Annotated in this window: 89 protein-coding genes (2 of these 89 cut by a window edge); 57 read left to right on the top strand and 32 right to left on the bottom strand. The window is 53.3% G+C overall.

Features of this window, described 5'->3' with window-relative positions:
- The 3 genes in view from DCC81_RS00975 to DCC81_RS00970 are tightly spaced (at most 15 nt apart) and all read right to left on the bottom strand, a layout consistent with a single transcriptional unit that may run on beyond the window.
- Window positions 1-638 carry the 5' portion of a tetratricopeptide repeat protein gene (locus DCC81_RS00975; protein ID WP_165806387.1) on the bottom strand. 436 nt of this gene lie to the left of the window's left edge, so 638 of the gene's 1,074 nt are visible here — the first part of the coding sequence; the start codon lies at window positions 636-638; its stop codon lies beyond the left edge, outside the window.
- Window positions 639-640: 2 nt separating this feature from the next.
- On the bottom strand, window positions 641-799 hold the full coding sequence (locus DCC81_RS25460; RefSeq protein WP_165806386.1) for a hypothetical protein: 159 nt from the start codon (window positions 797-799) through the stop codon (window positions 641-643).
- Window positions 800-814: 15 nt separating this feature from the next.
- A complete protein-coding gene (locus tag DCC81_RS00970; protein WP_108684727.1) occupies window positions 815-2,059 on the bottom strand; it encodes a DUF1015 domain-containing protein in 1,245 nt (414 codons plus the stop codon).
- Between the two features lie 248 nt (window positions 2,060-2,307).
- On the opposite strand from DCC81_RS00970, the gene DCC81_RS00965 reads away from it, so the two are divergent.
- The gene (locus tag DCC81_RS00965; protein WP_108684726.1) at window positions 2,308-4,698 is read left to right on the top strand and encodes an ABC transporter permease; all 2,391 of its coding nucleotides are present in this window, start codon (window positions 2,308-2,310) and stop codon (window positions 4,696-4,698) included.
- 123 nt (window positions 4,699-4,821) lie between these two features.
- Here the strand turns inward: DCC81_RS00965 and serC are convergent, their stop codons facing one another.
- Together serC and DCC81_RS00955 are read right to left on the bottom strand one after the other, a co-directional pair.
- Window positions 4,822-5,931 (bottom strand): 3-phosphoserine/phosphohydroxythreonine transaminase, encoded by a 1,110-nt coding sequence (gene serC, locus DCC81_RS00960; RefSeq protein ID WP_240612862.1) that lies wholly within the window; start codon window positions 5,929-5,931, stop codon window positions 4,822-4,824.
- 420 nt (window positions 5,932-6,351) lie between these two features.
- Window positions 6,352-7,233, bottom strand: a complete 882-nt coding sequence (locus DCC81_RS00955) for a zinc dependent phospholipase C family protein (RefSeq protein ID WP_133177492.1) — start codon at window positions 7,231-7,233, stop codon at window positions 6,352-6,354.
- Window positions 7,234-7,397: 164 nt separating this feature from the next.
- On the opposite strand from DCC81_RS00955, the gene gap reads away from it, so the two are divergent.
- Window positions 7,398-8,372: a type I glyceraldehyde-3-phosphate dehydrogenase gene (gap, locus tag DCC81_RS00950; RefSeq protein WP_108684724.1), complete on the top strand. Its 975-nt coding sequence runs from the start codon at window positions 7,398-7,400 to the stop codon at window positions 8,370-8,372.
- Window positions 8,373-8,381: 9 nt separating this feature from the next.
- Complete coding sequence (locus DCC81_RS00945) at window positions 8,382-9,383, top strand: GlxA family transcriptional regulator (protein ID WP_108684723.1); 1,002 nt, start codon at window positions 8,382-8,384, stop codon at window positions 9,381-9,383.
- 51 nt (window positions 9,384-9,434) lie between these two features.
- Here DCC81_RS00945 and DCC81_RS00940 read toward each other — a convergent pair whose 3' ends face one another.
- Window positions 9,435-10,100, bottom strand: coding sequence for a DUF502 domain-containing protein (locus DCC81_RS00940; RefSeq protein WP_108684722.1), 666 nt, complete (start codon window positions 10,098-10,100; stop codon window positions 9,435-9,437).
- A 144-nt stretch (window positions 10,101-10,244) separates the two neighbouring features.
- Between DCC81_RS00940 and DCC81_RS00935 the strand changes: the two genes are divergently transcribed.
- The 6 genes from DCC81_RS00935 (at window position 10,245) to DCC81_RS25775 (ending at window position 20,291) form a co-directional block, all read left to right on the top strand.
- Complete coding sequence (locus DCC81_RS00935; protein ID WP_165806385.1) at window positions 10,245-10,862, top strand: TetR/AcrR family transcriptional regulator; 618 nt, start codon at window positions 10,245-10,247, stop codon at window positions 10,860-10,862.
- Between the two features lie 12 nt (window positions 10,863-10,874).
- Window positions 10,875-12,236, top strand: a complete 1,362-nt coding sequence (locus DCC81_RS00930) for a TolC family protein (RefSeq protein ID WP_108684720.1) — start codon at window positions 10,875-10,877, stop codon at window positions 12,234-12,236.
- Window positions 12,237-12,264: 28 nt separating this feature from the next.
- The gene (locus DCC81_RS00925) at window positions 12,265-13,374 is read left to right on the top strand and encodes an efflux RND transporter periplasmic adaptor subunit (RefSeq protein ID WP_108686426.1); all 1,110 of its coding nucleotides are present in this window, start codon (window positions 12,265-12,267) and stop codon (window positions 13,372-13,374) included.
- A gap of 20 nt (window positions 13,375-13,394) precedes the next feature.
- On the top strand, window positions 13,395-16,961 hold the full coding sequence (locus DCC81_RS00920; RefSeq protein WP_108684719.1) for an efflux RND transporter permease subunit: 3,567 nt from the start codon (window positions 13,395-13,397) through the stop codon (window positions 16,959-16,961).
- Between the two features lie 666 nt (window positions 16,962-17,627).
- The gene (gene kynU / locus DCC81_RS00915; protein ID WP_108684718.1) at window positions 17,628-18,893 is read left to right on the top strand and encodes a kynureninase; all 1,266 of its coding nucleotides are present in this window, start codon (window positions 17,628-17,630) and stop codon (window positions 18,891-18,893) included.
- A gap of 9 nt (window positions 18,894-18,902) precedes the next feature.
- Window positions 18,903-20,291, top strand: a complete 1,389-nt coding sequence (locus DCC81_RS25775; protein ID WP_240612861.1) for a 2'-5' RNA ligase family protein — start codon at window positions 18,903-18,905, stop codon at window positions 20,289-20,291.
- Window positions 20,292-20,517: 226 nt separating this feature from the next.
- Here the strand turns inward: DCC81_RS25775 and DCC81_RS00905 are convergent, their stop codons facing one another.
- Window positions 20,518-20,826, bottom strand: coding sequence for a carboxypeptidase-like regulatory domain-containing protein (locus DCC81_RS00905; RefSeq protein ID WP_108684717.1), 309 nt, complete (start codon window positions 20,824-20,826; stop codon window positions 20,518-20,520).
- A 451-nt stretch (window positions 20,827-21,277) separates the two neighbouring features.
- Here DCC81_RS00905 and DCC81_RS00900 point away from each other — a divergent pair, with 451 nt between their 5' ends.
- Together DCC81_RS00900 and DCC81_RS00895 are read left to right on the top strand one after the other, a co-directional pair.
- Window positions 21,278-23,134: a 2-oxoacid:acceptor oxidoreductase subunit alpha gene (locus DCC81_RS00900; protein WP_108684716.1), complete on the top strand. Its 1,857-nt coding sequence runs from the start codon at window positions 21,278-21,280 to the stop codon at window positions 23,132-23,134.
- A gap of 167 nt (window positions 23,135-23,301) precedes the next feature.
- Window positions 23,302-23,871: a DUF6134 family protein gene (locus DCC81_RS00895; protein ID WP_133177491.1), complete on the top strand. Its 570-nt coding sequence runs from the start codon at window positions 23,302-23,304 to the stop codon at window positions 23,869-23,871.
- 227 nt (window positions 23,872-24,098) lie between these two features.
- On the opposite strand, the gene DCC81_RS00890 is transcribed toward DCC81_RS00895, so the two are convergent.
- The 7 genes from DCC81_RS00890 to gldA all read right to left on the bottom strand — a co-directional run bounded on the left by DCC81_RS00890 (window position 24,099) and on the right by gldA (window position 30,864).
- Window positions 24,099-25,286, bottom strand: a complete 1,188-nt coding sequence (locus tag DCC81_RS00890; protein ID WP_108684714.1) for a Gfo/Idh/MocA family protein — start codon at window positions 25,284-25,286, stop codon at window positions 24,099-24,101.
- Window positions 25,287-25,438: 152 nt separating this feature from the next.
- Window positions 25,439-26,677 (bottom strand): nucleoside permease, encoded by a 1,239-nt coding sequence (locus DCC81_RS00885; RefSeq protein WP_108684713.1) that lies wholly within the window; start codon window positions 26,675-26,677, stop codon window positions 25,439-25,441.
- A 129-nt stretch (window positions 26,678-26,806) separates the two neighbouring features.
- Entirely contained in the window at window positions 26,807-27,601 is a 795-nt protein-coding gene (nth, locus tag DCC81_RS00880; protein ID WP_108684712.1) for an endonuclease III, read from the bottom strand.
- A 151-nt stretch (window positions 27,602-27,752) separates the two neighbouring features.
- A complete protein-coding gene (locus DCC81_RS00875) occupies window positions 27,753-27,977 on the bottom strand; it encodes a hypothetical protein (protein ID WP_108684711.1) in 225 nt (74 codons plus the stop codon).
- 119 nt (window positions 27,978-28,096) lie between these two features.
- Window positions 28,097-28,456 carry an FtsB family cell division protein gene (locus DCC81_RS00870; protein WP_108684710.1) on the bottom strand — a complete coding sequence of 120 codons (360 nt, stop codon included), beginning with the start codon at window positions 28,454-28,456 and terminating at the stop codon, window positions 28,097-28,099.
- A 99-nt stretch (window positions 28,457-28,555) separates the two neighbouring features.
- Window positions 28,556-29,848, bottom strand: a complete 1,293-nt coding sequence (gene eno, locus DCC81_RS00865; RefSeq protein WP_108684709.1) for a phosphopyruvate hydratase — start codon at window positions 29,846-29,848, stop codon at window positions 28,556-28,558.
- Between the two features lie 107 nt (window positions 29,849-29,955).
- Window positions 29,956-30,864, bottom strand: coding sequence for a gliding motility-associated ABC transporter ATP-binding subunit GldA (gene gldA / locus DCC81_RS00860; RefSeq protein WP_108684708.1), 909 nt, complete (start codon window positions 30,862-30,864; stop codon window positions 29,956-29,958).
- Between the two features lie 130 nt (window positions 30,865-30,994).
- On the opposite strand from gldA, the gene DCC81_RS00855 reads away from it, so the two are divergent.
- Complete coding sequence (locus tag DCC81_RS00855) at window positions 30,995-32,695, top strand: M23 family metallopeptidase (RefSeq protein ID WP_108684707.1); 1,701 nt, start codon at window positions 30,995-30,997, stop codon at window positions 32,693-32,695.
- Window positions 32,696-32,724: 29 nt separating this feature from the next.
- A complete protein-coding gene (gene bcp / locus DCC81_RS00850; protein WP_108684706.1) occupies window positions 32,725-33,180 on the top strand; it encodes a thioredoxin-dependent thiol peroxidase in 456 nt (151 codons plus the stop codon).
- A 181-nt stretch (window positions 33,181-33,361) separates the two neighbouring features.
- Here bcp and DCC81_RS00845 read toward each other — a convergent pair whose 3' ends face one another.
- Window positions 33,362-34,906 (bottom strand): SUMF1/EgtB/PvdO family nonheme iron enzyme, encoded by a 1,545-nt coding sequence (locus DCC81_RS00845; protein ID WP_108684705.1) that lies wholly within the window; start codon window positions 34,904-34,906, stop codon window positions 33,362-33,364.
- 226 nt (window positions 34,907-35,132) lie between these two features.
- Here DCC81_RS00845 and porU point away from each other — a divergent pair, with 226 nt between their 5' ends.
- The 7 genes from porU (at window position 35,133) to DCC81_RS00810 (ending at window position 45,242) form a co-directional block, all read left to right on the top strand.
- On the top strand, window positions 35,133-38,558 hold the full coding sequence (porU, locus tag DCC81_RS00840) for a type IX secretion system sortase PorU (RefSeq protein WP_165806384.1): 3,426 nt from the start codon (window positions 35,133-35,135) through the stop codon (window positions 38,556-38,558).
- Between the two features lie 119 nt (window positions 38,559-38,677).
- Window positions 38,678-39,853 (top strand): type IX secretion system outer membrane channel protein PorV, encoded by a 1,176-nt coding sequence (porV, locus tag DCC81_RS00835; RefSeq protein WP_108684703.1) that lies wholly within the window; start codon window positions 38,678-38,680, stop codon window positions 39,851-39,853.
- Window positions 39,854-40,054: 201 nt separating this feature from the next.
- A complete protein-coding gene (ispF, locus tag DCC81_RS00830; protein ID WP_108686424.1) occupies window positions 40,055-40,546 on the top strand; it encodes a 2-C-methyl-D-erythritol 2,4-cyclodiphosphate synthase in 492 nt (163 codons plus the stop codon).
- A gap of 123 nt (window positions 40,547-40,669) precedes the next feature.
- Window positions 40,670-41,110: a dUTP diphosphatase gene (gene dut, locus DCC81_RS00825; protein ID WP_108684702.1), complete on the top strand. Its 441-nt coding sequence runs from the start codon at window positions 40,670-40,672 to the stop codon at window positions 41,108-41,110.
- Between the two features lie 6 nt (window positions 41,111-41,116).
- Window positions 41,117-42,862, top strand: a complete 1,746-nt coding sequence (locus DCC81_RS00820) for a tetratricopeptide repeat protein (protein ID WP_108684701.1) — start codon at window positions 41,117-41,119, stop codon at window positions 42,860-42,862.
- Window positions 42,863-42,907: 45 nt separating this feature from the next.
- A complete protein-coding gene (locus DCC81_RS00815) occupies window positions 42,908-43,753 on the top strand; it encodes a DUF4292 domain-containing protein (protein WP_108684700.1) in 846 nt (281 codons plus the stop codon).
- A gap of 19 nt (window positions 43,754-43,772) precedes the next feature.
- Window positions 43,773-45,242, top strand: a complete 1,470-nt coding sequence (locus tag DCC81_RS00810; protein ID WP_108684699.1) for a murein hydrolase activator EnvC family protein — start codon at window positions 43,773-43,775, stop codon at window positions 45,240-45,242.
- A gap of 107 nt (window positions 45,243-45,349) precedes the next feature.
- On the opposite strand, the gene DCC81_RS00805 is transcribed toward DCC81_RS00810, so the two are convergent.
- The gene (locus DCC81_RS00805) at window positions 45,350-46,549 is read right to left on the bottom strand and encodes a thiolase family protein (RefSeq protein ID WP_108684698.1); all 1,200 of its coding nucleotides are present in this window, start codon (window positions 46,547-46,549) and stop codon (window positions 45,350-45,352) included.
- 604 nt (window positions 46,550-47,153) lie between these two features.
- Here DCC81_RS00805 and rlmN point away from each other — a divergent pair.
- The 3 genes from rlmN to DCC81_RS00785 all read left to right on the top strand — a co-directional run bounded on the left by rlmN (window position 47,154) and on the right by DCC81_RS00785 (window position 50,538).
- On the top strand, window positions 47,154-48,203 hold the full coding sequence (rlmN, locus tag DCC81_RS00795; protein WP_108684696.1) for a 23S rRNA (adenine(2503)-C(2))-methyltransferase RlmN: 1,050 nt from the start codon (window positions 47,154-47,156) through the stop codon (window positions 48,201-48,203).
- A gap of 82 nt (window positions 48,204-48,285) precedes the next feature.
- The gene (locus tag DCC81_RS25770; RefSeq protein WP_108684695.1) at window positions 48,286-49,812 is read left to right on the top strand and encodes a pseudouridine synthase; all 1,527 of its coding nucleotides are present in this window, start codon (window positions 48,286-48,288) and stop codon (window positions 49,810-49,812) included.
- A gap of 3 nt (window positions 49,813-49,815) precedes the next feature.
- Window positions 49,816-50,538 (top strand): RluA family pseudouridine synthase, encoded by a 723-nt coding sequence (locus DCC81_RS00785; RefSeq protein WP_108684694.1) that lies wholly within the window; start codon window positions 49,816-49,818, stop codon window positions 50,536-50,538.
- 311 nt (window positions 50,539-50,849) lie between these two features.
- Here the strand turns inward: DCC81_RS00785 and DCC81_RS00780 are convergent, their stop codons facing one another.
- Both DCC81_RS00780 and DCC81_RS00775 read right to left on the bottom strand, forming a co-directional pair.
- Window positions 50,850-51,485 (bottom strand): peroxiredoxin, encoded by a 636-nt coding sequence (locus DCC81_RS00780; RefSeq protein WP_108684693.1) that lies wholly within the window; start codon window positions 51,483-51,485, stop codon window positions 50,850-50,852.
- 400 nt (window positions 51,486-51,885) lie between these two features.
- A complete protein-coding gene (locus DCC81_RS00775) occupies window positions 51,886-52,488 on the bottom strand; it encodes a hypothetical protein (RefSeq protein WP_133177490.1) in 603 nt (200 codons plus the stop codon).
- A 162-nt stretch (window positions 52,489-52,650) separates the two neighbouring features.
- On the opposite strand from DCC81_RS00775, the gene DCC81_RS00770 reads away from it, so the two are divergent.
- Window positions 52,651-53,652, top strand: a complete 1,002-nt coding sequence (locus DCC81_RS00770; RefSeq protein ID WP_108684691.1) for a helix-turn-helix transcriptional regulator — start codon at window positions 52,651-52,653, stop codon at window positions 53,650-53,652.
- Window positions 53,653-53,836: 184 nt separating this feature from the next.
- On the opposite strand, the gene DCC81_RS00765 is transcribed toward DCC81_RS00770, so the two are convergent.
- On the bottom strand, window positions 53,837-54,550 hold the full coding sequence (locus DCC81_RS00765; protein ID WP_108684690.1) for a LolA-like protein: 714 nt from the start codon (window positions 54,548-54,550) through the stop codon (window positions 53,837-53,839).
- 152 nt (window positions 54,551-54,702) lie between these two features.
- On the opposite strand from DCC81_RS00765, the gene ade reads away from it, so the two are divergent.
- On the top strand, window positions 54,703-56,331 hold the full coding sequence (ade, locus tag DCC81_RS00760; RefSeq protein ID WP_108684689.1) for an adenine deaminase: 1,629 nt from the start codon (window positions 54,703-54,705) through the stop codon (window positions 56,329-56,331).
- 10 nt (window positions 56,332-56,341) lie between these two features.
- On the opposite strand, the gene DCC81_RS00755 is transcribed toward ade, so the two are convergent.
- Window positions 56,342-57,463, bottom strand: a complete 1,122-nt coding sequence (locus DCC81_RS00755) for an anhydro-N-acetylmuramic acid kinase (RefSeq protein WP_240612860.1) — start codon at window positions 57,461-57,463, stop codon at window positions 56,342-56,344.
- A 117-nt stretch (window positions 57,464-57,580) separates the two neighbouring features.
- On the opposite strand from DCC81_RS00755, the gene upp reads away from it, so the two are divergent.
- The gene (upp, locus tag DCC81_RS00750; RefSeq protein WP_108684687.1) at window positions 57,581-58,234 is read left to right on the top strand and encodes a uracil phosphoribosyltransferase; all 654 of its coding nucleotides are present in this window, start codon (window positions 57,581-57,583) and stop codon (window positions 58,232-58,234) included.
- Between the two features lie 336 nt (window positions 58,235-58,570).
- Entirely contained in the window at window positions 58,571-59,590 is a 1,020-nt protein-coding gene (locus DCC81_RS00745) for a PorP/SprF family type IX secretion system membrane protein (RefSeq protein ID WP_108684686.1), read from the top strand.
- 65 nt (window positions 59,591-59,655) lie between these two features.
- Here DCC81_RS00745 and DCC81_RS00740 read toward each other — a convergent pair whose 3' ends face one another.
- Window positions 59,656-60,261 carry a DNA-3-methyladenine glycosylase gene (locus DCC81_RS00740; protein ID WP_108684685.1) on the bottom strand — a complete coding sequence of 202 codons (606 nt, stop codon included), beginning with the start codon at window positions 60,259-60,261 and terminating at the stop codon, window positions 59,656-59,658.
- 66 nt (window positions 60,262-60,327) lie between these two features.
- Here DCC81_RS00740 and DCC81_RS00735 point away from each other — a divergent pair, with 66 nt between their 5' ends.
- Together DCC81_RS00735 and DCC81_RS00730 are read left to right on the top strand one after the other, a co-directional pair.
- The gene (locus DCC81_RS00735) at window positions 60,328-61,092 is read left to right on the top strand and encodes an EI24 domain-containing protein (protein ID WP_108684684.1); all 765 of its coding nucleotides are present in this window, start codon (window positions 60,328-60,330) and stop codon (window positions 61,090-61,092) included.
- Entirely contained in the window at window positions 61,092-61,805 is a 714-nt protein-coding gene (locus tag DCC81_RS00730) for an SAM-dependent methyltransferase (protein ID WP_108684683.1), read from the top strand. Before DCC81_RS00735 ends, DCC81_RS00730 begins: the two co-directional genes overlap by 1 nt.
- Before the next feature lie 136 nt (window positions 61,806-61,941).
- Here DCC81_RS00730 and DCC81_RS00725 read toward each other — a convergent pair whose 3' ends face one another.
- Both DCC81_RS00725 and DCC81_RS00720 read right to left on the bottom strand, forming a co-directional pair.
- A complete protein-coding gene (locus tag DCC81_RS00725) occupies window positions 61,942-62,343 on the bottom strand; it encodes a hypothetical protein (RefSeq protein WP_108684682.1) in 402 nt (133 codons plus the stop codon).
- Window positions 62,344-62,385: 42 nt separating this feature from the next.
- A complete protein-coding gene (locus DCC81_RS00720) occupies window positions 62,386-63,768 on the bottom strand; it encodes a M20/M25/M40 family metallo-hydrolase (protein WP_108684681.1) in 1,383 nt (460 codons plus the stop codon).
- Window positions 63,769-64,002: 234 nt separating this feature from the next.
- Between DCC81_RS00720 and bshA the strand changes: the two genes are divergently transcribed.
- The gene (gene bshA, locus DCC81_RS00715; protein ID WP_108684680.1) at window positions 64,003-65,145 is read left to right on the top strand and encodes an N-acetyl-alpha-D-glucosaminyl L-malate synthase BshA; all 1,143 of its coding nucleotides are present in this window, start codon (window positions 64,003-64,005) and stop codon (window positions 65,143-65,145) included.
- A gap of 27 nt (window positions 65,146-65,172) precedes the next feature.
- Complete coding sequence (locus DCC81_RS00710) at window positions 65,173-65,766, top strand: hypothetical protein (RefSeq protein ID WP_133177489.1); 594 nt, start codon at window positions 65,173-65,175, stop codon at window positions 65,764-65,766.
- A 39-nt stretch (window positions 65,767-65,805) separates the two neighbouring features.
- Here DCC81_RS00710 and DCC81_RS00705 read toward each other — a convergent pair whose 3' ends face one another.
- The 3 genes from DCC81_RS00705 to DCC81_RS00695 form a co-directional block, all read right to left on the bottom strand.
- Window positions 65,806-67,155 carry a M16 family metallopeptidase gene (locus tag DCC81_RS00705; protein ID WP_108684678.1) on the bottom strand — a complete coding sequence of 450 codons (1,350 nt, stop codon included), beginning with the start codon at window positions 67,153-67,155 and terminating at the stop codon, window positions 65,806-65,808.
- A gap of 23 nt (window positions 67,156-67,178) precedes the next feature.
- Window positions 67,179-68,543, bottom strand: a complete 1,365-nt coding sequence (locus DCC81_RS00700) for a M16 family metallopeptidase (protein ID WP_108684677.1) — start codon at window positions 68,541-68,543, stop codon at window positions 67,179-67,181.
- 285 nt (window positions 68,544-68,828) lie between these two features.
- Window positions 68,829-69,410 (bottom strand): sigma-70 family RNA polymerase sigma factor, encoded by a 582-nt coding sequence (locus DCC81_RS00695; protein ID WP_108684676.1) that lies wholly within the window; start codon window positions 69,408-69,410, stop codon window positions 68,829-68,831.
- 437 nt (window positions 69,411-69,847) lie between these two features.
- On the opposite strand from DCC81_RS00695, the gene uvrA reads away from it, so the two are divergent.
- Window positions 69,848-72,667, top strand: a complete 2,820-nt coding sequence (gene uvrA, locus DCC81_RS00690; RefSeq protein WP_108684675.1) for an excinuclease ABC subunit UvrA — start codon at window positions 69,848-69,850, stop codon at window positions 72,665-72,667.
- Between the two features lie 112 nt (window positions 72,668-72,779).
- Here uvrA and DCC81_RS00685 read toward each other — a convergent pair whose 3' ends face one another.
- Window positions 72,780-73,154, bottom strand: coding sequence for a hypothetical protein (locus DCC81_RS00685; RefSeq protein ID WP_108684674.1), 375 nt, complete (start codon window positions 73,152-73,154; stop codon window positions 72,780-72,782).
- A gap of 211 nt (window positions 73,155-73,365) precedes the next feature.
- On the opposite strand from DCC81_RS00685, the gene DCC81_RS00680 reads away from it, so the two are divergent.
- A complete protein-coding gene (locus DCC81_RS00680) occupies window positions 73,366-73,629 on the top strand; it encodes a hypothetical protein (protein WP_108684673.1) in 264 nt (87 codons plus the stop codon).
- A 139-nt stretch (window positions 73,630-73,768) separates the two neighbouring features.
- On the opposite strand, the gene DCC81_RS00675 is transcribed toward DCC81_RS00680, so the two are convergent.
- Entirely contained in the window at window positions 73,769-74,209 is a 441-nt protein-coding gene (locus DCC81_RS00675) for a DUF4293 domain-containing protein (RefSeq protein WP_108684672.1), read from the bottom strand.
- Between the two features lie 183 nt (window positions 74,210-74,392).
- Here DCC81_RS00675 and DCC81_RS00670 point away from each other — a divergent pair, with 183 nt between their 5' ends.
- The 13 genes from DCC81_RS00670 (at window position 74,393) to DCC81_RS00610 (ending at window position 94,967) form a co-directional block, all read left to right on the top strand.
- Entirely contained in the window at window positions 74,393-76,705 is a 2,313-nt protein-coding gene (locus DCC81_RS00670; RefSeq protein ID WP_108684671.1) for an NADP-dependent malic enzyme, read from the top strand.
- A gap of 67 nt (window positions 76,706-76,772) precedes the next feature.
- On the top strand, window positions 76,773-77,804 hold the full coding sequence (locus DCC81_RS00665; RefSeq protein WP_108684670.1) for a hypothetical protein: 1,032 nt from the start codon (window positions 76,773-76,775) through the stop codon (window positions 77,802-77,804).
- 73 nt (window positions 77,805-77,877) lie between these two features.
- Window positions 77,878-78,630 carry an MlaE family ABC transporter permease gene (locus DCC81_RS00660; RefSeq protein WP_108684669.1) on the top strand — a complete coding sequence of 251 codons (753 nt, stop codon included), beginning with the start codon at window positions 77,878-77,880 and terminating at the stop codon, window positions 78,628-78,630.
- A gap of 23 nt (window positions 78,631-78,653) precedes the next feature.
- A complete protein-coding gene (locus DCC81_RS00655; protein WP_108686423.1) occupies window positions 78,654-79,454 on the top strand; it encodes an ABC transporter ATP-binding protein in 801 nt (266 codons plus the stop codon).
- A gap of 114 nt (window positions 79,455-79,568) precedes the next feature.
- The gene (gene sucD / locus DCC81_RS00650) at window positions 79,569-80,444 is read left to right on the top strand and encodes a succinate--CoA ligase subunit alpha (RefSeq protein ID WP_108684668.1); all 876 of its coding nucleotides are present in this window, start codon (window positions 79,569-79,571) and stop codon (window positions 80,442-80,444) included.
- A gap of 180 nt (window positions 80,445-80,624) precedes the next feature.
- Window positions 80,625-86,453 (top strand): alpha-2-macroglobulin family protein, encoded by a 5,829-nt coding sequence (locus DCC81_RS00645; RefSeq protein WP_108684667.1) that lies wholly within the window; start codon window positions 80,625-80,627, stop codon window positions 86,451-86,453.
- A 22-nt stretch (window positions 86,454-86,475) separates the two neighbouring features.
- Window positions 86,476-87,519 (top strand): NAD(P)/FAD-dependent oxidoreductase, encoded by a 1,044-nt coding sequence (locus DCC81_RS00640; RefSeq protein WP_108684666.1) that lies wholly within the window; start codon window positions 86,476-86,478, stop codon window positions 87,517-87,519.
- Window positions 87,520-87,612: 93 nt separating this feature from the next.
- Entirely contained in the window at window positions 87,613-89,373 is a 1,761-nt protein-coding gene (gene aspS, locus DCC81_RS00635) for an aspartate--tRNA ligase (RefSeq protein ID WP_108686422.1), read from the top strand.
- 188 nt (window positions 89,374-89,561) lie between these two features.
- Window positions 89,562-90,080: a glucosaminidase domain-containing protein gene (locus DCC81_RS00630; protein ID WP_108684665.1), complete on the top strand. Its 519-nt coding sequence runs from the start codon at window positions 89,562-89,564 to the stop codon at window positions 90,078-90,080.
- A gap of 44 nt (window positions 90,081-90,124) precedes the next feature.
- Window positions 90,125-91,567: an SGNH/GDSL hydrolase family protein gene (locus tag DCC81_RS00625; RefSeq protein WP_108684664.1), complete on the top strand. Its 1,443-nt coding sequence runs from the start codon at window positions 90,125-90,127 to the stop codon at window positions 91,565-91,567.
- Window positions 91,554-92,936, top strand: a complete 1,383-nt coding sequence (locus DCC81_RS00620) for a GDSL-type esterase/lipase family protein (protein ID WP_165806383.1) — start codon at window positions 91,554-91,556, stop codon at window positions 92,934-92,936. The genes DCC81_RS00625 and DCC81_RS00620 overlap by 14 nt, the downstream gene beginning before the upstream one ends.
- Window positions 92,936-94,423 (top strand): MBOAT family O-acyltransferase, encoded by a 1,488-nt coding sequence (locus tag DCC81_RS00615; protein ID WP_108684662.1) that lies wholly within the window; start codon window positions 92,936-92,938, stop codon window positions 94,421-94,423. The genes DCC81_RS00620 and DCC81_RS00615 overlap by 1 nt, the downstream gene beginning before the upstream one ends.
- Before the next feature lie 217 nt (window positions 94,424-94,640).
- Window positions 94,641-94,967 (top strand): hypothetical protein, encoded by a 327-nt coding sequence (locus tag DCC81_RS00610; protein ID WP_108684661.1) that lies wholly within the window; start codon window positions 94,641-94,643, stop codon window positions 94,965-94,967.
- Between the two features lie 188 nt (window positions 94,968-95,155).
- Here the strand turns inward: DCC81_RS00610 and DCC81_RS00605 are convergent, their stop codons facing one another.
- From DCC81_RS00605 to DCC81_RS00595, 3 genes are all read right to left on the bottom strand, one after another.
- Entirely contained in the window at window positions 95,156-96,208 is a 1,053-nt protein-coding gene (locus tag DCC81_RS00605; RefSeq protein WP_165806382.1) for a sensor histidine kinase, read from the bottom strand.
- A 130-nt stretch (window positions 96,209-96,338) separates the two neighbouring features.
- Window positions 96,339-97,022: a response regulator transcription factor gene (locus DCC81_RS00600; protein ID WP_108684660.1), complete on the bottom strand. Its 684-nt coding sequence runs from the start codon at window positions 97,020-97,022 to the stop codon at window positions 96,339-96,341.
- Window positions 97,023-97,335: 313 nt separating this feature from the next.
- A complete protein-coding gene (locus DCC81_RS00595; protein ID WP_108684659.1) occupies window positions 97,336-98,028 on the bottom strand; it encodes a DUF1003 domain-containing protein in 693 nt (230 codons plus the stop codon).
- Window positions 98,029-98,242: 214 nt separating this feature from the next.
- On the opposite strand from DCC81_RS00595, the gene DCC81_RS00590 reads away from it, so the two are divergent.
- The 11 genes from DCC81_RS00590 to DCC81_RS00540 all read left to right on the top strand — a co-directional run bounded on the left by DCC81_RS00590 (window position 98,243) and on the right by DCC81_RS00540 (window position 114,556).
- A complete protein-coding gene (locus DCC81_RS00590) occupies window positions 98,243-100,423 on the top strand; it encodes a hypothetical protein (protein ID WP_165806381.1) in 2,181 nt (726 codons plus the stop codon).
- A 232-nt stretch (window positions 100,424-100,655) separates the two neighbouring features.
- Window positions 100,656-102,416 (top strand): ABC transporter ATP-binding protein, encoded by a 1,761-nt coding sequence (locus tag DCC81_RS00585; protein ID WP_108684657.1) that lies wholly within the window; start codon window positions 100,656-100,658, stop codon window positions 102,414-102,416.
- A 139-nt stretch (window positions 102,417-102,555) separates the two neighbouring features.
- Window positions 102,556-106,317 (top strand): DUF3857 domain-containing protein, encoded by a 3,762-nt coding sequence (locus DCC81_RS00580; RefSeq protein WP_165806380.1) that lies wholly within the window; start codon window positions 102,556-102,558, stop codon window positions 106,315-106,317.
- A gap of 126 nt (window positions 106,318-106,443) precedes the next feature.
- A complete protein-coding gene (locus DCC81_RS00575) occupies window positions 106,444-106,722 on the top strand; it encodes a hypothetical protein (RefSeq protein WP_133177488.1) in 279 nt (92 codons plus the stop codon).
- 295 nt (window positions 106,723-107,017) lie between these two features.
- The gene (atpB, locus tag DCC81_RS00570; protein ID WP_108684654.1) at window positions 107,018-108,205 is read left to right on the top strand and encodes a F0F1 ATP synthase subunit A; all 1,188 of its coding nucleotides are present in this window, start codon (window positions 107,018-107,020) and stop codon (window positions 108,203-108,205) included.
- 48 nt (window positions 108,206-108,253) lie between these two features.
- On the top strand, window positions 108,254-108,511 hold the full coding sequence (gene atpE, locus DCC81_RS00565) for an ATP synthase F0 subunit C (RefSeq protein ID WP_108684653.1): 258 nt from the start codon (window positions 108,254-108,256) through the stop codon (window positions 108,509-108,511).
- A gap of 118 nt (window positions 108,512-108,629) precedes the next feature.
- Window positions 108,630-109,124 (top strand): F0F1 ATP synthase subunit B, encoded by a 495-nt coding sequence (gene atpF, locus DCC81_RS00560; RefSeq protein WP_108684652.1) that lies wholly within the window; start codon window positions 108,630-108,632, stop codon window positions 109,122-109,124.
- A gap of 85 nt (window positions 109,125-109,209) precedes the next feature.
- Entirely contained in the window at window positions 109,210-109,773 is a 564-nt protein-coding gene (gene atpH / locus DCC81_RS00555) for an ATP synthase F1 subunit delta (RefSeq protein WP_108684651.1), read from the top strand.
- An 85-nt stretch (window positions 109,774-109,858) separates the two neighbouring features.
- Window positions 109,859-111,436: a F0F1 ATP synthase subunit alpha gene (gene atpA, locus DCC81_RS00550; protein WP_108684650.1), complete on the top strand. Its 1,578-nt coding sequence runs from the start codon at window positions 109,859-109,861 to the stop codon at window positions 111,434-111,436.
- Window positions 111,437-111,668: 232 nt separating this feature from the next.
- Entirely contained in the window at window positions 111,669-113,822 is a 2,154-nt protein-coding gene (locus tag DCC81_RS00545; protein WP_108686420.1) for a TonB-dependent receptor, read from the top strand.
- A 74-nt stretch (window positions 113,823-113,896) separates the two neighbouring features.
- A complete protein-coding gene (locus DCC81_RS00540) occupies window positions 113,897-114,556 on the top strand; it encodes a tetratricopeptide repeat protein (RefSeq protein WP_133177487.1) in 660 nt (219 codons plus the stop codon).
- A gap of 175 nt (window positions 114,557-114,731) precedes the next feature.
- On the opposite strand, the gene pdxA is transcribed toward DCC81_RS00540, so the two are convergent.
- Window positions 114,732-115,343, bottom strand: partial view of a 4-hydroxythreonine-4-phosphate dehydrogenase PdxA gene (gene pdxA / locus DCC81_RS00535; protein WP_108684648.1) — the 3' portion only. 453 nt of this gene lie beyond the right edge of the window; 612 of the gene's 1,065 nt are visible here — the last part of the coding sequence; its start codon lies beyond the right edge, outside the window; the stop codon is at window positions 114,732-114,734.

The raw sequence follows: 115,343 nt of genomic DNA, 5'->3' as shown, positions 1-115,343 counted from the left end.
TAAGCATCCAGTACCAGCTCCCGGATCTCCACGGTGCGGTCTGTGTAGCTTTCCAGGTTTAGGAAGATCTCACCGTATACGATGGCCCAGATGGGCTCTTTGCCAATGTAGTAATAGGCGCGGGCGGCGTTGTAGTAATTCCCGGGATAGTTGGGATCTACGCGGATGCCGGTGGTCCAGCTCTTGATGGCCGCATCGTTCATCATGAGCTTGAGCTGCAGCTGCCCGTTCTCATTATTCAGCTCCCCGCTGTTGGGAAAGCGGCGCAGGCCTTTGTCATAGATCTTCTGGGCGCTTTTTACATCGGCCCTGGCCTGGGCTATGTTGCCTGCTATCTGGAAGGTCTGTATGTCCGCATCTTTCTTGTCCATCAGGGGATCAATAATGCTGCGGGCCTTGTTCATATCGCCCTTCAGGTAATAAGCAAACCCCAGCTCCTTTTTGTACTGCGTATTGTCCGGCTCCTGCTGCAGGAGCTGGTTCAGCACCAGCACAGCGTTGTTATAATCACCGCTTACCAGGAAACTGTGTGCGGTGTTAAATAATTCTGCCGGGTCCTGGCTCTGGGCCATGGTGCCTTGCGCCAGCAGGAGGAGCAAGCCCCCGGCCATGAGTGTTTTCAATAAAGAAGACCGCATTATCATTCCTTTTCGCTGTCGTTTGCTGTCAAAAATAAGGTATTTCTGTTCCGCGCCCATTCACCAATAATAATACCAAATGGCCCGGAGGGTAAAACGGCGGCCCAAAGCTGGCCGCCGTTTATGAAAAAGAAAGTTGAATCTGCGTTGGAATGAGCCATGGTAGCGGTTTCCGCTTACCCGATCAAATGCGTGATAAGGCCATCCCGGAGTTTGGGCTCAAACCAGGTGCTCTTGGGAGGCATCACATTGCCGCTGTCTGCAATGTCAAACAGCTGCTGGATGGTCACCGGATACAGGGCAAAAGCTACCTGCATTTCCCCGCTGTCCACGCGTTTTACCAGCTCTCCCAGGCCGCGGATGCCGCCTACAAAGTCAATGCGCTTATCTGTGCGCTGGTCCTTGATGCCCAGCAGTTTGTCCAGCACATTGTTGGATAGGATGGTCACATCCAGTACGCCGATGGGATCTGTTGTATAGGTGCCTTCCCGGGCGATGAGGTGGTACCAGCGGCCACCCAGGTACATACCAAATTCGTGCAGGGCATTGGGCTTCTTGGGCGTATGGCCTACTTCAAATACATCAAAATCATACTGGAGGAGGGAAAGGAACCCGGCCGGCGTGTGGCCGTTCAGATCCTTCACCACGCGGTTGTAATCCATGATGGCCAGCTGGCTGGCGGGGAAAATGGTGGTCAGGAAATAATTCACCGGGGCGTCTGCAGCCAGGGAACCCTTGGCGGCATACTCCTTTTGTACCAGGCCGGCAGATGCGGCACGGTGGTGCCCGTCCGCAATGTACGTGCAGGGCACTTTTACCTGGAACAGGCGGGTGATCTCGTTTACCACGTTGGCATCGTCCACTACCCATACGGTATGCTGGATATTGTCTTCCGCGGTGAATTCATAGGCCGGTGTATGCTGCGCCGTCCAGCGGTCAATGAGGCTGTTCACTTCCGGTACGTCGTTATACGCCAGGAATACGTTGCCTGTCTGGGCCTGGGTGGCCTTGATATGATTGATGCGGTCCAGTTCCTTGTCCGGGCGCGTAAATTCATGTTTCTTGATAATGCCTGCGTTATAATCAGCCACGGAAGATGCGGCCACCAGGCCGGTCTGGGAGCGGCCATCCATCACCAGTTTATAAATATAGTAGCACGGTATGGCATCCTGCACCAGGGTGCCGGCAGCTATCATGGCGCGGAGGTTTTCCGCCGCCTTGTCGTATACCGCCTGGCTGTGGCTGTCAATGTTTTCCGGCAGATCGATCTCTGATTTTGAAACGTGGTAGTAAGAATAAGGGTTTCCGTGGGCGGCTTCCTTTGCCTCGGCGGCGCTCAGCACATCATACGGTTTGGCGGCTACCTGCGCAGCCAGATTTGGTAAAGGACGGAGCCCTTTGAACGGTTGAATAATCGCCATGATCGGTATGTAAAAGACTGGTGAGCCGTAAAAATAGCAAAAGCCCACAGCTTTTTTCCGCCTATTCTGTTCACAATCAGACAAATGCTGTACTGAAAGCGGACAAGGCAAGACGGCTAAAATGCGTAGAAGCTTGATTTTGATAGGGGTTCGGAATTGGTATATTTTTAATGGTTGCTCTGGCACCGTTATTTTTAAATTTTTGCAAAGCGGGCTTCGTATTGTTTTACACGCAAACTTTTTCAGACATGTGGCTGAATTATTTTAAAATAGGCTGGCGCAGTCTCTGGCACAACAAGGGTTACAGCGCTATCAACATCTTTGGCCTGGGACTGGGCATGGCCGTGGCCCTGCTCATCGGCCTGTGGATACGGTATGAATTGAGCTACGACCAGTTCTTTCCCGGGCACGCCCACGCCAGCGAAGTAATGGTGACCATGAGTGGCGGCGGCAACGTGCATACCCAGGCAGCCCTGTCCCTGGCCGTAAAAAACGAGCTGGAAAAAGTGACCGGTGTGGAACGCGTAGCGGAAAGCAACTGGCCGGAAGCCAGTAGCCTGATCGTGGGCGATAAGAAGATATCCCAGTTTGGAATGGGCGTAGGGGAGGATTTCCTCCGCATCCTGGATTACCCCATGATAGCGGGCTCCCGGGAGCTGGCCCTCAAAGATCCCAACAGCATTGTACTCACCGCCAGCAACGCCAAAAGCCTGTTTGGGGACGCAGATCCCATTGGCCGGATGGTGAAGGTGGATAACCAATATGATATGAAGGTTACGGGCGTATTGGCAGACATTCCTTCCAATGCCTCCGTGACGTTCAACTACCTGGTACCCTTCAGCTTCCTGGAGCGTACCCGCAGCTGGATGCAGGGAGCCCGTACCCAGTGGCCCAATAATTCCTTCCGCATGTGGGCCAGCGTGCGCCCGGGAGCCAGCCTGGAGGCAGTGAATGACCAGATAGCGCATGTGTACCGGCTTTCCGGCGATGTAAATATGAAGGACTTCATCACTTTCCTGCATCCCGCCAGCCGCTGGCACCTGTTTTCTGAATTTAAGAACGGCGTCAATACCGGTGGCTTCATCGATTATGTGCGCATGTTCTCCCTCATCGGGTTCCTGGTGCTGCTCATTGCCTGTATTAATTTCATGAACCTGGCTACGGCGCGGTCAGACAAACGTGCGCGCGAAGTGGGTGTACGCAAGGCTGTAGGCTCCGGCCGCCGGGAGATCATTTTCCAGTTCCTTATCGAATCTTTTTTGCTCACGGTGATCGCCTTCCTGTTTGGCCTGTTGCTGGTGCAGGTAGTGCTGCCCTGGTTCAATAAACTGGCGGAATGTGAGGTGGCCATACCCTTCGGCAGCGCCTGGTTCTGGGTGTGCATGGGACTTTACATGGCGATCACCGGCGTACTGGCCGGCAGCCGCCCCGCCTTTTACCTGTCTGCCTTCCGCCCGGTAAAGGTGCTGAAGGGAAGTTTCAAAACAGGGGAGGGCAGCACCGTGGGCCGCAAGGCTTTGGTGGTGTTACAGTTTGCCAGCTCCGTGGCATTGATCATTGCCTCCGTTATTATTTACCAGCAGATCCGCCACGCGCAGCGCCGCCCCAAAGGGTACGATCCCGTGCGCCTGGTCTCCACCGATAATACTGCCGACCTGAGTAAAAATTACAAAGCCCTCCGCGCAGACCTCCTGGCCAGCGGCGTGGTGGAAGATGTGGCCCTTGGCAGTGGCGCCACCTGGGTAGACAGCCATACCATGATAGGCAGCTGGCCAGGCAAGGTAACGGCCGACCTGTTGGGCACCGGTATCATTGGCGTGGATAATGATTACTTCAGCACCATGGGTATGTCCATGAAAGAAGGCCACAATTTCAATGGCCTCGATCCTGATGCAGACAGTGCTAAAATAATTGTGAATGAGGCGGCCCTGGGGGCCATGGGCCTGAAAGACCCGGTAGGAAAGCTGATCCGGTATTACGTAGGCAGTGATCACGGCCCGGTAATGAAGGAAGCGGCCATCATTGGCGTGGTGAAAAACGCCATCATGGAATCGCCCTATGCACCGGTGGCGCCGGCCCTGTTCCAGCACCAGTGGGGCGGGAGCTATGTGGTGTACCGCCTGTCTGACAAGGTATCGCCGGTGGAGGCCATCCGCCGCCTGACGCCCATTTTTGAAAAATATAACCCTGGTTTCCCTTACAGCTATCATTTTGTGGATGTGGACTATGCCAGCAAGTTCCAGCTGGAAAACCTGGTAGGCACACTGGCAGCGGTATTTGCCGGGCTCACCATCCTTATTTCCTGCCTGGGCCTCTTTGCCCTGGCCACTTACATGGCCACACAGCGCACGCGGGAAATTGGCATCCGCAAGGTGCTGGGGGCTACGGTATGGCAGTTGTGGATGCTGCTGAGCAAAGATTTTTTAGTCCTGGTGGGTGGCAGTTGCTTACTGGCTGTACCGGTGGCCTGGCTCCTGCTGCAGCACTGGCTGGAGCAATTTAATTACCGCATCCACCTGGGCGCCGGCGTGTTCCTGCTGGCATCAGGCGGGGCACTGGTCATTACCATCTGCACCATCAGTTACCAGGCCATCCGTGCCGCCACTACGGACCCGGTGAAGAGCTTGCGCACAGAATAAGTGTGCATGTACATAAACTGTATCAAAGCGAGGCCCCGGTTCTCCGGGGCCTTCTTGTTAGGGTACAAAAAAACGGCGCCCAGAAGGACGCCGTTAAAACATAGTGGTTAATCTGAAAAATCTTTACGCCTTTTTCATGCTGAAGTATTTCATGGCTTCCACCATTACTTCCACGCTTTCCAGCGGCAGGGCGTTGTAAATGGAGGCACGGAAGCCGCCTACGCTGCGGTGGCCTTTGATGCCTACTATATCTTCTTTCTTCGTGAATTTCAGGAATTCTTCTTCCAGTTCCGGTTTGTCCATCACAAAGCATACGTTCATTTTGGAGCGGTCCTCTTTGACCACGGTGCCGCGGAACAGCGGGTTCTCATCGATCTCTCCATAGAGTAGGGCCGCTTTCCGGTCATTGAGCTTTTCAATGGCAGCTACACCGCCCTGGCCCTTCAGCCAGCGCAGGGTAAGCATGGAGATATAGATGGGGAATACGGGCGGGGTGTTGAACATGGAACCATTCTCAATATGCACACGGTAATCCAACATGGATGGGATGTTGCGGCTCACCTTACCCAGGATGCTCTTGCGCACACATACCACGGTGGCACCGGCTGCGCCCATATTCTTCTGCACGCCGCCGTAAATGAGGGCAAACTTGTTGAAGTCCATGGTGCGGCTCAGGATGTCAGAGCTCATATCGGCTACCAGGGGCACATCGGTTTCTGGGATGTGATGCCACTGGGTACCGTAAATGGTATTGTTCGTGGTAATGTGCAGGTATTTTGCCTGTGCGGGCACGGTAAAGTCCTTGGGGATGTAGTTGTAATTACGCTCGCGGGAGCTGGACACCACGTCTACATAGCCAAACAATTTTGCTTCTTTGATCGCCTTGGAAGACCATACGCCGGTGTCGGTATAGGCGGCTGTTTCCCCGCTTTCCAGCAGGTTCATAGGCACGGTCAGGAACTGGGTGCTGGCGCCTCCATGCAGAAAAAGTACTTCAAAGTCGTCATCGAGTTGCATCAGTTCCTTCACCAGGCTGCGGGCTTCTTCAATCACGGCTACGAAGGGCGGGGTACGGTGACCTATCTCCAGGATAGACATGCCGGACCCTTCAAAGTCAATAAGCGCTTTGCTGGCCTTGTATAATACCTCATTCGGTAATACAGAAGGACCGGCGTTAAAGTTATGCACCTTCATTTTGCGGTCAAGGTTAAATGCTTCGTTATTTTGTTCCACGTTGTTTGGTTTTTCAGAGGAAATAGCAAAAATATTAGACCCGGGCTTGCGGTAACCGGGGCAATTGAGATGGTGTAAGGATTGGCTAAAGTGTGACAGTGAAACAAAGATAGAGTATTCTTTGAAAAAGCTATATGACACATTTATGATATTGATAATGTGTATATAAAATGAACGCGCCCCCACCCGTGAACGTAATAGTTGAAGGTTTATTTATAATTGTTACTGCCTGTGTGGTAGCCGCGATGGTAAATGAGCCCGTACACGTTATCCGGATAAACGTTTCAACTTATTTTTTGCGGGCATGTTCAAGCGAATGATGGTACAGGTAATTTTTACAGCAACAAGGAAGCGGATGAAGGCTGCAGGTAAATTTTCACAGCAGCAGCGCGACCAATGATGGCTGCCGGTAAACAACCGCTAAACCGCTAAACCCCTGAGATCCGGTTGTCCTGCATTCACCCACGCCGTATACCAAAGGCTGGCCACCGCCAGCATGGATGCCCGCATGCGCCGCATCACCATATCACCCAGTAACGCATTGTACATTTTCGTATAGTCGTAAGCGTAGTCCCTTGTTAATGTCCCTTTCCGGAACCCAATGGCATAACGTGCCGCCTCGGGGTATTGCCCGCGCAGCAACTGCTCGGCCTTAAGCACGGTATCTGCCGCCAGCCCGCTGCCCAGCACTGCAGCCCAGATGAAATCGCGGGGAGCCTCCAGGTATTGTGCCTGCCCTGCCCAGTAGCTGAACTGTGCATCGGCAAACAGTTCCGGGATGCGGGATTCCCACAAGGCATGAATGCCTTCCTGCCCACTCAGCTGGCCGTTATGATTACTGCTGGCGTGCAGCGGCACATGGGCATCGCCTGCGTAGTGGCCAATGTCTGCCGAGAGCTTTAAGATCCGCTTTCCGTCTTTTGCGATGAACGCGCTGGTAAGCTGCTGCAGCATGCGTTCCAGGTGCCAGGGCAGTATGCCATATTTGTTCAGGGTATCTGCACTATAACATTCCACCGCCGCTTTCCAGCTGTGGGGCAGGGCTGCATAAGGCGGTGGCCCGTAATGATCAATGTCGATAAAATGCCGGGGCGCCTCCCCCGCCACCACATAGCGGCGCTGGTCCGGGTCCGTGGCATGTTTGGTCAGGTAATCAATATGCGGCTTGTAAAACGCCAGCATGGCCGGCGGTAGGGAAAATACTGCCATCCGGTTAATGCGCTGGTGCGCAAAGAAACCCCAGCACAGGGCATTTGCGGGCAACAGGCAGCAGCACAGTACAAACAATGCACGGGATAACATAAGCAGGTGTGTTTAATTACTGCGAATAACGGCTATTGCATTGACCCGGATCTTAATAACTCGTTAATGGATTGAAAAATTACAGGTTGGCAGGATCTGTATATTTTCTGTCATTGCAGCCACGTGGCAGTTTTTGTAAATTTGGTGTATAAAACAGACAAATCATGAAAGTAGCTATCAATGGGTTCGGCAGGATTGGCCGCATGACCCTTCGTGCCCTCCAGGACAAAGATGTAGAAGTAGTAGCCGTGAATGACCTTACCGATACCGCCACCCTGGCCCACCTCCTCAAGTACGACAGCGCACATGGCCGTTTTCCCGGCACCATTGCAGCAGGCGAAAACAGCCTTACCGTGAATGGGAAGCCCATCCGTTTTCTCAGTGAAAAAGACCCCGAAAAGCTGCCCTGGAAAGCACTGGACATAGATGTAGTGATAGAGTCCACCGGCCGCTTTACAGAACGCAGCAAGGCAGAAGCCCACATCCGTGCCGGTGCTAAAAAAGTGCTGATCACCGCGCCCGCCAGCGGTGGTGTAAAGACCATTGTGCATGGGGTGAACAATGAGCTGATAGGTGGCGATAATATTTACAGCACTGCCTCCTGCACCACCGGCAGCATTGCGCCCGTGTTGCAGATCCTTGATAAAGAATATGGTATTGAAAGTGGCTTCATGAGCACCGTGCATGCCTTCACGGCAGACCAGCAACTGCAGGATGCGCCCCACCGCGACCTGCGCCGCGCCCGTGCCGCTACGCACTCCATCATTCCCACCAGCACCGGTGCAGCAAAAGCCATTGGCGAAGTGCTGCCCAACCTCAAAGGCAAGATGGATGGCTATTCTTACCGGGTACCGGTGATAGACGGTTCTATCGTAGACCTTACTGTGAACCTCACCCGCGCCGTAAGTGCAGCGGAGCTGAACGAAACCTTTAAAAAATACGCCAACGGCGCCCTCAAAGGCATCCTGGAATACACCGAAGAGCCCCTCGTTTCTTCAGACATCCTGGGCAACACCCATTCTTCCATTGTGGATGGTACGCTGACCCGCAGCATCCAGAAAACCGTGAAGGTGGTGGCCTGGTATGATAATGAAGTAGGGATCTCCAACCGGATCTCAGAGTTGGTAAGCCTGTTGTAAATTCGTGCCATGGCAACCCGTAAACCCTCCCGGAAAACAAAGACCATCGTGCTGGTGGCCGTACCCGATGCCAGACTGCTCAACGTGGCCGGCCCCAGCGATGTATTTACCATGGCGTCCAAGATAAAGGACCCTGCTGATCCACCCTACCGCGTGCTACTGGCGTCCGCCACGCGCAGCCGGCAGGTGGTTACGGCGTCAGGGGTTACGGTGCTGTGCGAGATGAGTGCAATGGAAATTGATTTTCCCATTGATACGTTGATCGTAGGCGGTACTTCGCCCAAGATACCCCCGGCGTTTTACGAATGGCTGCGCGCCCAGTATGGCGATGTGCAGCGCATGGGCTCCGTGTGCGCCGGCGCTTTTTCCCTGGCCCGTGCCGGCCTGCTGGATGGTCGCAATGCCACCACGCACTGGGAGGTGTGCGGTAAGCTGGCTGCTGAATTTCCTACAGTGCAGGTAGATAGCAGTCCTTTCTATGTAAAAGACGGGAAGATCTATACTTCCGGCGGTGTTACATCCGGGATAGACCTGGCACTGGGCATGGTGGAAGAAGACCTGGGGCACGAACTGGCCCTGCAGGTAGCGCGCCGCCTGGTGCTGCATTTGCGGCGGCCCGGCGGGCAGCTGCAGTATGGGCACCTGCTGCCAGGGTTTGAGCAGGAAAGCCCGCTGGCAGGCCGCGTCCACCAATGGTTGCGCAAGCACATTGCCGAAGAGGTGAAGGTGGAAATGATGGCCGCCAAGGTGAGTATGAGCCCGCGTAATTTTGCGCGCGTATTCCTCCGGGAAACAAAAATGACACCTGCCAAGTACCTGGAAAAATTAAGGGTGGACATGGCCCGCCAGTACCTGGAAGATTCTGACCTGAGCATGGAGCAGATAGCGGAAAAATGTGGCCTGGGAGGCCTGGTGTCCATGCGGCGCACTTTCATGCGCCACCTGAAAATATCGCCCAGCTATTACCGCAGTACCTTCCGCAAGTCGTTTGCAGCAGCGGAACAGTTGTAGCAGCGCATCCTGCAACAAAAAAGCGCCTGGCAGCAACCAGGCGCTTTTTTGTTATGACTTATCTTCCGTGACCTCCTGGCCCTCGGGATTCAGTACCGTTCCATGTACATGCCCGGTGGTGACCCCGCCGGATACCACGAATTTCATGGCCTCCGCGGCGGTAATGTTTTCCAGTAATCTCACTTTATGTTTTGGCACTAAATATACTTTGCCGGCAATGGCGTACGATTGCGGGCAGTACACGGCCATGTAGTCCGTGAGGCCAAATGCGCTCATATCCTGTTGGGTAATGAATCCCACCTCCCACACATCTTCCCCATAGATCTGCGCCAGCACCGGATGGTCGAACTTTTTCTTTTCCCCTACAAACGCATCAAATACATCCTTGATGGAAGAATAAATGTACTTCACGAAAGGTGTGCGTTCCAGCGCGTGGTCAAACAGATCGAACAGGCGGCCCAGGATGAAGGAGGAGCTGAGATAACCCACCAGCACAATGAGGAACAGCACCATCACAAACCCTACCCCTTTGTAGCGCAGGAAAAACAGCGGTGTGTGCTCTGGCACCAGGTTCAGTGGCAGCAGGTTATCAATAGTCTGGAATCCCCAGTAAATAGCAAAGGCAGTAATGCCTATGGGAGCAAGGATAAGCAGGCCCTGGAAGAAATAGCGGAGTAATCTTGTCGTGAGCGCGTTGAACGTAAATTTTGAAGCCATAGTAGCGTATTCACGGTAAAATTACGCCATTCACCTGCTGCAGCCCCTGGTTTTACCGAAAAAATGCCGGAAACTTTTGGTTTGATGAAAGTTTCCATTAGCTTTGTTCCGTACCTGAAGAGAGGTATATGCCAAACCTATCGCATGGAAGTACCCGAAAGAATCCTGGACACCGCTTTTGGTTTGTTCCGCCAGTATGGGACACGCTCCATTACCATGGATGACATAGCCATGAAACTGGGCATTTCAAAGAAAACACTGTACGCACACTTTACGGACAAGAACGACCTGGTGGTCCAGGCTATCGACCGTTTTTTAAACCACATCAGATCGGCATCCACGCATTTACCACAAAAAGCAGACAACGCAATAGAAGAATTATTCCTGGTAATGCTGCTGATGCATGAGCAGTACGGCGAGATCAATCCCGTGATCATGTCCGACCTGCAGAAGTTCCATCCATCCGCATTTGCATTGTTCCAGGATCATAAAGACGGTTATATGAACACCATGGTGCGGCAGAACCTGGAACGGGGCATCCGGGAAGGACTGTACCGCCCTGCGCTCAATCTGACAGTGCTGCCACATTTCAGGACCCTGGCCATGACGCTCTGCCTGGAGGTGGAACGTTTTAACCTGCAGCACATGGATATGTGGGAAATACAAAAGGTATTGGTGGAACATTTTTTATACGGCGTAGCATCCCCGAAAGGGTACCAATTGATCGAACATTACCGGCACACACTTACGAACAACAAATAATAAATCACAGGAATGATGTTAACACAAAGGACGCTCATGTGCTTTTTGTGCGCCATGATGCTTTGGACAACCGCTTCCGCGCAAAGCCAGGCACCGTCTGCCACAGACACGCTGGCCCTCTCGGCCCGCGCCGCGGTGGATTATGCCATAGCTAACCAGGCTGCGGTAAAAACGGCCCGGCTGGACCAGCTCATCCAGCTGGCCAAGAACAAAGAGGTAAGCGGCCTGGCGCTGCCTACCCTCACGGCAGATGGTAACTACCAGTACAGCCCCATCCTGCAGAAATCTGCGTTTGACCTGCACAACTTCTCCGACTCCATTCCCATGGGTACTTACCAGTACGTGGCCTTCCAGCTGAAGCACAACGTAACCGGTGAGTTCAAGCTTACCCAGGTGCTCTTTGACCCCAGCGTGCTGGTGGCCCTGCAGGCCCGTAAGTCGCTGGAGGAACTGGTGTCGCGCAACGTAACCCGTGCGGAAATAGATGTGAAGGTGAATGTGTACAAGGCTTATTATAACGTGCTCAATGCGCGTAAAGCCCTCAACATTCTCAACGAGAACATCACCATGTTCAGCAAGAACCTGCACGATGTGACCGTGACCTACCAGAACGGCCTGGCCGAAAAACTGGATGTGGACCGCCTTACCGTGCAGCTCACCAACCTGCAAACGGAAGCCATCAAGCTGCAAAACGTTACGGAAATAGGCCTGGCTGCCCTCAAATTCCAGATGGGCATGCCCCTGCAACAGCCCCTGTTGCTCACAGATACGCTCTCGGTAGAGAACGTGACGGCCGAGCTGGTGACCGATACCTTCAGCTACGCATCCCGCATTGAATACCAACTGGCCCAGACCCAGAAAGAGGTGAACGAGTATGACCTGAAGCGCTACAAACTGAAAGCCTTGCCCAGCCTGTCCCTCTTTGGTACCGGCGGTACCCTGCGCGGCAGTAATAAATTCGACTACTTCCAGAATAACATGTGGTATGGTTATGTGACCCTGGGTCTGAGCATGAATGTAACCCTGTTCTCCGGCCTGCAACGCAAGCGCCAGGTGGAACAGGCGGAACTGAATGTGCGCAAATCTGACGTGAGCCTGGAAAACACCAAACTGGCCATAGACCTGGAGCGCGAACAGTCTGCCACCAGCTTCCGCAACAATGTGCTGACCCTGCAGGCACAGGAAAAGAACATGCAGCTGGCCCAGAACGTTTATAATACTACCCAGGTTAAATACAGGGAGGGCGTAGGTTCCAGCCTGGAAGTAACCACCGCAGAAAATGACCTGCTCACCTCACAGAACAATTATTTCACCGCTTTATACAATGCCGTGGTGGCCAAGATTGATTACCTGAGAGCAAATGGTAAACTCTAACCGTCACCCCTCAAAACACACTGAACTTATGAAGACAAGTGCTTACATCATCCCCCTGGTAATCCTGCTCGCGGCCTGCGGTGGTGGCGATAAAACAAAAGATAATGCTGCCAGGCTGGAAAAACTGAAAAGCGAAAAAGCCAAGATCGATAAAGAGATCGCTGACCTGGAAAAACAGCTCAACGTAAAAGATAGTGTACAACGCAAGAACGTGGCCGTACTGACACTGGCCGATACCACCTTCACCCATTACATTGATGTGCAGGGCGCTGTAGATGCCCGTGAAAATGTGAACGTATCTGCCCGCACTCCCGGCACCATCACCAGCATTTTTGTGAAAGAAGGTACCCACGTAAGCCAGGGACAGACATTGGCCCAGGTAGACGACCAGGTACTGAAAGCCAACATGGCCGAGCTGAATACACAGCTGGACCTGGCCAATACGCTGTATGAAAAACAAAAGAACCTCTGGTCACAACAGATCGGGTCTGAAGTGCAATACCTGAACGCGAAATCACAGAAGGAAAGCCTGGAACGCCGCATGGGCACGCTGCAGGAACAGATGAACCAAACCCGCATTGTGGCGCCGATCAGCGGCACCGTGGATGCCGTAATTGCCAAAGTGGGCGACCTGGCCCAACCCGGCGCACCAGCCTTCCGCGTGGTGAACAGCAATAACCTGAAAATAGTGGCAAACATTGCCGAAGCCTACGCCGGCCACGTACACACCGGCGACCGTGTGAAGGTCACCTTCCCGGATATCAACAAAAGCATTGAAAACAAGATCACCTTTGCCGCGCAAACCATCGATCCCCTGAGCCGCACCATCCGCGTGGAAGTGGCCCTGGCACCGGATGCCGCGTTGAAAGCCAATATGGTGGCCCAGATCCAGATCGTGGATTACCAGGCCCCCGCGGCTATCATCGTGCCCGTAGGCGTGATCCAGTACTCCCTGGGCAAACCTTACGTACTGGTGGCCCAGCAGGAAGGTAAAGGCCTGGTGGCCAAGCGCCGCATGATAGAAATAGGCCGTACTTACAATGATAAGGCGGAAGTGAAAAGCGGGCTGCAAGCCGGCGAAAAGCTGGTCGTTACCGGATTCCAGGACCTGAACGACAATGACCCGGTTCAACTTTAGTACGCTTAAAACGCATTGCGATGAAAGATCTACAAAAAGAATTTAAGCCCACCAGTTGGGCCATTGATAACCGGGTGAGCATTTACGTGGCCACGGTGCTCATCGCACTGCTGGGCATTTCGTCCTACCTCTCGCTGCCCAAGGAGCAATTCCCGGAAGTGGTGTTCCCGCAGTTCTACATCAGCACCATCAACTTCGGTACATCACCGGAGGATATGGAAACGCTGGTGACCAAGCCCATTGAAAAGCAGCTGAACGGCATCTCCGGTGTGAAGAAGATCAAGAGCACTTCCCTCCAGGACTACTCCGCCATTTCTATAGAATTTAATGCGGAAGAGGATATTGAAGCGGCCCGCAATGAAGTGCGCCAGAAGGTGGATGATGCGCGCAAAGACCTGCCCCAGAAACTGGACCAGGAACCGCAGATCATCAAGATTGATGTGAGCCAGATGCCCATCATGAACATCAACCTTTCCGGTGATTTTGACCTGCAATCCCTCAAGCGCTATGCAGATGAAATGCAGGACCGCATTGAAGCCCTGAATGAGATCACCCGCGTGGACATTGTAGGGGCGCTGGACCGTGAGATCCAGGTGAACGTGGACAAATACAAAATGGATGCGGCCCAGATCTCTTTTGACGATATTACGCGCGCCATCCAATCGGAAAACATCACCATTTCCGGTGGCCTTGTTTCCATGGATGGACAAAAACGTACGCTGAGCATTAAAGGGGAATACAAAGACCCGCTGAAGATCCGCAACATCGTGATCCGTGGCAGCGCGGGCAGCACCGTGTACCTGAAAGACATTGCCGATGTGGTGGATGGCTTCAAAGAGCAGGAAAGCTACGCGCGCCTGAACGGGGAGAACGTAATTACCCTCAACGTTATCAAGCAAAGCGGTAAGAACCTGATCGATGCCAGTGATAAGATCCGCGCCATCAAGGAAGACATGGAGAAAACCTATTTCCCCAAAGGCCTGAAAGTGACCATCACCGCAGACCAGTCCAAGTCTACCCGCTCCACCCTGCGCGACCTGATCAACACCATCATCATTGGCTTTGCATTGGTGACCATCATCCTCATGTTCTTCATGGGAGCCGTGAATGCAGTGTTTGTGGCCTTGTCGGTACCCATCTCCATGTTCATCGCGTTCCTGCTGATGCCGGTGTATGGCTTTACGCTGAACATGATGGTATTGTTCTCCTTCCTGCTGGCACTCGGTATCGTGGTGGATGACGCCATCGTGGTGATCGAGAACGTGCACCGTATCTTCTACGAGACCAAGAACCTGGGCATTGTAAAAGCCGCAAAGATGGCCGCGGGAGAAGTATTCCTCCCGGTGCTATCGGGCACGCTTACGGTACTGGCGCCTTTTGTGCCACTGCTGTTCTGGCCCGGGATCATCGGTAAGTTCATGTTCTACCTGCCGGTAACACTGATCACCACCCTGCTGGCATCGCTGTTTGTGGCGTACATCATCAACCCGGTGTTTGCGGTGGACTTCATGGACAAGCATGAAGGGGAGGCGCACCCGAAAGCAAAGTGGGACCGCAAGTTTACCATTCTTACCATCATCTTTGCCGTACTGGCGCTGATCTGTTATGGCACTAAGAACGCGGGTGGTGGCAATTTCATCATCTTCCTGTGGTGCCTGATCGCGCTGGAACGTTTCTGGCTGGGCGCTATTGCACGGCGCTTCCAGTACGGCTTCTGGCCCAAGGTGCAGGAGCGCTACAAGTCCGTCCTGGCCTGGTTCCTGGTGGGCTGGCGCCCGGTATGGATCCTCTTTGCCACCTTTGGCCTGCTGATCTTCAGCGTGATGCTCATCGGCATCCGCGCACCCAAAGTGGTATTCTTCCCCACCTCCGATCCGAACTTCATTTATACCTACATAGAACTGCCCATGGGCACGGATCAGAAGTACACAGACTCTATTACCCATGTGATCGAAAAGCGCATTACATCCGTAGTGAAGCCCAATAACCCCATCGTGGAATCCATTATCTCCAACGTGGCGGTAGGCGCAGGCGATCCCTCACAGATGAGCCAGGGTACAGAGCCGCAGAAAGGCAAGGTGACCGTGGCTTTCGTGGAGTTCGGAGAAAGGCACGGGCAGTCCACCAAGGACTACCTGGACAAGATCCGTGCAGCCGTAAAAGGCATTCCCGGGGCCAACATTACCGTGGAGCAGGAACAAAGCGGTCCGCCCACGGGTAAGGCCATCAACATCGAGATCTCCGGTGATGAATTTGAAACACTGACCACCACTTCCGATAAGATCAAACGTTACCTGGACTCGCTCAACATTGGCGGGGTGGAAGAATTGAAAAGTGATTTTGAAAGCAACAAGCCGGAAGTTGTAGTAGAGATAGACCGGGAGCGTGCTAACCGGGAAGGCATCTCTACCGCCACCATCGGCATGGCCCTGCGCGGCGCCCTTTTTGGTACGGAAGCCTCCAAGTACCGCGACCCGGAAGATGACTACCCGATCAATGTGCGCTTTAAAGAAGACCAGCGTAACAACGTGAACACGCTGATGAACACCAACATCATGTTCCGTGATATGAACATGGGCGGTGCGGTGCGCCAGGTGCCCCTGAGCGCGGTGGCTACCATCCGCTATGCCAATACATATGCAAGCATTAAACGTATAGACCAGAAGCGCGTGGTGACCCTGGCATCCAACGTGCTCTCCGGCTACAATGCCAACGAGGTGGTGGGCCAGATCAAGGCAGCCCTGGATGAATTTGCCAAGCCCGCCGGTGTAATGGTGAAGATGACCGGTGAGCAGGAAGACCAGGAAGAAACCATGAACTTCCTGCTAAAGGCCATGGTGGGCGCTTTTGGCCTCATCCTGCTGATCATGGTGCTGCAGTTCAACTCCATAGGCCGCCCGCTGATCATCTTCTCCGAGATCCTGTTCAGCATCATCGGGGTATTCCTGGGCTTTGCCATTACCAAGATGGATATTTCCATTGTAATGACCGGTGTGGGCATCATGGCCCTGGCGGGCATCGTGGTGCGCAATGGGATCGTGCTGGTAGAGTTTACAGACCTGCTGCTGATGCAGGGCGCTACGGTGCATGAGGCAGTGATGGAGGCCGGCCGCACACGTATGACCCCGGTGATCCTCACGGCCATTGCGGCCATTCTGGGGCTCATCCCGCTGGCGGTGGGCTTTAATATTGACTTTGCATCCCTCTTCTCCTCGTTTGAGCCGCACATCTTCTTTGGCGGGGATAACGTGGCGTTCTGGGGGCCCCTGGCCTGGACCATGATCTTCGGGTTGATCTTTGCCACCTTCCTCACCCTCATCCTGGTGCCGGTGATGTACTCCATGAACAAGCGCTCTATTGACGTGCTGGATTACATGGGCTGGCCAAGGGCGTTGAAATATGTGCCCTTCCTGGTGCTGATCGTAAAGCTCTTTATGCCCAGGGCTAAAGTGAGGGAGCTGCATGATGATAACTACCTGTCTCCCAAGCCATATAAATTCTTTAAAGGGAAAGACGAGCCCGCGCATGCGGACGACGCGCATGCTACGAACGGGGTGCTGGTAGAACAGCCCCAACCCCTGAAATAGGCTTGCTCCCGGAATGCTTTACAGTGTAACAGTTGTAAGTTAGGTGACGCCGCCCGGAATCCTCCGGGCGGTTTTTTTGTGAAAATTTTGCTCCCGGAGGCCCGGCCAAACCTTAAAAACCCGTTAAAAAACGGCTGTTTGTAGTCCATTTATACGTTTTTGGGCCATTTACCAAACTTTAACAAAAGAACATTGTTATATTTGGAAAGGCTTTATTATTTTTGGGTCCTTATTGAAAGATTGAGAAATACCATCTGGCACATTTTATAGCCTGAGCCAACTATTTAGATACTGAGAAAAGAAAGCGAAGGAAAACCGAAAAGCGGTCTGTACTGCACATTTTGAGAAAATAGATATAAAAGTCCCAAAACAACCAGTAAGATAAGCTATCCACGGGGTAGGCCTTTCACAAAGTGTGTAGGCTGCACAGCGCTCCAGCATAACATTAGCAAATTTTTTGAGTCGTAAACCAAGTTTATTCCTGACGATATTATCCAGACAAGGCATATTCTGGCCGATCAAACAAGGCTTATAGACCGGTAGGCGGTTATGGCCTGGGATTTGTGCCAATTTAGAGAATGCAATCACTGTAAAATCATAACAAGACAATTTCCACCTGGTAAGCCCGGAACCGAACAATAGCGCAAGATTAGAAAGAAAGTAACGATGACGTACCAAGCATCTTTATCCTATGCAGTAAGCCAGGATCAGCAGGATTCACTACATAAGTTCAGGGAGCAATTCCATTTTCCCCGTCACGAGGGCAAAGAAGCCATTTATTTCTGTGGGAATTCATTAGGTCTGCAGCCAAAAGCGCTACAGGCAGCCATACAACAGGAGCTGGAAGACTGGCGCACCCACGCCGTGGAAGGCTACTGGAAGGCGCAAAATCCATGGTTGTATTACCAGCAGTTCTGCCGCAAGCCCCTGGCCCCCCTGGTGGGCGCCCTGGAGCAGGAAGTTTCGGTCATGAACACGCTGACCACGAACCTGCACCTTTTGATGCTGAGTTTTTACCGCCCGTCCGGTAAGCGTTACAAGATCATCATGGAGGCAGGCGCATTCCCGAGCGATCAGTATGCCGTGGAAACGCAAGTAAAATTATACGGGTACAACCCGGCAGACGCGATCATCGAGATTTCGCCCAGGCCGGGAGAACATTTGATCCGGATAGAAGATATTTTACAGGCAATCGGTGAACAAAGTGATAGCTTAGCCTTGTTATTATTTGGCGGCATTAACTATTACACCGGCCAGCTTTTTGACATGAAAGCCTTAACCGAGGCAGCCCATCAAGTGGGCGCTTTTGCCGGTTTTGACCTGGCACATGCGGTAGGCAATGTACCTTTGCAACTACACGACTGGGAAGTGGACTTTGCGGTATGGTGTTCTTACAAATACCTCAATGGCGGGCCCGGTGCAGTGGGCGGCGCATTTATCCATGAAAAACATGCCGCACAGCTGGATTATCCCAGGGCAGGCGGCTGGTGGGGTAACGATGAAAGTACACGCTTCCTGATGGAAAAAGGGTTTGTACCCAAGGCTACCGCCGAAGGCTGGCAACTGAGCACAGCGCAGGTATTTAACATGGTGGGACTAAAAACATCCCTGGAAATATTTGGGTCCACCAGCATTGCTGCATTAAGAGAGAAGAGCATACAGCTTACCGGTTACCTGGAATATTTGCTCCATCAGATCGGTAGTATCAACTTTGAAATTTTAACACCTGAAAATTGTGCGGAACGTGGTGCGCAATTATCTTTGTTCTTCGGAAACCAGGGCAAAGCCATTCACCAGCAACTCACAGCAGCAGGTATCATTGTAGATTACAGAGAACCCGGCGTTATACGGTTTGCACCGGCGCCACTTTATAACACGTACCAGGATGTATTTCATGTTTATGAAATCATCTCTAATATTCAAACGTTTTAATTTAGCAAGATGAATTTTGAGAGAAACGAACGCCCCCGTAAGCCTTACAATCCGGACACCAACAAAGAATCTGATCCTAATTCCAATTCAGAGAAACCAGGTGGCTACAACAGGGACAACCGCGAATTTGACAGCGACAAGACTGATATGAACAGTCGTCCTTTCAATCCCGACCGGGAAACCAGGCCCTACCGGCCTAATTACAACCGCGAAGGTGGTGATAACTATGGCAACCGCGAAGGCGGTGGTGGCTATGGCAACCGTGAAGGCGGTGGTTATGGCAACCGCGAAGGTGGTGGCGGCTACGGTGGTGGCTACAACCGTGGTGGTGGCTATGGTAACCGCGAAGGCGGCGGCTACGGCAACCGCGAAGGTGGTGGCTATGGTAACCGCGAAGGTGGCGGCTATGGCAACCGTGAAGGCGGTGGCTACGGCAACCGTGATGGTGGTGGCTATGGTAACCGTGAAGGCGGTGGTTATGGTAACCGCGAAGGCGGCGGCTATGGCAACCGGGAAGGTGGTGGCTACGGCGGTGGCGGCGGTTACAATCGCGGCGGTGGCGGCGGTTATGATCGCGGCGGCGGCGGTGGATACAACCGTGGCGGCGGCGGTGGTTATGATCGCGGTGGCGGCGGTGGCGGATACAACCGTGGTGGTGGCGGTGGTTATGATCGCGGCGGTGGCGGCGGTTATAATCGCGGCGGTGGCGGCGGCTACGGCGGCGGCGGTGGATATAACCGCGGCGGTGGTGGCGGTGGCTACAATCGCGGCGGCGGTGGATACGGCGGTAGCCGTCCGGGCGGACGTCCCGGTGGCAACAGACGCCCCATGATGCCCAAACCAGATAACAAGATCTACTTTATTGCCCTGCTGCCCACTGCAGAAGTAGGTAAAGAGATCATTAAGATAAAACAGGAGTTTGCAGAAAAGTATGGCCCGGTGTACGCCCTGAAAGTACTGCCGCACATTACGCTGCAGGTACCGTTCACCGCAGACCCGGCCCTGGAAAAAGCCTTCTGCGACGAGCTGACCGAATTTGCCAAGACACAGGCGCCTTTCGAAGTGAACCTGAACGGCTTTGGTACATTCCCCAACAAGCAGAACCGCGTACTGTTTATCAACGTAGAGAAGAGCGAAACGATGTCAGCTATGCACCGTTTGCTGATCAACTTCCTGCGCAAAGAATTCGGCTTCTCCACCATGCTGGCACGTACCGGCTTTACCCCGCACGTGACCGTAGCATTCAAGGACCTGACCGACGAGCAGTTTGAGAAAGCATGGCCGGAGTACGAAAACAAAGAGTACACTGCCAGCTTCAAGGTGAATAACCTGTACTTCCTGCGCCACAACGGCAAATCATGGGAAGTGCTGCAGAAATGCAAACTGGGCGGCGCGTGAGCGGATGCCTGAAGATAAAGGAAACGCCCCTGCCACACCGGCAGGGGCGTTTTTTGTTGACCGCAAGCCAACCATTCCACAATGCAACGGAAAATGCATCAGGCATATAACGCTAACGCATACACGTAAATAACATGCCGCAAAAAAAGAAGCCGGCCATACAGACGTATGATGCCGGCTTTTTGATTAACCCCTATGAAAACCAACTATTGCGTTGATAAAGACTTTATTGATCCAGTTTGATCTCGCCCAGGTCAGTGACCTTACCATCTTCTACTTTAACATTCTGGATGGTAGCATCCTTGTATGGGCTTTTGGCATTTACGATCACGGTATACGTTCCTGCCTTCACATTTTCAAAGCTCACCATCCCGTTTGATACTGCCGTTTTCAGTGTATCACTGCCCGCAAACGCCCACACTTCTGTGGCCCCGTCGGGCGGTGTGATCTTGCCGCTGATAGAACCTGCCGCAGGGCGGAATGCAATGGCGCCCGTAAGCAATGTCATCAGCAATGTGAGTCGTATATATTTCATAAACGTTGGTTTAAAGAAATTGGTGTATGATTTTTTTTGTTTTAACACTACTTTAGGAATTTGCAGTACAGCTTACCGTCAACTGCGGCACAGCTGCAAACGTAGTAGCAGCGCTGGCTTCAGGGATAATATTCCAAACACCATGCCATGGCATTTGCGCATTTTTTCTTTTAACAAAACGTGTAAATGCTCGGGTAGAAAAGCGGGTACAGCCATCCTTCCCTATTACAAATTATGATGGGTCATAACCTGCGGTAATCCGCTAAACAATGCAAATGCCCTGCGGTCCTGGTATTGCGCGCAGCGCACCTACACCTGGCCCTGCTACCTGGATAATATGCTTTTGTAGAAGTCTACCAACATTGTGTACTTTTGCACCAGGCAGTTTTTCCCGATTGGGATACCATTAGTACCTGCCGAATTGCTAACTTTACCAGCTCAAATTATCGTAATGTCCAATACTCCGATACAACAGATTGAAGATGTGGTGATTAAGTTTGCCGGCGATAGCGGGGACGGGATGCAGCTGACCGGCACCCAGTTTTCCAATAACACCGCCCTGATTGGCAACGACCTTAGTACCTTCCCGGATTTCCCGGCCGAAATACGTGCCCCGATAGGCACCCTGCCCGGGGTGAGCGGCTTCCAGCTGCACTTTTCCTCTAACCGCATTTTTACCCCTGGCGACGCCTGCGACGTGCTGGTGGCCATGAACGCCGCCGCCCTGAAAGCGAACCTGAAAGGTCTGAAAAAAGGCGGCATCATCATCGCCAATACGGACGGTTTTGATTCCAAGAACCTGCGCCTGGCTAACTACCCCGAAGGCGTGAACCCGCTGGAAGACGGCTCCCTGGCCGCTTACCAGCTGCACACCATGGACATCACCAAGATGACCCGCGAAGCCCTGAAGGACAGCCCCCTGGGCATGAAGGAGAAAGACCGCTCCAAGAACATGTTCGTGCTGGGTTTTCTCTACTGGCTCTACGACCGCGATATGAACAATACCGTGGCCTTCCTCAATGACAAATTTGGCAAGAAGCCGGACGTGCTGGAAAGCAACCTGAAAACACTGAAAGCCGGCTATAATTATGGCGATACGGTGGAAGCTTTTTCTACCCGCTACCGCGTGGAAAAAGCCCGCATGGAGCCCGGCGTGTACCGCAGCATCACGGGCAATACCGCCCTGGCCTACGGCCTGGTGGCTGCCAGCCAGAAATCAAACCTGCCCCTGTTCCTGGGTACCTATCCCATTACGCCGGCGTCAGACATCCTGCATGAACTGAGCCGCTATAAAAACTTTGGCATCAAGACCTTCCAGGCAGAAGATGAGATTGCGGGTATTACGTCTGCCATTGGCGCCTCTTACGGTGGCCACATGGGGGTAACCACTACCTCCGGCCCGGGTATGGCCCTGAAAAGTGAAGCCATGGGCCTGGCCATGATGCTGGAAATTCCCCTGCTGATCATAGATATCCAGCGTGGTGGCCCCTCTACGGGCCTGCCCACCAAAACGGAGCAATCTGACCTGCTGCAGGCCTACTACGGCCGCAACGGGGAGTGCCCCATGCCGGTGATCTCTGCCAGCACCCCGTCCGACTGTTTTGAGGCGGTGTTTGAAGCCTTCCGCATTGCGGTGCAGCATATGACACCGGTGATCTTCCTCAGTGACGGTTATATCGCCAACGGTGCGGAGCCCTGGCGCTTCCCAAAAGCATCCAGCCTGCCCCAGATAGCGGTGAAGTTCAAGACGCAACTGGAAGAAGGAGAGGAGCATTTCTATCCCTACCAGCGCGATGAGAAACTGGTACGCCCCTGGGCAGTGCCCGGCACTGCCGGCCTGGAACACCGCATTGGCGGCCTTGAAAAGCAGAATATCACTGGTAACGTGAGCTACGATCCGGAAAACCACCAGGTGATGGTGAAGATCCGCCAGGAGAAAGTAGATCGCATTGCTGACTATATTCCCGCGCAGAAAATAGAGCTGGGCCCTGAAAAGGGCAAAGTGCTCATACTGGGTTGGGGCTCTACCTACGGTGCTATCAAGAGCGCGGTGCTGGAACTGCTGGAAGAAGGCCACGAAGTAGCACATGCACACCTGCGCCACCTGCGCCCGTTCCCCAAGAACCTGGGTGACATCCTGCACAGCTTTGACAAGGTGCTTATCCCCGAAATCAATAATGGTCAGCTGATCAAGATCATCCGCGACCAATACCTGGTAGACGCCATTGGTTATAACAAGATCATGGGCGTGCCCATTACCAAAAGCGAACTGGTGGTGCGCATCAAAGAATTGCTGACAGCCAAATAAGGTGTAAGAGCCTGGCTGTTCCGGACCGTTAGTTACAGTTGCCACTGCGCTGTGCTAACGGTTTTTTTTAAGTGCTGGCCGATGCCATCTATCACACGGAATTGTTAGCGGGCCACTGGTATTTTTTTGTATATTTAAAAACAGCGGATCAAGAACTAAGTGTTACTATGAAATACCTGTTGAGCTTCATGCTTGCCTTCTTTACTGTAAAACCGGCCCACGCACAAACGCAGCAATACCAGATCGTGTTTGGCAACCGGCCGGTGGGTTTTGTTAATGCCAGGCAAACCCAAAGCGGCAATACCCGCAACATTACGATCAAGAGCGAGTTTCACATCATTGGCAATATCACCACCCAGCTGGACGTGCAGTTTGCAGGTAGTACGCTGGAGCAGGCCCGCAATGTGCGGAACAAATCCGGAACGGATGAAGTAACCACCACGCTGCATGCGGGCAGGCAATACAATGTCAGTCACGATAATACTAAAACCGTGATCCCGGAAGCCTCCATCACACACTGCGTGAGTGAGCTTTACTTTACAGAGCCGGTGCGCATCACCTCCGTTTTTTCAGAAGCGCAGGGCCAGGTGCTGGCACTCAGGTCCCTTGGTGGCAGCCGCTATGAGCTTACCCTGCCCGATGGTAAACGCAATGTGTACCGGTATGAAAAAGGGAAGCTGGTGGAAGTGGAGATCAATCATACGTTTGGGAAAGCGTATATCCGGCTGGTAAGCTGAGCCCATTTTCATTGTTAGATAAAATTGCCACGGAAGGCAATACCTGTTTGATCGATTTATCAACCAATTTCTAAGCAAAAATTCCAAAACACAACCCGGCTGAAAGCCTTGTGGGTATTGCGTTTTGGAATTTTTTATTGGATAATGTTCCTAAGCAGTGCTGCTGCAGAACGCTTGAGAACTGAATTTGAAATTCCCGGGAAACCTGAAATAGGAAGCTTTTCCGCCTACACCGTTTTCTCCGTGATCTGCCCCGTGGTCTTATGTTTCAGGATCAGTTTCTTAGCCCCGTAGTGCGTGGTTTCTTCTTTGATCAGGTAGTGGTCTGCATCGTATTCCTGCTGGTCTTTGTTGCTGGTAACACCGGTCTGGCCGCGCCAGATGTCCAGTTGCACGGGCTCCCACTGCTTGCTGGTGGCTGATCTGTAGGCGGCATCCAGGATAGCGTTTACCACGTAGCCATCATAGAAGCTTTCACGGGGTGTTTGCTTGTTTTCGATGGAGCGGAGCATGTCGGTGAACATATGGTTGTAGCCCAGGTCATTGATCTCATCACCTACGGGGAAGAGCCAGCCGCTGTTGCTTTCTGCTTTTTCTGCGACATAGTCTGCTCCTTTGCCGGTGGTGAACATATCGAAACCGGTGCGCAGGAAGTTATTGATCCAGATGGTGCCTTCCGTACCCATTACCTCATCGCGGAGGTCCAGGCCACCCCGGAAGGTCCAGCTTACCTCAAACTGGCCAATGGCGCCATTCTCATACTTCACCAGGGCAATGGCATGGTCTTCTGCATCGATGGGTTTTACCTGTGTATCTGCCCAGCACATGACTTCCATGGGGCGGATGTCTTTGCCGATGAAGCTGCGGGTTATTTCCACGCAGTGGCAGCCCAGGTCCAGCATGCAACCGCCGCCGGCTTGTTCCTTATCCCAGAACCATTCGCTGTGGGGGCCAGGGTGTGTTTCACGGCTCTTGGCCCAGAGGATGCGGCCCAGGGCACCATTCTGCACACTTTGCAAGGCTTTGCTGAATTTGGGCGTGTACACCAGGTCTTCCAGGTAGCCGTGGAAGATGCCTGCTTTTTCTACGGCTTCCAGCATGCGTTTGGCTTCTGCGGCATTACGGCCCAGGGGCTTGGTGCACAGCACGGCCTTTTTAGCCGCGCAGCAGGCCAGCACCGCGGCTTCGTGCAGGTTGTTGGGCAGGGAAATGCATACCACTTCCACATCGGGGTGGTTAATGGCGGCCAGCATGTCTGTGGTGGCATGCGGTACTTTGTAGTCTTCGGCAAACTTGCGCGCGCTTTCTTCGCGGCGGGAATAGATACTTACAATTTCATCTTTGCTTCTTTGTCCCAGCAGGGAATCCGCATAAAAACGCCCGATAAAACCCGAGCCCAGCATGGCAATTCTCATGGTAATAATGTGTTGGTGAAGGTTAAATGATCACGTGGTTGTTAGTAAAAGAAAAGCGGGTATTAATTGCAATGATCGATTGTTTGATAGGAATAAACAATAAATGATTACGATTAATACCCGCGGGATAAAAGCGTTTGGTAAAAGCCTGGTTAGTGGGCCGCGGCAGCTGTAGCCAGGTCTTCCTGTTTGATAGCGTTGCGGTCTTTAAACAGCAGGACGAACAGCAGGAGCACCACTACGGCAATGCCGGCAGGGATCAGCCATACAGACGTCCAGTTGTGGGTATCTGCACCGGTCTTGTAGCTGTTTACAATAGGGCCGGACATGTAAGAGCCGATCAGCATGCCCACGCCATAAGTAGCCAGCGTGATCATACCCTGCGCAGCGCTCTTGAATTGCGGGCCGGCCAGGTTGTCGGTATAGATCTGTCCTGTTACGAAGAAGAAGTCGTAGCATACACCATGCAGCACAATGCCACCGATGAGCATCCAGTAACCCGCATCCACATTACCATAAGCAAAGAAAATGTAGCGGAGCACCCATGCGGCCATACCTACAGCCAGCATTTTTTTCACGCCCAGTCTTACAAAAAGCAGGGGCATGATCACCATGAACAGCAGCTCAGAAACCTGTCCCAGGGCCATTTTCCCGGCAGCAGCCTTCATGCCGATCTCGTTCAGGAAAGGATTGGTGAAGTTGTAGTAGAATGACAGCGGCACGCAGATGGCGATAGATGCCAGGAAGAAGATCAGGTAAGATTTATTGGCCAGCAGTTTCAGTGCATCTAGGCCAATGATATCGCCCACGGTCACTTTCTGGCCTCTTTTGCCCGGGGGGGTATTGGGCAGGGTAAAGCTCAGGAGGCCCAGTACCAGGGATGCACCGGCAGCCATTTTGAAGGTAAGGTCCAGTTTATGATTGGATTCCCATGCCAGCCAGCCGATCAGCACACCGGCCACGATCCAGCCCAGGGTGCCCATGGTACGGATGGGCGGAAACTCTTTGCTGGGATTTTTCATCTGGTTGAAGGAAACGGTATTCACCAGTGCCAGGGTGGGCATGTACAATACCATGTACAGCACAATGAGCGGGTAAAATGCGGAAAAGTCTGTAAGGGTGGAGCAGTACCACAGGGTGGCAGCGCCCAGCAGGTGCAGCACGCCCATAATGATCTGTGCGGCGATGTAACGGTCTGCGATCAGACCAATGATAAACGGTGCAATGATGGCACCAAATGACTGGCAGAGATAGGCTTGCCCTACGTGACCGTCGTTAGTGTTCTGTAAGTTTTTCAATACAAAGGTTCCCATGGTAACGAACCAGGCGCCCCAGATAAAGAACTCCAGGAACATCATCAACATCAGCTGTAGTCGGGTGGCTGCTTTCATAAACGTGTAAGTAAGGCTTTTGGTCAGGTAAAATAAAACGCTGGTTAAGATAGTAAAAATGTCGGACGCACAAGTTATTTTTTGGGCGGCCGGCAAAAGGCAGAATGCAGTACAGATGGCCTTTGAAGCCTATTTTGTTTTCTTTGGTTTCACAGCCGCTTTTTTGGGCGTGGCCGCTTTCTTTGCAGCAGTGGTTTCCTTTCCGGCGGCTTTCTTTGGTTTCGCTTTTGCCGCAGGCATCACGTGCGACGGGAGCAGCGGCAGTTGCCGTGCTTCCAGTTCTTTTTTTACAACCGTGTTGTAGTATTTGCAGGCCGGCCGCAGGCCACACTCCCCGCACCTGGGATTGCGGGCCACACAAATGTAGCGGCCATGCAATATGATCCAGTGGTGGGCAATATGCACCTTGTCTTCCGGGATGTATTTGAGCAGCTGCATTTCCGTTTGCAGCGGTGTTTTGGCACCGGTGGTAAGTCCTATGCGGGCCGATACGCGGAATACGTGGGTATCCACGGCCATGTTGGGCTGGTGGTCTATCACGGAGGTAATCACATTGGCCGTCTTGCGGCCTACGCCCGGCAGCGTAATGAGCTCCGGCACGGTGTGTGGTATTTCCCCATGAAAGTCATGCACCACCTTCTCCGCCATGCCGATCAGGTGTTTTGTTTTATTATTCGGGTAAGAAATGCTGCGGATCAGCGGGAAGAGCTCATCAAACGTGGCAGTGGCCAGTTTCTCTACCGTGGGGTAGCGCTGGAAAATGGCCGGGGTGGTCATATTCACCCGCTTGTCCGTACACTGGGCCGATAGGATCACAGCCACCAGCAGCTCGTAGGGATTGTCGTAAACCAGTTCTGTTTCGGCATCCGGGACATGCTGTTCAAACCAGCGGATCACGAAGTCGAAGCGCTCTTTTTTAGTCATTGTATCTGGTAGTATGTATGATGTAGTAGGTACGGTGTACAAGGTACTGCGTACAATGCGTTAAGGCGCAAAATAAGATTTTACGACCTGTTTTGCACATAACAATACGAAGCACCTGTGTACTTATTACTTACTACCTGGTACCAACTTCTTACCGGGAAACCTTCTCCTGCGCTGCTGCCGCATGCGCAAAGATCGCTTTCAGCGCTGCGGCGCGGGGGGCGGTGCGCAAAGTGTCCAGTGCAGCATAAGTTTCGGAAAGGTGTGCCTGTTCTGTAGCGGGTAAAATGAGATCCTGGGATACGAGCGTGGTTTGTTTTTGGCTACCAGTGACAGGGAAGGATTTTGTAAAAGAGAAAGGTGTAGAATTATCCATGCAGTGTATTTTATATGTGAACTTGGATATTACCTTCTTATAACGGACAATGTTAACGGCGTATTGTTGCCCGTGCCCAAAAATTATGGGACGCAGATAAGCCCGGCTGGCGGCTGTTGTTACTCTTTCTCCTTGATAATGAATTCGTCTTCGTTGTCTTTTTTGAAAAGGTACTTCTCCCGGGCAAATTTCTCCAGAGCATCCGGGGTGCCCAGCAGTTCTTCCTGTTCTTTCCGGGTTTGCGCTATCTGTTGTGTCAGGCTTTCCCGGCGGGCCACGCGCTTGCCCACTTCCCGTGATAAATGAATGCTGTACAGCAGGTTATGATCGTCAAAGAAAGCTATCCAGAGCACAAAAGCCGTAGCCGTAACCACGTACTTATTACGGGCCCAGGCAGGGATGCTGAACTTCGGACGTTTATTGCTTCCGTCAATGATCTCGTCATGGTTTTCCAGTGGATCCTGCAGCTGCTCTTCCATTCGCGTTGAATAAACGGGTTAAAAAAATACCGGGTACTGCCTCGGAAGTCAGTACCCGGTTGTATGTTTATACACTGCTAAACCAGTGTACCATTGGCCTTACTTCTTACCAAATTTAATGGTATTTCCGGGATAATAAGCCACATTGTCCAGTTCTTCCTCAATGCGGATCAGCTGGTTGTACTTGGCAATACGGTCCGTACGGGAAGCAGAACCGGTCTTGATCTGGCCGCAGTTCAGGGCTACTGCCAGGTCGGCGATGGTTACGTCTTCGGTTTCGCCGGAACGGTGGCTCATCACGGAAGTATAGCCGGCTTTGTGGGCCATGTTCACCGCGTTGATGGTTTCGGTCACCGTACCGATCTGGTTTACCTTGATCAGAATAGAGTTGGCAATGCCCTTATCAATACCTTCTTTCAGGCGGGTTACGTTGGTTACGAACAGGTCGTCGCCTACCAGCTGTACCTTGGCGCCGATCGCTTCGGTCAGTTTTTTCCAGCCTTCCCAGTCGTCTTCTGCCATACCATCTTCGATGGAGATGATGGGATATTTGTTTACCCATTCTGTCCAGTAGGCCACCATCTCATCGCTGGTCAGCACCTTGCCGGAAGATTTGTAGAATTTATAGGTCTTGTCAGCCTCGTTGTACATCTCGCTGCTGGCGGCGTCCAGGGCGATACCGATCTGGGAACCTGCTTTGTAGCCAGCGGCTTCGATGGCTGCCAGTACGGTTTCGATAGCTTCTTCATTGCTCTGGATCTCCGGGGCAAAGCCGCCTTCGTCCCCTACGTTGGTGCTGTAGCCTTTCTTTTTCAGTACGGATTTCAGGTGGTGGAAGATCTCAACACCCCAGCGCAGGCCTTCGGAGAAGGAAGAAGCGCCAATGGGTACGATCATGAATTCCTGGTAGTCGATCTTGTTATCAGCGTGCACACCACCGTTGATGATGTTCATCATGGGTACGGGCAGGGTAGAAGCGTTAACGCCACCCAGGTAACGGTACAGTGGCAGGCCCACTTCGTCCGCAGCGGCTTTGGCTACTGCCATAGACACGGCCAGCATGGCGTTTGCTCCCAGCTTGCTCTTGTTGGGAGTACCATCCAGTTCGATCATAGCCTGGTCAATGCCAGACTGGTCTGTAACATCCCAACCGATCAGTTCTTCAGCAATGATATCATTTACGTTGGCTACTGCCTGCAGAACGCCTTTGCCCATGTATACACTCTTGTCGTTGTCACGCAGTTCCACGGCCTCGTGCTTACCGGTAGAGGCGCCGGAGGGCACAGCGGCGCGGCCAAAGTGACCGTCTTCTGTGGTTACGTCTACTTCTACAGTGGGATTGCCACGGCTGTCAAGGATTTGTCTCGCGTGAATAGCTGAAATGATGCTCATTTTTTAAAAATTGAGATTTGAAATATGGTTAAAGAAAATCAGTTGTAGAATAGTTGCTGGTGCAACGGCTTTGTGTGGCCCTGTAACAAGCACATTTACGACGAACTTTACTTTGTCAATTCCCGGAAAATACTTTCCAGGCTTTGTGAATTGCTCTGCAAAGAAAGGATGTTCCGGTTATTTATCAAAGCGAATTGTAGCAGGTTTTTCCGCACGGATTCTACATCCTGGCTGTACAATGTCCAACTGTTGCCCTCGCCGGCCTGTACCCGCGTTACACCTGCAATGGCTTCCAGGGCGGCCGGCACGAGCTGCTCCGCGAAAGATACCTGTATGGAACCACCACCAGTGCTGGTTTGCTGCAGGGCGGCAATGGGGTTGTCCATCACCAGCTGGCCTTTGTTGATAATAAGCACGCGGCTGCACATGGCTTCCACTTCCTGCATGATATGGGTAGAGAGGATCACCGTTTTATCCGCACCCAGGGACCGGATCAGCTGGCGGATCTCCACCAGTTGGTTGGGATCCAGGCCGGAAGTAGGCTCGTCCAGGATGAGTACTTCAGGGTTATGCAGCAGCGCCTGGGCCAGGCCCACCCGCTGTTTGTAGCCTTTGGACAAGGCACCTATTTTCTTTTTGCTTTCCGGTGCAAGGCCGGTCACCTGGATCATTTCTTCCACGCGCTTTTCCGCGGAAATGCCCAACTGGTGCACGCCTGCAATGAAGCGCAGGAACTCCCGCACGTACATGTCGAAGTACAGGGGATTGGATTCCGGCAGGTAACCTACGCGTTTGCGCACTTTCATGGGATCTTTCACTGCATCAAAGCCGCACACGGTAGCCGTGCCGCCGCTGGGTGGCAGGTAGCCCGTGATCATTTTCATGGTAGTGGATTTACCCGCACCATTGGGCCCCAGGAACCCCACGATCTCGCCCTTCTGCAAGGAAAAGGAGATGTTGTCCACTGCCTTTTGTTCCCCGTAAATCTTGCTGAGCTGCGCTACTTCAATGGACATGTGGTCTCACATTTTAAGGCCACCAAAGTAGAAAAAAAATTGCATATATGTTGGCCGGTAACATTTAAAAAATGTTTGGTATCATTGTTATGAGTCAACCTAACATCCGCACTTTACACGGGAACTTTTTATGAAACGATATTTTGGTTTTTGCTTATTTCTGGCCCCGTTACTGGCCTCCGCGCAGGACATGCCGGTAAAGAATTATCCGAAGGGCTACTTCCGCGATCCGCTGGATATTCCTATTTCCCTGGCCGGCAACTTTGGTGAGCTGCGCCCCAATCACTTCCACTCCGGTATGGACATTAAGACCAACCAGCGGGAAAACCTGGCCGTGCACGCCGCGGCAGATGGTTATGTGAGCCGGGTAGGGGTGTCGCACACGGGCTTTGGCAACGTGATCTACATTACCCATCCCAACGGGTTTACCACGGTGCACGGGCATTTGAACCGCTTCTTCCCCGCGTTGGAAAAGTATGTGAAAGACCAGGAATACAAAACCGAAAGCTGGGCATGTGACATGGCCATACCGGCCAATATGTTTCCTGTAAAGAAAGGCCAGTTCATTGCCTGGAGCGGCAATACGGGCGGCAGCGCGGGCCCCCACCTGCATTTCGAGATCCGTGAAACCGCCAGCGGCAAGCCGGTGAATCCCCTGCTGTTTGGCTTTGACGTGCCCGACACCCGCGCCCCGGAAGTGTACCGCATCGCGGTGTACAACCGCTTTACCAGCATTTACCAGCAATCACCGCAAATGATCTCCGTAAAAAAAGTGGGGAATGTATACCAGCCCGCCACGCCCGTGATCACTACGTCCCACAGCCTGGTGAGCATCGGTGTGCAGGCCATAGACCGGCAGAATAACTCGGAGAATGCCAACGGCATTTACGAGGCGGTTTTATTGCAGGATAACACACCGGACATTGGCTTCCAGTTAGACCATATCGGGTATGAAGAAACGCGCTACATCAATGCACATGTGGATTATAAAACAAAGAAGAACGGAGGCCCTTACCTGCAACTGCTATATGCCCTGCCGGGCAATAAACTCGATATTTATCACCCGCTGAAAGGGAGTGGCATCGTGAGTTTGAGCGATGGGGCCGTACATAACCTGCAGCTGCAGGTGAAGGATGCCTATGGCAATACCAGCATAGTGAAATTTGCTTTGCAATGTAAAGGGGAAGATGAACCGGCAGACAGTTGTGCAAAAATGATCCGCCCTTCCATGCGCAATGATTTTGCGAATGCCAACGTGGCCTTTTCCTTAGGGGAAGATGAGGTGTATGATTCCTTCTGCTTTGACTATGCAGAACGCCCTGCAAAAGATGCGGATTATTATTCCAATAGCTACCAGTTGCAATCCGTGCTGGTGCCCGTGCACGATACATTCTCCGTGCGCATAAAACCCACCAAACCCGTGCCTGCAGCGCTTACCAACAAAATAGTGATGATCCGGGAAGGTGGGGGCGACAGGGCTGCCGCCGCGGTGAAACTGGAGAACGGATGGTACCGGGGCGTGTTCAAAGAGCTCGGCAACTTCCACCTGGAAACAGACCTGAAAGACCCTACCATCAAGCCTTTGGGCAAAGTTACCCCGCACATGAGCCTCAAAACGGCTACCAAAATATCCTTTGCTATGGGTGACAACAACGGCATTAAGAGTTACCGCGGTATGCTGGATGGCAAGTGGCTGATGTTTTCCCGGAAGAACAACGTGCTCACCTACACCTTTGAGGAGCATTGCCCGGAGGGCGAACACACGCTGGCCCTCACCGTTACTGACCTGGCAGACAACAGCACCACTTACACGCTGCAATTTAAGCGTTAACTTTGCCCCCGGAATAAAACGACAGTAAGATGAAACACCTGAAGCCAGGCGATGTGGCGCCAGCCTTTACGGCACAGGACCAGGACGGCAATACAGTTTCCCTCAGTGATTACCGCGGTAAGAAAGTAGTGCTCTACTTTTACCCGAAAGACAATACGCCCGCATGTACCGCCCAGGCCTGCAACCTGCGGGATAACCACGCGTTGATGCTACGCCAGGGCTACGTGGTGTTGGGTGTAAGCGCAGACAGCCAGAAAAGCCACAAGAAGTTCGCTACCAAATTCAACCTGAACTTTCCCCTGCTGGCGGATGAAGACCACACCATCCTGAACGCCTACGGCGTGTGGGGTGAAAAGAAATTCATGGGCCGCACTTTTGATGGCATTCACCGCATGACTTTCGTGATCAATGAGAAGGGGGTGATAGAAGAGGTGATTGAAAAGGTGCATACGAAGCGGCATGCAGAAGAGGTGCTGAAGATGTAATACAAGCGTACAACGTACAGCGTACAGCGTACAGCGTACAGCGTATTTTGTTTTAGAAAAACAATACTGACGCGGTTTTACGCCGCAATTTGATCACCAGGAGAATGTACATTGTACGTTGTACGCTGTACGTTGTACGTTAGATAAACAAAAAAGCCGGGCACGTGCCCGGCTTTTTTGTTTATCTCTTTTGTCTTTGTTTCTTAAAGATCTGACCTGTTTTGAACTTGTTACCCTCCGGGCTACCTACGCGGTCCATGGCGCAGCGGAAGCCGATGGTGTTAGTGGCCAGGTCTTCCTGCATGTAACGGCGGTTACCGGGAGAGAGCCAGTAGGCGCGGTCGTTCCAGCTGCCTCCTTTTACTACGCGGCTCTTATCGTTGATCAGGGAAGTGATGCCGTAGCCATATTCCACCTGGGAGAGGGAGTCACCATCCAGGTAGTTGATCACGTCGCCTTTCTGATAGTTCAGGCGGCCGGCGCTTTCCTCGTCGGTTACGTCACGCATTTTCAACTGGCCCAGGCTGTCCTTTTCGGGTTCTTTATCACCGTTCAGGTACAGGGTCTGGAACTTGTTACCACGGAAGTAGTTGAAGTCATCACCGTCAACAGGAGAGAGTGGGCGGTAAACGTCCAGTACCCATTCGCTCACGTTGCCGGACATGTTGTAAATGCCGAAAGTGTTGGGGAAGAAAGAGGTTACAGGACCGGGAATGGAAGCGCGGTCATTCAGGCCACCGGCCATACCCATGTTGTCACCGGAACCACGTTTGAAGTTCGCCAGGAACTGGCCCTGCCAGGTGCCGCGGCGGATATCGCGCAGGCCGGAGTTGTTAGTGCCCCAGCTGTAAACCTGGCGGTTCATGATCAATTCTTCACCACGTTTGCCTTCTTTCTTGGAAGGGCCGGGGTTCTGACCAATGTAACCGAGAGCGGCGTATTCCCACTCTGCTTCTGTGGGCAGGCGGTAGTTGGGCAGCATGATACCATCTTCAAACTGGGCAGCGCGGGGAGATCCATCGCTGTTGCGCAGCTGGGCTTTCACGTCCTTGGACATTTTACCCGGGGTACCTTCGTACTGGCCGGCCAGGTAAGATTTGGTATCGAAAGTATTGTCGTCTGCCTCGGTATTTACGTCTGCTTTAGAGAGCAGGCCTTTATCCATCAGCAGTTTTTCGTTTACACGGTTAGAGCGCCATTTCGCATAATCAGCGGCTTGTTTCCAGTTTACACCTACTACCGGGTAGTTGTTGTAAGCAGGGTGGCGGAAGTAGTATTCCACCAGGGGCTCATTGTAAGCCAGTTCGCTACGCCATACCAGGGTATCGGGGAGGGCTTTTCTCACTACATCGGGGAAAGATTCGCCGTATACGCGCTGCAGCCAGAAAAGATATTCACGGTAGTGTACGTTTGCCACTTCTGTTTCATCGATATAGAAAGATGAAACCGTAATGCGACGGGGAATGTTGTTCCAGTCAGCCATTACGTCCTGCTCAGTAGCACCCATTACAAACGTACCGCCCTGTACAAACACCAGTCCGGGGCCGGTTTGCTGGTCTTTGTTTTTGGCAACGCTAAAACCACCCATTTTAGGGTCGTTATAGCTCCAGCCGGTGGCGGAGGAACTTTCTTTTTTCTTCCCGAACAGTCCCCCGTTTTTACACGCGGTGAACGAGAACATCACGCTGGTGCCTAGGAGCAATGATAGGGAGGTTAATCTACGCATGCGATACGGCTTTATTTAATTTTATTGAATATACTGATGGTAAACGCAAATTTAACATTTTTTATTTTATATCAAAAATAAATAATCTGTAATGATTTGCCCTTGAATAGACCGGGTTCGGCTTTCAAATCAGGGAATTGGATTTAAGAACGGGCCTTCCCAGGAAGTAATTTAACGTATAGAAGGTATTTATTATTTTAGACGGCTGTTAAAATTTATGCGGGGAATGCCCAACTTGCTTATTTGCCTCCGGTACCTGGCCGCCTGGCCCGCTGTGCTGGCCCTTTGGAGCGGTGCCGCAGCCGGCGCTGCGCCTTCACTTTTTCCTGCCGATACGGTGCCCCGGCACTCCGTACTGGCCGGCGGCAGCTGGTATAAATTAGCCGTGCCGGCCGCCGGTGTGTATAAAATAGATGCCGCCCTGCTGGGTGCTTTAGGCATATCCACTACCCATCTTAACACCGCCAGCATACAGTTGTTCGGCACCGGGGGGCGCATGCTCCCGGAGGCCAATGCCGCTTTCCGCCACCCGGACCTGCCGGAAGTGTCCCTGGAAGCGGTGGACGGCGGGGATGGGGAACTGTCTGGCCGCGACTACCTGGCCTTCTATGCCCCCGGCCCCCATGCCTGGACTTACAGCGGGGGCGCCTTCAGCCACCAGTATAATTTATATACAGACACTGCTTATTATTTCCTGCATATCGGGGACGCCGGGGCCCGCATTGACAAAAGCCCTACGCCAGTGGCGGCCCTGCCCCCGCTGACCAGCTTTACCTACCTTGATTTTTATGAGCGGGACAGCCTGAACTTCCTGCATAGTGGCAAGCAATGGTTTGGGACACAGTTTGGCAGCGGCAACGGCCAGCAGCTGGCGTCCAGCGTGGGTTTTAGCCTGCCGGGCACCCCGGTGGACGGTAAGGCCCTGCTGAATGTACGCCTGGCTGCAAGATGCTTTGATTATGGCAGCTTTAATATTTCATTGAATGGCGGGCCTGCCGGCACCCTTAACATGAACCCCGTAAGCGGCGATATCTTCGAAGCCTACGCTACCGCTGCCGCCACGGGGTATGAGGCCAGTTTAAACCAGGCCACTGCCATGGTGGAACTGGCTTTCAGCGGGGGAAGCGGGGCCCTGGGGTGGCTGGACTACCTGGAAATACAGGCCCAATGCCCCCTCCGCCTGCCGGCCAAAGGCATGCTGGCCTTCCGCAACGCCGCTGCTGCCGGGGCGTTGAAGACCTTTAACCTCGCCGCGGCCGATGCACAAACGGAGGTGTGGAATGTAACGGACCTCCAGCAGCCGGTAAAACAAAACACACTGCTGAGTGGCGCCACCCTGGCCTTTTCTGATGTAGCCACCACCTTGCAGGAGTATGTGGCCTTCCGCCCGGCAGACCTGCAAACACCAGTGGCACTGGGACCTGTTGCAAACCAGGACCTGCATGGCCTGCCGGGGGCAGACCTGCTGATAGTGACCGCGCCCTCCCTGGGCGCGGCCGCTACCCAACTGGCCGCCTACCACCAGGCACACGATGGCCTCACGGTGCAGGTGGTGTATATAAATGATCTCTTCACAGAATTTGCCAGCGGCAACCCAGACCCTACCGCGTTACGCGATTTCCTGAAAATGCAGTACAACCGCGGCCAGGCACCCCGCTACCTCCTGCTCCTGGGCGCCGCCAGTTATGATTACAAACACCGCCATCCCAATAACGATAACCTGGTGCCGGCCTTTGAAAGTGATGCATCCCTGGACCCGGTAAATTCTTACGTAACAGACGACTACTTTGCCCTGCTGGATGATGTCGCAGACATTGGCAATGCCGCCAGCAGCACCCCTTTGCACCTGGCCATCGGCCGCATACCCGCCCGTAATGCGGCCGATGCCAATGCGGCCGTGCAGAAGATCACCAGCTATCACGACCCGGCAAACTTTGGCCCCTGGCGTAACAGTATCACCTTCACCGCCGACGACGGGGATGCCAATTTGCACCTGGACAATGCCGATGCCCTGGCAGATACGGTAAACCTGGCGGATGCACAGCTGAACATAGATAAGATCTACCTGGACGCCTATACGAAACAAAGCGGGGCGGGGGGCGCCCGCTACCCGGAGGTGAATACTGCCATTAATGCCGGCATCTACAAGGGCACCCTGATATGGAACTACACCGGCCATGGCAACTACAGCCGGCTGGCGGAAGAGGACATCCTGGACCAGGCCGCGGTGAACGGGTGGGACAATGCCCACCACCTGCCCCTTATGATCACCGCCACGTGCGACTTTGCCCCGTTTGACAACCCGGACTACCGCTCCCTGGGCGAGGACCTGGTGCTGCGCCCCAGGACCGGGGCCATTGCCCTGCTGACCACCACCCGCGCAGTGTATGCCTATGCTAACCAAACCATCAACCAGGCCTACCTGCAGGCGGCGCTCACCCCGGGAAGCGATGGCAGCCTGCCCGATCTGGGCAGTGCTGTTATGTATGCTAAAAATAAAATATATAAAAGTTTTGGAGATGTCACGAATAGCCGTAAATTTCAGCTTTTGGGCGACCCGGCACTGGCGCTGGCGTGGCCCGCATTGCGTGTAATCACCGATTCTATCCACGCCCTGCAAGGCAGTGGGAGCGACACGTTGCAGGCATTAGGTCAGTACAGGATCTATGGCCACGTGGCAAATGATGCCGGCGCATTGCAGGCAGGCTACAACGGTACACTGGATGTTACGGTATACGACAAACCGGCACGCCTGGTAACACGCGGTAATGATGCAGGCAGTACGCCGGCTACGTATAGTTTGCAGCACAATATTTTATATAAGGGCAAACAAACTGTTTCAGATGGAACGTTTACCTTTACATTTGCAGTGCCGCAGGATATCAGCTACCAGGCCGGCGCCGGGAAGATCAGCTACTATACCAGCAATGAAACGCAGGATGGGGGCGGCTCTTACCAGAACTTCCAGGTAGCGGGTACCGCGCCCGTGGCGGATACAGACCACACGGGGCCTGCCATCCGGCTGTTCATGAACACGGAAGCATTCCGCGATGGCGACCTTACGGGGCCTGCGCCGGTGCTGCTGGCACAGTTGCAGGACCCGCACGGTATCAATCTTACCGGTACGGGTGTGGGGCATGATATGGTGGCGGTGCTGGATGATTCCACTACGTTCTTTGTACTGAATGACTTTTACGAGCCCACGCTGGACAGCGCCGGGGCTGGCAGCATCCGCTTCCCGCTTTCCGGCCTGGCAGACGGTCCGCATGCTATTACGCTCAAGGCCTGGGACACCTACAACAATTCCGCCACCGCCGTGGTGCATTTTGTAGTGAAAACCAATGCCAGCCTGGCCGCTGAGCGTGTATACAATTATCCCAATCCCTTCCATGACCAGACGCGATTTGTTTTTGAGCACAACCAGGAGGGCGGCGAACTGAAACTTACCGTACAGATCTATACGACTGACGGTAAACGTGTTAAAAAGATCATATATACAATAAATGCTGCGGGCAGCCGTTTTGATGGGGTGCAATGGGACGGACGTGGCGATAACGGAAGTAAATTGCCGCCCGGATTGTACTTTTACAACGTGATGATTGATAATGGCCCTCAACAACGGGTACTGGGTGGAAAACTGATTTTACTATAGCCTATGACGTCGTATGCAAATCGCTATACCGGGCGCTTGCCAGACTCAAAACCCCTGCTCCAAACAGCATAAAAAGAGCTATTTAATTTATTTACACCGGTAATAAACATATTTTTTGCATGATCCGTAAGGTAACGCTGAGCCTTGTGTTCACATCTTTTTTTATTCTCGGTCTTAACGCTGTATCTGATGCGCAGGTAGCCAATCCTGGCCAAACAGACGGGCGCACCGGAGAAAATATCATCAACACAGCGGTTCCCTTCTTACGTATTTCGCCCGACGCCCGCAGCGGCGCCATGGGCGATGCCGGCATTGCCCTCTCCCCGGACGTGAACGCCACGTACTGGAACTTGTCCAAACTGCCTTTTGCTGAAGAAAACACCAGCGTGGGCCTCACTTATACCCCCTGGCTGCGTGAGCTGACCAACGACGTGTTCCTGGCCAGCCTTAATGGTTACACCAAGCTGGATGAGAACCAGGCCATCGGCGCCACCCTGCGCTATTTCTCGCTGGGCAACATCCAGTTCACCGACTGGAACGGCACTCCCAACGGCGATTTCCACCCGCGTGAATATGCTTTCGACCTGGGCTACGCCCGCAAGCTGGGTGAAGAATGGTCCATCGGCCTGGCAGGCCGTTACATTTACTCCAACCTGGCTAACGGTCAAACCCTGGGTGGTACCGCCATCCGCGCGGGCCGCGCCGTGGCAGCGGATGTATCTTTCTTCCATACCAAGACGTACGACAACGACAACGGCAGCCAGAATGTGTGGAATATTGGTGCCACTATCACTAACATTGGTACCAAGATATCCTACACTTCCTCCGCACAATACAAGGATTTCCTGCCCACTAACCTGGGCATTGGTACGGCCTATACGTTTGGCCTGGATGAGTTTAACAAGATCACCCTTACCCTGGACGTCAATAAGCTGATGGTGCCCACACCAGACAGCAGCGGCGATTACCGGAACAAGGGCGTGGTAGCCGGCATGTTCTCCTCCTTTGGCGACGCCCCCGGCGGCTTCAAGGAAGAACTGCACGAACTGATGTACAGCGGCGGTGCGGAGTATTGGTACAATAACACCTTTGCCGTGCGTGCAGGCTATTACAGCGAGTACAAGACCAAAGGCGACCGCAAGTATTTCACCGCGGGCGTAGGGCTCAAGTATGATATCATTGGCGCCAGCTTCTCTTACCTGGTACCTTCCGGCAACGGCACCCAGCGCAACCCGCTTTCCAACACGCTGCGCCTTACGCTGACCGTGAACCTCTCCCGCGATAACGGCAACTAACCGGCGGGGACCATATTTACCAAAACTTTATCGGACATCCCCCGGCTGCACTGCGCCGGGGGATTTATATTTGTAAGCTGTACAGCGTACCGTTTACATTAACTGGTTGGTTCAGGATCAGTGCTTATCTTGCATATTGCTTTTATTATATAGAATGGTACCTTGTACACTGTGCATTGTACCTTGTACAAAAAAAAATTCATGAGCAACTTCAGAATAGGACAAGGCGTAGATTTTCATCAACTCGTGGAGGGGCGCGACTTCTGGCTGGGCGGTGTAAAGGTGGACCATCACAAGGGAGCCCTGGGGCACAGTGATGCAGATGTGCTGCTGCACGCCATTTGCGATGCCCTGCTGGGTGCCGCTGCGCTGGGCGATATAGGTACCCACTTCCCGGATACCGATATGCAATACAAGAATATTGACAGTAAAATACTCCTGGCCCGCACCAAAGACCTGATCACACAGAAGGGATATGCGGTGGTGAACATTGATGCTACGCTTTGCCTGGAAGCACCCAAGATAAAACCCTACGTGCCGCAAATGCAGGCCGTAATAGCCCAGTACACCGGGCTCACCACAGACGAGGTATCCATCAAAGCCACTACCACAGAGAAGCTGGGCTTTGTGGGCCGCCAGGAAGGCGTGGTAGCCTATGCCACCGTGCTGCTGGAAAAGGCGGGAAACCGGTAGTTTGTACCATGTGCATGGCACCGCATGCAAGCCACTCCTGTTCCGTAACCTGGCCCGTTTATAACATTGGTACCTTGTGCCTTGTGCATGGTACATTGTACAATTAAAATTTATCTTTGCCCAATGCCGATCACTGTAAAAATTATTAATCAGTCCAACAATCCCTTGCCGGAATATGCTACTGCCAGCAGCGCTGGTATGGACCTGCGCGCCCACCTGGAAGCGCCGGTGACCCTGCAATCACTGGAGCGCACGCTCATTCCCACCGGCCTGTTCATGGAACTGCCGGAAGGCTATGAAGCACAGATCCGCCCCCGTAGCGGCCTGGCCATCAAGCAGGGACTTACGTTGCTGAATACGCCGGGTACCATTGATGCAGACTACCGTGGAGAGATCAAGATCATCCTGATCAACCTTTCCACGGAAGCGCAGACCATCCAGCCGGGCGACCGCATTGCACAGATGATCATTGCGCCTTACATCCAGGCGCAGCTGGAAGAAGTAACCTTATTGACAGATACTGCCCGCGGCAGCGGTGGTTTTGGGCACACCGGAAAATCCTGATCTGAGATGCGAATTGGAATAGCCCTTTTAGGCCTGGCCCTTCTGGCAGGCGCATGCAGCCATACGAAACACAGCACCGGTGCCAACGTGCCTGGGAGCCGCGACACCGCGGCCCTGCACCGCTGGACGGACAGCGTGTTTTTTGCCGCGCAGCGCTCCAAGATGGCCGGCGATTACAAGAAGGCTATCACTCAGTTTTCCGATGTACTGCACTACCAGCCCGACAATGCCACGGCCTATTACGAGATATCCCGCCTCTTTGGGCTGCTGCACAATGACGGCTATGCCCTGGGCTTTGCCAAACGGGCTGCCGGCATGGATACCACGAACCGCTGGTTCCAGCTGAACCTGGCCGATGCGCTTTCCACGGCTAATAAATTTGACAGCGCCGCTTTCATCTATGACCGCCTGAGCCGCCTGTACCCCGATAACGACGACTACCTTTATAACAAAGGCCTGCTGCTTTCCCGCGCCGGCGATGCGGAAGGGGCCCTGGCCGCTTTTGACGCCCTGGAAAAGCGCAGTGGCATCGTGGAGGAAGTAGTATACCAGAAACAACGCATGCTGCTGAAACTGAGCCGGGTGGACGAAGCCGCCACCGAGATCCAGAAGCTGATAGACCAGAACCCCACGGAGATGCGCTATCACCAGCTGCTGGCAGAGCTTTATGATGCCAACGACCGTACGGACGACGCTAAAAAAGCATACGAATACATCCTTACCCGCGATCCTAATGATACGCATGCCCTCATAGCACTGGCCACTTACGCGCGCAAGGCGGGTGACTATAATACCTACCTGGTTTACCTGCGCCGCGCCTTTGCCAGCCCGGATTTCAGCATTGATGAAAAGGTGGCGTACGTGTATCCCTACCTGCAAATGAGCACCGTGGATACCTCCAAATTGCGCGAAGCGCTGGGCCTCACAGACCTGATCGTAGAAGCACATCCCAATGAGGCCAAGGCTTATGCGCTGCGGGGCGACATTTACTCACAACTGGACTCCCTGGACGCAGCCCTGAATGATTACAAAGCCTCACTGGCCCGCGATTCCAGCCGCTATACCGTGTGGTACCAGGCCATGTGGATCTACTCCCGCGAGAATGATAATGAAGGCCTGCTGCGAACCAGCAATTCCGTGACCCGCCTTTTTCCCCACGAGTTCATGGGCTTTTATTTCAACGGGATGGCCAACTACCTGCTGCAGCATTACCCGGAAACAATTACCGCACTGAAGAAAGCCGTGGATGTGGGCGCAGACAAAAAGATGCTGGCCAATATTTACTCTCTCATGGGCGACACCTACCATAACCTGCAGAACGATAACCTGTCTGACAGCAGCTATGAACTGGCGCTGGCCCTCCAGCCCAATGATCCGCTGGTACTGAATAATTATAGCTACTACCTGAGCGTGCGCAATGTGCAGCTGGAAAAAGCCGAGCGCATGAGCCGGGAAAGCCTGGAGCTGGAGCCGGAAAGCCCTAACTACATGGACACTTACGCCTGGATACTGTTTCGCATGGGTCGCTTTGCGGATGCAAAAACCTGGATGGAAAAGGCCCTGACCTTTCCTTCCAGCCAGGACAGTCCCGGCATGCTGGAGCACTACGGGGATATTTTATTCAACCTGAAAGACGCGGCAAAAGCCGTGGAGTATTGGCAGAAGGCCCGCGACAAGGGTGGCGATTCTACCACCCTGGTGCGTAAGATCACAGAAAAAAGATACATTCCCGATCCGGCGCCCGCGCCCTGAGTTGGCATTCTTTTTCGATAAACAGCAGGTAAGAAATAAGATCACATGACAAGGACGTTCACCCATGTTGCCGCTTCCGTTCTGATAACGCTCACCGCTATGCTGGGGAGCGCCTGCCACCACGCCCGTCACCTGGCCCGGCCGGTATTTGCCAGTGATACGGCGTCCGCGCATGTAACCGTGCCGGATAGCAGCGGGGAAGCCGCGCAGGCTGCTGCCCTGTACAAGGCGCAATTGCTGGCCACCATCAACAGCCATCATATCAACTTTACCACCTTCTCTTCCAAGATAAAACTGGACTATGACAATGGTGCCGGCAGCGGCATGGATGGCCTTACGGGCAATATCCGTATCCGCCGTGACAGTGCCATCTGGATCTCCGTATCTGCCCCCGTACTGGGAGAACAAGTACGGGTGCTCATCACGCCAGACAGTATGAAACTGGTGAATAAGTACGACAAGAAAGTACTGCTGCGCAGCCTGGCCGATGCCCGCAAGCTTTTGAATATTCCTTTTGATTTTAATACTTTGCAGGATCTGCTGACCGGCAATCCTGTACTTTTAACGGACTCCTTGTACAATGTGGTGCATAGCCCGTCCGTTATTTCGTTCAACTGTGACGGAGATACCTTCACCAGTGTATTTAACCTGGCGCCGGACAACCTGAGCCTGCAGCAAAGCAAGGTGGAAGACAAAATAGGCAGCCGGTCCTGTGAACTTACCTACGCAAACTATGGGAACCAGCAGGGACGGGATTTTGCAGCCAGCCGCCGCATTTTTATATCAGACAAGAACGTGGTGAAAGCCGCGATAGAATATACCCGGGTGGAGTTTGACGGGGCCATCAGCCTGCCTTTCAGCCTGCCTTCCAGTGGTTATACTGTAAACTAACTTATCCATAAAAACATTCATGTTGCAGCGTAAAAGATTTATCCCCTTCATATGGATCTTGTTGCTGGCGCCAATGCTGGTGCTGGCCCAGAACACAGGCCAGCAGCCCGGTTCCAGGGACGACCTGGAACGACGCAAGCGGGAGTTGCAGAAAGAAATAGACGATGCCAATGAAGCCCTGCGGGAAACCAAGAAAAGCACGAAGGAAAGCCTGGGCCAGTTACGTGCCCTGCGCGACAAGATCACGCTGCGTACCCGCCTGATCGAAAATATCAACAGTGAACTGTCTTTCATCAACGACGACATCAGCAATGCCGCCCGCGATGTGAAGACCCTGCAGAAAGACCTGGACACGCTGAAGGTACAGTATGCCCAGCTGGTGGTGTATGCGTATAAGAACCGTAGCACCTACGACATGATGAACTTCATTTTTTCCGCCCAGAGCTTCAACGACGCCCTGAAGCGCTATCAATACCTGAAACAATACCGCGAATACCGCCGCCACCAGGCTGAGAATATTGTAGAAACAGAACAGCAGCTGCAGGCCAAAATAGGCAACCTGCAAAGCCAGCGGGTGAAACGTGCAGATGCGCTGAAAACAGAGGAAGAGCAACGTAAAACGCTGGAAGCGGATAAGAAGGAAAAAGACCAGGTGGTACAGGGCCTGAAAGGCCGTGAAAAGGAACTGCAGCAAGACATCACCCAGCATAAAAAGGAAGCAGCAGAAGTGCAAGCCGCCATCCGTGCGGTGATCCGCCGCGAAATTGAAGAGGCCAAGCGTAAAGCTGCAGAAGAGGAACTGGCCCGTAAGAAAGCAGAAGAAGAGCGACGCGCCCGTGAAAAGGCCGCCCGCGAGGCCGCGGCCGCACAAGCCGCCGCCGACAGGGCCGCGGCCGCAAAAGCAGCAGCTACCAATGCGGCCACCAACAAGCCGGCTACCAAACCGGTAGAGGCCAGGCCGGATGTAGCCGTGAACAATCCGCCCGCCACCAAACCGGTGATAGAAGAAAAACCTGCTTCCAAGCCGGCCCGCGCGGAAAACCCGCTGGAAGCCACGCCGGAAGCACTGGCCCTGTCTGAAAACTTTGAGGCAAACCGTGGGCGCCTTCCCTGGCCCATTGATGCAGGCCGCATCATTTACCACTTTGGTACCCAGCAGAAAGAAGATATCAAGATCATACAGGACTATGACGGTGTGGTAATGGCTACTGCCCGCAATGGCCGTGTGAAAGCCATTTTTGATGGTGACGTAGCCGCCGTGGCAGTGGTGCCTGGTGCCGGTTATGTAGTGGTGATCCGCCACGGTAAATACTTTACCAACTACGTGCACCTGGCCTCCGTGACCGTGAAGAAATACGACAAGGTGAAAACCGGCCAGGCCATTGGTACGGCCAGCTACAGCGATGAAGAAAATGCCGGTATCGTGGAGTTACAGATCTGGCAGGGTGTACAGAAACAAGACCCTGAAAGATGGATACTCAGGAGATAATATCGAATGTTATATCATAAAGAAAGGCAGCCACGCGTGGCTGCCTTTCTTTATGATATATTGTCTCAAACGATATACTGGCGCCACTTTCCGCCATTACCGTTTAGCTACATTTTTTCAAACACCATTGCGGCTCCTTGTCCCACACCTACGCACATGGTAGCCAACCCATACTTGGCATCCGGTCTGCGCTGCATTTCGTGCAGCAGCGTGCCCACAATGCGGGCGCCGGAACAGCCCAGCGGGTGGCCAATGGCAATGGCGCCACCGTTCACGTTCACTTTATGCGGGTCCAGGGAGAGATCGCGCTGACAGGCAAGGGCCTGGGCGGCAAAGGCTTCATTGAGTTCAATAAGATCCAGGTTGGTGGTGTGCAGGCCGGCGCGGTGGAGGGCCTTGCGGGTGGCGGGCACTGGTCCTATGCCCATAATGGACGGGTCTACACCCGCTACTGCCATGGACCTGATACGCGCAATAGGCCGCAGGTTATAGGTTTTAAGGGCACGCTCAGACACTACCAGCACTATAGCGGCACCGTCGTTGATGCCAGAAGAATTGCCGGCAGTAACGCTGCCGTCTTTTGCAAATACGGGTTTGAGGGAAGCCAGTTTTTCCAGGGAGGTATCACGTGGGGGCTCGTCTTTCGAGAAGATCACCTGCTCTTCCTTATTGGGTGTGATGGGCACGGGGATGATCTCCTGTTCCCACTTGCCGGCGTCCAGGGCGGCTTTGTACAGGGTTTGGCTGCGCAGGGCGAAGCGGTCCTGGTCTTCCCGGGAAATATGCCACTGGCGGGCTACGTTTTCCGCGGTTTCGCCCATGGAGTAGGGTGGGTACATAGCGGCCAGTTTCTTGTTGGTGAAACGCCAGCCAATGGTGGAATCGTACATTTCCGTACTGCGGCTGAAGGGGCCTTCTGCCTTGGGCATTACCAGCGGGGCGCGGGTCATGCTTTCTACGCCGCCGGCCAGGTATACATCACCTTCCCCGCACATCACGGCGCGGGCGGCGTCCATCACGGCCTGGAGGCCGGAGGCGCAGAGGCGGTTCACCGTATTGCCCGCCACGCTTACGGGCAGGCCGGCCAGCAGGGCGGCCATGCGGGCCACATCGCGGTTGTCTTCCCCGGCCTGGTTGGTAGCGCCGGCAATCACGTCTTCAATGCCGGCGGGGTCTATACTGTCGTTACGGGTAAGGATGCCATTGATCACGAGGGCCAGGAGGTCGTCCGGCCGGACGGTACGGAGGGCGCCACCGTACTTGCCCATGGGCGTACGTACGGCATCTACAATATATGCTGCCTGCATCTGTGCAATTGGTTTTGGGTTGGTAATTTACCCTTTTTTGAGCTTGCAGGGCACGGCGTTTTGTGTATGCAATTATTTGTGCATATAACATATACAGGAATGCCACTTATCTGCCATTTTGCATCGCCAGTGTAAAAAATGCTGCCGGCCGCTAATTAGCACTGGCAGGGCGTGTGGCGACGGCTTAATTTGCGATGTACTATTAATCGAAAATCGCTATTAACCGAATTTTTACATCCATCTACACGCACCCCAAAAAAGAGTAAACAGTTCCATCTTAGCCCCAAAAATCATTATTTCTTCCATCAGCCCCAAGAAAGCAATCCCCTCCCAGCCGGCCCGTTCCAGGGCCGGACTCCGGGCGGGGTATTTTAATATGAGCGTGGCGCCATCCCCGGAAATCGCCTGCAGCCATTGTTTTAGCGGCCTGCACTCCCGGAGATCACCCGCCATCCGTCCTTTTTCAGCCATCATCCCCGGGGCAAATTGCCCGTTCCCTGCATTAACTGCACTTTAACAACCGCCATCCCCTCAAATTCCCCTATCTTTGCAGTTGCTTATCCGACTGCCGAAAGGTAGCCAATTACTCAGTTAACGATCTGTAATGCATTCAGCACAAAAAAAGAATATCAGGCATTTTGACCTGCCCTCCCTCCAGCAATATTTCCAGGAAATCGGCGAAAAACCCTTCCGCGCCAAGCAGGTGTACGAATGGCTGTGGCTGAAACATGCCCCCACTTTTGAGGCCATGACCAACCTGTCTAAGTCGCTGCGTCAGCAACTGGAGGCTAATTTCAGCCTGCCCGCTGTAACCGTGGATACCTTGCAGAAAAGCGAGGACGGCACCATGAAAAGCCGCTTCCGCCTGCACGATGGCTATTTCGTGGAAGGTGTGCTCATCCCCACCGATACCCGGCAAACCGCCTGCGTGTCATCACAGGTGGGCTGCAGCCTGAGCTGCAAGTTCTGCGCTACCGGCACCATGGGCCGCAAGCGCAACCTCCACTTTGACGAGATCTACGACGAAGTGGCCCTGCTGAACCAGCAAGCCCTGGAAAGCAGTGGTAAAAAACTGACCAACATTGTATACATGGGCATGGGAGAACCCCTGCTCAACTACAATAACGTGCTCAAATCCATTGACCGCATTACCGCGGCAGATGGCCTGGCCATGTCGCCCAAGCGTATTACCGTGAGCACCGCGGGTATTGCCAAGATGATCAAACAACTGGGCGATGACAAGGTGCGCTTTAACCTGGCGCTCTCCCTGCACGCGGCAAATGACCGCAAGCGCAACGAGATCATGCCGATCAATGAAACCAATGACCTGAAATCCCTGGTCGAAGCGCTTAATTACTTCTACAAACAGACGGAGAGCCAGATCTCTTTTGAATACATCCTCTTCCGCAATTTCAACGACAGCCAGCAGGATGCCGATGAGCTGATCAAGATCTACCGCCAGGTACCTTGCGACCTGGTGAACATCATCGAGTACAACCCGATAGATGGGGGCCGCTTTGCCAAGCCGGATGAAGACAAAACACAGGCCTTCATGGATTACCTGGGCAAGCACCGCGTAAACTCCCGCCTGCGCCGCAGCCGTGGGAAGGATATTGACGCCGCCTGTGGGCAGCTGGCCAATAAAACCGCATAAACACGTCATTTCACCCTGCATCCTGCCACCCGGTGGGATGCTTTTTTATAAGTACTGCAGGAATGCAGGATAACAGTCAAATATGAAAACAAACAAACCTGGCGGTAAACGCCCCGGCTCTGGCAAGTTTGCCGATAAAGGCGGCTTTAAGAGAGAAGGCAGCGCCGGCAAATCTTTCCGCGCCGGAAAACCCGGTGAAGACCGTCCCTCCCGTGAACGTAAAGCTGATGGCGAAGAAAAACGCCCTTTCCGCTTTGGCGACCGCCCGAAAAAAGAAGGGGACAAGCGCTTTGGTGATAACCGCCCCAAACTGAGCTTTGGCGATGACAAGCCCAAACGAAGCTTTGGTGATAAGCCTAAACGTACTTTCCGTGGAGAAGAAGGCGAAGAAAAACGTTCCTTCCGCAGCCGCACAGGCGATGATACCAAACGCCCTTTCCGCAGCCGTGAGGAAGGCGAAGCAAAACGCCCTTTCCGCAGCCGTGAGGAAGGCGAAGCAAAACGTCCCTTCCGCAGCCGTGAAGAAGGTGAAGCAAAACGCCCGTTCCACAGCCGTGAAGAAGGTGAAGCAAAACGCCCGTTCCACAGCCGTGAAGAAGGTGAAGCAGGTGAAGACCGCCCTCAACGTAAAAGCCCGATGGAAGGCCGTATCCCCGTACGCAAGCCATCCGCCGACCGGCGTGAAACACCGTCCGGCTTTAACCGTAAAAAATATTTTGATAAGGCCAATGAACGCTTTGCCGATAAGCAGGCGCGTAAGAAAGATGTGAAATCCGGCCTGGAAGGTTTTGAGGAAAACGGTGCAGCAACACCTGCCCCGCATAAACGCGTACGCAAGAAAATAGAAGTAAAACCCGCCGGTGCCGAAGCAACGGAAACCGCCGGTGAAATGCCGCTGAATAAATTTGTGGCGCACTGCGGTATCTGCTCCCGCCGCAAGGCCGTGGATTACATCAAGGAAGGCAAGGTAGCAGTAAATGGTACTGTGATCACTGAGCCTGCCTTCAAGGTAACGGCAAAGGATCATGTGAAGCTGAATGACAAGCGCATCATCATCCAGAAAGACCTGGTGTACATCCTGCTCAATAAACCCAAAGGTTACATCACCACCACCGACGACCCGGAAGGCCGCCAGACCGTGATGGAATTGATTGAAGAAGCGGTGGAAAATGAGCGTGTGTACCCTGTGGGCCGCCTGGACCGCAATACCTCCGGCCTGCTGCTGCTCACCAACGATGGTGAACTGGCGCAGCGCCTGGCCCATCCCAGCAACAACGTAAAGAAAATATACCAGGTAGGCCTGGATAAACCCCTGACCAAGGCGGACTTTGATAAGATCATCAACGGCGTAACGCTGGAAGACGGTCCTGCACAGGTAGACGCCCTGGGTTATGTGGACCCGAAGGACAAGAGCGTGATCGGGATTGAGATCCATTCTGGAAAGAACCGTATTGTGCGCCGCATTTTTGAAAGCCTGGAATACAAGGTGGAAAAGCTGGACCGCGTGATGTACGCCGGCCTTACCAAGAAAAACCTGAACCGTGGCTCCTGGCGCCATCTCAGCGAAAAAGAAGTGATCCTGTTAAAGCATTTCAAGCAGCCAAAATAGGAGATGCGCGTAGAAGAACTGATCTTAATGGAAACGCCCGATTACGTGGTGGTGAACAAGCCTTCCGGCCTGCTCACCATCCCGGACCGGCACGACGGGGAGCTGCAATCGCTCCGGGGCATCCTGCAAAAGCAATATGGAGAGATCTTCGTGGTGCATCGCCTGGATAAAGATACCAGCGGCATCATCCTCTTTGCACGCCATGCGGAAGCCCATAAATATTTTTCCCAGCTGTTTGAGACCCGCGGGGTGAGCAAGTTTTACCAGGGCCTCGTTACCGGCCAGGTAGTGCCGCCCAAGGGCAGCATCCTGGAGCCTATCATTGAACATCCCACCATCAAGGGGAAAATGGCCACGGCCCGCAAGGGGAAAGCCTCCCACACGGATTATGAAGTGCTGGAAGATTTTGGCACTTACAGCCTGGTGAAGATGCAGATCCATACCGGCCGCACCCACCAGATCCGCGTGCACATGAAGCACATCGGCAACCCCATCGTCATGGATGAGATGTATGGTAAGGCCAAGCCGGTATTGCTCTCGGATATCAAAAAGAAGTTCAAACTGGGAAAGTTCACAGAAGAAGAACGTCCCCTGCTGAACCGGCTGGCACTGCATGCATGGCGCCTTGAATTTGACGACATGCAGGGACAGGCCCAGGTGGTGGAAGCCCCACTGCCAAAGGATATGCAGGCAGTGATGACGCAGTTGCGCAAGCATGGGAAATAGCAGGGATTGAGGCTTTGTCCTATGTGTTAAGTCTCAGGTCTTAGGTCCTAAGCCCTAAGACCTGAGACTTGAAGGGCGTAAGCGATATAATCTCCTGCAAGCACTTATCCTAAAAGTAATGCTATAAAAAACGCCTCGCCGGTAAGTCCGGCGAGGCGTTTTCCTTTATCCGTTAGATGGTACCTGGGACCTAAGACCCAGGGCCTAAGACAATTTCCAAAAAATAAAAACGGGGAAAAATCCCCGTTTCGTAAAATCAAAAACCAACCATTAAAAAAATACTTGACAAAAGCTGTTGAGGCTTTTGTGCCTTATTTGTTGGGCTGCGGCGTGGTGCGCAGGTAAGGCTTAATAATTTTATGCCCTTTCGGGAAGCGGGCCGGAATTTCTTCGGTGGGCACCGCAGCAGTTACAATTACGTCTTCACCATCTTTCCAGTCGGCCGGCGTGGCCACGCTGTACTTGGCAGTGAGTTGCAGGGAGTCTATCACGCGCAGCACTTCCAGGAAGTTGCGGCCGGTGGACGCAGGATAAGTGATGATCAGTTTCACTTTCTTATCCGGCCCTATGATAAACAGGGAACGCACCGTGAATGTTTCGGAAGCGTTCGGGTGGATCATATCATACAGGCCGGCTACAACGCGCTCGGGATCTGCAATGATGGGGAAATCCACCTGGGTGTTCTGTGTTTCGTTAATATCCTTGATCCAGCTTTCGTGGCGCTCTACCGAGTCAACACTTACAGCCAGTACCTTCACATTACGTTTTTCAAATTCACTTTTCAGCTGTGCGGTGCGGCCCAGTTCTGTAGTACATACCGGCGTAAAGTCGGCAGGGTGAGAGAACAGAACGCCCCAGCTGTCACCAAGGTATTCGTAAAAATCGATATCTCCAATAGAGGTCTTTGCCTGGAAATTGGGTGCGATGTCGCCAAGTCTTAAGCTCATAGTAAAACAGTTTTACGGGTGTACTGCCAAAAATAAGTATTTCCTACAATTTTAATAGACTTTTCAGCGGGTTGGGTGGAAATTCCGTAGAAACACTTGTTGTCTTTGGTTGGTCACGATCCCCGTGGCGACAAATCTGGTGCGAATGTAGGGTTTATCGTTGGATGGCGCAAATGAGAAAAACACAGCATTAACACATTCCGCCGGAAAAAAAGGTTTTTAGGGCTAACAAAATATCAGCAGCAGCGGCCGCGGCGCCTGTTTTTTGCCGGGGGCATCAATGCTGCGCCGGGCTTGCTGCTGAAGGGTTTCAAACACATGGATCTGTCACGGGTACAGGGTAGGACAATGGATGAAGGTCGGGGTCTTTCAATGGTTCAACCTGGGCTTAACAAATTTCTCAGGCGGCCTGCTGCTTCCAGGCGCAGTAAGCCATCGTATATTTCAGATCGTCTGCCAGGCCGGCTTCTGCGCGGGCGGCAGCTTCGTCAAATTCCAGTTCCATAAAACCCAGGTACAGCGCGTAGCTTTTGCTGAGCAGGTCCATACAATGGTCCATCTGGCGTACCAGGGCGCCGGGGCCGGCCGGGGGCGCGGTGTGGGGCGTTACCTGCTGGATGTAATAACAACGGTCACCGGTATATTCCATCCAGGCGTCTTCCCGGTGAAAGCGGGGACGGCTCATGTGAAATGTCATTTTATTGAACAGCATAGGCGCGCCCAGCAAGGCTTCCAGGTCAATGATCTCCGGGATCTGGTCCGGGCGGCTGCGCATGTCTTCCAGTTTTTCCACGATGAGCATCTGCAGCTGGTCACTGGCAGGTGCCTGGTGGCGCAGCATTTCATTGAGTACATCATAGTTGGCCACAAAATCACAGTCTACCCAGCCGCTCTCAGTTTGCAGCTGTCCCCAGAAGGTCAGGTAGTTCGATGCATCCATGATCACCTGGGTAATGGAAATAGCGTTTGCGTAAGTGGCAGTGTTGGTGTGTAATGTTTTCATACGGTTATGTTGTTGATAACAGTACGAAAGTAGCAGGGCGTTACGCAGGGGATCTGCGTAGGGAAATAAAGTGCAGGATTTCATTTTCCGGGCGCCGGGAACCGTTTTTTGGAAATCCACTAAAAGGGGAATTTCCTTTACTTTACACCCAAAAAAAGACGCATGCCCAAAAACAAGGATGCCGTATCCCGCTACCGCTGGATAGACGAGCGCCTGCGCAACAAACGTTTACCCAAGCCCACCCTGGAAGCACTCATCAGTTTTGTGTCGGAAAAAATGGGGAAGGATATTTCTGTCCGCGCCATCCAGCAGGATATTTATGATATGCGCAATGATAAGGAGCTGGCCTATTTTGCGCCCATTGTATATGACCGGAAAACCGGCAGTTACCGTTATGAGGATGAAGGTTATTCCCTCAATAATAACCCCATCGATGAAGCAGACCTGCAGGGGCTGGAGATCGCCATCGGCATCCTGGAGCAGTTCCGCAGCCTGCCGGTAGTGGCCCAGTTTGAAGATGCTATTTTAAAGATAGCGGCCAGCCTGAAAATGAACCGGGAGGCGCTGCAAAACCAGGGCCTGATCCGCTTTGCGCGCGCCGGCCAGTACAAAGGCGTGGAATTCATCCCCGAGATCGTGGATGCTATCAAAAACCTGGAAGTGATCCGCATTGCCTACCAGAGTTTTAACCGCGCGGAGCCAAAGGAACATTGGGTAGAGCCCTATCACCTGCGGGAATACCAGCACCGGTTTTACCTCATTGGCAGGAGCCAGCAGGCCAAAGGCGGCAGTGTGCTCACCTTTGCGCTGGACCGCATTGTAAAACTATGGCCCACCAATAAGCATTTTGATGAAAAGAATTTTGATGATGCCGCTTACTACCAGCACGCCCTGGGCATTACGGTGCCCGGCGGAGACCCGCAGGAAGTAGTATTGCGCTTCACGCCCCAGCAGGCCAAATACATCAAATCACAGCCCATCCACCCCTCCCAGGAGATATTGGAAGACAATGAAACCGCCTGCGATGTAAGGCTTCAGCTGGTGATCAACCCGGAGCTGCGCATGCTGCTCCTGAGCTATGGCGCCAATATGAAAGTGCTGGCTCCCGCTACCCTGGCACAGGAAATGGCGGCAGAAGCGAGGAAGATGGTGGGGTTGTATTGAATGAATTTGTCCCAGGTATTAGGTCTTAGGTCTTAAGTCCCAGGTCTTAGGTACAAGGTTATAGGCATTGAGGAATCTGCGGTATGAAAACAGGGCATAAAAAAGCGCCTCGTGGAAACTGACCACGAAGCGCTTTTTTTATTTTAAGTACCTAAGACCTGGGACTTAAGACCTGCGGCATTCATCATTTCCCCGGCATCTTAAACAAGCTGTCCTCAACGGGCTTGTTGTATTCTGCTTTGGTAATGAGGATGGTCATGCCCGAATTGGTCTCTTCGATCACGGAAGGGTAGGCGTAACCGTCATCCGTTTTTTTGTAATCGTGCAGTTTTACGGTAACGTCCACGGTATTGCCCTGTACATTTACCGTATTCTTGGTGCGGATCAGGTAGTAGCTGGTGGGATCCAGGTAAGCAATGGCTTCTACGCCGTCTTTGGAAGTGATCTTGAGTTTGTAGGCGTCTACCCCGTCAATATTTTCCTTGCCGAGGGCCTCTACTTTCTTGCCGTCGGTTTTGTAATCAAAGAGGTCGCCGTTGATGCTCAGCTGGGGCTGCATCATTTTGGCTTTGGCGCTGTCCAGCGGGGTAGGGTCTGTCTGGCCCTGGATGGGCATCAGTGACCAGCCGCCACCTTTGGTTACCACCTGGATATTGTTGGTGCCCATGATGTCGAACTCCATACGCATGGCTTCGTGTTGAATTTTCCAGATCTTGATGGGGAATTCCTGGCCCTGGACCTGTATGCTGCCTTCGTTGTATGCAGTTTTCAGGTTTTTCAGTTTGTCAGCGCCGCCCATAGCTGCGATAGATTTATCCATGAGCTCATCAGCGGTTTGCGCTTTAGCGCCGGCAATGCCGAGTACAAACAGGAGTGCAAGCAGTTTAATGCTTTTCATACAAATGTGTTTTTGTGAATTGGATCGGTAACAAATCTATTCTTTTTATACCAAACCAAAAATCTATTTACCGGTGCGGAATGGCCGTTTACCGGCACCTGCATTGACCGGAAAACTTCGTACTTTTCCGCCCGTTCACCAACACATTTTCCATGCAGATCACGGGCAATTATGTAGATATTCTCCACCAGCGCATTTATCCAGCCACCATTACGGTTAAGGACGGCCGTATTGCCACCATTGTGCCGGTGAGCGGCACGTATGAGCAGTACCTGCTGCCAGGCTTCGTGGATGCCCACGTGCACGTGGAAAGCTCCATGCTCATCCCTTCCGAGTTTGCCCGCCTGGCGGTAGTGCACGGTACGGTGGCCACCGTGTCTGACCCACACGAGATTGCCAATGTGCTGGGTGTGCCTGGTGTGCATTATATGATTGAGAACGGGCGGCAGGTACCGTTTGGTTTTTACTTTGGCGCACCTTCCTGCGTGCCCGCCACCCCATTTGAAACGGCCGGCGCCACGGTGAGCGTAGCGGATGTGGAAGCCCTGCTGCAGCGGGATGATGTGAAGTACCTGAGTGAAATGATGAACTTTCCCGGCGTGCTGCACCAGGACCCGGAAGTGATGCAGAAAATAGCGGCCGCAAAAAAACACAACAAACCAGTGGACGGCCACGCACCGGGCCTGCGGGGCGATGCGGCCGGCGCCTACATTGCAGCCGGCATCAGCACTGATCATGAATGTTTTACGGAAGCGGAAGCACTGGACAAGCTGCAACGTGGTATGAAGATCCTGATCCGCGAAGGCAGCGCCGCACGGAATTTTGATGCGCTCATACCCCTGCTGCTCCACTGGCCGGAAGCCATGATGTTTTGCAGTGATGACAAGCACCCGGACAACCTCGTGGAAGGCCATATCAATGTGCTCGTGAAACGCGCGCTGGCAGCGGGTATTCCTTTGTTCAACATCCTGCGGGCCGCCTGCGTGAATCCCGTGCTGCATTACGGCCTGGAAACCGGCCTGCTGCGCATGGGCGATGCGGCAGACTTTATCATCGTAGACAATCTCACGGAGGTAAATATAAAGGCCACCTACGTGAAAGGCCAGCTGGTAGCGGAAAACGGCGTTTCAAAAATTGCCTCCGTTGCAGTGCAGCCCATCAATCATTTTCATTGTGACCCCATCACCACGGCACAGCTACGTATATCCGCCACCGGTAGTACCGCGCATGTTAAAGTGATCGTAGCCCTGGACGGAGAACTGATCACCAACGCGGAAACCGCCACCCTGGCGGTAAACGAGGGCTGTATAGCAGCAGACACTGCGCAGGACGTGCTGAAACTGGCGGTGGTAAACCGTTATAACCCTGCCCCGGTAACACTGGGCTTCATTAAGAATTTTGGCCTGAAACGCGGTGCCATCGCTTCTTCCGTGGCGCACGACAGTCATAACATCATTGCCGTGGGGGTGGATGATGAAAGCCTGGCATCTGCCATCAACGCCGTGATCGGGGCCCGCGGCGGCGTGAGCGTGGCCCACAAACAATCCACGGTGATATTACCCTTGCCTGTAGCAGGCCTTATGAGCGAGGCAGACGGCTATGAAGTAGCCCGGCAGTACAGCGCCATGGACAAGGCTGCCAAAGACCTGGGAAGTAAGCTGGGCGCGCCTTTCATGACGCTCTCCTTCATGGCACTCCTGGTGATCCCGCACCTGAAGCTGAGTGACCTGGGTTTGTTTGACGGGGATGTGTTTGCGTTTACACCGGTAGTGGTGTCTTAAGCACGGGACCTCAGTTCCCGCCCATCCACAAGGCACCGCCTACACTATCGCGCATGGCGCCGGTGACGGAGGAGAGCACATTTTCTTCCTGGCGCCAGCGCAAAGTCCCTATCAGGGCCATGATCAGTGCTTCCTTGAATTTTACGGACTGTGCATCCGGCACTACCAGGTCTATGCGGAACGGGCTTACCAGCGCATCTATCCTTTCCAGTAAAAAAGTGTTAAAGGCGCCGCCACCGGTCACCAGCATGTTGAAGGGGGCTCGGCTGCCATCGGCCTGCAGGTGCAGGGGCGCTATAGCCTGGGCTGTCTGGGTGGCAATGTGTTCCACGTAAGTACACAACTGGTCCGGTACAGAAAGGCCGGAGGCTTCCAGCAGGGGCAGTACGGTATCCAGGCCAAAGCTGTTGGCCAGGGATTTAGGATAGGGCTGGGCGTAGTAGGGCAGGGCATTGAGTTGGGCCAGGAGGGCTTTATCAACGTTGCCGGTGCGGGCCAGGGCGCCCTCTTCATCAAAGGGATGGCCCATTTGCAGGGAAAGGGCGTTCAGCACCCGGTTTGCAGGGCAAATGTCAAACGCAATGCGGTCTGCGCCTGCGGTGGCACTTACGTTGGCAATGCCGCCCAGGTTCAGCCAGTATTGAAAATCGGGGAAGAGGAGTTTTTCCCCAATGGGCACAATGGGTGCGCCCTGCCCGCCCAGGGCCACGTCCATGGCGCGCAGGTCGCTGATCACGGGCAGGCCGGTGGTGGCGGCTATAGCGGCGCCATCACCCAGTTGCGCGGTGGTGTGCTGCGCCGGCAGGTGGAAAGTGGTATGGCCGTGGGAGGCAATGAAATGTACTTTATGTTGCAGCTGGTGCTGTACAATGAAATGGTTGATCTGCTGCCCTGTATAGTGGCCGTAGGCGCTGTGGAGCACCAGGTAGTCCGCCGCAGGCAGGCTGGTGGCGGAAGACAGGCGCGCGGCCCAGTCTTCATCATAGGGCAGGGTGTCTGCCGCTTTTATTTCGTAGGTCCATTGCCCCCTGATCTCTGTAAGCTGTGCAAATACGAGGTCCAGTCCATCCAGCGAGCTGCCAGACATGGCGCCGATCACGTTGTAAACCATTTTCCGGAAAAATTTGGGCAAATGTAACAGAATTTATGCGGGCATTGGCCGCAGGCCGGCTAAACCGTAATGGACAAGGCATTAGGGGGCAAGGGGGAAGTCGATATTTTAGCTAGTTTTGCAGGCACAAAGCATCCCATGGTAATAAATTTAAGTGAGCAAAATTCATTGGTAGGCGAATGGCTGAGCGAGATCCGCAGCGTGAGCATACAGACAGACCGCATGCGGTTCAGGAGGAATATGGAGCGTATAGGCGAGATAGCGGCCTATGAGATCAGCAAAACGCTGGAATATGAGGAACGCGAGGTGCAAACCCCGCTTGGCATTGCCAATTGCCGCGTACTGGCTGCCCAGCCGGTACTGGCCACCATCCTGCGCGCCGGCCTGGCCCTGCACCAGGGATTGCTGCATTATTTTGACAAGGCAGACCATGCCTTTGTATCCGCTTACCGCAAGCACCGCCATGACGGCTCTTTCGACATCAGCCTGGAATATGTTTCAAGCCCCGGCATTGAAGGCCAGGTACTGATCGTGTCTGATCCCATGCTGGCCACCGGCGCCTCCCTGGTAAAAACCATCGAGCACCTGGAGTCACTTGGAAAACCTGTGCATGTGCACGTGGTGGTGTGTATAGCCTGCACCGTGGGTATTGAATACGTACAACGCAATGTGACCAGTCCCCTCACTATCTGGGCAGGCGATATCGATGATGAGCTGACGGCTAAAGGCTATATCGTTCCAGGCTTGGGCGATGCCGGCGACCTGGCATTTGGCAATAAGCTACAGAGCTAAAAAGTATTTCCTCCCCGGCATACCGCGCGGGGAGGGTTTTTCAACACCGGGCGCTCCCCCCGCGGTTAACGGGCTGATGCACAGCACTTCCTGCAGGCTGGCATCTTTGGAAAAATTCCAATAAAAACGCTTATTTTACGGACCGTTTACTATCTATCGCCAATCAAATACACTTGATCAAGTAAGACCGTACTGACGAAAACCTCGGAAACAGCCTGTTTCCGGCCGACGAAATCGAATATCTTTTAGTTATATAAATTTAATTTGGCATATGAAAGTGATTTCGTACCTTCACTATTCACCGTCCGACCGAAAAACCCTATACGCTTAACGTATATGAAAAAATTATTATATATAATAGCTATCCTACTATCCGTCACTTCGCTGAAGGCGCAAGACCCGCATTTTTCCCAGTTCTTCGCTTCACCGTTGACCCTGAACCCCGCGTTCACTGGCCTGTTTTCCGGGGATTACCGCATTGCGGGCAACTACCGCTCCCAGTGGCAAAGCATCGGGGCGCCCTTCATCACCGGCACCGTGTCCGGCGATTTCGGGATCCTGAAGAACTACATCAACCCGAATGATATCTGGGGTGTAGGTATCCTGGCCATGTACGATAAGCAAGGTCCTAACGGCGCCATGAGCACCAACTATGTGGCACTGAGCACCGCCTACCACAAATCACTGGACCCGGAGGGTAACCATACCCTGGCCATCGGGCTGCAGGGTGCGTTTGTGACCAAGCGGGTAGACATCAGCAAGATGACTTTTGGCGACCAGATAAACCCCGATGGCAGCACCACCGGCGGTACCACGGAGACGATCTCCAAACCATCCCTCAGCTATTTTGATCCGAACATCGGTATTCTCTATAACGGCCTGGTAGGCGAGGCATCCAACATTTATGCGGGCTTCTCCTACTACCACGTTACCCAACCTTATGAATCGTTCTACGACAAGATGAACGATGCCAACCGTATTCACAAGCGCATTACCGCCCATGCTGGTGGCTCTTTCCCGGTGAATGGCAACAACCGCATTTTTGCCAGCGCCCTTTTCATGAAGCAGGGTACCGCCACAGAAAAGACTATTGGTGCGGCTTACGGCTTCCTGCTCAATGGCATGCCCGATGATCCTACGATGTTCTACATTGGCAGCTGGGTACGTTTCAGTGATGCAGTGAACCCTTACGTAGGGCTGGAGGTGAAAGGTTTCCAGGTAGGCCTTACCTACGATACTAATATCTCTTCGCTGAAACCCGCGTCCAATGCGCGTGGAGGCCTGGAGATCTCCGTGATCTACATCCACCGCAGTGATGGCAATAACAAGTACAAGACCCTCTGTCCCAAGTTCTAGTCTGGCGCATATTGGTTTAAAATATGGAAGCCGCTTGCTGTTTGCAGGCGGCTTTTTTTATGCGGTTACAATCCCTTTCCTTTGCTTACCCAGGGGTTATCTTTTATCGAGAACCGGTACGGCAGCAGTGCATCTTCCTTTGCGTAAGCCACGCCCACGCGGGTACCGGCTACAATGTTGGCCTCCTTTACCGGTGTTGCCTTTTCAATAAAGATCTCGTCGCCCAGGAGGGAAAGCCCGGTGTTGGCCGTGGTAATGCCCATGGCTTTGCAAAGACTGCCCGGGCCGTTAGTAAGGGTGTAGTTAAGTGCTGGTTTACCGGTGCGGGCCAGCATGATATCAATGCCTTCCAGTGGCTGCAAAGCCCTTACCAGCACGGCATGCGGCACTTCCTTCACATTGGTGACCACGTTGAATAGATAATGAATACCGTAACAGAGGTATACATAAGCAACACCGCCTTCGCCAAAGATCACTTCCGTGCGCCTGGTGCGGCGGTTGCCGTAAGCGTGGGAGGCGCGGTCGATGGCACCGTTATAAGCTTCCGTTTCCACGATCATGCCGGCGGTGCGCTGGCCGTTGATCACGGTGACCAGGTGTTGTCCCAGCAAGGCTTTGGCTATGGTCACTACATCGGCGCGCTGATAAAAGGATGGTTTCAGTTTCTGCATGCTTAAAAAATAATACTAATTTCGGTCTTTCAACTATTTCCTGAATTACTGACAAAAACCTAAGCCTTGTTTTCTTTACGAGAAGTGATCGCGGCTATCCAGTCCTATGGAAAAGCGCATGAGTTTGTGTTGCAGCATCGCCACTGGCGCTGGATACTGGTGCCCGGTATTGTTTTCTGCGTGTTGTTTTTCCTGCTGATCTTTTTTGTGTGGGGCTACTCCAATGATTTTGTGAACTACCTGTTCAACGCCATACCAGGCCTGAACTGGATACAGGAAGCAGACAGCGACTGGATCCGGTTCTTTTTCCTGCTCACTACTTTTTCCCTGCACAGCATTTTCCTGTTGCTGTATGTGGCGCTATTCCGTACCGCTTTCCTCATCATTGGCGCGCCGGCATTTGCCTACATCTCTGAAAAAACGGCGTCTACCCTGCACCGCAAAAAAGCGGATGTAAGTGCCGCGGAATTAAAGCATGATACCCTGCGCAGCATACGCCTTTGCGGGCGCAACCTGCTTTACCAGGCCGGCTGCATACTGGCCCTGGTGCTGCTTTCCTTTGTGCCTATCGTGGGCCTGCTGGCGCCATTGATCGCTTTTTTCATGGAATGTTATTTCTTTGGCTTCTCCATGCTGGATTACAGCTGTGACAGGCATCATATGGAACTGCCCGAGACCATTGACTTTGTGAAAACACACAAGGGCATAGCGGTGGGCAATGGATTGATCTTTTACCTTTTCCTCGTGGTGCCCATCCTGGGCTGGATGCTGGCCCCTGCCTACGCAACGATAGCCGGCACCCTGAGCCTGCAGGACAAACGCCTTATCTGATGAGCAACACCGGCAAAGTATACCTGATCCCCACCGTGCTGGCGGAAGACCACCTGGAAACCATCCCGGCTTACGTAACCGCAGTAGTGCAAAGACTGAAAATATTTTTCGTGGAAAATGAGCGCACGGCCCGGCGCTATATGAAGGCGCTGGACCGCGGCATTGTGATAGATGCCCTGCAGCTGTACCCCATGAACAATAACCAGCCCCCGGATGTGGCACTGGCTAAAAAGCTGCTCCTGGCGGGCCACGATATTGGCGTGATGAGTGAAGCCGGATGTCCTGCCATAGCAGATCCTGGTCATCTTATTGTAGGCGTTGCCCACCAGGTGCATGCACCCGTGGTGCCCATGGTGGGGCCCAATTCCATCCTGCTGGCCCTTATGGCCTCCGGGATGAACGGGCAGAATTTTGCCTTTACCGGCTACCTCCCGGTAGACAAGGGCGCCCGCGTAAAAGCCATTAAAGACCTGGAACAACGCTCCGCGAAATTCCAGCAAACGCAGGGCTTCATTGAAACCCCTTACCGCAACAACGCCCTCTTTGCAGACCTGCTGGCCACCCTGGCCGGTAACACGCAACTGTGTGTGGCAGCAGAGATCACAGGGGATCATGAATATATTTTAACGAAAACGGTAGCGGAGTGGAAAAAGCTTCCTGCACCGGAGTTGCACAAAAGACCCGCGATCTTCCTGATCAACGTGGCGCAGTAATTTCCAACGTACAATTTCCGTTATCAGGGAAATCACAAATTCCAGGATCAGTTTCCAATGGTTTAAATAGCAAAACCCAGATCCAATGGCTGGATCTGGGTTTTGTTTTGATATTGAAAATTGTAAGATGAAAATTTTACTTCGCTGGCAGCAATTGACCATTATTGGGCTCTCCTGAAATGGAGTACACGCTGTCCACGATAAACTCACTCATGCCTCTCCATGGCAGGGCGCCCAGGTATTCTGTGTAATGGAGCTCTACGGATTTACCGCTGGCCCGCATGAGCTGGTCTGCTACACGGGGATTGGTAACGGAAAAATTGAACTCGTTGGACTGGATGGAACCGGGCTGGCTGCTCCTGTAGCCGGACTGGATGAGGCGCCCTTCGTAGGTTTTAAAAACGAAGCCCTTTCTTACAAAGAAATTCAGCTCACCGGCCTTTACGCCATCGCCAAATTCGTAGTAGTACCGGTAGCCAAAGCATCCGCCCAGGCCTACCACGATAACGGCTACAATGATGAAGAGAAATTTACGCATGTGTTGATTTTTTGAGTGGGATTGACCGGGCGAAGATCGGGATTACAATCCGTATTTATCCACCAGGTAAGTGAGGGCGGCCATTTCAATAGCGCCCAGCTCCATTTCACGCTTGTTCACATTCTCAAATACATCATTCGCTGCGTGGTGCAGGTCGAAGTAGCGCTGGGAGTCCGGTTCCAGCTCACCTACCGGGGTTCCGATGGCCGGGCGCAGGTAGCCCACGTCTTCACCGGCGCCTTCTGCGGCCACGGTGTACACGCCGTAAGGCTCCAGGAGCGGGATCCAGGATGCGATCTTACCCCGTTGCTCCGGGCTTACTTCCAGGGAAAAGCCACGGGGTGTAAAGCCACCGGCGTCGCTTTCCAGGGCAAAGACATGTTTTTCCCCTTTCAGTTTGGCCTGTTTGGCGTACTCGCGGCCACCGTTGGTGGCATTTTCTTCATTGGCATAGAGCACAATGCGGAGGGTATGTTTAGGCTGGATGCCCAGTTTTTTAAAGGCTTCCAGCACCTGGATGGATTGTACAATGCCGGTGCCATCATCATTGGCGCCTTCATTCACATCCCAGGAGTCCAGGTGCCCACCCACGGTGATGTACTGGTCCGGGAACTCGCTGCCGCGGATCTCGCCGATCACGTTGTGGGCCAGGGTATCGGGCAGCATTTTGCCCCAGGTGCGCACAAACAGTTGCAGGGAGGGATCGGCCTTGATGCGGGCGCTCAGGCGGTCTGCATCTTCCAGGCCAATGGCCAGGGCGGGGATCTTGGGGAAGGAGTCGTTGTAGTGCAGGGCGCCGGTGTGCGGGAAGTTGTTGGTCCCGTGCGACATTGAGCGCACCACCACGGCCAGGGCGCCGTATTTGGCTGCGCGGCTGGCGCCGGCGCCACGGTAACGCACGGCATCGCCGTAGGCGCGGAAGGTTTCTACAAAGCGGGGATTGAAGGGGTAGTTATAGAAAACAATCTTGCCTTTCACCTCGTCTTTCCTGGCTTCCAGCTCTTCAAAATTCTTTACTTCTATCACGGGGGCGGTTACGCCTTTTTCCCCGCTGCCATTCGAGTTGCCCAGGGCGGTTACGGCCAGGGGGGCTACAAAATCGCGGCGTTTGGAAATAATGCGGGCTTCATCTTTGCCGCCGCGCACCCAGTGGGGCACGGTCACATCCTGGAAATATACAGTGTCTGCACCGGCACGGCGCAGTGCTTCGGCGCCCCATTTTTCGGCCTTGTAGGTGGCAGGGCTGCCAGCCAGGCGGCCTCCTATTTTTTTAGTGAGTACGCGCAGGTTTTCATAGGCCCCCCCGTTGGTCAGCACCGTATCTGCCAGGCGGCGGATGAGCAGGGAGTCGTCCACGTGCTGGGCCTGTGCAGCAAGGCCGGAGGTGAGCAAAAGGAGTGGTAACAGCAGATTTTTCTTCATCATCGCGCAGGTTTAATTTTGGTTTAAAAGAGCATAAAACAAGGGCCTAAAACTAGTGATTTAGGCGGGCGCCTGCAACTCCCGGGCTGGTGAAATCCGAAATTACGCGCTACATTTGCCGTACTGCCCGCCGTGGGCATGGAAATTGGACCTGTAATACCGTTTACTTTAGGCACTTGGAAAGAACGGCTTGCCCTTTACGGCAGCACCTTGCCTCGCTTTTAAAAAGAGAAATTCATGCGGATTGGAATAGTATGTTATCCAACATATGGGGGTAGTGGCGTTCTGGCCACGGAACTGGGTAAGGCACTGGCCGACAAAGGCCACCAGGTGCATTTTATCACCTACCAGCAGCCGGTGCGGCTCAATGCTTTTCATGCCAACATTTACTACCACGAGGTGCAGGTACCCACCTACCCGCTCTTTGATTTTCCGCCGTACGAGTCGGCCCTGAGCAGCACCATGGTAGACGTGATCCTCAATAACAACCTGGACCTGCTGCATGTGCATTATGCCATCCCGCATGCATCCACCGCTTACCTGGCCAAGCAGATCGTGGCCAAGCAGGGCAAGCGTATCCCCTTTATCACCACCCTGCACGGTACAGATATTACCCTGGTGGGCAAAGATAAAACCTATGCGCCGGTGGTGACCTTCTCCATCAATGAAAGTGACGCCATCACCGCGGTGTCTGACAACCTGCGGGATGAAACCTATAAGTCTTTTCGTATTGAGAAAGACATCAACGTGATCTACAACTTCGTGGACACCCACCGCTTCCGCCGCCGGGAGCTGCCGCATTTCCGCAACGCCATTGCACCAAACGGGGAAAAGATCATGCTGCATGTGTCTAACTTCCGCAAAGTGAAACGCGTGCCCGATGTGGTCTCCATTTTCCGGAGAGTACGGGAGCAAATGCCCGTAAAGCTGCTGCTGGTGGGCGATGGGCCGGACCGTCCCGGTATAGAGAGTATGGCCCGTGAGTGCAACCTTTGTGGCGATATCCGTTTTGTGGGCAAGCAGGAACAGCTGGAAGATGTAATGTCCATCAGCGACCTGTTTATCCTGCCTTCTGAATACGAAAGCTTTGGCCTGGCAGCCCTGGAGGCCATGGCCGCACAGGTGCCCGTGATCTCTTCCAATGCGGGCGGCCTGCCGGAAGTGAACATTAACGGCCAGACCGGCTACACCAGCCCCGTGGGGGATGTAGATGCCATGGCCGCCAATGTGCTGCGCATCTTCAATGACACAGCCATGCTGGAACGCCTGCGTGCAGGTGCCCTGGCCCAGGCACAACGTTTCCACATCGATAATATCATTCCGCAATATGAAGCCCTGTACGAGCGTACCCTGGAGGGCACGCTGGCTGAAAGCCTCTGAACAGATTGTTGAAATAGATTGATGATCATGCGATCCGCTATCATTCCCCTGCTGCGCTACGAAGAAGACCCGGATATACAGCCGGGCATGATCATGGAACCACTGGCAGAATACCTGCAGGTGGTGTACGTGGTACTGCGGGCAGATGGCTGGGAGCCGCTGTGGCAGCGGGATATGGAGGAGCACGACCTGTGGATGGAAGAGCTGCTGCCCCTGGCAAAGGACAATCTTGAACGGCTGTATGCCGGGAAATATACCACCCGTTCCCTCAACTTTTCCCGGGAGCTGCCAGGCACCTTACCTTTCTTCCGGGCAGATGTACTGCCCGCCTTTTGTACGCCTTCACTGATGCTGCTGGATAGCATGTGGGCCGCAGTGCGCGAAGCAACAGGGGCCACGCTGGTAGCGGTAAACCTGCCGGCAAAGGACCTGCTGTTCTATGCAGATGCCGCGCGGGAAAAGAGTTTCCAGGCGCTTTGCCAGGTGGGCGCGCGGTGCTACTACAGCGCTGCTGCGGAAGAAAAAGCACTTAGTTCGGAAACCTACGTATATGTGGGCGGTAAGTGGGAACGCTTCCTGGATGAAGAAGACCAGTGGTATGAATGGATAGAGAAATTGTAATAATAAAAAGTCCCGCTCACCGGCGGGACTTTTTATTTTCTATTGCTTCTTGTTGTTCAGCGTGGCCTTGGGCAGCTGTGGCGGATGCGTGAACAGGTTGGGATCTACTTTCGCAGAATCGCCCTGGTACACCCACGTGAAGTGGCCCATGTATTTGTTAAAGGCGTGATTGATATCCTGAACAGACACTTTTTTGAGGTCTTCATGCAGCGTGAGGGCACGGTGCCAGTTGTTGAACAGCACTTCGTTTGCGGCCAGGGATGCGGCTTGCGCCTGGTTAGTCTCCTGGCGGTAGAAGAAGCTGGTCACGTAATAAGACTTCATGTTCTTTACTTCTTCCGCGTTGAAACCATGCTCGCGGGTGCTGTCTATAAGGCGCTGAGCCACGCCAATGTAGCGGTTAGGCTCCGTGGTGCTCACAGTGATATTGCCAGAGGCGGTGGGAGAGCCGTCAAAGTAGGCGCCCGGAGCGTAAGACAGGCCGTTCTTGGTGCGTACGTCCAGGAAGTGGCGGTCATAGAAAATGCGCATGGCCAGCATGTAGGCGTTGTAATCTGCCATGCCGGGTACGGGTGCGGCGCTTACGCCCTGGATGTAGTTAGTAGCCAGGTCTTTTTGCTCCGCGGCGAAAGTATTTTTAGTGGGCGTAAAAGGCTCTTTTTTCAGTACGAACGGAGCACCCTGGGGCACCTTATCCAGCATGGCTTTCAGCTTGGCTTCCAGGTTAGCGCGGTCCACTTCTCCCACCACGATGATCACCATGCGGCTGCGGGTGAGGATGGATTTATAGTAAGCCTTGGTTTCTTCAGCGGTGAGCGGGGCCACGGTAGCTTCTGTACCGGAAGGATCATTGGCATAGGCCTTGCCCGCAAATGCAACGCGTTTGGCCATGAGGGAGATAGAGTTGTCCGGCTCAGAGGCTTCAGCGCGCAGGGTGTTGATGGCGTCCTGGCGGATGCGGTCAAATTCCTTGGCGTCAAAACGTGGGGTGATGAGGGCATCCACGTACAGGGGCCACACATATTCCAGGTCGCTCTTAATGCAGTTGAGCCCCAGGGAAGAATAAGCCGGGCCGGCCACGCCGGATACATTGGCATCTACCTTATCCAGTTTATTTTTCCAGCTGTTCTTGTCGTCTTTTTCCGTGCCGCATTCTGTGAGGGCATTGAAGGCCAGTTTTTCTATACCGGCTTTGCTGCCGGGGTAGTTTTGCAGGCCACCTTTGATCACGGTGCGGATCTCCACGATCTCGTTGGCGCTGGGTTGTACGATCACCTTTACACCGTCTACCGTCATTTCGTAGGCGGGGGCTTTTTTCTGGGCCTGCAGCAGGCTGGAAGCGCCTAGCAGCAAGGCAAGCAGGATAGAAGATTTATAGTGCGTTTGCATGTGCTGAGTACTTGAGAAAATGATTAATTGGATTTAAAGATATTGCCTGCCTGTACGGTCTTGTTCATTTCAGGGCTGATGAGCAGGCCTGCTACGTACGGCTTGTTGGTGATGTAAGTGTTCACATAGCGTTTAATGTCGTCACGGGTCACCTTCATGCAGTTGTCCACATAATCCGTCATGTAATCAAACGAGGTGCTGCACCAGGCATAGCTGGCCTGGCTGGGCAGGGAAGAAGGTTTTTCCTCCATGCGGATCTGGCGGCGGCGCAGGGTTTGTTTGGCATCTTCCAGTTGTTCATCGGTAAAGTAATCGTCCTGTGCCCACATGGCTACCTGGCGCAGGATCTCTTCATGGCATTCCTTGATCTTCGCGGGATTGGGCATCACGAAGATGTTGATGGGACCTACGTACCTGGAAGTCTCATAGCTTACGCTGGCCACGGTGGCCAGGCCTTTGTCCACCAGGGCCTGTTGCCACTTGGAGCTGTTCATACCCAGGATGGTGCTGAACACGTCTGCCGCCAGGGTAGCAGCAGAGTCGTGGCGCGTGTCCGGGCCCTGCCAGTAGTACATGGCATAGGGCGTCTGTGCCACGGCCGATTCTTTTACAAACACCTCGCTGCCGGCCAGGGGCTTAAATTCCGGGATGGGATATTTTACAAAAGGATCAAAGTCGCTGGGCTTCCAGTCGCCAAAGATGCGTTCCGCATCCGCAAAGGCCTGTTCATGATCCACATCACCGCAGATGGTGAGCAGGGAGTTATTGGGGAAATAATATTTGTCTTTAATGATCATCATCTTTTCCGGCGTGGCGGTGTTGATGATGTTATGGTCGCCAATGGGGTTCTTCCGTGTCATCAGATCGCCCCAGAGCTTTTGCTGGCAGGCGTAGTACAGCTGGAAACCGGGATCGCTTTCTGCGCGCTGGAACTCACCGTCTACCACGGGGCGCTCTTTCTTCATGTCTTCCACGCGGTAAATGGGGAAGCGGATGGCGGCGTTCATAAAGTGCAGGCCTGCATCCAGGCTGTCTTTATTGAAAGTGAAAAAATAGTTCACACGTTCTGTGCCGGTAGTACCGTTCCAGATGGCGCCCAGTTCCTGGGTGCGTTTCAGGAACACTTCCTGGTTGGGATAATCGCGGTTGGCCTTGAAGAACATGTGCTCAAACAGGTGGGAGAGCCCGGAATACTCGGGGCCTTCTGTGTAAGCACCGTTGCGCACGGCAATTTCAATGGTGGTAAGGGGTACTTTGTCGTTTTCAATGACCAGTACTTCCAGGCCATTGGGCAACTTTTTCCAGAAATAACCCTTGGGGAGCCTGGGCTGGGCAAGCAATGCGGCCGGCAGTAGCAGCAGCAGCAATAACAGGTGTTTTTGTTTCATACAGCGGTTTATATGTTGTTAGAATGGGATGCCAATACAATACAAAAGCCTGCGCACGCGTAGCGGCGCTGCGTGTGTTTTTTAGATCCTGGTACGACGGGGTATGTTGCGGATTTGGGACTACTACAGAAGGAAGATACGTTAATTGTGGATGACTGCAAATGCGGGCGGGAGAAAAATACGGGAAAGGCAGAAAAGGAGGGATGAAAACCAGGAAAAAAAACGAGCGGTCGCAAAATCCGCGGCCGCCCGTCGCTGGCAAGCTAAGAGTTTATAGATATGGTTTTATAAGGCGATCTGTTTTTCAGTCATCATCTTGCGCAGGTTGATGAGGCCATAGCGCATACGGCCCAGAGCCGTGTTGATGCTTACTTTGGTAAGGTCAGCGATCTCCTTGAAGGAGAGCTCTGCATAGTGGCGCAGGATGATCACTTCCCGCTGCTCTTCCGGCAGCAGGTCCAGCATGCGGCGCACGCGGTCGTGGCTCTGGCGGGTGATCAGTTTCTCTTCTGCGCTGCTTTCGCTGAAGCTCAGCACATTGAAGATGTCCTTATCATCGCTGGTGCGCACAATAGGGGTACGTTTTATTTTACGGAAATGGTCTACACAGAGGTTGTGTGCAATACGCATAGCCCAGGGCAGGAATTTACCTTTCTCCGTATACCTTTCGGCACGGATGGTATCGATAATTTTAATAAAAGTGTCCTGGAAAATATCTTCTGCAAGGAAAGCATCCTTCACCAGCAGCACGATAGAAGTGTAGATCTTGTCTTTGTGGCGGTACACCAGTTCTTCCAGCGCAGTGCTGTTCCCCTTCTGGAACAGGGAAATAAGTTGCTCGTCACTTAATTTATAAGTTATCTGCATAAACGTCTGCTAAGCGTGTGTTTTAATAAATGGAGACAAAACCCTTTTCAGGCTGTCGGTTTAGCGTAGAGGTTTATGCGATAGTCAGTCGATTTAAGTGATATAATCTGGTGAAAATAGGATCGGGAATAGGGGCCAGGCGATACTGGTTATTGCAAATATAATTTTTTACCGGTTATAAACAAACATTTCCCCGGGCATTGTTTTCCTCTTTCACGGCCATGCCCATACGTATACAGGGCGAGGAGATAGTGCTTTAGAATTTATTTAATATTATGTAAAAAATATATTTAATATCTAATGATTTACCAGGCGGGCGGTATAGTGGGGGCTGAATTTTTAAAAAATCCGTTGTCGCCTGTGTGAACTTATCTTCGGGAGGATCGGGCCGGGAGGCCAGTCGCCTCTTTCCTCCTGATTGTTTATATTTGTTGGATATGCCTACCAAAACGAAGAAGCAGGAAGTGCTGCAAGAAGAACCACCGGTAAGCACCGCGGATTCCATCTATATCAAGGGTGCCCGCGTGCATAACCTGAAGAATGTGAATGTGTCCATTCCCCGTAATAAATTGATCGTGGTAACCGGCGTGTCCGGCTCCGGCAAGTCCAGTCTTACCATGAACACCCTCTATGCAGAAGGCCAGCGCCGCTACGCGGAGAGCCTCAGCTCTTACGCGCGCCAGTTCCTCATGCGTATGAACAAGCCGGATGTGGATTATATCAAGGGCATTTGCCCCGCCATCGCTATTGAACAGAAAGTGGTGACCCGCACCCCCCGTTCCACCGTGGGTTCCATGACGGAGTTGTATGATTACCTGCGCCTGCTCTTTGCGCGCATCGGCAAAACGTATAGCCCCGTATCCGGCCAGCTGGTGAAAAAGCACGAGGTGGCAGACGTGGTGGATGCCATCGTGAAACTGAAAGCCGGTACCAAAATACTCATCGTAGTGCCTTTCCTGCGCCACGCCAAGCGGGATGTGAAGGAGGAGCTGAACATCCTGATGCAGAAAGGTTTTTCCCGCCTGTATGCGGCCGCCAAGGATGGCCCGGGGAGCCTGCTGCGCATCGAGGAACTGCTGGAAGAAAAGAAACCGGTGCTGGGTGAGAACACCTACGTGCTCATCGACCGCCTGGTGGCCAAGGACTTTGAAGAAGACGATAAACACCGGATAGCAGACAGTATACAAACCGCTTTTTACGAAAGTGAAGGCCATGTGCACCTGGAACTGGATGGCAAGCAATGGCTGCATTTTTCCAACCGTTTTGAACTGGATGGGATCCAGTTTGAAGAGCCGGTGCCCAACCTGTTCTCCTTCAATAATCCATACGGCGCCTGCCCTACCTGCGAAGGTTTTGGCCAGGTGCTGGGTATTGATAAAGACCTGGTGATCCCCGACAAAAGACTGAGTGTGTATGAAGGCGCCATTGCGCCCTGGAGGGGAGAGAAGATGGGGGAATACAAAGAAGCGCTGATCAAGGCATCGCGCAAGTTCGGGTTCCCCATCCACAAGCCCGTTTCAGAGCTTACGGATGAACAAGTGGAACTGCTGTGGACTGGCAATGAGCATTTTTACGGTATCAACGAGTTCTTTAAAATGGTGGAGCAAAACCTGTACAAGGTGCAGTACCGCGTGCTGCAAAGCCGCTACCGTGGCCGCACCACCTGCCCCACCTGCAACGGCGCCCGCCTGCGCCAGGAAGCCCTCTACATCAAAATAGGCGGTAAGAACATTGCCGACCTGGTAGATATCCCCGTGAGTGACCTGAACGAATGGTTCACGAACCTGGAGTTGAATGACTATGACCAGAAAGTGGGCAAGCGCATTTTGCTGGAAGTGCACCATCGCCTCAAAACCTTGCTGGATGTGGGTTTGAGCTATCTTACCCTGAACCGCCTGGCTAACAGCCTTTCCGGTGGGGAAAGCCAGCGCATACAGCTCACCCGCTCCCTGGGCAGCAACCTGACCAACTCCCTCTACATCCTGGATGAGCCTTCCATAGGCCTGCATGCCCGCGATACCGCCCGCCTGATCAACGTGCTCAAAGAGCTGCGCGACCTGGGTAACACCGTGGTGGTGGTAGAGCATGACGACCTGATGATGGAGGAAGCAGATCACATCATTGACATGGGCCCCCTGGCCAGCCACCTGGGCGGGCAGGTGATCTTTGCCGGTAACTACCAGGAGATCTTGAAAGACCCGAACAGCCTGACCGGTAAATACCTGAGCGGTGAAATGCGTATAGATCCGCCCAAGCAGGTGCGCAAATGGAAGCGCTCCATCAAGGTGGAAGGCGCCCGCCAGCACAACCTGAAGAATGTGACCGCCGAGTTCCCGCTGGGCATCTTCACCGTGGTGAGTGGGGTGAGCGGTTCCGGCAAAACCACGCTGGTAAAGCAGATCCTGTACCCTGCACTGATGAAGCTGAAGGGCGAGTTTACCGAGAAAGTAGGCCGCCACAAGGCCCTCACCGGCGACCTGGATAGCATTACGGCCATTGAAATGGTGGATCAGAACCCCATCGGCAAATCATCCCGCTCCAACCCGGTCACTTACATCAAGGCATATGATGAGATCCGTGATCTCTTTGCCCGCCAGCCTATGAGTAAAATGCGCGGCTTCCAGCCCAAGCATTTTTCCTTTAACGTGGATGGTGGCCGCTGCGATACCTGCAAAGGCGAAGGCGAAGTGATCGTGGAGATGCAGTTCCTGGCAGACGTGCACCTCACCTGCGAAAGCTGCGGTGGGCGCAGGTTTAAGGAGGAAGTACTGGAAGTGACCTACAAGGGGAAAAATATTTATGATGTGCTGGAACTGGGTGTGGATGAAGCGATCGACTTTTTCAAGGATGAAAAAGACGTAGTGTCCAGGATAAAGCCCCTGAGCGATGTGGGACTTGGTTATGTGAAACTGGGGCAAAGCTCTGATACCCTGAGCGGTGGCGAGGCACAGCGTGTGAAGCTGGCGTCTTTCCTGGGCAAGGGCAAAGCGCAGGGCAGTATCCTTTTCATTTTTGACGAACCGACTACGGGGCTGCACTTCCACGACATCAAGAAGTTGCTGGCATCGTTCAATGCACTGATTGAGCAGGGGCATAGCATCCTGGTGATAGAACATAACCTGGATGTGATCCGCAGTGCGGACTGGGTGCTGGACATGGGACCGGAAGGTGGTGAAGGTGGCGGAAACCTGCTGTACGCGGGCGTTCCGGAGGGATTGAAGAAAGTGAAGGAGAGTTATACGGGGAAGTACTTGTAAGCAGTGTTTGCATTAACAATCCACTGACGATGCCCCAAAACCATTTCAGGGCGAAAATATGATACCGGCGTAGCAGGGGCGCTCCATAATGCCCCGCTACGCCGGCCTTTTTTTATTTAGCGCGTGCAATAGAAGTCTCCTTCACAATCTGCCACCTGCCATCCAGGTACTCATAGATCAGCGTAAGGAACCTCCTGCTATGACGCCCATTCACATCCAGCTCCCGCGTAATGGCCACCACGCCCATGTTCCCATCCGCTACCGCGTAATGAAATTCCGTCTTATCTGATAACGGCGGCAGGTTTGCATCCTTGCGCTGCTGCTGGAAACCCACCAACTGCTCCTTGGTCATAGTAGCAACGCTTCCATCGTCATCTACATTCATGATAAACAACTTGTCTGCATAAGCCTGTTTCACGTAAGGCACATCGTAATGCGTGGCGCGCGCAATGACCTCTTTCGTGATGGCGATTAATTCTTCATTCATTGGTTAATGTTTTAAGCGGTTTAAATGCCGTTGAATGAAGCGGGATTTACAAGTAGTATGCCTGTAAATAATCAATTGCAAACCATGTGTTTAGGACAGCATGGGTATTGAGATTGCACGATATTTCGCACAGCGCATGGTGGAGTGGCGAAATAAAGTGATCGCAGATACAGCCATTGTTTTGAAATGAACATGGTGGCGGAAGGTTATTATGCAGACCGATGATGAGGTAGTGGTGGATATAACCGGATTGCCCGGAACGCCGCTGCAGGCCGGAGTGCATAGCGGTTGGTTGTCTGTAACCCGCAACCTGTTGCCGCCGGTATATGGCAATTATGCGCCATCGTACGATAACGATACCAAAGTGGTAATTTCCCGTGTGGCTGGCGATACCATAGAAGGCTATTCCCAGCAGGTGCTTTCCGGGATGGGGCGGGATTCATTAAAAGCCTTTATGGGTTTTGTGCTCTATTAATCACCAAAAAAGGGAAATCTCACAAGTAAAATAAGGTGCGGAGCATCGCATAAATAATTCCATCAGGTATCCGAATAAAATGGGGGCGTCCCTTCAAAGTTATGAGACGCCCCCGTTCCATTTTATCCGCATGCAACGTTTATCGCAAACGGTCGAGTGATTTGATCAGTTTCTCATCTTTATAGATCCCCCTTGCAGCGAGCAGCAGCAATACGGTGATCACAATAGGCAGGAATGCAGCCGGCAGGTAGCTGGCCGTAACAGGCCCCAGGTTATTGGCCTGCAGCTGGTTGCCTTCTGCCTGCACCTTAATGTATTGCAGGGCAGTGGCCGCAATGGCCAGGATCACATTCAACACCGTAAGGCGGAATTGCAGTTTGCGGTTCTTATACAGGAAAATACTCACCGCGGCCAGGGCTACGATGATCATCAGTACTATAAACAACAGGTAACTTTGAGGAGCATGAAACTCCACCTGTGTGCCATTGGTCAGCGTGGCATGCCACAGCGGAAAGTACCAGGTGGCAGCGCCCGCAATGGCTGCCAGTAATAAGTAGAGCGATTGTATCCGTTGTATCATGCGGTAAAAATAAGGAAAATGTATTAAGTAGGATGTATTATGTACCAAGTATAAGCAATTGTTTTATATTATTATCTCATTGTAATTCAATCTGTTTGGTGTGCTAAATTAGAAAATGCCTAATACTTACCACCTGCTACTTCCCACATCTTCGTATATTGCACGCCCATAACTAACCATCCAATGGCGAAGAAACTGAATAAACAGGACGCGCTGGACTATCATGCCCTTGGCCGTCCCGGAAAGATTGAGGTGATACCAACGAAGAACAGCAAAACCCAGTGGGACCTTTCCCTGGCGTACTCTCCCGGTGTGGCGGAACCCTGTAAAGAAATTGCCCGCGACGTAGAAAACGTTTATAAATATACTGCCAAAGGCAACCTGGTAGCGGTGATCAGCAACGGTACCGCCGTACTGGGCCTGGGCAATATAGGCCCCGAAGCCAGCAAGCCCGTAATGGAAGGAAAAGGGGTACTGTTCAAGATCTTTGCAGACATTGACGTGTTTGACATCGAGGTGAATGCTACCAACATAGATGAATTTGTGAACGTGGTGAAAGCCCTGGAGCCCACCTTCGGCGGCATTAACCTGGAAGATATCAAAAGTCCCGAGTGCTTTGCCATTGAAGAACGGCTGCGCAAAGAACTGAAGATCCCCATCATGCACGACGACCAGCACGGCACTGCCATCATCTCTGCCGCCGCCCTGCTCAATGCGCTGGATATCGTTAAAAAGAAAATAGAGAAAGTAAAGATCGTGGTGAATGGTGCCGGCGCCGCTGCCATGGCCTGCGTACGCCTCTACGTATCCCTGGGGGCCAAACCCGAAAACTTCATCATGTTTGACAAGGACGGCGTGCTCAATACCCAGCGCACGGACCTGGACGACGTGAAAAAGATATTTGCCACCACTTCCAAAGTCACCAAACTGGAAGAAGCCCTGAAAGGTGCCGACGTATTTGTAGGCCTTTCTGTAGGTAACGTGGTAACCCCGGAAATGATCCGTAGCATGGGCAAGTACCCCATTGTATTTGCCATGGCCAATCCTGATCCGGAGATCGCTTACGAAGTGGCCAAGTCCGCCCGCCCGGACATCATCATGGCCACCGGCCGCACGGATTATCCCAACCAGGTGAACAACGTACTGGGCTTCCCCTACATCTTCCGCGGCGCCCTGGACGTGCGTGCCACCCAGATCAATGAAGCCATGAAACTGGCTGCCGTGCACGCCCTGGCAGACCTGGCCAAGACCCCCGTGCCGGATATCGTGAACATGGCTTACAATGAGCGCAACCTGGTATTTGGCCCCACCTACATTATTCCCAAACCACTGGACCCGCGCCTGCTGGCCACGGTAGCCCCGGCTGTAGCCAAAGCGGCCATGGAGAGCGGCGTGGCACAAAGCCCCATCACAGACTGGCAGGCCTACCAGGAGAATCTTAACCACCGCCTGGGCCTGGACAACCACCTGTTCCGCGTGATCGGTTCCAAAGCCCGTAAAGATCCCCGCAAGGTGGTATTCGCAGAGGCAGATAATATCAAGATCCTCAAAGCCGCGCAGATAGTGAATGATGAAGGCATTGCCTATCCCATCCTGCTGGGCAATGAAAGTAAGATCCGCGGCCTCATGGCAGAACATGGCATTGAGATAGACGACGTAGTGATCATAGATCCCAAAAGCGATGAAATGCAGGCGAAGCGCCACCACTTTGGGGAGCTGTTCTTCGAAAAGCGCAAGCGCAAGGGCCTGAACCTGTATGAAGCCAAAAAGATCATGCGGGAACGCAACTACTTTGGTTGCATGCTGGTGGAAACCGGCGAGGCAGATGCCCTCATCTCCGGCCTTACCCGCAAGTACCCGGATACCATCCGCCCGGCCCTGCAGGTAATAGGCATGAGCCCCGGCGCCCGCCGTGTAGCCGGTATGTACATTATAACCACCAAGCGCGGTCCCCTGTTCCTGGCCGATACTACGGTGAATTTCAATCCCACCGCGGAAGAACTGGCAGACATCACCCTCATGGTGGCAGAAGAAGTGAGGCAGTTCAACATCACGCCCCGCGTGGCCATGGTGTCTTATTCCAACTTTGGCAGCAGCCAGACGCCGGAGGCACAGCTGGTAAGTAAGGCCCGCGAGATCGTAAAACAAAAAGATCCCACCCTTACCTGCGATGGCGAAGTGCAGGCAGCTATTGCCTTTAACCAGGAGATCCTGAAAGACAATTATCCTTTCAGTGAATTGATCGGGGAAGAAGTGAATACGCTGATCTTCCCGAACCTCTCTGCCGGCAATGTGGCCTATAACCTGCTGAAGGAAGTAGCTGGCTTTGACTCTATTGGTCCCATCCTGCTGGGCATGAAAAAGCCCGTGCACATCCTGCAACTGGGCAGCACTGTGCGGGAGATCGTGAACATGGTGCTCATTGCCGTGCTGGATGCACAGACCAAGTGCTGCCGGGAACCGGAAGCACAGGATAAACGCAACAAGCGCAAATAAAGGATAAGGACTACTTGTATACGGCCCCTGCCTGCAAAAGGCAGGGGCTTTTTCGTATCTTCAACCCATGCAAACCATTTCCAGGAAAAAGGTATTCTACCCGATCAACAGTGCTTTCCGCAAATACCTGAAGCTGTATGAGCGGGAAATGGTACTGCCCGTGAAATATGAAGACCTGCGCTATTTCCAGTACGGGATGGCAGTGTATGATAAGCAGGGCCGGGACACACTGTGGGAAACGGTTTTCTATCCACCCAGCATGGTGGACAGCCTGCACCGCGGCCTCAAACGCATTTACTCCCTGCTCAAGGCAGGCGGAGACCAGACGGCGGAAGAACACCTGCACGTGGAGCGCATTGACTACTGCACCTTTGGGAACTCCCATCCCTTCCGCATCAAGATCGTCAACAATTATAACGAGGTATACGATTATTACTATGTGAAAGTGGCCGATGCATCGCGCATCTACGGGCTGGAACTGGAACACGTGCTATCGCCCTACTGGATGAACTTTCTCGTGGATGGCAACACGCTCGTGGAAGAGCATATTGCCGGCGTGCCCGGCGACCAGTTTGCCAGGCACTGGATAGACCGGCCGGAATTTAACCACAAACGCATCGCCAAGGAATTTGTGAAGTTCAATGAACGCTGCTTTGCCCGGCTGCTGGGGGACATGCGCTCGTATAATTTTGTGTTTGATATAACGCCGGATTTTGATGATGTGCAGTTCCGCATCCGCGCCATTGACTTTGACCAGCAGTTCTATGAAGGCCGGCGCACCCTGTACATGCCCCAGTTCTTCAAGGAAAACCGGGTGTTTGTAGACCTGGCCATCAAGCACCTGAATGCAGAAACCGTGAAACAATACCAGCAGGAAGAACGGTCGCTCATGGCGCGCCGCATCAAGGTGGAGCGCCACCGTATCAAAGACCTGCGCGATGTGATCATGACAGACCATGTGTCTTCACCGGAAAAAGTGAAACAGCTGGGCGATGAACTGGCGCATTATTATGGCGACAGCGGTTTTGAACGCTGCCGCACCATGGGCGAGATCATTGAACGCAGCCTGAAACGGCTGCTGGTCCAGAGCCTGAAATAAACCCGGTAAACCCCGGCTGTGGCGCATCATGCATCCACAGCCCTCATTAAAAAACACCTATCTTTGACCAGTTATGGAGTTTAAATTTTTCTACCTCTTTGGCCAGTACCTGCTCATGCTCAAAGGCATGTTCACCAAGCCGGAGAACATCCGGATGTACTGGAAGGAATTTATGAATCAATGTGAAGACATCGGTATTGGTTCGCTGGGCATCGTAGTGATCATTTCCATCTTCATGGGGGGCGTTACCACGTTGCAAACCGCCTACCAGCTGGTCAGTAACCTCATTCCAAAGTCCACCATTGCACAGGTGGTGCGCGATACCATTGTACTGGAATTTGCACCCACCCTTACCTGTATTGTACTGGCAGGGGTTATCGGTTCCAAGATCGCATCAGAGCTGGGTAACATGCGCGTGTCTGAGCAGATAGACGCCATTGAGATCATGGGCATCAATACCAAAGGTTATCTCATTTTACCCAAACTGGCCGCCGGCCTGCTCATGATCCCCTGCCTGGTGATCATAGCCGGTTTCCTGGGCATCTGGGGCGGCAAGACCGCTGGCCTGGCCTCCGGTATCATCTCTAACGATGAGTACTGGCGCGGCCTCCGCCAGGAATTTAAGCCCTACAACGTGTTCTTTGCCCTCACAAAATCTTACGCCTTCGCCTTCATCATTACTTCCATACCCTCTTTCTACGGCTACAACGTAAGCGGCGGCGCCCTGGAAATAGGTAAAGCCAGTACCCGTGCCGTGGTGGTAAGCTGCATCCTGATCCTCATTGCGGATTACGGCCTGTCTGCACTGCTGTTGTCAAATGGTTAATGGTTAAAATTGATGCCCTCATCATGATAGAACTTATCAACATAAAAAAAGGTTTTGAGGATCGCGAGATCCTGCGCGACGTATCGGCCACCATGGAATCCGGTAAGGTAAACCTCATCATCGGCGCCAGCGGCAGCGGCAAAACGGTGATGATGAAATGCATGGTGGGCCTCATGGAGGTGGATAGCGGCCACATTGCCTACGATAAAAAGAACTTCACGGAGATGGATACCCACCAGCGCAAGGAACTGCGCAAGCAGATCGGGATGCTGTTCCAGAGCTCCGCTTTGTTTGACAGTATGACAGTGGAGCAGAACGTGATGTTTCCCATGGACATGTTCAGCATGGGCACCCTCAAAGAGAAAAGGCAGCGTGTCATGGAGTGCCTGGACCGTGTGAACCTGAAGGATGCGGCCAAAAAGCTGCCGGCAGAGATCTCCGGTGGTATGAAAAAAAGGGTAGGCATTGCCCGGGCCATTGTGCTGAAGCCCAAATATCTTTTCTGTGACGAGCCCAATTCCGGCCTGGACCCCCAGACCTCCCTGGTGATAGACCAGCTGATCAAGGAACTGACCCACGAAAACAACATGACCACGGTGATCAACACCCACGATATGAACACCGTAATGGAAAGCGGGGACCACATCGTGTACATGTACCAGGGCCAGAAACAGTGGGAGGGAAGCAACAAGGACATCATTTTCAGCAAAGACCAGCAGCTGAATGACTTTATTTTTGCCTCCGAATTTCTCCGCGAAGCCAAGGAAATGCGGCAGATGGAGATCTTCCAGCACAAGGATTGGCGCGACCAGCTAAAGAAGTAGGGGCGAAACGGGAAATTAACAGGGCCCGGATTGCCATTATCCACATTTATCCGTTAATTTTGCCCCGCCCGGACAGGCGAGATTTATATCTTAAACCAATAAACAAAGCGCGCGATGAGTGTTTTAGTTAATAAGCAAAGCAAAGTGATCGTGCAGGGATTTACCGGTACTGAAGGTACTTTCCATGCCACACAAATGATCGAATACGGTACAAACGTAGTAGGCGGTGTAACCCCCAACAAAGGCGGTACCAGCCACCTGGACCGTCCCGTGTTCAATACCGTGTCTGATGCGGTAGCGGCTACCGGTGCTAATGTATCCATCATTTTTGTGCCCCCGGCATTTGCTGCCGACGCGATCATGGAAGCTGCCGAAGCGGGCATTGCCCTGGTGATCTGCATCACCGAAGGTATTCCCGTACAGGACATGGTGAAAGCTAAGCACTACCTGCAGGGTACCCAAACCCGCCTTATCGGGCCCAACTGTCCTGGTGTGATCTCCGCCGAAGAAGCCAAAGTAGGCATCATGCCCGGCTTTATCTTCAAGAAAGGCCGTATCGGTATCGTATCCAAATCCGGTACCCTCACTTATGAAGCTGCTGACCAGGTGGTGAAAGCCGGCCTGGGCGTGTCTACCGCTATCGGTATTGGTGGAGACCCCATCATCGGTACCCCCACCAAGGAAGCTGTGGAATTGCTGATGAATGATCCCGAAACAGAAGCCATCATCATGATCGGCGAAATTGGTGGCAGCATGGAAGCGGAAGCCGCCCGCTGGATCAAGGAAAACGGTACCAAACCCGTGGTAGGCTTCATTGCCGGCCAGACCGCGCCTCCCGGCCGCCGCATGGGCCACGCCGGTGCCATCGTAGGTGGTGCAGACGATACCGCCGCCGCCAAGATGAAGATCATGGCAGAATGTGGCATTACCGTAGTGGAAAGCCCGGCCAACATCGGCAAGACCATTGCCGAAGTGCTCAAAAAGAAATAGTACATCACATCGATATTTTAAGGGACATAGCCGGTCGCGCGTTTTTGCGGCCGGCTTTTGTTTTGTCAAAGCCGGTAGCCGGGAAGGTCTCCGGTTTTTTTACGCCCTTTTATGGAAATGTAGCGACAGGGAGCATCTTGTAGCAAACACGCGTTTGCTCATTCCACTAAATCTCCGTGTATGCGTTGTATATCCCTCCTGTTGCTATGCCTGTGCTTTCTTACGGCCGTCCATGGCCAGTCTGTTAATTATGATAGCCTGTGGCGAAATGTGGATTCAAGTGAAAAGCATCAACTACCCCAAACTGCGCTGGAGCAGGTAAACGGGATCTATGCGGTGGCACAACGCAGCGGGCAGCCCGCACAGGCCGTGCGTGCCCTCCTGTACCGGGTGCACCTGGAAGGACTGCTGCAACTGAAAGGCACGCAGCAGGACCAGGAAACCCTGCTGGCAGCTTATGACACGGCCACGGGCCCCACCCGGGCGGTGCTGGCCCTGGCGTTGGCAGAATTTTACCTGCAGAAAGCTAACTACCGGTCATACCGCCCCGCCGGCGACGTAACCGGCGATACCTCCACCAACATTGCTACCTGGTCGTACCGCAGGCTTCAAAAAGAAGTCACCGCCTGGCAGGATAAAGCACTGGCGCCCGCGGCCCTGCTGGCGCAACTGCCTTCCGCGTCATGGCGCGCCATGGTGGTAAAAGGCAATGTGCACAGCAATCCCACCCTCTATGATCTTATACTGGACCGTGTGCTGGTGCAGCGTATGGACATGCGGGCCCGTGGCATGCAGTGGCTGGACGACAACCCTTATTTTGCCAGTGCGGCAGCTTTTGCAGCGGTGCAAACTTTTGTACAGCAACCCTTGCCGGCAGACACGAACGGGGCGCTGCGCGATGTAGCTGCCCTGCAGTTCCAGTTGCATAACCTGCTGCAACGGAAAGACACCGCTGCCCTGCTGCTGGCAGACCTGCAGCGGGTAAGTTATATGCACTGGGCCGCGGGCGTAAAGCAGCCAGGTGCTGACAGCAGCTATTACCTGCCGGCACTGCAACGCATGCGGGCGTACTATACCGGCCAGGAAGAAGAAGGAGCTATCCTGTGCGCCATGGCGCAATATTATTTTGCCAAAGACTCCCTGGTCCTGCCCAAACTGCTTTGCGACATGGCCATTGCCCTGCATCCCAATGCCGTTAGCAACGCGGATATCAAGGCAATGCAATCGCTTATCACCCGCCCTGGTTTCCACCTGCAAACCGCTGCCGTAAGCCTGCCGGACCGGCCCATCCTGGCCAGTGCGGCATACCGGAACCTGCACCGGGTGTACTGCCTGCTGGCCCGGGATAATGATAGCCTGGACCGCCGGATGTCAGATCAAAACAGGCAATACCTGCGCGGGCATTCCTTCCGCCAGTGGGCGCAGGACCTCCCAGATCCGGGTGACTTCAAGGAGCACCGCACGGAGATAAAGATCAATGCATTGCCACCCGGCAGGTACGTGATGCTGGTGAGCGATACCGCTACGTTTCAATCGGACGCTGTTTCCCAACTGCATTTCACCGTATCCGGCATTGCTTACCTGGACCAGGGAAATGACTGCTGGCTGATGGACCGGCAAAGTGGGGAGCCGCTGGCAGGCATGAAGGTGATCGTGGAAGGGAATGATGACGATAGCATTTATTTCACTGACAGTGAAGGGCACCTGAAGCTGAAAAGCGGGAAAGAGGCCACCTCCCCGGACCTTACCTGCATACGCGGAAAGGATACGCTGCGCATCACGGCAGATGTGCCCGCAGGCTACGTGGCGGATAGCCGCGATGAGGAAGAGGAACCAAGGATGACCTACTTCACGGACCGCGCCGTGTACCGCCCCGGCCAGCCCATTTACTTCAAAGGCATAGCCAGTAATGATGCCAAAACAAAAGTGGTTGCGGGCTATAAGGACGTGATCTTCCTGTACAATGAAGAAGGGGATGAAATGGATTCCCTGGCGGTAAAAAGTAACCGCTACGGCTCTTTTTCCGGCGTATTCAAAATACCGGCCACCGCGGTGCCCGGCAGGTACAACCTATCGGCAGATAATGCGATAGGAGACCTTGATATTGAAGTGGCAGCCTATAAACGCCCCCGCTTTGAAGTGAAGCTGGACACGGTAAACCACCAATATCGTTTATACGACACCGTTAGTATCGCGGGTACGGCAAAAGCATTCGCCGGTTTTAACCTGGACCAGGCCAAAGTGCGCTACCACATTACGTCTTCACCGGCCGGAAACTGGCGGTGGGGCGGTACGCCCGAGGGCGGGCACCAGGTGGTGGAAGATAGTACCAGCACCGATGCCGGGGGTCACTTCTTACTGCGCTTCCCCGCCGTGCCGGATAAAAAAGATACCGCCGCTGTGTTCTTTGTAAATGTGACCGTGACAGATGCCAATGGAGAAAGCCATGATGCAAAATTACAGCTCTCCCTTTTCCGGGCCTACCTGCACCTGGAGCTGCAGGTAAGCGACGTGATGACCGCGGCAGCACTGCACCAGCTCACCGCCGTGGCCCGCAATGCGGGTGGCAGGGCCGTGGAAACGCCCATGAACGTAACCTTGTACCGCGTAAATACGCTCCCCGGCGCAAAGCGCAAACGCCTGTGGGATGCGCCGGACCAGTATGTGATGAACCGGTCCACTTTTGAAAAAGATTTTCCCCTGGACCCGTATGACGATGCTGGTGCGGAGCCACATTGGCCTACCGGGGAAAAAATATGGGGGCAAACCGTGCAAAGTGGTCATGAAAAGCCATTTGGACTACCGGTAAGTAACCTGCCCTCCGGCCGCTACGAGTTGTGTGTGCAGGTGTACGATACGCTGCACAACCTGGTGGAGCGGCGGGACCGCTTTACGTACGTTAATGCGGTCTCTGGCAAAGCCCCTTTCCCCACACCTTTACTGGTGACGGGAACCGGGGAGCAATGGGTTGCAGGAGGGGCGGTATCACTGAACGTCTGCACTGATGCAGACACCCTGTACGGCATACAAACTATCCTTACCGGCAAGGCGGGCGATGCCAGGCCATCCACTAAACGCGAGATCATTTTACTCACCAAGGGCGTGAACCACCTTACCCTGCAAATGCCCGCGGAAGGCCAGCTCACCTGGGACCTGGCCACCTGGCATGATGGGCGCCTGTACCACGTAATTAAGCACTATGTGCTGCAGGCACAAACAGGCCCGGACCTGCGCCTGGAGGCTCACCGGGACCGGCTGCTGCCCGGTGAGAAAACGCAGTGGACCCTTTCACTACCCGCCGGTACCTCCGCGGAAACCATGGCCTGGATGTACGATGCCTCCCTGGATGATATTGCGCGGCTGCAGCCCAATGTTTTCTATCCTGCCCAGTCATCTTTCAGCGTGTACTGGCGCAACCTGTGGAATAACACCCGGAGCTCAGATGACTACGATTGGTACCGCGAGCCGCGTTTTGCTTTAATGAAGCCGGACGCACTGCGACTATTGGAGCCGGTGCCAGAGGATGGCATCACGGAATTTATGGACCAATCCGCACCAATGACCATGGTGGAAAGCGCGGCACCGGGTGTGGCCATTTACGGTACACGCGCTGTAAGTAAAATGTCATTGGCAGGCAGCCTATCCGATGTAGTGGTAGTAGGCTATAGCACCATCAGGAGCGTAGAAAATCCTTCCAACGCAGCCCTGTCCCAGCCCCCCGTAACACCCCGGCGCAACTTTGCAGAAACTGCTTTCTTCTATCCGGTCCTCTACCCGGACGCCCATGGAAAAATGACCCTGCATTTTGAAATGCCGGAATCCCTGACCCGCTGGCAGTTCTACAGCATTGCCCACGACCGTAACATGCGCATGACCCTGCTGGGCGACCAGGTGGTAACCCAGCAACCCCTCATGGTAATGCCCAACGCCCCCCGCTTTCTCCGCGCGGGCGACAGCCTGGAACTGCCGGTAAAGATCATCAGCATGACGGATAAAGCCCTTACCGGCAATGTACAACTGGCGCTGCACGATGCTGCCACCGGGGCCCCGCTGGACGCGGCTTTTGGCAACAATGGGCCTTCTTCATCTTTCACATTATCACCCGGCAGCTCCGTTACACAGGCATTCCGCCTGCAGGTGCCCGCGCATTTCAGCGGCGCCCTGCAATACACGGTAACGGCCCGTGGAGGCGGGTTTACAGATGGGGAGGAGAACACCATCCCGGTATTGTCCAAAACCATCCTCATCACCAGCACGCTGCCACTGCCGGTTTCCGGCGATGGCACCCACACATTTACCCTGCCCGCGCTGCTGCACAGTGATACAGCGGCCATGCTGCAGCAACACTCCCTGAAACTGGAATACACCGCAAACCCCGCCTGGAACGCGGTACAGGCGCTGCCTTTCCTCATGGAGTACCCGTACGAATGCGCAGAGCAAACCTTTAACCGCTACTATGCAAATGCCCTTGCCGGCTACCTGGTATCTTCCATGCCCCGCCTTCAGGAAGTGTTTAAGCAATGGGCACGCAACGGCAGCACTACACTCACCAGCACCCTTTCCAAAAACGAAGACCTGAAAAATGCCCTGCTGGCAGAAACACCCTGGGTGCTGGACGCCGCCGGCGATGCTGCCCGCAAACAACACGTGGGCCTGCTCTTTGACCTGTACAAACTGGGCGTGGAAAAATCAAACGCCAAAGCCAGGCTGGCCTACATGCAGCTGGGCAATGGCGCCTTCCCCTGGTTCAGCGGTGGCGTGGAAGACCGCTACATCACGCAGTACGTCGTGGCCGGCATGGGACGCCTGCAAAAGCTTTCGCTCTCCGGCGCCACAGATGGAACCATGCAACAGGTTATAAAGCAGGCATTGTTGTACCTGGATAAAAGGATCGCGAAGGATAGTGGTTATGCAGCATTAAACATCCACTATTTGTACGCCCGCAGCTTTTTTCCCGGTGTGCCCATAGACTCCGCCGCGCGCCCGCGCATAGCGCAGTTGATGGGCACGGTCGCACAGCACTGGACGCAGTACAGCAGCTATGAACAGGCTATGCTGGCCGTAACGCTCTACCGGCACCATGATGAAGCCAAAGCCCGGCAGATCATGGCATCCCTGAAGGAAAACGGCATCCGTGATGGAGAGCAGGGCACTTACTGGAAAGACATGCAGCCCGGCTATCACTGGCAGCAGGGGCCCATTGAAGCAGCGGCGCAAATGTTGGAAGCCTTTAATGAGATAACACAGGATACGGTGATGGTAAATGGCATTAAAACGTGGCTGCTGCGCAATAAGCAGGTACAGGGCTGGAGCAACAGCAAGGCCACGGCAGATGCGTGTTACGCCCTGCTGTTGCAGGGAGGTAACTGGCTGGCTGGCAGCCCCACGGTGCACATTACGGTAGGCGGTGAAGCTGCCGCTCCCACCAGCACAGATGCCGGCACCGGCTACATCAGCCAGCAGTGGAACGTGGCCGCCATACGGCCGGCAATGGGCGAGGTTACCATAACCACCAGCGGCACCCATGGCCAGCCATCCTGGGGAGCCCTTTACTGGCAATACTTCCAGGACATGGACCATGTGCAGCGTGCGCAAACGAACTTACAGTTACAAAAACAACTCTATATTACCAATAGTGAAACGCTGCTGCCGGTTACAGCTGCACACCCGGTAAAAGTAGGTGATAAGATCACCGTGCGCCTCACCATCACCACGGACCGTGATATGGACTACGTGCAGCTGAAAGACTTGCGGGCAGCAGGTTTGGAGCCGGTGGAAACACTGAGCGGGTACCAGTATGACGCAGGATTATCTTACTACCGCGCCACGCTGGATGTGTCTACCAGCTTCTTTTTCAGCCGCCTGCCCCAAGGTACGCACGTACTGGAGTACCAGGTGTATGCCACGCATGTGGGCGATTTTGCGAACGGCATCACTACGCTGCAATGCATGTATGCGCCGGAATTCAGCGCCCATAGCGGTGGCCAGCGCATCGTGATTGCGCAGTAGTTTTCCGTAACTTGCCCGGCAAATGAAAGACTACCTCATCATAGGCCAGGGCATTGCCGGCACGCTGCTTAGCTGGCACCTGCTGCAGGCGGGAAAAGATATATTGGTGATCGATGAAATCCGCCCCCACACCGCCTCCCGCGTGGCGGCGGGCATCATCAATCCCGTGTCCGGCCGCCGCTTTGAAATAGCCTGGGAGTATGACCGTATTTTTCCTTTTGCGCAGCAAACTTACCGGGCCATGGAAGCCACACTGCACACGGAGATATTCGTGGAACGGGATATCTGGACGGTATTCCCTTCCCCGCAAATGCAGCAGGCCTTTGACGCCAAGACACATAACAGCGCTTACATATTGGCCGCAGGCCAGCACCGCTACGCGGAATTTTTACACCAGGAGCACAGTGCTGCCATTATCAAGGGGGCCAATGTGCAGTTGCAAAATCTCCTGCCCGCATACCGGGCCTACCTGCTGCAACGGCAATGCCTGTACGAAAATGTATTTGACTTTGCACAACTGCAACTGAAAGAGGACCACGTGGTGTACCAGGACATCCCTGCGCGCTGTGTCATTTTTTGTGAAGGCCCCGGCATTGCCCGCAACCCCTATTTCTCCTTCATTCCTTTTTTGCCCAACAAGGGAGAGGCCCTGCAAATAAAAGTGCCGGGCTTCCATACCACAGACATTATCAAAAAGTCCATCATGCTGGTGCCCCAGGCCCCGGAACATTTCTGGGTGGGCTCCACCTTTGAATGGGACTATCCCCACCTGGAGCCTACAGCGGCCAAGCGGGCGGTACTGGAGCAGGGCGTGCAGCAATTGCTCAAAGTACCGTATGAAGTAGTGGGGCAGCTGGCCGCCGTGCGTCCTTCTACTACAGACAGGCGCCCCGTGGCCGGTTTGCACCCGCAACACCCCCAACTGGGCGTTTTCAACGGGATGGGAACCAAGGGATGCTCCCTGGCCCCGCTTACCGCCTGGCAATTAATGCAATGCCTTGAAAACCAGGTGGAAATGCCTGCTGAAATACAGATAAAACGGTTTTTTAACAGGTTGAAAGCATAAAAATCAGCCTGCAATACTATCTTTGCGCACTTGCGGTGTGGCCAAAACTGGTCGGCCGCCCAGGCATTCACAGACAAATCAGTATCATTCATTATGTACAGGACGCATACTTGTGGCGAATTAAGGATTGAACACGCGGGGCAGCCCGTAACCCTTACCGGTTGGGTACAAACCGTGCGTAAGTTTGGCAGCATCACCTTCGTGGACCTGCGGGACCGCTACGGTATTACGCAATTGTTGTTCAATGAAAGCCTCAATGCGCAGCTGGATGCCCAGCCCCTGGGCCGCGAATTTGTGATCCAGGTACAGGGTAACGCCGCGGAGCGTACCAATAAGAACAAGAACATACCCACTGGTGATATTGAGATCATCGTTAATAATTTCACCATCCTTAATGCGGCCAAAACGCCCCCCTTCACCATCGCCGACGATACGGACGGCGGGGATGAACTGCGTATGAAGTACCGCTACCTGGACCTGCGCCGTAACCTGGTGAAGCAGAACCTGGAGCTGCGCTACCGCGTAAACCGTGCTGCCCGCAACTTCCTGGACAGCCGCGGCTTCATGGACATTGAAACGCCTTTCCTGATCAAGTCTACCCCGGAAGGTGCCCGCGACTTCGTGGTGCCCAGCCGCATGAACGCCAACGAGTTTTACGCCCTGCCCCAGTCCCCGCAAACCTTTAAGCAGCTGCTGATGGTAAGCGGGTATGACCGTTACTACCAGATCGTAAAATGCTTCCGCGACGAGGACCTGCGTGCAGACCGCCAGCCGGAGTTTACCCAGATAGACTGCGAAATGAGCTTCGTGGAGCAGGAAGATATCCTGAACAACTTTGAAGATATGACCAAGTATATCTTTAAAGAGATCAAGGGTATTGAGTTCAATGAGCCCTTCCCCCGCATGACCTGGGATGATGCCATGGAATTTTACGGCAATGACAAGCCGGATATCCGCTTTGAGATGAAGCTGGTGAACCTCACCAAAACCGTGCAGGGCAATGGCTTCAAGGTGTTTGACGAGGCAGAGGTGGTACTGGCCATCAATGCTGCCGGCTGCGCCGAATACACCCGTAAACAACTGGATGAGCTGACAGACTGGGTGAAACGCCCCCAGATCGGGATGAGCGGTCTCATTTACGCCCGCGTGGGTGCAGATGGTTCCATCAAGAGCTCTGTAGATAAATTCTTTGATGAGCCCAAGCTGAAAGTATGGGCCGAACTGGCCAACGCCAGGCCCGGTGACCTGATCCTGGTGCTGGCTGGTAAGGAAGAAAAGACCCGCAAAGCGGCCTCTGAACTGCGCCTGGAAATGGGCGAGCGCCTGGGCCTGCGGGATAAGAACGTATTCAAACCCCTGTGGGTGATTGACTTCCCCCTGCTGGAATGGGCAGAGGAAGACAACCGCTGGGTAGCCCGTCACCACCCGTTCACCTCACCCAAACCGGAGCATATTGCCCTGATGGACGACCTGAGCCGTTATGGGGAGATCAAGGCCAACGCCTATGACATCGTGTTAAATGGCACGGAAATTGGCGGTGGCAGCATCCGCATCTTCCAGCGTCCGCTGCAGGAAAAAATGTTTGCCGCTTTGGGGATGAGCCCGGAAGAAGCCCAGCACAAGTTTGGCTTCCTGCTCGGCGCCTTTGAATACGGCGCCCCGCCGCACGGTGGCATCGCCTTCGGTTTTGACCGCCTTTGCTCCCTGCTGGGCGGCAGTGAGACCATCCGCGATTTCATTGCTTTCCCGAAAAACAACTCCGGCAGGGACGTAATGCTCGATGCGCCCAGCGCCATCGATGACAAACAACTGGCGGAATTGCGTATAGACCTGGTGAAAGAGGCAAAAGCCTAACCACCGACGGTCAATCTTTTTTGGCCGGGACGAAAAGATGCATTAAATTTAATTTTAATCTATTCGGGTAGTAAGTGCGAATGAACCCTTACTACCTGCTACTTAAATACATTTCTTAACGAAAACATCGATTATTGAACAGAGGAACGAGTTGGGGCGGTTGCTTTATTGAACCTAAACGTCACCAAATGAAATGCAGTAAGATCTTCAGGGCCCTCGTATTGACCCTCAGCCTCCTGGTCTTGGTGACCATGGCGCAGGCGCAGCAATACAACGCGAAAAGTTACCTGCATGAGTTTAAACCCGTAGCGCAACAATTAATGAGGGAATCTGGCATACCCGCCAGCGTGATCCTGGGTGTTGCGATGCTGGAATCCGGAATGGGCAATAGCAAAAATGCCCGGCTGCTGCACAATCACTTTGGCATAGTCGGTAAGAACAATTTGCATAAGAAAGGTACCTATCATTCCAAGTATAGAGAATACACCACGGCAGAGGCTTCGTTTCAGAGCTTTGTAAAAACGCTCAAAAAGAAGCGGTGGTATGGCTCCGTTAAGGGCTCGTCTGATTACGCTTTGTGGCTAAAACACATGCATGCAGGCAAGTACTCTTCTGCGGGCAATGTGTGGGTTTCAAGAGTCACTGCAATTATCACCCGTTACAAACTGCATGCACTGGACGCCGATATGACGCTGGCAAAAGAATAATAAGCGTACATGAATGAGCGTTAGTGCGGCATTCAAGTATTGGTATGTCTGAGAATAATAAATTTGCTTATCCTTTTTTGATCGTGGCGGGAACCCTGGGCTGTCTCATTGGCCTTTCCTGTGTACAGAACAGTTTTTCCCTGAAAGATTTTACAAGCCGGCGGGTAGACCTGCTGGCCGACCTGCGGGTAAAGCCGCAACCCGGTCAACCGGGAACTGATGCAGCTAATGCCTCCCTGGCAGGCCCCGATGGATCCGATGCACCTGGTGACCCCTCTTCCACCCCCGGTACTATTGACAGCACCCCTACCAGCCCGGCCGATTCAACGGCCATGCCCCATCCTACCCAGGATTTTGAAACGTACACCGGCATAGTGGACGACTGGAAAACCGCTACGGCAGTTAATAATGTGAGCCCCGGGATCAGCCATTTCATGGATGCCCTGCGCGAACTCAAGGCCGGCAAGCGCAAAAAAGTCCGCATCGCCTACTTTGGCGATTCCATGATAGAAGGAGACCTGATCACGGAAGACCTGCGCGACAGCCTGCAGGTTTATTTTGGTGGCGAAGGCGTGGGCTTTGTACCGGTAACCTCCGTGGTGGCCTCTTTCCGCACCACCATCAATCATACTTTTTCCAAAGACTGGACAGATTACCACTATAAAAATCTTCCCGGCGGCAACCTGCCCCTGGGCATCAGCGGGCATACCTTCCTGCCATCTTCCGGCAGCTGGGTAAAATACAGCCCCGTGAAAAAGCCCCGTCTGAACCGTTTTGAGGAAGTGAACCTTTTCTTTGGCCCCGGCAGCGGCGCCGTAACGGCAAATGACCGCGCCTACACGCTCCACGGCGGCGATGCGGTGAATACCGTAGCCCTGCAGCCCGACAGCAGCAATGGCCTGATGCTGAAATTCAACGGCGCAAACCCACCCCTGTACGGCGTTTCCTTTGAAAGCCCGGAAGGTGTTTTCGTAGACAATTTCTCTTTCCGCGGCATCAGCGGCATTGAACTGGGCCGCCTGTCCCGCGATATGCTGCAACACCTGCAGCAGGAGCATCCTTACGATCTTATAGTACTGCAATACGGCGCAAACATTCTCTGGAAACCGGAGCTTACGGATTACAGCTGGTATGAGCGCCCCATGACCAAAGTGCTGGACAGCCTGCGGTCCGACTTTGCACAGACCTCTTTCCTGCTGATCAGCACCGCAGACAAAAGCTACCGGCATGATGATAAATATGTGACCGCTCCCGGCGTGCCGGCCCTGCTGAAGGTACAGCATGAAATGGCAGAAGCCCACCAGGCGGCCTTCTGGAACCTGTACCGCTCCATGGGTGGCAATGGCTCCATGACCCAGTGGGTAGAAGCAGAGCACCCGCTGGCCAATAAAGATTATACGCACTTTAACCGGCAGGGAGCAGCCCGCGTAGGCGCCCTCCTGTATAAAGCCTTACTCAACGAATACCATGAAGATGAAAAGCAGTAAGCTGGCTACGTGGTTACTGCTTTGCGGCCTGCTGGCCGGCTACATGCCCGGCTTTGCAGCCCGGCAGCAACATGGCAAAACCACGGCGAAGCAAACCACCTCACCTACCACCGCAAAAAAGACCACGCATGCCAGCGCCCGCGCTGGCAAAGCCGGTACTGCAAAAAGCCATAAGGCTAAAGCCGGTGCCAGCAGCAGCTTTGCACCGCCTAACCGCATACAACAGCCGGAAGCCATGGCGCCCTTCTTTGCCGCCCTCCGGCTCAAAGACCAGGTGATCTCCGTGCTGCACCTGGGCGACAGCCACATACAGGCGGGATTTTTCCCTGCGGCAGTGGCCACCCGCCTGCAGCGCGACTTTGGCAATGCCGGCCGGGGATGGGTTTTTCCTTTTAACCTGGCCGGTACCAACGGCCCGTCTGACTTCCGGTGGAACAGTGCCCGCATCTGGGACAGCCAGCGCATAGTGGACCGTAACCTGAACGAAGCTCCCGGCCCCGGCGGCATAGAACTGACCACCCATCAAAATAATATCTCCCTCCAGTTTGAAGGCATGGATGGGGACGCGATGGACAATACCGTGAAGAAAGCCACCCTGCTTTACTGGGGCGGCCCGGATGCCACGGTGGTGGCGGGCGGCGCAGAAGTGGCCACCCAACAGGTACCCCTGCCCGGCGATGCCCTGAAGCTCACAGACGCCACGCTTACTTTCAATGCCCCGGTGACCAGCTTCTCGGCTAACTGGGTAACCTCCTCCGGCACCAATTTCCATTTTTACGGCGCCCTGTTGCAGAACGGGCATCCCGGTATTTTATATAGCGCCATCGGCATTAACGGGGCCATGTACCAGCACTACAATGACAACAGCAGCACCCTGGTAGCGCAGATGATGGTGCTACAGCCGCAGCTGATCATCATTTCCCTGGGTACAAATGAAGCTTACGGCGCGGTGAGCGCCAGCAGCATGCTGGCCAGCATAGACCGCACAGTAACCACCATCAAGGAGCAAAATCCTGATGCAGTACTGCTGCTTACCACGCCCGCAGCCAGCAGCATAGCCACCCGCAGGGCATACCGCCACAAGCAGGGCAAGCGCTATGTAACCTGGTACAAGGTGAGCTACCACCCCAATGCCAACGTAGTGGTGATGCGCAATGCCATCCTGGAATATGCCCGGGAGCACCGGCTGGCGGCATGGGATTTTTATGAGCAGAACCGTGGCATGTCGGCGGCCTTTTCCGGCGGCTGGGCGGCAGACCATATCCACTTTAACGTGCGCGGCTATGCGCTGCAGGGCAGCCTGCTGTATGATGCCATTCACAGCGCATATGTACACTATTCGGATAACCATAATCAAACGGCGCAGTAATGAACGAGGTGTTGCATAACCTGATCTACCAGCTACAATACCATAAGGAGGACCCCATCCTGCTGAACAGCGGTTTTTTCCTTTATTTCTTCGTGATCTTCATGGGGTGCTACCTGGCTGCTGCCAATAACAAGCGGGCCAGGGTAATGATCTACTCCCTGTTTTCGCTGTACTTCTTTTACAAAGCCTGTGGCGCTTATGTGGGGCTGGTTATCCTCTCGGCCGTGGTGGATTTTTCACTGAGCAACTGGATCTACCGCACGGAAAACAAGGCGAAGAAAGCCGCCCTCATGACCATAAGCGTGGTGGCTAACCTGGGCATGCTGTTCTATTTCAAGTACACAGACTTTTTCATCGGCATGATGAATGACCTCCACTTGGGGCATTTCAACCTGCTGCACCTGATGCTGCCCATCGGCATTTCGTTTTACACCTTTGAAAACCTGAGCTATACCATAGACGTATACCGTGGGGAAATAGAACCCGTGCGGGATTTCATGGATTATGTATTCTTCCTGTCTTTCTTCCCCAAGCTGATGATGGGGCCTATTGTGCGGGCGGCAGACTTCATCCCGCAGATCTCCCAGCCTTACCGGCTCACGAAGGAAGATGTGGGAAAAGGCATGTACCTCATTATTTCCGGCCTGTTCAAGAAGATGGTGATCTCCGACTTCATTAACCAGAACTACGTGCAGTATATTTTTGACGATCCGTCCAAACACGTGGGGCTGGAATGCCTGCTGGGCGTATATGCGTATGCGTTAGTGATCTATTGTGATTTCTCCGGGTATTCAGATATGGCCCTGGGCATAGCCCGCTGGACCGGATTCAAGATCCCGCCCAACTTTGATTCGCCTTACCAAAGCGCCACCATTACAGAGTTCTGGCGCCGCTGGCATATTTCCCTTTCTTCCTGGTTGCGGGACTACCTGTACATCCCGCTGGGGGGCAACCGCAGGGGCAAGGTGCGCCAGTATGTAAACCTGGCCCTCACCATGTTGATCGGTGGCTTCTGGCATGGTGCCAGCTGGAACTTCATTTTCTGGGGCGGCCTGCACGGCACGGCCCTGGCCGTGGACAAGGTGCGCATCACCTTCCTGAAAAAGCAGCAGATCGTGCTGAAGGGCTTCTGGGCGGGCTTCTGGAAGGTCACAGGCATTCTTATCACGTTTAATTTTGTGTGCTTTTGCTGGATCTTTTTCAAGGCAAGCACCTTCCATGATTCCTGGACCATCATCCACCAGATCGTGTATGATTTTGAGCCCAATGTGCTGGGCACCCTGTACGATGGGTATAAGCCGGTGTTCTGGGTAATGGGCCTGGCCTTTGTGCTGCATTTCCTGCCCAAAACTTCCGAAACCTGGATGGCCCGCCGCTTTGAGCGCATGCCGGTGGCGGCCAGCATAGCGGTAATGGCCATGTTCCTGTGGTTCATTGTGCAGGTAAAGGCTACCCAGCCGATGATGCCTATTTATTTGCAATTCTAAGTCTCCAGGGAAATAATTTTTCGTAGCAAAGCCGGATCACGCAGGATCCGGCCTTCTTTTTTGCCCCCATTGCCCGGAGCTCTTGAATACTTGACGGCTTACAAGTCTGATAATCAAACCTTCATTCACCGCAAAAGCATTTGCAATATTCAATAAATCTGCTATATTTAATTATTGAAAACCTGAACACAACATTTTCCCACCTAAACCAAATTCTATGTTAACAGTTCTGTTAGTGCTCGCACTGTTGTTTTTCATTGCCCACGTTGCCCTTTTATTTACTTCTTTCGGGAAAGATGCCTACAACAAACGGCGCTATGCCTGGTCGCACTATACACTGTGGATCTGCGGTGCCATCGTATATGCCGCGGCAGTGCTGTATGCCCGTGAAGACAATTCCCTGAGCATTTTCAATTCCACGGCAAAACAATTGCTGATCCTTGTTACGGTAGTAGTATTGTCCATCGTGGCACACACCATTGTGCGCCTGCTGGTGCTGCCAAAGTATAAGGCATCAGGGAGTAATTTGAGTGCCAGGTCTTAGGCCCTGAGTCTCAGGTCTTAGGTCTCAGGTCCTAGGTCTTAGGTCCTGGATACATCTAGCATGACAATACAGTAGGGTATCAACGTAAAAGCGGCTGCTTCTTTTTCAGAAACAGCCGCTTTTACTTCATGTATAGCCTTGTTCGCAGTGATGATGCAGGTACCTAAGACCTAGGACCTAAGACAATTTTACTGCTCTTTCGTAGAATCCAGCGTAAACCCAAATGTGGAGCCGATCTCCGGCTTGCTGCGCACGTTGATGGTTTGCCCGTGGGCTTCGATGATGTGCTTTACGATGGCCAGTCCCAGGCCGGTGCCGCCTATGTCGCGGCTGCGGGCCTTGTCTGTACGGTAAAAGCGCTCAAATACGCGGGGCAGGTGGTCTTCATGCATGCCGATGCCGTCGTCTGAAATTTCTACCAGCACCCGTTTGCCATCCATGTTGTAAAAGCTGGCTACCGTGTGGCCGGAGGGCTTGCCGTACTTGATGGAATTGTCTACCAGGTTAATGAGCACCTGGCGGATCTTTTCTTTGTCTGCCAGCACCTGCAGGGGGGCTTCGCAGCCTTTCTTGATGCTGAATTTAATGTCTTTGGTACCCGCCTTGAGGGAGAGGGTGTCGAATACGTCTTTCGTGAGGTCCTGGATCACGAAGGGCTCGGGGTTCACTGTCATTTCACCACTTTCCAGTTTGGAGATCTCATCCAGGTCGTCCAGCAGGCGGCAGAGACGGTCAATGTTCTTAGTGGCATTTTTCAGGAACATCTTATTCACGTTCGGATCTTCCAGGGCGCCATCCAGCAGGGTGTGGATGTAACCCTGCACCGCGAAGATGGGGGTTTTCAGCTCATGCGAAAGATTGAGCAGGAACTCCTTGCGGAACGCTTCGTTCTTGCGCAGCACTTCCAGTTCTTCTTTCTTTTGCTGGGCCCATTTTTCCACGTCTTCACTCACTTCGTCAATGGTCTTAAGGGGGAGGATGTTCTTATGGAAGAAGTCCTCTCTTTTGGTGGCCTTGGTCTGGTAAATGAATTTGTAGATCAGCTTTATTTTGCGGTAGATGAAGTTTTGCAGCGTATAAAGATAGAGGTAGTAAGACACCAGGAAGGTAAGCCCAAAGGCAATGCCTACCACGGTCCACCGGCCATCGGCAATAAGGCTGAATAAAGCAAGTATACTGGCAAGGACTAAAGCGGTAAAACCCGCAAGTTTCTGCGGGGACAGATTTTTGGCACTAAACATACTCCAGAGCGAGTAATTTGAATAATAGCGGGAAATTAATTTAAATTTTTTGTTTTTCATGCAGGGCATAACAGTGCCGGGCGGTCCCGAAGGCCGCCTGGACAAATGCGTGAAGAAATAGCAGGAGGGTTTAGATCTCGAATTTGTATCCCACCCCTTTCACGGTTGTGATCAGGTCTACGCCCAGCTTCTGGCGTATTTTGCGGATATGCACATCAATGGTGCGGTCGCCCACGATCACCTCTGTTCCCCATACCTGGTTGAGGATCTCGTTGCGCAGGAACACACGGCCTGGCTTGGAGGCCAGGAGTTGCAGCAGTTCAAATTCTTTCTTGGCCAGCACGATCTCGGTACCCTTGTAAGTCACCGTGAATTTTTCCCGGTCTATCACCAGGTCGCCCAGTTGCACCTGCATGTCTTCCGGCTTGTTAAGGCGGCGGAACAGGGCATTGATGCGGCTTACCAGCAATTTAGGTTTGATGGGCTTGGCAATATAATCGTCGGCGCCCATGTTGAGGCCGTCTATTTCAGATTTTTCGTCGTTGAGTGCCGTCAGGAAGAGGATCATGGTTTCCTTGAATTCCGGCAATTTGCGCAGGTCGCGGCAGGTATCTATGCCATTCTTGTTGGGCATCATGATGTCCAGCATGATGAGGTCAGGGCGGAAGATCTTCGCCTTCTGGATGGCCTCCAGGCCGTCCTTTGCGGTCACCGTGTCGTACCCGGCGCTTTTGAGGTTGTAGCTGATAATTTCCAGAATGTCCAGTTCGTCATCCACCACTAAAATTTTTCCTGCAACCGCTTGATCGATCATAACTTTTACATTTAGTTGAAAAGACCCTGCAAAATTAACCAGCCGCATCTGATTAATGTGAAGTTTACATTATGAAATTGTTAATTAGCGTACAGCGTACAGCGTACAACGTACAACGTACAACCTACGCTGTACAATGGACGGCAAGCCGAAAATACCCATGATGGCCGGTTTATGAAGCTTTGAATCCCAGGAGGAAAGCCCGCGTTCCATGGCCTGGCCCGCCTGCAAACTGATCAGCTCCCTCCTTGCCCGGGCCGTCACAAATGGAAATGGTACGTTGTACGCTGCACGCTGTACGTTGTACAATTGCTCACTTCTTCACCGCCTCCAGTATATCATTCATCATACTGATCTGGATCTGCTGCAATTCCATCATATCCTGTTGCTGGTTGATAAGCAGGTGGTCCAGTTTTTCATGGATGATGCGGATCTCCATTTCGGATTTCAGGTTTACCATGTAATCGTTCCGGGCCCGCACCCGGTCCTTTTCCTCCTGGCGGTTCTGGCTCATCATGATCACGGGCGCCTGCAGGGCGGCCAGGCAGGAAAGCACCAGGTTCAGGAGGATGAAAGGGTAGGGGTCAAAGGCCTTGCTGGAGAGCAGGAACACATTTATGGCCATCCAGACCACGATAATGCCTCCAAACCAGCCAATGAAGGTCCAGCTGCCCCCAAAGTCGGCGATCTTGTCAGCCAGGCGCTGCCCGGGTGTCAGGGGCATGGTGTCTGTAGGGTCTTGCTGGGCTACATTCTCATGCAGGCGCAGCTTTTCCAGTACCTGGCGCTCCAGGTCCGTAAGGGTTTGCACCTCCCGGCGGATCAGCTTTTCATAATACTTCTGGCGGTACCGTTGTAATTCCGGCATGGCCAGGCAGTGCTGGTCGGAGAATGCGGGATGCTCCGCCTGGATAAGGCTCATGATAGACGCCCGCAGGGCCTTGGCCGGCACCCGCTCATCCAGGGGATAGGTCTTTCCTGATAAATCGCTCGTAAATGTTTGCATAATAATTTCAGACCCCACGAATGTAGCGAAAAATGCACCCACCCGGCGCACTGAAAATGAACATATCATTGATTAAATCTGTTATATGAAACTGCCTGTTATCCATTTTTTAAAGCTATTAGCAGGCGCATGCATAGGGTAAAATTGCCAATTTGGTAGTAAATTTGCAATGTATAGTCAACGTACAACTAATTCATTCATGAGGAAATTTTTTATGGTCGTTCTACTGGCCGCCGCTCCCGGCAGCCAGCTCTTTGCGCAGCAAGCACGCCCCCAGATACCAATAGGCAGGCAAGGGATCCACGAAAGCATTGACCGGGAACAGGTGGCCGCCGATAAGTTTGACGGTAAACAGGATAACACTGTTTCCGTGGGAGAGGATGCCACTATCAACCTGGAAGTGACAAACGCCCTGATCACCCAGGTAGACAAAATGCAGGACCAGATAGAACTGGACTCCGCACTGGACCATCGTCTTAAAATGAAATACCTGACCGCGATCAACCAGGTATTGCACCTCTACAATCAAAACCGCTCTTATCATAAGATTGAAGCCGCAGACGCGCCGGACATGATCAGAGTGTTCCAGCAGATGATGCAGGCCGATATACAAGGCCAGAGTGTGGCCCCCCTGCTGGATGGCCTCACCTACGAGACGGCCAATATTGTGCTGCAGCCTTTCTCCGGCAATCCCGGTTTTAAAGACGCCAAGGGCATCCTCTTTGCCAAGTATGCCTTTAACCACCTGGAAACCATCATGGCCGATGTGCCCCAATACCTGGAGTACCCGGTAACAGACAGCGTGGTAGCGGCCGTGGCCCGTAAGTACCCCAACCAGGTGCTTACCTATGCCACTTCTTACACCCCCACCGCCGCAGCCATCCGCAAGAATCCTGACCCTATTGTACAACAGATCGTGCAGATAGGCCGCAGTGAGCAGAGCACCCGCATCCTGCCCTTCATTGACGAGCTGCTGGATGGCAGTACCACCATTGCCAGCCTGGAAAAAATAGTGGCCAATGACGACAGCTATTACAAGCAGATGGTAAAATCCACCATCAAACTGCAGAACCGTAAGCTGTCCGGCGAAACGCCCATAGGCCTCAAAGCCATGCAGGAAAACCTGCAGGCAAAATCCCTGCTTTACATCCGCGAGGTGGACGACCTGCACGAAGAGCAGCCCCCCGTACGGTTCCGCATTGTAAAAGATTTTACACCGCAAGAGCTGTACTACCTGATCGTAAACGGCCAGGAAGAGCTCTACACCTCCAGCTACACCAATCATAACGGGGCCGGCCTGTACGACCAGATGATGGCCCGTATGAAGCCTCCCCGCGGAGACAGCCTGCTGATGCTGGTAGGCTTTGACCACTTCAAGAAATTCCTGGCCATGGCGGCCGGTTTTAATACCCTGGATAACTTCCTGAAATCCATGGAACCGGAAAATGCCAACTACCTCATGAAGAAATTTGTGAGCAACCTGGAAAAGACGGAAGACCTGGAAGATGCCGTGGACGTGGCCAATTCTTTTGGCAGCATCCGCGATCCCAAGCTGCTGGATTTCCTGCGCAGCGAAGTGCAGAAGAACTACGCTTTTGTGAGCAAGAAAAAGGACCGCCGCGGCACGGTGATCTACTCCCTGCTGAGCAGCCTGTTTGAAACGGAGGCCGGCGCCGGCAATGACTCTTCCAAAGCCACAGATATGGCTGCGAAGTTCCAGTTGCCCCCCATTAATTATGTAAACTTCAACACCCTGCAGAACGACAGTGGCCGGGTATACGAACAGGTATTTTTCTATGGCGATAAAGACGGCCAGGAAAGTTTTGCCAGCTTCATGACCAACTTCCCTGCCGGCGACTGGCGCATTGTCAAGAATGCCAGCTGGGCCACCATCACCTCGCTGAAAGGCCAGCCGGTGACCATTTACGCCAACCTGCCTATAGACGAACCGGGGGATAAGGAAGCCATCCAGAAACTGAGTGATTTCCTGGATGAAAAAGATATTCACCCTACCATCTTCATCCACCGTGGCCACAGCTACCATGTGAACACCACGATGGATAACCTGCAAAGCTCTGCCAAGATCGTGGTACTGGGCTCCTGCGGGGGCTATCACAACCTGGCCACGGTACTGAACAAGGCACCGGAAGCTCACATTATTTCCTCCAAACAGGTGGGTACCCGCCGCGTGAATGAGCCCATCCTGCGCAACCTGGAAGAAGATGTGCGCCAGGGCAAACGCATAGACTGGGTAGCCATGTGGGCCAACCTTTCCAAACGCTTTGCCGGGGATGCCACCAGCCGCGACCTGTTCAACGACTACGTGCCGCCCCACAAGAACCTGGGTGCTATTTTTATCAAGGCCTACACCCAGATCATGAAAGAGAACAAGTAGCACATTAATTTGTCAGGTTGTTGGATAAAATGAATTGACAAAAATTGGTGGGCTGATAAGTCGTAAATTTGCCGGGTAGTTAAAACCGCAACAAACAAAAGTTGCCGTTTTGCTGCCCGGCATTTGCTTTTTGATAACCCGGCATTTTACAATTGAATAATCAATTTTTCATTCTTCCGGCCAGTTATCAATCCGGCAATCTGGCAATTTGATCATCTAACAACCTAACCACTTGGAAAATATAAAGGTTAAGAAAGTCTTTGATTTCAGCCTGCTGCGGCGGTTGTTCACGTTTGCCGGGCCTTACCGGCGCTCGTTCTACTGGTCTATGGTGATGACCGTGCTGCTGGCGCTGATCTCGCCGGTGCGGCCATACCTCATACAGCTCACAGTAGATAAATACATTGCTAACAACTGGATCCAGGCGCTCATCAACATAAGCCTCATCCAAGTGGGTATGCTGCTGGTGGAAACGGCCATGCGTTTTCTTTTCACCTATCTCACCAACTGGCTGGGACAAAGCGTGGTAAAGGATCTGCGCCTGGCGGTGTATAAAAAAGTGAGCCACCTGAACCTGGCCTTTTTTGATAAAACACCCATTGGTACCCTTACTACCCGTACCATCAACGATATTGAGGCCATCAACGATATTTTTTCCGAAGGGCTGATCTCCATCATTGCAGATGTGCTGATGATCGTGGCCATCCTGGCCATGATGTTCTTCCAGGACTGGCGCCTTACACTGGTAAGCCTTTCGCCTTTCCCCGTGCTCATCCTGGCCACGTATCTTTTCAAGGAAAGTGTGAACAAGTCTTTTTACCAGGTGCGCAACGCGGTGGCCGCGCTCAATGCGTTTGTGCAGGAACATATTACCGGCATGGTGGTAGTGCAGGCATTTTCAGGAGAGAAAAGGGAATCTGCCAAGTTTAAAAAGATCAATAAGGAACACCGCAAAGCCAACGTGGACGCTATTTTCGCATACTCCGTGTTTTTTCCCGTGGTGGAAATTATCCTGGCCATTTCCCTGGGCCTCATGGTGTGGTATGGGGCTAACCAGGTGCTCAACTACCAGGTAACACAAGGGGTAATGATCGCGTTTATCATGTACCTGAACATGCTCTTCCGTCCCCTGCGGGTGCTGGCGGATAAGTTCAATACCCTGCAAATGGGCATGGTGGCCTGTGAGCGCGTATTTAAGCTGCTGGACAGTGACGAATACCTGCCGGACCACGGCACCAAAAGCGCGGCAAACCTCAAAGGCGCCATCACGTTTGACAATGTTTCCTTTGCTTACAAGGACAATGACTACGTACTGCGGAATATCAATTTTGATGTGAAGCCCGGCGATACCGTGGCCATTGTGGGGCATACCGGTTCCGGCAAAACCACCATTATCAGTATCCTGAACCGGCTGTATGATATCCAGCAGGGCCGCATTTTGCTGGATGGGGTAGATATCCGCGATTACAAGCTGGCCTCTGTGCGCAGCAGGATAGGAGTGGTGCTGCAGGACGTGTTCCTGTTTGCCGGCTCCATTTATGAGAACATGACCCTGCGCAATCCCAACATTACGCGGGAGCAGGTGGAAGCCGCCACCAAGATGATCGGCATGTACGAATTTATTTCCGAACTGCCGGGCGGCTTTGACTATGCAGTGATGGAGCGCGGCAGCACCCTGTCCCTGGGGCAGCGCCAGCTCATTTCCTTTGTGCGCGCCCTGCTTTACAACCCCGCTATCCTGGTGCTGGATGAGGCCACCTCCTCTGTAGACACCGAGTCTGAAATGCTGATCCAGCACGCCATTGATAAGCTGATCTCCGACCGTACGGCCATCGTTATTGCCCACCGCCTGTCTACCATCAGCAAAGCTGACAAGATCATTGTGCTGGACAAGGGCGAGATCAAGGAGATAGGCACCCACGAGGAATTGCTCAAAAAAGAAGGGTTCTACTTTAAGCTGCACAGCATGCAGTTTAAGAAGGCCAGCGTATAGCCATCTTATTTTCCAATAACGCATCCCCGCCCGGCTTCTGCATGGGCGGGGATTTTTGTGTTAGTGCAGGAAATTAACTATATATGTCAAAAAAATGTATATAACTTGTGCGCCATACTGTTTTAATGCCCGAACCCTTATGAAACGAAGTACCCTGATTGTCCTGACCTTATGCGCATCCCTATCTCTCCGTGCAGGTGATTATGAAAAGGCCTGGGAGTACATCCACAAAAATGACATCCCCCATGCGCGCGAATGCCTGGCCAGGGCCATGAAAGCGCCCGCCACGCATGATAATGCGCTGGCCTCCCTGCTGCTGCTGGAAATGTATGAAGGCTACCCCGAAGACGTGGCCCTGCGCCTGCACAACCCGGTGACCACCTTTTCCAAACCATCCCCTTACTGGTACGCATTCTGGTTTTCGGAAGCCCTGCTGGGCGACTATGGTGGAAAAAAAGGTTACCAGCTGGATAACCTGAACCAGGTACTGAAAGACCCGGCCATGGATGGCTCGCTGCGGGCGGCCGGCCACTATTTTTACGGCAAGCACCTGTACGACCTGAACGAAGTGGCCCAAACGCCGGCGCACTTCCGGGCCATGGGCGCCGTGGAGAACTGGGCCCATGTAGGCCCGTTTGACAACACCTCCGGCAGCGGTTTTGACAAGGACTTTGGCCCGCTGCACGAACCGAAGACCGGCAAGGGTTTTACCATTTACAATAACACCATGGCCGACTGGTTTGTGCCACCCATCCCCACCAATGAAGGCTGGGCCTTTGTGGGCCAGTACTTCCCCGCGGTGACCGGCACCGGCATTGGCTATTCCCAGTCGTTTGTAAAGGCCCCCGCTGCTACAGATGCCCTGCTGGCGCTGGGAGGCGCCGGCTCCTTTAAAGTATGGGTGAATGACCGCCTGCTCATATCGCATGCGGAAGAAGCACTCACGGAACTGGACCGGCACGTGGTGCCGGTGCACCTGAACGCCGGCTACAACCGTGTGCTGGTGCAGACCGGCTTTACGTCCGGATCTGACCGGGCTAACTTCATTATCCGTTTTATAAACGACCGCCATGATCCCATACCCGGCCTGGAAAATACCACCGCTGTGCAACCTTACACGGTGGATACGCAAACAACGCAGCCGGAAGAGATCCCGCACTTTGCCGTGGCCTTTTTCAAGGATGCATTGAAGAAGAATCCCAATGATGTAGCCAATGCCATACTGCTGTCCAAGGTGTATGTGCGCAACGAGGAATACGATAAGGCCAAGGAAGTGATGCACCCCTTCTACCGCAAATACCCGGATGACCCGGTGGTGCTCAATTACTACACGGCCTGCCTGGGCGAATCCAAAGACCGCACGGAAGCGGCGGAGGTAAGGGAACACCTTAAAGCGATAGACCCCGGTAATTACTGGGTAAAGATCGTGGAGAGCCAGCGCCTTGCAGATGAAAAACAATACCAGGAAGCCCTGGATACCCTGCTGGCAGCAGAAAAAATGCAGGGCGAACGCTTGTATACCGATATCCGAAAGGTAGGCCTGCTGGCAGGTATGCAGCTCATAGACAGTACCGTGAACACCCTGCGCCGCGCATACGAGCGCTACCCGGAAAACCGGGAAGTGACGAACATAATGTACAAAATTGAAAAGCAGGTATACTCCGACAATGAAGCGGCCCTGGACGTACTGAGAAAATATGTAGCGCTTACAAATGACTACAACGGCTCTTACAACCTGGCCAATGAGTACCTGGAGCAATCCAAGGCAGACAGCGCACTGATGGTATTCCGCAAAATGACCGCGGTGGAACCCTACAACAAGGCCAGCTATGAAAACCTGATCAATGTGTTTTTCAAGCAACGCCAGTACGACAGCGTGATGCACTACCTGGAACTGCAGCACAGCATCAGTCCTTACAGCCACAGTGTATATGGTTCCATGGCCACTTGCTACCTGCAGCAGAAAAATGAAGCCAGGGCCATTGAGAATTACGAGAAGGCATTGGCCATTTACCCCAGCCAGTACGAGTACCGCCGCCGCCTGCGTGAACTGCAGGGCAAGCCTAACATTTTTAAATACTTCCCCACGCTGGAATATACCAAGGTGATAGCGGATGCCTTTAAGCAGCCGCAGGATAGCACAGAGCCCATCACCGTATTGTTTGACCAGGATAACGTGGTGCTGTATGGTAAAGGCGCCACAGAGCGTATCAACAGCTTTGCGGCGGTGCTGCAGAACAAGGCTGCCATTGACAACTGGAAGGAGCTGTCATTGCCCTACAATGATGCCTACCAGGACCTGGACATTATCAAGGCGGAAGTAGTGAAACGCAGTGGTGCCCGCATCCCCGGCGATGTGGAGGGCAACCAGATCGTGTTTGAAAAACTGGAGCCGGGTGATGCGATCTATTACAGTTATAAAGTGAGCAGTTATGGTATTGGCCGCCTGGGCCGCGAGTTCTGGGACAGCTACATCTTTGGGTCCACCGCGCCGGTAGTGCACCAGCAGTACAATGTGCTGGTGGCAGACGGAGAGGAGCTGAACTACCAGGTGCTGAATGGCCCCGACCTGAAGCCCGCCATCAGCCAGCAGGAAAATTTTAAACTGTACTCCTGGACCCGCGATAACATGGCCGTGATCCACAGCCAGCCCTTTATGCCGCCGCTGGCGGATGTGGGGATGAACCTGCAGGTGTCTACCGTAAAATCCTGGGATGTGATAGCCGGCTGGTACAGTGATCTTACCCGCCTGCAAAGCCGCGATGATTATGATGTAACCCAGGCCTTCCGGGAGATATTCCCCGCCGGGGTGGCAAACCTGTCTGATTCCGTAAAGGCGCGCCGCATCTATGAATACATTGAAAGTAATATGGCCTATAGCTCTGTGTCTTTCCGCCAGAGCGCCTTTGTGCCCCAGCGGGCTTCCCGCACCCTGGCCACCCGCCTGGGCGATTGCAAGGACCTGTCTACCCTGTTCCTCGCCTTTGCCCGCAAAGCCGGCCTGGACGCCAACCTGGTGCTGGTGAACACGCGAGACAACGGCAGCCACGTGATGCAGTTGCCTTCCATGGAATTCAACCACTGCATTGTGCGGGTGAAATTCAACGACACCGATCATTACCTGGAACTTACCAACAACATGCAGGCCTTTGACGTACTGCCCAATAACGTGTATGGCGCGCAGGTGTTGAATATTCCGTACAACTTTACGCCACCGGCCGCCATTGCGCTGCTGCAGCCCCGGCGCTTTGCACAATCAGCTGCCCATGTGCGTTCACAGGTGAAGGTAACCGGTAGTGACGTGGAAGTGATGCAGGACCTGTGTTTCACCGGCGCCCGCGCCTCCCTGATCCGCTCCGTGTATACAGACCGGAACGAGGCCGCCCGGAAGGACCAGGTGCACTACGCGGTGAGCAATATGTTTAAGAACCCGGTGGAAGTGGAAACCTTCAACTTCGGTAACCTGGGTGGCCTGGCAGACAGTGTGCGTGAAAGCGTGAAGTTCCGCGTGAGCAACGAGGTGATCAACGTGGGAGATTTCAGCATGGTGCACCCGGTGTTCCGGGAGCAGGTAGCCACCGCCGGTATTTTTACAAACGAAGCCCGCCGCTATCCCTTTGAATACTGGGATTATGAAAATACAGATAACTATACTGATGAGGTAGAGATCCACCTGGAGCAGGGTAAAACCTTTAACCAGATACCCGGTGGGATGGATACCACGTTCAAGGGCATGCACTACAAGCTCAGTTATGCGCAAACCGCTCCCGGTGTGCTGCTGGTGAGCCGCAGCTTCATTACAGACAGTAAGGCGGAAATAGCGGAAGCGGACTTCCCGGGCCTGAAGGCCTTTTTCCAGAAGATCATGAGCGAGGAGCAGAAATACATCTCCTTCAAATAAACGAAGTTTACACCAGGGGTTTGCTGGCAAGCGCCCCGTGAAGGGGGCATCCGGGGGATGCTCCCTTTTTTGTTTTTGCGCCCCGCTGGCATGGTATCTGTACCCACCGCAGTAAACCATGCAACCATGAACCAGAACCCAAATCCGAACCAGTCGTCCTATGAGCCGGAGGCCGGCCATAGTTATTCCGAGAAAATAGATGCTTTCAAAAAGGACCTGGATGCCATTGAGGCCCGCCACCCCGACCTTTTTGCCAGCCGGGGAGATAAGCTGGCAGACCATTACGTGCTGGATGCTACCAATACCAGGGCCGGTTTCCGCTTCCTGCCGGATTCAGACCTGCCGGAAAGCGTGAAGGAGGAGTGCATTTGCGCCTACCGGAAAGAATTTGCCCTGGTGGAATAACACCGGGGTAGCACCCCGGAAAATTTTCCGGTACACGGGTGTACGACATTAGGCATTATAAAATAATATATATGATAATCTGCCTATGTTAGGCCTTTTTCCCTTGCCTGTACCTGCCTTGTGCCAAAGGGGCGCCAGGGGTTAGAAATCCCTGTTCCGGAACCACTTTATCGCAAATAATAATATGTATTAATTCACTGATAATTAATTCCCTCCGCCTGGTCTCCTTCTTTTTTGTTGTCGTCATCGTTTTTGAACTAAATTCTGCTATCTTTGCGCAAAATTTCAAGAAAAGGTGATTTCCTATAAACTGTTCAAACATAGTCTGGTAGCTACTCTGACGGCCTTGTGCCTGCATGGTTCCATGGCTTTTGCCGCTGCCCCCGAAAATGCTTCCGAAGGTGCTGAAACGGCTAAAACCGAGACAGCTGCTCCTGAAGCGGAGGGCAGCAAGAAGATCGATGCGAAAGAGTTACTGCTCGGACACGTAAAAGACAGCCATGAATGGCACTTCTTTAGCCTGGGTGAAAAAAACCATGTGACCATTCCTTTGCCCGTAATTGTTTACTCTTCAAAGGGCCTTTCTGTATTTTCCTCCGCTAAGTTTGAAGAGGGAGAGGCTACCCACGAAGGTTTCCGCCTGGTAAATGCCGAGTACCGTGCAGAACACCAGTTGGACGAAGCCGCTTATCCCAATGAAAAGATCATCGCGGTAGACGAGCACAACAATCCTACCGGTGAAAAAGTATATGATTTTTCCATCACCAAGAACGTAACTTCCATGATGATCGCAGCCATCCTGCTGCTGTGGATCATGATCTCCATCGCCAATACTTACAAAGCCCGCGGCGCCAAGAAAGCGCCCAAAGGTTTCCAGGGTGTAATGGAACCGGTGATCATCTTCATGCGCGATGAGGTAGTAAAGCCTAACATCCCCGGCAAGAAGGCAGATAAATATGCACCGCTCATCCTGACCATCTTCTTCTTTATATTGATCAACAACCTGCTGGGCCTCCTGCCCGGTTCTGCAAACGTGACCGGCAATATTGCGGTAACCGCTGCACTGGCGCTGATCTCCTTCATCGCTATCCTGTTTGCTACCAACCGTCATTTCTGGGCGCACATCTTCAACCCGCCGGTACCTGGCTTTGTTAAGCCTATCCTGGCCCCGGTAGAGCTGATCGGCGTGTTTACCAAGCCGGTATCCCTGATGATCCGACTTTTTGCAAACATGCTGGCAGGCCACATTATTATCCTCAGCATTATCTCCCTCATCTTCATCTTTGGTGCCATGAACAAGGCCGCTGGCTATGGTTTCATGCCGATCACCATTGTGTTTAACATGATGATGATGTGCCTGGAGCTGCTGGTAGCCTTTATCCAGGCTTTCATCTTTGCCACGCTCACAGCGGTATTCATCGGCCAGTCCATGGAAGGTGCACACCATGATGAGGAGCACGGTCATGCACCGGCTCACCACTGATCAATTCCGGAACTAACTTTTTATTTAAATACAAACAAATAATCAATTATGGCTCTTTTAACAGTTTTGCTGCAGGCTGCTGCAGGCGCTGGCCTGGCTAAGGCAGGTGGCGCAATCGGTGCTGGTGTAGCTGCTATCGCTGCTGGTATCGGTGTAGGTAACATCGGTAAAAGCGCGCTGGAATCTATCGCCCGTCAGCCCGAAGCTGCAAACGACATCCGCGCTAACATGATCCTGGCTGCTGCACTGGTAGAAGGTGTGGCCCTGTTCGGCGTTATCGCTGGTCTGCTGGCAGTAGTAAGCTAATTGACCTTCTTTACTGCATCCTGCGCACAGGGCAAGGGATGCAGTAAATTTTTTTCCCACGGCCATTTTTGATTATTACCAATTCAACGCAAACAATAACACGCTATAATAAATTACTATGGATCTGTTGATGCCTGGCTTAGGCTTATTTTTCTTCTCCCTTGTCATCTTCCTCATCGTTTTCTTCCTGCTGAAGAAATTTGCCTGGACTCCCATCCTGGGCGTGCTGAAGGAAAGAGAAACTTCCATTGCTGACTCCATTGCATCTGCAGAGCGCGTAAAGGAAGAAATGGCACAGATGAAAGCCGAGCACGAACATGTGCTGGCGGAAGCGAAAGCCGAAAGAAGCAAAATCCTGAAAGAAGCCAAAGACGCGAAAGATCACATCATCGCGGAAGCGAAAACACAGGCGCAGGCCGAAGCCAAGAAGATCATCACCGAGGCTTACGCTGCTATTGAAACCCAGAAACAGGCTGCCCTCACCGAAGTGAAGAACCAGGTAGGCAACCTCGTGATCGATGTAGCTGAGAAAGTGCTGAGAAAAGAACTGGCAGACAAAACTGCACAGGAGCGCTACATTAAAGACCTGGCCGGAGATATTAAACTGAACTAATTAACACGGAGGAGCCGTTTGCTGTAAATCCTGCCTGTGGCTGGTTTACGACAAGCGGCCCCGCTGCGAAAAGCGATATAAACACATGCAGAATCCCCGCTTAGCATCGAGATATGCAAAATCATTGGTAGACCTGGCCCTGGAGAAATCCCTGCTGGAGCCGGCGTACACCGATATGAAACTGCTGGTGAGCATAGCCAAGAGCAACCCCGATGTGGTGAGTTTGCTGAAAAGCCCTATCATCAAGGCCGATAAGAAGAACAGCATCCTGTCTGCTATCCTGGCGGGCAAGGTAAGTGAGCTGACTTCTGCTTTCGTGACCCTGCTGGTGAACAAAGGCCGCGAAGCCTTCCTGCCGGAGATCGCAGCCGCTTTTATTGAACAGTACCAGGCGATCAAACATATCCATAAGGTGAAGATCACCACTGCCGTACCGCTGGATACCGCAGCACTGGCCGCCCTCACAGCGCGGATCCAGGCCAGCTTCCCCGGCCAGCAGCTGGACATTGAAACCGATGTGAAAGAAAGCCTGATCGGCGGCTTCCTGCTGGAAACCGGCAACCAGCTGTTTGACGGCTCGGTGGCCCGCAACCTGGAAGACCTGCGCAAGAACTTCAGTGGTAACGCTTACGTTCCTGCTATTCACTAATTTTTTTCCTACAGCAGCCGCTGCGTAGTCGCAAAGCTGTCTGTCGTTATATATTTTAAACGACTCTTTTAAAAACACATAATTTATGGTGAGCATCAAACCCGATGAAATTTCTGCGATACTGCGCCAGCAGCTGAGCAACTTCAATGCATCGGCCGAACTGGAAGAAGTGGGTACCGTACTGCAAATAGGTGACGGTATTGCGCGCATCTACGGCCTGAACAATGTACGTTCCGGTGAACTGGTAGTGTTTGAAAATGGTGTAAAAGCAATTGCCCTGAACCTGGAAGAAGACAACGTGGGTGTGGTACTGATGGGGGATGCAGGCCAGATCAGAGAAGGTGACAAGGTACGCCGCACCGGCCAGATCGCTTCCATCAAGGTAGGCGAAGGCATGGTAGGCCGTGTGATCAATACCCTGGGCGAACCGATAGACGGTAAAGGCCCCATTACTGGTGAACTGTACGAAATGCCGATCGAGCGTAAAGCCCCCGGCGTATTGTTCCGTGAGCCGGTAAAAGAACCGCTGCAGACCGGTATCAAGGCTATTGACGCCATGATCCCCGTAGGCCGTGGCCAGCGTGAGCTGGTGATCGGTGACCGCCAGACAGGTAAAACTGCCATCTGTATTGACACCATCATTAACCAGAAAGAATTTTACGAAGCCGGCAAGCCGGTATATTGCATCTACGTAGCCATTGGCCAGAAAGCTTCTACCATTGCCGGCGTAATGCGCACCCTGCAGGAAAATGGCGCTATGGCTTATACCACCATCGTAGCCGCTTCCGCAGCTGATCCCGCTCCCCTGCAGTTCTATGCTCCCTTTGCCGGTGCTGCTATCGGTGAGTTCTTCCGCGACAGCGGCCGCCCCGCACTGATCGTATACGATGACCTGTCCAAACAGGCCGTTGCTTACCGTGAGGTGTCCCTGCTGCTCCGCCGTCCGCCCGGCCGTGAAGCATATCCCGGTGACGTATTCTACCTGCACTCCCGCTTGCTGGAACGTGCGGCTAAGATCATCGCCAAGGACGATATCGCTGCCCAGATGAATGACCTGCCCGAGTCTATCCGTCACCTGGTAAAAGGTGGTGGCTCCCTGACCGCGCTGCCTATCATCGAAACACAGGCGGGTGACGTATCTGCCTACATTCCCACGAACGTGATCTCCATCACCGATGGCCAGATCTTCCTGGAATCCAACCTGTTCAACGCCGGTATCCGCCCCGCGATCAACGTAGGTATCTCCGTGAGCCGTGTAGGTGGTAACGCCCAGATCAAGTCCATGAAGAAAGTGGCCGGTACCCTGAAACTGGACCAGGCGCAGTACCGTGAGCTGGAAGCCTTCTCCAAATTTGGCGGTGACCTCGATGCGGCTACCAAATCCGTACTGGATAAAGGTTCCCGCAACGTGGAAATCCTGAAACAGGCCCAGTTCAACCCGTACACCGTGGAAAAACAGGTAGCCATCATCTACCTGGGTACCCAGGGCCTGCTGCGTGAAGTGCCCCTGAGAAATGTACGTGCATTTGAAGAAGCCTTCCTCAACGAAATGGACGTAAGACTGCCCGAAGTACTGGCCGAATTCAAAAAAGGCGTACTGGCAGATGAAAGCCTGAAGAAAATGGTGACCCTGGCAAACGAGCTGAAACCCCGTTTTGCCTGATCGCCCGATAATATTTAAGGAAAGCGCCTCCGCCGCAAGCGGGGGCGCTTTTATTTTATGCGGTGTAACACCCTACCACAGCCTATTTCACCGGTTTTGCCTATTTTAGAAGAAGATTAACAATTTTCACCGCCGGACAGCCCCGTTTTTACCGGCGATTTGTACTGATCTTGCCGAAATGCCCTTCCGCATCTTTATAATGCACCCTTTCTTTGCTGTAAATACTGATGGCATGAAACACTTATTACTACTGCTTACCACTGGACTACTGCCCATCCTGGCGCACGCCCAGACCACAACAGTAAGCGGTCAGGTAACCGACTCCAAAAAACATCCCCTTACCGGCGTTAACATTGCAGTACAGGAAAGTTATGACGGCACCACCTCCGGTAAAGACGGCCGCTTCACCTTCACCACCACGGAAACCGGCGATAAGTTCCTGCTGGTAAGCCTCAGCGGTTACCAGGACCTGCAGATCAAAGTATCCCTCCATGGCGGCAACGAAAGTGTACAGCTGGTCATGAAGCAATCTGCCAATGACCTCCGCCTGGTGACCATTTCCGCGGGTGCCATTGAAGCCAGCAGCAAAACCAACACGGTGCTGAAACCCCTCGATATCGTTACCACCGCCGGCGCCAATGCAGATATTGCTTCGGCGATCAAAACATTGCCCGGCGCACAACAGATCGGGGATAAGACCGGCCTGTTTGTACGCGGTGGCACCGGTTATGAAACACAAACGTATATAGACGGCTTGCTGGTAAGGAATCCTTTCTTTACAGAAATGCCGGACCTGCCTTCCCGCGGGCGCTTTTCACCCTTCCTCTTCAAAGGAACCACCTTTAGCAGCGGCGGCTACAGCGCGGCTTACGGCCAGGCGTTATCCTCCGCCCTTATCCTGGAAAGCAATGACCTGCCGGACCGCTCTTCTTCATCCGTAGGTATTTCCACGGTAGGCGTGAACCTGGGGCTGCAGGAGCTTTCAAAGGATAAGAAAAGTTCTTACGGCGTGGAAGCGGATTATACCAACCTGGCGCCTTACTTCAAGTTAGTGCCGCAGGACCGCGCCACCACCATTTATCCTGCGTTCTGGAACGGCTCCGTGAACTATCGCCTGAAAACATCCCGGACCGGCATCCTCAAATTTTATGGATACCTGAACACCAACAAGCTGGGTTTCACCCGCGAAAGCCTGGAGTACCCCGGTTACCTGGAGCTGTTTGAACTGCATAACAAGAGCGTATATACGAACCTGACGTGGAAAGAAAGAATTGATGATCACTGGCGGGTAGACTTGGGCGTGTCTTACAGCACTAACCACGATAAAATAAAACTGGATACCATCAATAAACGGGAGCCGGTCAATGTAAATAACCGCTCAGACCTGAGCCAGGTACACGTGGCGTTTTCCCGCAGCCTGGGTAGTTTCTCTTCGCTTAAACTGGGCGCCGATTACCAGTATGCGTTGGAAAACTCCGGCTACAACCAGTACCACATGAACTATGCGGATCATTACACCGCCCTGTTTGCAGAAAGCGAGATCTCCCTGGCACCGCGCCTGCTGGCCCGCGTAGGTGGCCGCGCAGAGCACTCCACCGTGCTGGATAAAACGGTGCTGGCGCCCCGTGCATCCATGGGGTATAAGCTGGACCAGTATTCACAACTGTCCGTGGCGTATGGAGAATACTACCAGAAGCCGGAGCCGGACTTCATCCGCTGGGACCATAACCTGGACTACATGCGGGCCACGCATTACATTGCCACGTATCAGAAGATCGCTACCAATTATACGTTCCGCGCAGAAGTATTTTACAAAAAATACCATGGCCTGGTAAAGACCGTACCCGATACCACCAACGGTGGCACCGGCTATGCCCGTGGCGCAGAGATCTTCTGGAGGGATAAGCGAACCTTCAGGAACGTGGACTACTGGGTGTCCTATTCTTACCTGGATACCCACCGCCAGTACCTGGACTTCCCGAAGTCTGTACAGCCCAATTTTGCTGCCACCCACACGCTGTCTGTAGTGTATAAACAATATGTGCCCAAGATCAAGACGAGCTTTGGCCTCACGTACAGCTTTGCTACCGGCCGTCCTTACTTCAACCCGAACATGCCGGTGAGTGAGTTTATGTCGCAGCACACCAAGCCTTACAATACCCTTGGTTTCAGCGCCAATTACCTCACCACCATCCGCAAGGCATTCACCGTATTTGTATTGTCTGTGACCAATGTAACCGGCAATAACCTGGTGTACAATTACAATTATTCTTCAGATGGTATGCGCCGCCAGGAAGTAACACCCAATGCGCCGCGCTTCTTCTTCCTGGGCATGTTCATGAGCTTTGGCATAGACCGCCGTCAGGAAGTGATAGACAACCAGTAACGAAGCAATTTTCAACAGCCAATTTCCAAATAGCAAATCATCCTTCATTCATACCTTTCAAAAACACAATGCACATGAAACGCATTTTCCTTTCTCTTATGCTCTGCGGCAGCATTGCTGCCGTAAACGCCCAGGACAACAGCAAGTTTGAAGCTGCCATGAAAAAGAACATTGACCAGCTGGACAGCGCGCATGCGAAGATAATGACCGGCGACGCCACCCTGATGGAAGCGGAGGCCAATGCCTTTGAACGCATTGGCAACGCGGAAAAGGACAAATGGCAACCTTACTACTATGCAGCCTATGCGCAGGTAATGGAAGCCATGTTCATCAAAGACAAGGATAAGGTGGACGGCCTGGCAGATAAGGCCACCGTAAACGTGGAAAAGGCCGAAGCTTTCAGCCCCAATAACAGTGAGCTGACCTGCCTGCGCTCGTTGATCGCCGTGTCCCGCATTTCAGTGGACCCCATGACCCGTGGCGCACAGTACGGCATGGAATCTGCCACCCTCCTGGAAAAGGCTAAATCCCAGAACCCGGAAAATCCCCGCGTGTACATGATGCAAGGCCAGAACCTGTACTTCACGCCCGCAGAATTTGGTGGTGACAAGGAGAAGGCCAAAGAACTTTTCCAACTGGCCCTGCAAAAATTTGCCAGCTTCAAACCTGCTACCAGCGTAGATCCCGCGTGGGGTGAGGCGTATACGAAGAAGTTGTTGGGGACGATGAAATAGTCGTACAACGTACAGCGTACAACGTACAGTGTACTTTGATCTTAGCGAAAGGGGCTACTGGTTGGCAGTCTTTTTCTTTGGTGTTATTACAAACAAAAAGCCGCTCCAATTGGAACGGCTTTCTTATATCATGCAGGTGTACATTGTACGTTGTACGCTGTACATTGTACGTTTTCTAATTCTCCGATGCCAGCTGTGTTTTCTTCAGCGGGTTGCGGGTATTCTCTTCGTAGTTGCGGCGCTTTTCGATGATCTCCAGCGCAGTGAAGATGGCCTGGCGGAAAGATGATTCGTCTGCCAGGTTTTTGCCGGCTATGTCAAAGGCGGTACCGTGGTCCGGGGAGGTACGTACGATGGGCAGGCCCGCGGTGTAATTGATACCTTCGCCGGCGGCCAGTGATTTGAAGGGGATGAGGCCCTGGTCGTGGTACATGGCCAGTACGCCGTCAAAATCTTTATACATCTGGCGGGCAAAGAAGGCGTCTGCACTGTAGGGGCCGAAGGCGAGGAGGCCCTGGTTCCTGGCTTGCTTCACGGCGGGGATGATCACGGTTTGTTCTTCCTGGCCGATGAGACCTTCATCGCCGGCGTGGGGGTTAAGGCCCAGTACCGCGATGCGGGGCTTGTCAATGCCGAAGTCCTTCACCAGGCTTTCGCGCATGAGCTGCAACTTGCCCATGATGTTTTCAACGGTCACATATTTGGCCACTTCGGCAATGGGCACGTGCTCTGTGAGCAGGCCTACGCGCATGTTGTCTGCGGTCATCAGCATCAGCACGTCCTTGGC

This window comes from Chitinophaga parva (genome assembly GCF_003071345.1).
Lineage (GTDB): Bacteria > Bacteroidota > Bacteroidia > Chitinophagales > Chitinophagaceae > Chitinophaga > Chitinophaga parva.
Note: the sequence above shows the minus strand (reverse complement) of the source record. Positions and strands in the feature narration are given on the sequence as shown.

Coding starts and splice junctions, on each gene's coding strand:
- DCC81_RS00925 (WP_108686426.1), top strand. CDS start 12,265: ATGAAGACAAGTGCTTACATCATCCCCCTGGTAATCCTGCTCGCGGCC.
- DCC81_RS00900 (WP_108684716.1), top strand. CDS start 21,278: ATGTCCAATACTCCGATACAACAGATTGAAGATGTGGTGATTAAGTTT.
- DCC81_RS00965 (WP_108684726.1), top strand. CDS start 2,308: ATGTGGCTGAATTATTTTAAAATAGGCTGGCGCAGTCTCTGGCACAAC.
- DCC81_RS00625 (WP_108684664.1), top strand. CDS start 90,125: ATGTCTGAGAATAATAAATTTGCTTATCCTTTTTTGATCGTGGCGGGA.
- ade (WP_108684689.1), top strand. CDS start 54,703: ATGCAGATCACGGGCAATTATGTAGATATTCTCCACCAGCGCATTTAT.
- DCC81_RS00785 (WP_108684694.1), top strand. CDS start 49,816: ATGCGCGTAGAAGAACTGATCTTAATGGAAACGCCCGATTACGTGGTG.
- DCC81_RS00580 (WP_165806380.1), top strand. CDS start 102,556: ATGAAACGAAGTACCCTGATTGTCCTGACCTTATGCGCATCCCTATCT.
- DCC81_RS00890 (WP_108684714.1), bottom strand. CDS start 25,286: ATGAGAATTGCCATGCTGGGCTCGGGTTTTATCGGGCGTTTTTATGCG.
- nth (WP_108684712.1), bottom strand. CDS start 27,601: ATGACTAAAAAAGAGCGCTTCGACTTCGTGATCCGCTGGTTTGAACAG.
- DCC81_RS25775 (WP_240612861.1), top strand. CDS start 18,903: ATGAATTTTGAGAGAAACGAACGCCCCCGTAAGCCTTACAATCCGGAC.
- atpH (WP_108684651.1), top strand. CDS start 109,210: ATGCAGAATCCCCGCTTAGCATCGAGATATGCAAAATCATTGGTAGAC.
- DCC81_RS00940 (WP_108684722.1), bottom strand. CDS start 10,100: ATGGCTTCAAAATTTACGTTCAACGCGCTCACGACAAGATTACTCCGC.
- DCC81_RS00855 (WP_108684707.1), top strand. CDS start 30,995: ATGAAACGATATTTTGGTTTTTGCTTATTTCTGGCCCCGTTACTGGCC.
- atpA (WP_108684650.1), top strand. CDS start 109,859: ATGGTGAGCATCAAACCCGATGAAATTTCTGCGATACTGCGCCAGCAG.
- sucD (WP_108684668.1), top strand. CDS start 79,569: ATGAGTGTTTTAGTTAATAAGCAAAGCAAAGTGATCGTGCAGGGATTT.
- DCC81_RS00595 (WP_108684659.1), bottom strand. CDS start 98,028: ATGCAAACATTTACGAGCGATTTATCAGGAAAGACCTATCCCCTGGAT.
- DCC81_RS00935 (WP_165806385.1), top strand. CDS start 10,245: ATGGAAGTACCCGAAAGAATCCTGGACACCGCTTTTGGTTTGTTCCGC.
- DCC81_RS00685 (WP_108684674.1), bottom strand. CDS start 73,154: ATGAATGAAGAATTAATCGCCATCACGAAAGAGGTCATTGCGCGCGCC.
- DCC81_RS25770 (WP_108684695.1), top strand. CDS start 48,286: ATGAAAACAAACAAACCTGGCGGTAAACGCCCCGGCTCTGGCAAGTTT.
- atpF (WP_108684652.1), top strand. CDS start 108,630: ATGGATCTGTTGATGCCTGGCTTAGGCTTATTTTTCTTCTCCCTTGTC.
- DCC81_RS00695 (WP_108684676.1), bottom strand. CDS start 69,410: ATGCAGATAACTTATAAATTAAGTGACGAGCAACTTATTTCCCTGTTC.
- porV (WP_108684703.1), top strand. CDS start 38,678: ATGATCCGTAAGGTAACGCTGAGCCTTGTGTTCACATCTTTTTTTATT.
- DCC81_RS00815 (WP_108684700.1), top strand. CDS start 42,908: ATGACAAGGACGTTCACCCATGTTGCCGCTTCCGTTCTGATAACGCTC.
- DCC81_RS00920 (WP_108684719.1), top strand. CDS start 13,395: ATGAAAGATCTACAAAAAGAATTTAAGCCCACCAGTTGGGCCATTGAT.
- DCC81_RS00720 (WP_108684681.1), bottom strand. CDS start 63,768: ATGATGAAGAAAAATCTGCTGTTACCACTCCTTTTGCTCACCTCCGGC.
- DCC81_RS00700 (WP_108684677.1), bottom strand. CDS start 68,543: ATGAAACAAAAACACCTGTTATTGCTGCTGCTGCTACTGCCGGCCGCA.
- upp (WP_108684687.1), top strand. CDS start 57,581: ATGGTAATAAATTTAAGTGAGCAAAATTCATTGGTAGGCGAATGGCTG.
- kynU (WP_108684718.1), top strand. CDS start 17,628: ATGACGTACCAAGCATCTTTATCCTATGCAGTAAGCCAGGATCAGCAG.
- eno (WP_108684709.1), bottom strand. CDS start 29,848: ATGAGCATCATTTCAGCTATTCACGCGAGACAAATCCTTGACAGCCGT.
- DCC81_RS00730 (WP_108684683.1), top strand. CDS start 61,092: ATGAGCAACACCGGCAAAGTATACCTGATCCCCACCGTGCTGGCGGAA.
- bcp (WP_108684706.1), top strand. CDS start 32,725: ATGAAACACCTGAAGCCAGGCGATGTGGCGCCAGCCTTTACGGCACAG.
- DCC81_RS00970 (WP_108684727.1), bottom strand. CDS start 2,059: ATGGCGATTATTCAACCGTTCAAAGGGCTCCGTCCTTTACCAAATCTG.
- DCC81_RS00710 (WP_133177489.1), top strand. CDS start 65,173: ATGCGATCCGCTATCATTCCCCTGCTGCGCTACGAAGAAGACCCGGAT.
- DCC81_RS00640 (WP_108684666.1), top strand. CDS start 86,476: ATGAAAGACTACCTCATCATAGGCCAGGGCATTGCCGGCACGCTGCTT.
- dut (WP_108684702.1), top strand. CDS start 40,670: ATGCCGATCACTGTAAAAATTATTAATCAGTCCAACAATCCCTTGCCG.
- DCC81_RS00780 (WP_108684693.1), bottom strand. CDS start 51,485: ATGAGCTTAAGACTTGGCGACATCGCACCCAATTTCCAGGCAAAGACC.
- DCC81_RS00820 (WP_108684701.1), top strand. CDS start 41,117: ATGCGAATTGGAATAGCCCTTTTAGGCCTGGCCCTTCTGGCAGGCGCA.
- gldA (WP_108684708.1), bottom strand. CDS start 30,864: ATGTCCATTGAAGTAGCGCAGCTCAGCAAGATTTACGGGGAACAAAAG.
- DCC81_RS00895 (WP_133177491.1), top strand. CDS start 23,302: ATGAAATACCTGTTGAGCTTCATGCTTGCCTTCTTTACTGTAAAACCG.
- rlmN (WP_108684696.1), top strand. CDS start 47,154: ATGCATTCAGCACAAAAAAAGAATATCAGGCATTTTGACCTGCCCTCC.
- uvrA (WP_108684675.1), top strand. CDS start 69,848: ATGCCTACCAAAACGAAGAAGCAGGAAGTGCTGCAAGAAGAACCACCG.
- DCC81_RS00680 (WP_108684673.1), top strand. CDS start 73,366: ATGCAGACCGATGATGAGGTAGTGGTGGATATAACCGGATTGCCCGGA.
- DCC81_RS00605 (WP_165806382.1), bottom strand. CDS start 96,208: ATGTTTAGTGCCAAAAATCTGTCCCCGCAGAAACTTGCGGGTTTTACC.
- DCC81_RS00745 (WP_108684686.1), top strand. CDS start 58,571: ATGAAAAAATTATTATATATAATAGCTATCCTACTATCCGTCACTTCG.
- aspS (WP_108686422.1), top strand. CDS start 87,613: ATGTACAGGACGCATACTTGTGGCGAATTAAGGATTGAACACGCGGGG.
- DCC81_RS00775 (WP_133177490.1), bottom strand. CDS start 52,488: ATGAAAACATTACACACCAACACTGCCACTTACGCAAACGCTATTTCC.
- DCC81_RS00930 (WP_108684720.1), top strand. CDS start 10,875: ATGATGTTAACACAAAGGACGCTCATGTGCTTTTTGTGCGCCATGATG.
- DCC81_RS25460 (WP_165806386.1), bottom strand. CDS start 799: ATGGCTCATTCCAACGCAGATTCAACTTTCTTTTTCATAAACGGCGGC.
- DCC81_RS00540 (WP_133177487.1), top strand. CDS start 113,897: ATGAAACGCATTTTCCTTTCTCTTATGCTCTGCGGCAGCATTGCTGCC.
- DCC81_RS00590 (WP_165806381.1), top strand. CDS start 98,243: ATGGTCGTTCTACTGGCCGCCGCTCCCGGCAGCCAGCTCTTTGCGCAG.
- DCC81_RS00575 (WP_133177488.1), top strand. CDS start 106,444: ATGAACCAGAACCCAAATCCGAACCAGTCGTCCTATGAGCCGGAGGCC.
- gap (WP_108684724.1), top strand. CDS start 7,398: ATGAAAGTAGCTATCAATGGGTTCGGCAGGATTGGCCGCATGACCCTT.
- DCC81_RS00845 (WP_108684705.1), bottom strand. CDS start 34,906: ATGCGTAGATTAACCTCCCTATCATTGCTCCTAGGCACCAGCGTGATG.
- DCC81_RS00655 (WP_108686423.1), top strand. CDS start 78,654: ATGATAGAACTTATCAACATAAAAAAAGGTTTTGAGGATCGCGAGATC.
- DCC81_RS00770 (WP_108684691.1), top strand. CDS start 52,651: ATGCCCAAAAACAAGGATGCCGTATCCCGCTACCGCTGGATAGACGAG.
- bshA (WP_108684680.1), top strand. CDS start 64,003: ATGCGGATTGGAATAGTATGTTATCCAACATATGGGGGTAGTGGCGTT.
- DCC81_RS00645 (WP_108684667.1), top strand. CDS start 80,625: ATGCGTTGTATATCCCTCCTGTTGCTATGCCTGTGCTTTCTTACGGCC.
- DCC81_RS00615 (WP_108684662.1), top strand. CDS start 92,936: ATGAACGAGGTGTTGCATAACCTGATCTACCAGCTACAATACCATAAG.
- DCC81_RS00660 (WP_108684669.1), top strand. CDS start 77,878: ATGGAGTTTAAATTTTTCTACCTCTTTGGCCAGTACCTGCTCATGCTC.
- DCC81_RS00675 (WP_108684672.1), bottom strand. CDS start 74,209: ATGATACAACGGATACAATCGCTCTACTTATTACTGGCAGCCATTGCG.
- DCC81_RS00670 (WP_108684671.1), top strand. CDS start 74,393: ATGGCGAAGAAACTGAATAAACAGGACGCGCTGGACTATCATGCCCTT.
- DCC81_RS00765 (WP_108684690.1), bottom strand. CDS start 54,550: ATGAAAAGCATTAAACTGCTTGCACTCCTGTTTGTACTCGGCATTGCC.
- atpE (WP_108684653.1), top strand. CDS start 108,254: ATGGCTCTTTTAACAGTTTTGCTGCAGGCTGCTGCAGGCGCTGGCCTG.
- DCC81_RS00870 (WP_108684710.1), bottom strand. CDS start 28,456: ATGGAAGAGCAGCTGCAGGATCCACTGGAAAACCATGACGAGATCATT.
- DCC81_RS00955 (WP_133177492.1), bottom strand. CDS start 7,233: ATGTTATCCCGTGCATTGTTTGTACTGTGCTGCTGCCTGTTGCCCGCA.
- ispF (WP_108686424.1), top strand. CDS start 40,055: ATGAGCAACTTCAGAATAGGACAAGGCGTAGATTTTCATCAACTCGTG.
- DCC81_RS00725 (WP_108684682.1), bottom strand. CDS start 62,343: ATGCGTAAATTTCTCTTCATCATTGTAGCCGTTATCGTGGTAGGCCTG.
- DCC81_RS00805 (WP_108684698.1), bottom strand. CDS start 46,549: ATGCAGGCAGCATATATTGTAGATGCCGTACGTACGCCCATGGGCAAG.
- DCC81_RS00905 (WP_108684717.1), bottom strand. CDS start 20,826: ATGAAATATATACGACTCACATTGCTGATGACATTGCTTACGGGCGCC.
- DCC81_RS00620 (WP_165806383.1), top strand. CDS start 91,554: ATGAAAAGCAGTAAGCTGGCTACGTGGTTACTGCTTTGCGGCCTGCTG.
- DCC81_RS00665 (WP_108684670.1), top strand. CDS start 76,773: ATGCAAACCATTTCCAGGAAAAAGGTATTCTACCCGATCAACAGTGCT.
- DCC81_RS00945 (WP_108684723.1), top strand. CDS start 8,382: ATGGCAACCCGTAAACCCTCCCGGAAAACAAAGACCATCGTGCTGGTG.
- DCC81_RS00610 (WP_108684661.1), top strand. CDS start 94,641: ATGTTAACAGTTCTGTTAGTGCTCGCACTGTTGTTTTTCATTGCCCAC.
- DCC81_RS00630 (WP_108684665.1), top strand. CDS start 89,562: ATGAAATGCAGTAAGATCTTCAGGGCCCTCGTATTGACCCTCAGCCTC.
- DCC81_RS00885 (WP_108684713.1), bottom strand. CDS start 26,677: ATGAAAGCAGCCACCCGACTACAGCTGATGTTGATGATGTTCCTGGAG.
- DCC81_RS00600 (WP_108684660.1), bottom strand. CDS start 97,022: ATGATCGATCAAGCGGTTGCAGGAAAAATTTTAGTGGTGGATGACGAA.
- DCC81_RS00810 (WP_108684699.1), top strand. CDS start 43,773: ATGTTGCAGCGTAAAAGATTTATCCCCTTCATATGGATCTTGTTGCTG.
- DCC81_RS00705 (WP_108684678.1), bottom strand. CDS start 67,155: ATGCAAACGCACTATAAATCTTCTATCCTGCTTGCCTTGCTGCTAGGC.
- DCC81_RS00545 (WP_108686420.1), top strand. CDS start 111,669: ATGAAACACTTATTACTACTGCTTACCACTGGACTACTGCCCATCCTG.
- DCC81_RS00740 (WP_108684685.1), bottom strand. CDS start 60,261: ATGCAGAAACTGAAACCATCCTTTTATCAGCGCGCCGATGTAGTGACC.
- DCC81_RS00875 (WP_108684711.1), bottom strand. CDS start 27,977: ATGGATAATTCTACACCTTTCTCTTTTACAAAATCCTTCCCTGTCACT.
- porU (WP_165806384.1), top strand. CDS start 35,133: ATGCCCAACTTGCTTATTTGCCTCCGGTACCTGGCCGCCTGGCCCGCT.